This window comes from Blautia acetica (genome assembly GCF_038739805.1).
GTDB lineage: Bacteria > Bacillota > Clostridia > Lachnospirales > Lachnospiraceae > Blautia.
Window position 1 is genome coordinate 57,672 of record NZ_JBBEWO010000001.1, and the last position, 115,343, is coordinate 173,014.

General features: G+C 45.6%; 110 protein-coding genes, 3 tRNA genes, 1 riboswitch and 1 other annotated feature (2 of these 115 cut by a window edge). Of the genes, 90 read left to right on the forward strand and 23 right to left on the reverse strand.

Annotation, left to right across the window (positions count from 1 at the left end):
- The 5 genes from murD to ftsZ form a co-directional block, all read left to right on the forward strand.
- A protein-coding gene (gene murD / locus WBS51_RS00260; protein ID WP_173747503.1) for a UDP-N-acetylmuramoyl-L-alanine--D-glutamate ligase crosses the window boundary here: on the forward strand, window positions 1–47 show its final stretch. 1,312 nt of this gene lie to the left of the window's left edge; only the last 47 of its 1,359 coding nucleotides appear in the window; the start codon falls outside the window, past its left edge; the stop codon is at window positions 45–47.
- A gap of 129 nt (window positions 48–176) precedes the next feature.
- Complete coding sequence (locus WBS51_RS00265) at window positions 177–1,268, forward strand: FtsW/RodA/SpoVE family cell cycle protein (RefSeq protein ID WP_291681653.1); 1,092 nt, start codon at window positions 177–179, stop codon at window positions 1,266–1,268.
- Window positions 1,269–1,338: 70 nt separating this feature from the next.
- Window positions 1,339–2,592, forward strand: coding sequence for a UDP-N-acetylglucosamine 1-carboxyvinyltransferase (gene murA / locus WBS51_RS00270; RefSeq protein WP_308781703.1), 1,254 nt, complete (start codon window positions 1,339–1,341; stop codon window positions 2,590–2,592).
- 11 nt (window positions 2,593–2,603) lie between these two features.
- Window positions 2,604–3,575: a cell division protein FtsQ/DivIB gene (locus tag WBS51_RS00275; RefSeq protein WP_294459956.1), complete on the forward strand. Its 972-nt coding sequence runs from the start codon at window positions 2,604–2,606 to the stop codon at window positions 3,573–3,575.
- Between the two features lie 192 nt (window positions 3,576–3,767).
- The gene (ftsZ, locus tag WBS51_RS00280) at window positions 3,768–4,940 is read left to right on the forward strand and encodes a cell division protein FtsZ (RefSeq protein WP_291681744.1); all 1,173 of its coding nucleotides are present in this window, start codon (window positions 3,768–3,770) and stop codon (window positions 4,938–4,940) included.
- Between the two features lie 99 nt (window positions 4,941–5,039).
- Here the strand turns inward: ftsZ and WBS51_RS00285 are convergent, their stop codons facing one another.
- Entirely contained in the window at window positions 5,040–5,912 is an 873-nt protein-coding gene (locus tag WBS51_RS00285; RefSeq protein ID WP_294459960.1) for a shikimate dehydrogenase, read from the reverse strand.
- A gap of 460 nt (window positions 5,913–6,372) precedes the next feature.
- Between WBS51_RS00285 and WBS51_RS00290 the strand changes: the two genes are divergently transcribed.
- The 4 genes from WBS51_RS00290 to WBS51_RS00305 all read left to right on the forward strand — a co-directional run bounded on the left by WBS51_RS00290 (window position 6,373) and on the right by WBS51_RS00305 (window position 9,311).
- Entirely contained in the window at window positions 6,373–7,239 is an 867-nt protein-coding gene (locus WBS51_RS00290; RefSeq protein WP_226853425.1) for a sigma-E processing peptidase SpoIIGA, read from the forward strand.
- 14 nt (window positions 7,240–7,253) lie between these two features.
- On the forward strand, window positions 7,254–7,979 hold the full coding sequence (gene sigE, locus WBS51_RS00295; RefSeq protein ID WP_173747256.1) for an RNA polymerase sporulation sigma factor SigE: 726 nt from the start codon (window positions 7,254–7,256) through the stop codon (window positions 7,977–7,979).
- 143 nt (window positions 7,980–8,122) lie between these two features.
- Window positions 8,123–9,091 (forward strand): SPFH domain-containing protein, encoded by a 969-nt coding sequence (locus tag WBS51_RS00300; RefSeq protein ID WP_173747257.1) that lies wholly within the window; start codon window positions 8,123–8,125, stop codon window positions 9,089–9,091.
- 13 nt (window positions 9,092–9,104) lie between these two features.
- Window positions 9,105–9,311: a type II toxin-antitoxin system antitoxin gene (locus tag WBS51_RS00305; protein ID WP_226853427.1), complete on the forward strand. Its 207-nt coding sequence runs from the start codon at window positions 9,105–9,107 to the stop codon at window positions 9,309–9,311.
- An 89-nt stretch (window positions 9,312–9,400) separates the two neighbouring features.
- On the opposite strand, the gene WBS51_RS00310 is transcribed toward WBS51_RS00305, so the two are convergent.
- Window positions 9,401–10,159 (reverse strand): IclR family transcriptional regulator, encoded by a 759-nt coding sequence (locus tag WBS51_RS00310; protein WP_291681664.1) that lies wholly within the window; start codon window positions 10,157–10,159, stop codon window positions 9,401–9,403.
- Window positions 10,160–10,357: 198 nt separating this feature from the next.
- Between WBS51_RS00310 and WBS51_RS00315 the strand changes: the two genes are divergently transcribed.
- The 24 genes from WBS51_RS00315 (at window position 10,358) to yqeC (ending at window position 32,647) form a co-directional block, all read left to right on the forward strand.
- Window positions 10,358–10,999: a bifunctional 4-hydroxy-2-oxoglutarate aldolase/2-dehydro-3-deoxy-phosphogluconate aldolase gene (locus WBS51_RS00315; protein ID WP_173747259.1), complete on the forward strand. Its 642-nt coding sequence runs from the start codon at window positions 10,358–10,360 to the stop codon at window positions 10,997–10,999.
- Window positions 11,000–11,034: 35 nt separating this feature from the next.
- On the forward strand, window positions 11,035–12,060 hold the full coding sequence (locus WBS51_RS00320; RefSeq protein ID WP_173747260.1) for a sugar kinase: 1,026 nt from the start codon (window positions 11,035–11,037) through the stop codon (window positions 12,058–12,060).
- A gap of 149 nt (window positions 12,061–12,209) precedes the next feature.
- On the forward strand, window positions 12,210–13,232 hold the full coding sequence (locus WBS51_RS00325; protein WP_173747261.1) for a sugar kinase: 1,023 nt from the start codon (window positions 12,210–12,212) through the stop codon (window positions 13,230–13,232).
- A 74-nt stretch (window positions 13,233–13,306) separates the two neighbouring features.
- Window positions 13,307–13,561 carry a YlmC/YmxH family sporulation protein gene (locus tag WBS51_RS00330; protein WP_173747262.1) on the forward strand — a complete coding sequence of 85 codons (255 nt, stop codon included), beginning with the start codon at window positions 13,307–13,309 and terminating at the stop codon, window positions 13,559–13,561.
- A gap of 56 nt (window positions 13,562–13,617) precedes the next feature.
- On the forward strand, window positions 13,618–14,727 hold the full coding sequence (locus tag WBS51_RS00335; RefSeq protein WP_173747263.1) for a GntR family transcriptional regulator: 1,110 nt from the start codon (window positions 13,618–13,620) through the stop codon (window positions 14,725–14,727).
- Between the two features lies 1 nt (window position 14,728).
- Entirely contained in the window at window positions 14,729–15,418 is a 690-nt protein-coding gene (locus WBS51_RS00340) for an L-ribulose-5-phosphate 4-epimerase (protein ID WP_173747264.1), read from the forward strand.
- A 137-nt stretch (window positions 15,419–15,555) separates the two neighbouring features.
- Window positions 15,556–16,335 (forward strand): ZIP family metal transporter, encoded by a 780-nt coding sequence (locus WBS51_RS00345; RefSeq protein ID WP_173747265.1) that lies wholly within the window; start codon window positions 15,556–15,558, stop codon window positions 16,333–16,335.
- A 112-nt stretch (window positions 16,336–16,447) separates the two neighbouring features.
- Window positions 16,448–16,708 carry a metal-sensing transcriptional repressor gene (locus WBS51_RS00350; RefSeq protein WP_173747266.1) on the forward strand — a complete coding sequence of 87 codons (261 nt, stop codon included), beginning with the start codon at window positions 16,448–16,450 and terminating at the stop codon, window positions 16,706–16,708.
- A gap of 15 nt (window positions 16,709–16,723) precedes the next feature.
- Window positions 16,724–19,267 carry a heavy metal translocating P-type ATPase gene (locus WBS51_RS00355; protein ID WP_294459978.1) on the forward strand — a complete coding sequence of 848 codons (2,544 nt, stop codon included), beginning with the start codon at window positions 16,724–16,726 and terminating at the stop codon, window positions 19,265–19,267.
- 30 nt (window positions 19,268–19,297) lie between these two features.
- Window positions 19,298–19,831 (forward strand): 2-C-methyl-D-erythritol 2,4-cyclodiphosphate synthase, encoded by a 534-nt coding sequence (gene ispF, locus WBS51_RS00360; protein ID WP_294460065.1) that lies wholly within the window; start codon window positions 19,298–19,300, stop codon window positions 19,829–19,831.
- A gap of 6 nt (window positions 19,832–19,837) precedes the next feature.
- On the forward strand, window positions 19,838–21,394 hold the full coding sequence (locus WBS51_RS00365) for an ABC-F family ATP-binding cassette domain-containing protein (RefSeq protein WP_294459982.1): 1,557 nt from the start codon (window positions 19,838–19,840) through the stop codon (window positions 21,392–21,394).
- A 170-nt stretch (window positions 21,395–21,564) separates the two neighbouring features.
- On the forward strand, window positions 21,565–22,899 hold the full coding sequence (gdhA, locus tag WBS51_RS00370) for an NADP-specific glutamate dehydrogenase (protein ID WP_173747270.1): 1,335 nt from the start codon (window positions 21,565–21,567) through the stop codon (window positions 22,897–22,899).
- A 176-nt stretch (window positions 22,900–23,075) separates the two neighbouring features.
- Entirely contained in the window at window positions 23,076–24,092 is a 1,017-nt protein-coding gene (locus WBS51_RS00375; RefSeq protein ID WP_294459985.1) for a S66 family peptidase, read from the forward strand.
- Window positions 24,093–24,191: 99 nt separating this feature from the next.
- Window positions 24,192–24,438 (forward strand) — a binding site (T-box leader).
- 84 nt (window positions 24,439–24,522) lie between these two features.
- Entirely contained in the window at window positions 24,523–25,242 is a 720-nt protein-coding gene (gene epsC / locus WBS51_RS00380; protein WP_173747272.1) for a serine O-acetyltransferase EpsC, read from the forward strand.
- An 8-nt stretch (window positions 25,243–25,250) separates the two neighbouring features.
- Window positions 25,251–26,657 carry a cysteine--tRNA ligase gene (gene cysS, locus WBS51_RS00385; RefSeq protein ID WP_173747273.1) on the forward strand — a complete coding sequence of 469 codons (1,407 nt, stop codon included), beginning with the start codon at window positions 25,251–25,253 and terminating at the stop codon, window positions 26,655–26,657.
- The gene (locus WBS51_RS00390) at window positions 26,642–27,085 is read left to right on the forward strand and encodes a Mini-ribonuclease 3 (RefSeq protein ID WP_173747274.1); all 444 of its coding nucleotides are present in this window, start codon (window positions 26,642–26,644) and stop codon (window positions 27,083–27,085) included. Before cysS ends, WBS51_RS00390 begins: the two co-directional genes overlap by 16 nt.
- Window positions 27,075–27,824: a 23S rRNA (guanosine(2251)-2'-O)-methyltransferase RlmB gene (gene rlmB, locus WBS51_RS00395; protein WP_173747275.1), complete on the forward strand. Its 750-nt coding sequence runs from the start codon at window positions 27,075–27,077 to the stop codon at window positions 27,822–27,824. Before WBS51_RS00390 ends, rlmB begins: the two co-directional genes overlap by 11 nt.
- A gap of 24 nt (window positions 27,825–27,848) precedes the next feature.
- Window positions 27,849–28,442, forward strand: a complete 594-nt coding sequence (locus WBS51_RS00400; RefSeq protein ID WP_173747276.1) for a sigma-70 family RNA polymerase sigma factor — start codon at window positions 27,849–27,851, stop codon at window positions 28,440–28,442.
- Window positions 28,443–28,446: 4 nt separating this feature from the next.
- The gene (locus WBS51_RS00405; RefSeq protein WP_173747277.1) at window positions 28,447–29,391 is read left to right on the forward strand and encodes a D-2-hydroxyacid dehydrogenase; all 945 of its coding nucleotides are present in this window, start codon (window positions 28,447–28,449) and stop codon (window positions 29,389–29,391) included.
- An 80-nt stretch (window positions 29,392–29,471) separates the two neighbouring features.
- Window positions 29,472–29,544 (forward strand) — tRNA-Thr (locus WBS51_RS00410).
- A 67-nt stretch (window positions 29,545–29,611) separates the two neighbouring features.
- Entirely contained in the window at window positions 29,612–29,860 is a 249-nt protein-coding gene (locus WBS51_RS00415) for a DUF3343 domain-containing protein (protein ID WP_173747278.1), read from the forward strand.
- A 4-nt stretch (window positions 29,861–29,864) separates the two neighbouring features.
- Entirely contained in the window at window positions 29,865–30,485 is a 621-nt protein-coding gene (gene yedF, locus WBS51_RS00420; RefSeq protein ID WP_173747279.1) for a sulfurtransferase-like selenium metabolism protein YedF, read from the forward strand.
- A 13-nt stretch (window positions 30,486–30,498) separates the two neighbouring features.
- A complete protein-coding gene (gene yqeB / locus WBS51_RS00425) occupies window positions 30,499–31,335 on the forward strand; it encodes a selenium-dependent molybdenum cofactor biosynthesis protein YqeB (RefSeq protein WP_173747280.1) in 837 nt (278 codons plus the stop codon).
- Entirely contained in the window at window positions 31,322–32,647 is a 1,326-nt protein-coding gene (yqeC, locus tag WBS51_RS00430; protein ID WP_294460003.1) for a selenium cofactor biosynthesis protein YqeC, read from the forward strand. Before yqeB ends, yqeC begins: the two co-directional genes overlap by 14 nt.
- A gap of 62 nt (window positions 32,648–32,709) precedes the next feature.
- Here yqeC and WBS51_RS00435 read toward each other — a convergent pair whose 3' ends face one another.
- Complete coding sequence (locus tag WBS51_RS00435) at window positions 32,710–33,189, reverse strand: S-ribosylhomocysteine lyase (protein ID WP_294460005.1); 480 nt, start codon at window positions 33,187–33,189, stop codon at window positions 32,710–32,712.
- Between the two features lie 154 nt (window positions 33,190–33,343).
- Here WBS51_RS00435 and WBS51_RS00440 point away from each other — a divergent pair, with 154 nt between their 5' ends.
- From WBS51_RS00440 to WBS51_RS00470, 7 genes are all read left to right on the forward strand, one after another.
- On the forward strand, window positions 33,344–34,099 hold the full coding sequence (locus tag WBS51_RS00440) for a class I SAM-dependent methyltransferase (protein WP_291681700.1): 756 nt from the start codon (window positions 33,344–33,346) through the stop codon (window positions 34,097–34,099).
- Window positions 34,100–34,193: 94 nt separating this feature from the next.
- A complete protein-coding gene (gene trpS / locus WBS51_RS00445) occupies window positions 34,194–35,198 on the forward strand; it encodes a tryptophan--tRNA ligase (protein ID WP_173747284.1) in 1,005 nt (334 codons plus the stop codon).
- Between the two features lie 19 nt (window positions 35,199–35,217).
- The gene (locus tag WBS51_RS00450; protein ID WP_173747285.1) at window positions 35,218–35,712 is read left to right on the forward strand and encodes a heme-degrading domain-containing protein; all 495 of its coding nucleotides are present in this window, start codon (window positions 35,218–35,220) and stop codon (window positions 35,710–35,712) included.
- Between the two features lie 102 nt (window positions 35,713–35,814).
- Entirely contained in the window at window positions 35,815–36,291 is a 477-nt protein-coding gene (locus tag WBS51_RS00455) for a hypothetical protein (RefSeq protein ID WP_173747286.1), read from the forward strand.
- A 129-nt stretch (window positions 36,292–36,420) separates the two neighbouring features.
- Window positions 36,421–37,155 (forward strand): ABC transporter ATP-binding protein, encoded by a 735-nt coding sequence (locus tag WBS51_RS00460; RefSeq protein WP_173747511.1) that lies wholly within the window; start codon window positions 36,421–36,423, stop codon window positions 37,153–37,155.
- On the forward strand, window positions 37,130–38,761 hold the full coding sequence (locus WBS51_RS00465; RefSeq protein WP_294460008.1) for an efflux RND transporter periplasmic adaptor subunit: 1,632 nt from the start codon (window positions 37,130–37,132) through the stop codon (window positions 38,759–38,761). Before WBS51_RS00460 ends, WBS51_RS00465 begins: the two co-directional genes overlap by 26 nt.
- A gap of 17 nt (window positions 38,762–38,778) precedes the next feature.
- Complete coding sequence (locus WBS51_RS00470; RefSeq protein WP_173747288.1) at window positions 38,779–40,014, forward strand: ABC transporter permease; 1,236 nt, start codon at window positions 38,779–38,781, stop codon at window positions 40,012–40,014.
- Window positions 40,015–40,130: 116 nt separating this feature from the next.
- Here the strand turns inward: WBS51_RS00470 and WBS51_RS00475 are convergent, their stop codons facing one another.
- The 4 genes from WBS51_RS00475 to WBS51_RS00490 are packed head-to-tail and all read right to left on the reverse strand — an operon-like array spanning window position 40,131 to window position 44,787.
- Window positions 40,131–41,018 carry an RluA family pseudouridine synthase gene (locus WBS51_RS00475; RefSeq protein WP_173747289.1) on the reverse strand — a complete coding sequence of 296 codons (888 nt, stop codon included), beginning with the start codon at window positions 41,016–41,018 and terminating at the stop codon, window positions 40,131–40,133.
- A 19-nt stretch (window positions 41,019–41,037) separates the two neighbouring features.
- Window positions 41,038–42,906, reverse strand: coding sequence for an extracellular solute-binding protein (locus tag WBS51_RS00480; protein WP_294460010.1), 1,869 nt, complete (start codon window positions 42,904–42,906; stop codon window positions 41,038–41,040).
- Entirely contained in the window at window positions 42,906–43,721 is an 816-nt protein-coding gene (locus tag WBS51_RS00485) for an ABC transporter permease (RefSeq protein ID WP_291681708.1), read from the reverse strand. Before WBS51_RS00485 ends, WBS51_RS00480 begins: the two co-directional genes overlap by 1 nt.
- Window positions 43,714–44,787 (reverse strand): ABC transporter ATP-binding protein, encoded by a 1,074-nt coding sequence (locus WBS51_RS00490; protein WP_173747292.1) that lies wholly within the window; start codon window positions 44,785–44,787, stop codon window positions 43,714–43,716. The genes WBS51_RS00485 and WBS51_RS00490 overlap by 8 nt, the downstream gene beginning before the upstream one ends.
- Before the next feature lie 255 nt (window positions 44,788–45,042).
- Between WBS51_RS00490 and WBS51_RS00495 the strand changes: the two genes are divergently transcribed.
- The 4 genes from WBS51_RS00495 (at window position 45,043) to pyk (ending at window position 49,534) form a co-directional block, all read left to right on the forward strand.
- Window positions 45,043–46,098 (forward strand): lactonase family protein, encoded by a 1,056-nt coding sequence (locus WBS51_RS00495; protein WP_173747293.1) that lies wholly within the window; start codon window positions 45,043–45,045, stop codon window positions 46,096–46,098.
- A 161-nt stretch (window positions 46,099–46,259) separates the two neighbouring features.
- Window positions 46,260–47,201: a magnesium transporter CorA family protein gene (locus WBS51_RS00500; protein ID WP_173747294.1), complete on the forward strand. Its 942-nt coding sequence runs from the start codon at window positions 46,260–46,262 to the stop codon at window positions 47,199–47,201.
- Between the two features lie 25 nt (window positions 47,202–47,226).
- A complete protein-coding gene (locus tag WBS51_RS00505; protein ID WP_173747295.1) occupies window positions 47,227–48,078 on the forward strand; it encodes a hypothetical protein in 852 nt (283 codons plus the stop codon).
- Window positions 48,079–48,097: 19 nt separating this feature from the next.
- Window positions 48,098–49,534: a pyruvate kinase gene (gene pyk / locus WBS51_RS00510; protein WP_173747296.1), complete on the forward strand. Its 1,437-nt coding sequence runs from the start codon at window positions 48,098–48,100 to the stop codon at window positions 49,532–49,534.
- A 92-nt stretch (window positions 49,535–49,626) separates the two neighbouring features.
- Here pyk and WBS51_RS00515 read toward each other — a convergent pair whose 3' ends face one another.
- The 5 genes from WBS51_RS00515 to thiS are packed head-to-tail and all read right to left on the reverse strand — an operon-like array spanning window position 49,627 to window position 53,121.
- Window positions 49,627–50,226: a thiamine phosphate synthase gene (locus WBS51_RS00515; protein ID WP_294460016.1), complete on the reverse strand. Its 600-nt coding sequence runs from the start codon at window positions 50,224–50,226 to the stop codon at window positions 49,627–49,629.
- Window positions 50,219–51,472: a 2-iminoacetate synthase ThiH gene (gene thiH / locus WBS51_RS00520; protein WP_173747298.1), complete on the reverse strand. Its 1,254-nt coding sequence runs from the start codon at window positions 51,470–51,472 to the stop codon at window positions 50,219–50,221. The genes WBS51_RS00515 and thiH overlap by 8 nt, the downstream gene beginning before the upstream one ends.
- Before the next feature lie 12 nt (window positions 51,473–51,484).
- Window positions 51,485–52,255 carry a thiazole synthase gene (locus tag WBS51_RS00525; protein ID WP_173747299.1) on the reverse strand — a complete coding sequence of 257 codons (771 nt, stop codon included), beginning with the start codon at window positions 52,253–52,255 and terminating at the stop codon, window positions 51,485–51,487.
- A 36-nt stretch (window positions 52,256–52,291) separates the two neighbouring features.
- Window positions 52,292–52,927: a thiamine biosynthesis protein ThiF gene (thiF, locus tag WBS51_RS00530; protein WP_294460023.1), complete on the reverse strand. Its 636-nt coding sequence runs from the start codon at window positions 52,925–52,927 to the stop codon at window positions 52,292–52,294.
- Window positions 52,927–53,121, reverse strand: coding sequence for a sulfur carrier protein ThiS (gene thiS / locus WBS51_RS00535; RefSeq protein ID WP_173747301.1), 195 nt, complete (start codon window positions 53,119–53,121; stop codon window positions 52,927–52,929). Before thiS ends, thiF begins: the two co-directional genes overlap by 1 nt.
- A 110-nt stretch (window positions 53,122–53,231) precedes the next feature.
- A riboswitch (TPP riboswitch) is annotated at window positions 53,232–53,336 on the reverse strand.
- Window positions 53,337–53,525: 189 nt separating this feature from the next.
- On the opposite strand from thiS, the gene WBS51_RS00540 reads away from it, so the two are divergent.
- From WBS51_RS00540 to WBS51_RS00570, 7 genes are all read left to right on the forward strand, one after another.
- Window positions 53,526–54,803 (forward strand): diaminopimelate decarboxylase, encoded by a 1,278-nt coding sequence (locus WBS51_RS00540; protein WP_173747302.1) that lies wholly within the window; start codon window positions 53,526–53,528, stop codon window positions 54,801–54,803.
- Window positions 54,804–54,890: 87 nt separating this feature from the next.
- Window positions 54,891–54,973: transfer RNA gene (locus tag WBS51_RS00545), tRNA-Leu, on the forward strand.
- Window positions 54,974–55,276: 303 nt separating this feature from the next.
- Window positions 55,277–55,600, forward strand: a complete 324-nt coding sequence (locus WBS51_RS00550; RefSeq protein ID WP_173747303.1) for a DUF6110 family protein — start codon at window positions 55,277–55,279, stop codon at window positions 55,598–55,600.
- On the forward strand, window positions 55,591–57,678 hold the full coding sequence (locus tag WBS51_RS00555) for a heavy metal translocating P-type ATPase (protein ID WP_173747304.1): 2,088 nt from the start codon (window positions 55,591–55,593) through the stop codon (window positions 57,676–57,678). The genes WBS51_RS00550 and WBS51_RS00555 overlap by 10 nt, the downstream gene beginning before the upstream one ends.
- Window positions 57,679–57,799: 121 nt before the next feature.
- Window positions 57,800–58,657 carry a patatin-like phospholipase family protein gene (locus WBS51_RS00560; protein ID WP_173747305.1) on the forward strand — a complete coding sequence of 286 codons (858 nt, stop codon included), beginning with the start codon at window positions 57,800–57,802 and terminating at the stop codon, window positions 58,655–58,657.
- A gap of 22 nt (window positions 58,658–58,679) precedes the next feature.
- Window positions 58,680–60,224, forward strand: coding sequence for a Ppx/GppA phosphatase family protein (locus tag WBS51_RS00565; RefSeq protein WP_173747306.1), 1,545 nt, complete (start codon window positions 58,680–58,682; stop codon window positions 60,222–60,224).
- Window positions 60,225–60,238: 14 nt separating this feature from the next.
- The gene (locus WBS51_RS00570) at window positions 60,239–62,377 is read left to right on the forward strand and encodes an RNA degradosome polyphosphate kinase (protein ID WP_173747307.1); all 2,139 of its coding nucleotides are present in this window, start codon (window positions 60,239–60,241) and stop codon (window positions 62,375–62,377) included.
- Between the two features lie 84 nt (window positions 62,378–62,461).
- On the opposite strand, the gene WBS51_RS00575 is transcribed toward WBS51_RS00570, so the two are convergent.
- The gene (locus WBS51_RS00575) at window positions 62,462–63,298 is read right to left on the reverse strand and encodes a PHP domain-containing protein (protein ID WP_173747308.1); all 837 of its coding nucleotides are present in this window, start codon (window positions 63,296–63,298) and stop codon (window positions 62,462–62,464) included.
- 76 nt (window positions 63,299–63,374) lie between these two features.
- Window positions 63,375–63,446: transfer RNA gene (locus WBS51_RS00580), tRNA-Glu, on the reverse strand.
- Window positions 63,447–63,691: 245 nt separating this feature from the next.
- Here WBS51_RS00580 and WBS51_RS00585 point away from each other — a divergent pair.
- The 21 genes from WBS51_RS00585 (at window position 63,692) to fabV (ending at window position 85,805) form a co-directional block, all read left to right on the forward strand.
- Window positions 63,692–64,210: a phosphatase PAP2 family protein gene (locus WBS51_RS00585; RefSeq protein ID WP_173747309.1), complete on the forward strand. Its 519-nt coding sequence runs from the start codon at window positions 63,692–63,694 to the stop codon at window positions 64,208–64,210.
- 5 nt (window positions 64,211–64,215) lie between these two features.
- Window positions 64,216–66,138: a DNA gyrase/topoisomerase IV subunit B gene (locus WBS51_RS00590; RefSeq protein WP_173747310.1), complete on the forward strand. Its 1,923-nt coding sequence runs from the start codon at window positions 64,216–64,218 to the stop codon at window positions 66,136–66,138.
- 10 nt (window positions 66,139–66,148) lie between these two features.
- Complete coding sequence (locus WBS51_RS00595) at window positions 66,149–68,395, forward strand: DNA gyrase/topoisomerase IV subunit A (protein ID WP_173747311.1); 2,247 nt, start codon at window positions 66,149–66,151, stop codon at window positions 68,393–68,395.
- Between the two features lie 30 nt (window positions 68,396–68,425).
- Window positions 68,426–69,667: a transglutaminase domain-containing protein gene (locus WBS51_RS00600; protein ID WP_294460037.1), complete on the forward strand. Its 1,242-nt coding sequence runs from the start codon at window positions 68,426–68,428 to the stop codon at window positions 69,665–69,667.
- A 118-nt stretch (window positions 69,668–69,785) separates the two neighbouring features.
- Window positions 69,786–70,250, forward strand: a complete 465-nt coding sequence (locus tag WBS51_RS00605; RefSeq protein WP_173747312.1) for a ribosome maturation factor RimP — start codon at window positions 69,786–69,788, stop codon at window positions 70,248–70,250.
- A 39-nt stretch (window positions 70,251–70,289) separates the two neighbouring features.
- On the forward strand, window positions 70,290–71,477 hold the full coding sequence (nusA, locus tag WBS51_RS00610; RefSeq protein WP_173747313.1) for a transcription termination factor NusA: 1,188 nt from the start codon (window positions 70,290–70,292) through the stop codon (window positions 71,475–71,477).
- A 9-nt stretch (window positions 71,478–71,486) separates the two neighbouring features.
- On the forward strand, window positions 71,487–71,765 hold the full coding sequence (rnpM, locus tag WBS51_RS00615) for an RNase P modulator RnpM (protein ID WP_173747314.1): 279 nt from the start codon (window positions 71,487–71,489) through the stop codon (window positions 71,763–71,765).
- Window positions 71,752–72,066: a L7Ae/L30e/S12e/Gadd45 family ribosomal protein gene (locus WBS51_RS00620; RefSeq protein ID WP_173747315.1), complete on the forward strand. Its 315-nt coding sequence runs from the start codon at window positions 71,752–71,754 to the stop codon at window positions 72,064–72,066. The genes rnpM and WBS51_RS00620 overlap by 14 nt, the downstream gene beginning before the upstream one ends.
- A gap of 21 nt (window positions 72,067–72,087) precedes the next feature.
- Window positions 72,088–74,886, forward strand: coding sequence for a translation initiation factor IF-2 (gene infB, locus WBS51_RS00625; RefSeq protein WP_173747316.1), 2,799 nt, complete (start codon window positions 72,088–72,090; stop codon window positions 74,884–74,886).
- 51 nt (window positions 74,887–74,937) lie between these two features.
- Window positions 74,938–75,333 (forward strand): 30S ribosome-binding factor RbfA, encoded by a 396-nt coding sequence (rbfA, locus tag WBS51_RS00630; RefSeq protein ID WP_173747317.1) that lies wholly within the window; start codon window positions 74,938–74,940, stop codon window positions 75,331–75,333.
- A complete protein-coding gene (locus tag WBS51_RS00635; protein ID WP_294460049.1) occupies window positions 75,314–76,282 on the forward strand; it encodes a DHH family phosphoesterase in 969 nt (322 codons plus the stop codon). The genes rbfA and WBS51_RS00635 overlap by 20 nt, the downstream gene beginning before the upstream one ends.
- Window positions 76,279–77,202 carry a tRNA pseudouridine(55) synthase TruB gene (truB, locus tag WBS51_RS00640; RefSeq protein ID WP_173747319.1) on the forward strand — a complete coding sequence of 308 codons (924 nt, stop codon included), beginning with the start codon at window positions 76,279–76,281 and terminating at the stop codon, window positions 77,200–77,202. Before WBS51_RS00635 ends, truB begins: the two co-directional genes overlap by 4 nt.
- Before the next feature lie 10 nt (window positions 77,203–77,212).
- Complete coding sequence (locus WBS51_RS00645; RefSeq protein ID WP_173747320.1) at window positions 77,213–78,130, forward strand: bifunctional riboflavin kinase/FAD synthetase; 918 nt, start codon at window positions 77,213–77,215, stop codon at window positions 78,128–78,130.
- Between the two features lie 200 nt (window positions 78,131–78,330).
- Window positions 78,331–79,170 (forward strand): C40 family peptidase, encoded by an 840-nt coding sequence (locus WBS51_RS00650; protein WP_173747321.1) that lies wholly within the window; start codon window positions 78,331–78,333, stop codon window positions 79,168–79,170.
- A gap of 201 nt (window positions 79,171–79,371) precedes the next feature.
- Window positions 79,372–79,788, forward strand: coding sequence for a coiled-coil domain-containing protein (locus tag WBS51_RS00655; RefSeq protein WP_291681730.1), 417 nt, complete (start codon window positions 79,372–79,374; stop codon window positions 79,786–79,788).
- A 141-nt stretch (window positions 79,789–79,929) separates the two neighbouring features.
- Complete coding sequence (rpsO, locus tag WBS51_RS00660; RefSeq protein WP_111920841.1) at window positions 79,930–80,196, forward strand: 30S ribosomal protein S15; 267 nt, start codon at window positions 79,930–79,932, stop codon at window positions 80,194–80,196.
- A 179-nt stretch (window positions 80,197–80,375) separates the two neighbouring features.
- Window positions 80,376–82,469 carry a polyribonucleotide nucleotidyltransferase gene (locus tag WBS51_RS00665; protein WP_173747323.1) on the forward strand — a complete coding sequence of 698 codons (2,094 nt, stop codon included), beginning with the start codon at window positions 80,376–80,378 and terminating at the stop codon, window positions 82,467–82,469.
- A 114-nt stretch (window positions 82,470–82,583) separates the two neighbouring features.
- Window positions 82,584–83,447 carry a YARHG domain-containing protein gene (locus WBS51_RS00670; protein WP_291681731.1) on the forward strand — a complete coding sequence of 288 codons (864 nt, stop codon included), beginning with the start codon at window positions 82,584–82,586 and terminating at the stop codon, window positions 83,445–83,447.
- A gap of 6 nt (window positions 83,448–83,453) precedes the next feature.
- On the forward strand, window positions 83,454–83,942 hold the full coding sequence (nrdG, locus tag WBS51_RS00675) for an anaerobic ribonucleoside-triphosphate reductase activating protein (RefSeq protein ID WP_173747325.1): 489 nt from the start codon (window positions 83,454–83,456) through the stop codon (window positions 83,940–83,942).
- A 9-nt stretch (window positions 83,943–83,951) separates the two neighbouring features.
- Window positions 83,952–84,470, forward strand: a complete 519-nt coding sequence (locus tag WBS51_RS00680) for a dUTP diphosphatase (RefSeq protein WP_173747326.1) — start codon at window positions 83,952–83,954, stop codon at window positions 84,468–84,470.
- Window positions 84,471–84,605: 135 nt separating this feature from the next.
- Complete coding sequence (fabV, locus tag WBS51_RS00685) at window positions 84,606–85,805, forward strand: enoyl-ACP reductase FabV (protein WP_173747327.1); 1,200 nt, start codon at window positions 84,606–84,608, stop codon at window positions 85,803–85,805.
- A gap of 60 nt (window positions 85,806–85,865) precedes the next feature.
- On the opposite strand, the gene WBS51_RS00690 is transcribed toward fabV, so the two are convergent.
- Window positions 85,866–86,276 (reverse strand): DUF1292 domain-containing protein, encoded by a 411-nt coding sequence (locus WBS51_RS00690; protein WP_173747328.1) that lies wholly within the window; start codon window positions 86,274–86,276, stop codon window positions 85,866–85,868.
- A 139-nt stretch (window positions 86,277–86,415) separates the two neighbouring features.
- On the opposite strand from WBS51_RS00690, the gene WBS51_RS00695 reads away from it, so the two are divergent.
- From WBS51_RS00695 to WBS51_RS00715, 5 genes are all read left to right on the forward strand, one after another.
- Window positions 86,416–87,990, forward strand: a complete 1,575-nt coding sequence (locus WBS51_RS00695) for a ClC family H(+)/Cl(-) exchange transporter (protein ID WP_173747329.1) — start codon at window positions 86,416–86,418, stop codon at window positions 87,988–87,990.
- A gap of 22 nt (window positions 87,991–88,012) precedes the next feature.
- Complete coding sequence (locus tag WBS51_RS00700) at window positions 88,013–89,926, forward strand: glycogen operon protein GlgX (protein ID WP_180211070.1); 1,914 nt, start codon at window positions 88,013–88,015, stop codon at window positions 89,924–89,926.
- Entirely contained in the window at window positions 89,878–90,414 is a 537-nt protein-coding gene (locus tag WBS51_RS00705; protein ID WP_173747330.1) for a DUF5662 family protein, read from the forward strand. Before WBS51_RS00700 ends, WBS51_RS00705 begins: the two co-directional genes overlap by 49 nt.
- A gap of 6 nt (window positions 90,415–90,420) precedes the next feature.
- The gene (locus WBS51_RS00710; protein ID WP_173747331.1) at window positions 90,421–91,422 is read left to right on the forward strand and encodes an ABC-2 transporter permease; all 1,002 of its coding nucleotides are present in this window, start codon (window positions 90,421–90,423) and stop codon (window positions 91,420–91,422) included.
- Between the two features lie 162 nt (window positions 91,423–91,584).
- Window positions 91,585–92,541, forward strand: coding sequence for a beta-ketoacyl-ACP synthase III (locus WBS51_RS00715; protein ID WP_291681733.1), 957 nt, complete (start codon window positions 91,585–91,587; stop codon window positions 92,539–92,541).
- 68 nt (window positions 92,542–92,609) lie between these two features.
- Here the strand turns inward: WBS51_RS00715 and WBS51_RS00720 are convergent, their stop codons facing one another.
- Window positions 92,610–94,112 carry a tagaturonate reductase gene (locus tag WBS51_RS00720; protein WP_173747333.1) on the reverse strand — a complete coding sequence of 501 codons (1,503 nt, stop codon included), beginning with the start codon at window positions 94,110–94,112 and terminating at the stop codon, window positions 92,610–92,612.
- Between the two features lie 29 nt (window positions 94,113–94,141).
- The gene (locus WBS51_RS00725; protein ID WP_173747334.1) at window positions 94,142–95,623 is read right to left on the reverse strand and encodes a UxaA family hydrolase; all 1,482 of its coding nucleotides are present in this window, start codon (window positions 95,621–95,623) and stop codon (window positions 94,142–94,144) included.
- Window positions 95,624–95,884: 261 nt separating this feature from the next.
- Here WBS51_RS00725 and WBS51_RS00730 point away from each other — a divergent pair, with 261 nt between their 5' ends.
- From WBS51_RS00730 to uraA, 6 genes are all read left to right on the forward strand, one after another.
- Window positions 95,885–96,883: a LacI family DNA-binding transcriptional regulator gene (locus WBS51_RS00730; protein ID WP_173747335.1), complete on the forward strand. Its 999-nt coding sequence runs from the start codon at window positions 95,885–95,887 to the stop codon at window positions 96,881–96,883.
- A 30-nt stretch (window positions 96,884–96,913) separates the two neighbouring features.
- A complete protein-coding gene (locus WBS51_RS00735; RefSeq protein ID WP_173747336.1) occupies window positions 96,914–97,942 on the forward strand; it encodes a TRAP transporter substrate-binding protein in 1,029 nt (342 codons plus the stop codon).
- On the forward strand, window positions 97,942–98,445 hold the full coding sequence (locus WBS51_RS00740) for a TRAP transporter small permease (RefSeq protein ID WP_291681736.1): 504 nt from the start codon (window positions 97,942–97,944) through the stop codon (window positions 98,443–98,445). The genes WBS51_RS00735 and WBS51_RS00740 overlap by 1 nt, the downstream gene beginning before the upstream one ends.
- A gap of 16 nt (window positions 98,446–98,461) precedes the next feature.
- Window positions 98,462–99,769: a TRAP transporter large permease gene (locus tag WBS51_RS00745; protein WP_173747338.1), complete on the forward strand. Its 1,308-nt coding sequence runs from the start codon at window positions 98,462–98,464 to the stop codon at window positions 99,767–99,769.
- Window positions 99,770–99,795: 26 nt separating this feature from the next.
- On the forward strand, window positions 99,796–101,211 hold the full coding sequence (gene uxaC / locus WBS51_RS00750; protein ID WP_291681738.1) for a glucuronate isomerase: 1,416 nt from the start codon (window positions 99,796–99,798) through the stop codon (window positions 101,209–101,211).
- 130 nt (window positions 101,212–101,341) lie between these two features.
- Complete coding sequence (gene uraA, locus WBS51_RS00755) at window positions 101,342–102,604, forward strand: uracil permease (RefSeq protein ID WP_173747340.1); 1,263 nt, start codon at window positions 101,342–101,344, stop codon at window positions 102,602–102,604.
- A 73-nt stretch (window positions 102,605–102,677) separates the two neighbouring features.
- Here uraA and WBS51_RS00760 read toward each other — a convergent pair whose 3' ends face one another.
- The 4 genes from WBS51_RS00760 to WBS51_RS00775 form a co-directional block, all read right to left on the reverse strand.
- Window positions 102,678–103,808 (reverse strand): aldo/keto reductase, encoded by a 1,131-nt coding sequence (locus tag WBS51_RS00760; RefSeq protein WP_173747341.1) that lies wholly within the window; start codon window positions 103,806–103,808, stop codon window positions 102,678–102,680.
- A 157-nt stretch (window positions 103,809–103,965) separates the two neighbouring features.
- Window positions 103,966–104,607 (reverse strand): manganese catalase family protein, encoded by a 642-nt coding sequence (locus WBS51_RS00765; RefSeq protein WP_294459503.1) that lies wholly within the window; start codon window positions 104,605–104,607, stop codon window positions 103,966–103,968.
- Window positions 104,608–104,610: 3 nt separating this feature from the next.
- Window positions 104,611–104,883, reverse strand: coding sequence for a spore coat protein CotJB (locus tag WBS51_RS00770; RefSeq protein ID WP_173747343.1), 273 nt, complete (start codon window positions 104,881–104,883; stop codon window positions 104,611–104,613).
- A complete protein-coding gene (locus WBS51_RS00775) occupies window positions 104,880–105,161 on the reverse strand; it encodes a spore coat associated protein CotJA (protein ID WP_226853432.1) in 282 nt (93 codons plus the stop codon). The genes WBS51_RS00770 and WBS51_RS00775 overlap by 4 nt, the downstream gene beginning before the upstream one ends.
- A 190-nt stretch (window positions 105,162–105,351) precedes the next feature.
- On the opposite strand from WBS51_RS00775, the gene WBS51_RS00780 reads away from it, so the two are divergent.
- The 3 genes from WBS51_RS00780 (at window position 105,352) to feoB (ending at window position 109,931) form a co-directional block, all read left to right on the forward strand.
- On the forward strand, window positions 105,352–105,570 hold the full coding sequence (locus WBS51_RS00780) for a cation transporter (RefSeq protein WP_173747344.1): 219 nt from the start codon (window positions 105,352–105,354) through the stop codon (window positions 105,568–105,570).
- 123 nt (window positions 105,571–105,693) lie between these two features.
- Window positions 105,694–107,580, forward strand: coding sequence for a heavy metal translocating P-type ATPase (locus tag WBS51_RS00785; protein ID WP_291683359.1), 1,887 nt, complete (start codon window positions 105,694–105,696; stop codon window positions 107,578–107,580).
- A gap of 20 nt (window positions 107,581–107,600) precedes the next feature.
- The gene (gene feoB / locus WBS51_RS00790; protein WP_173747346.1) at window positions 107,601–109,931 is read left to right on the forward strand and encodes a ferrous iron transport protein B; all 2,331 of its coding nucleotides are present in this window, start codon (window positions 107,601–107,603) and stop codon (window positions 109,929–109,931) included.
- An 89-nt stretch (window positions 109,932–110,020) separates the two neighbouring features.
- Here the strand turns inward: feoB and WBS51_RS00795 are convergent, their stop codons facing one another.
- On the reverse strand, window positions 110,021–110,584 hold the full coding sequence (locus WBS51_RS00795; RefSeq protein WP_294459507.1) for a manganese efflux pump MntP: 564 nt from the start codon (window positions 110,582–110,584) through the stop codon (window positions 110,021–110,023).
- Window positions 110,585–110,940: 356 nt separating this feature from the next.
- Window positions 110,941–111,303: an ArsR/SmtB family transcription factor gene (locus WBS51_RS00800; RefSeq protein WP_173747348.1), complete on the reverse strand. Its 363-nt coding sequence runs from the start codon at window positions 111,301–111,303 to the stop codon at window positions 110,941–110,943.
- 131 nt (window positions 111,304–111,434) lie between these two features.
- Here WBS51_RS00800 and WBS51_RS00805 point away from each other — a divergent pair, with 131 nt between their 5' ends.
- From WBS51_RS00805 to fabD, 4 genes are all read left to right on the forward strand, one after another.
- A complete protein-coding gene (locus WBS51_RS00805) occupies window positions 111,435–113,255 on the forward strand; it encodes a glycerophosphodiester phosphodiesterase (RefSeq protein ID WP_294459508.1) in 1,821 nt (606 codons plus the stop codon).
- A 13-nt stretch (window positions 113,256–113,268) separates the two neighbouring features.
- Window positions 113,269–114,450, forward strand: a complete 1,182-nt coding sequence (locus WBS51_RS00810) for an FtsW/RodA/SpoVE family cell cycle protein (protein ID WP_173747350.1) — start codon at window positions 113,269–113,271, stop codon at window positions 114,448–114,450.
- 110 nt (window positions 114,451–114,560) lie between these two features.
- Window positions 114,561–114,794 carry an acyl carrier protein gene (acpP, locus tag WBS51_RS00815; protein ID WP_173747351.1) on the forward strand — a complete coding sequence of 78 codons (234 nt, stop codon included), beginning with the start codon at window positions 114,561–114,563 and terminating at the stop codon, window positions 114,792–114,794.
- 114 nt (window positions 114,795–114,908) lie between these two features.
- Window positions 114,909–115,343, forward strand: the beginning of a protein-coding gene (fabD, locus tag WBS51_RS00820) for an ACP S-malonyltransferase (protein WP_294459509.1). It continues 492 nt past the right edge of the window; the window shows 435 of its 927 coding nt (coding positions 1–435); it begins with the start codon at window positions 114,909–114,911; its stop codon lies off the right edge, out of view.

Genomic DNA, 115,343 nt, shown 5'->3' on the forward strand with positions numbered 1-115,343 from the left:
AGCAGCGGGGAGACAAGTTTAAGGAATATGTACGCAGCATGCTGTAAGAAAGAAGAGGGGACAGTCAAAAAGGGCTGTCCCCTTTGTCGTGGGGGAAACTTCTTTGGAATACGTCTATCTGTTTCCTGTATTTCATATATTGAAAAGAAGCACCGTCACGAAAGGAAGCATGAAAAGTGGAGAAAGAAAGAAAAAATGCGGGACACCAGGATACAGGGCTTTTGTTTCTGGTTCTGCTTCTTCTGATTTGCGGTCTGGTGTTTCTCTATAGTACCAGTGCGTATAACGGCAGAGTCAAATTTCATGATTCTGCCTATTATTTTAAGAAACAGTTATTTGCCACTTCCCTGGGGCTTATGGGAATGTATCTGGTTTCCTGTATGGATTATCACATCCTGGTGCGGTTTGCCCCCTTTTTTTATCTGGTATCGCTGGTTTTGTCCCTGGCTGTTCTCTTGTTCGGAGATGAATATAATGGCTCAAAACGGTGGCTTTCTATAGGTCCGCTGTCTTTTCAACCTTCCGAATTTGCCAAGGTGGCGGTCATACTGCTTCTGACCCATGTGATTATCCGCAGTGCGGAACAAAAGCAGGGAATTCTTCATATGGCAGGCACAATGATGCTTTTGCTGCCCATTGTGGGGCTTGTGGGAACGAACAATTTAAGTACTGCTATTATTATTCTGGGAATCGGAGTTATTTTAATTTTTGTATCCAATCCCCGCTACCTGCCTTTTCTTGGTATCGGAGCTGTGGGTGTGGTGTTTATCGGAATCTTTCTGGGCATGGCAAGCTACCGTCTGGAGCGGCTGGCTATCTGGCGGAATCCGGAGGCTTACGAAAAAGGATTTCAGACTATACAGGGGCTGTATGCCATAGGCAGCGGCGGGATTTTCGGCAGAGGGCTTGGCAGCAGTCTGCAAAAGCTGGGATTTGTGCCCGAGGCCCAGAATGATATGATTTTTTCCATTATCTGTGAGGAAACGGGGCTTGTAGGAGCCTGCCTCCTGATTCTGCTGTTTGGGCTGCTTATCTGGCGTCTCATGGTTATAGCCACCCATGCAAGAGATTTGAGCGGCGCTTTGATTGCAGCAGGGATTATGGGGCATATGGCCATCCAGGTGATTTTAAATATCGCAGTAGTGACCAATACCATTCCCAACACGGGAATTACGCTGCCCTTTGTCAGCTATGGAGGGACGTCTGTGCTGTTTCTTCTGGGGGAGATGGGGATTGCGCTGTCTGTGAGTCGATACGAAGAACCATGACTTTATGCACATTGTTCGTCAGGCCGCATAGAATACAGTATGAAAGTCTTTGAATCTGAATATAAGAGGAGTGTATGGCTTGGCTGGAATTAAAATTACAGGCGGAATTCCTTTAAGTGGTGAAGTGAAAATACAGGGTTCTAAAAACGCGGCACTGCCAATGATGGCTGCCGCTCTTTTAAATAAAGGAGTTACCGTGCTCCATGGCTGTCCGAAAATTGCAGATGTTTTTGTTATGGAAGAAATTTTAAAGAAACTGGGGGTAAAAGTCATCTGGGAGGGGCATACCCTTTTGCTGGATGCAGAACAGGTAACAGGATATGAGGTGGACCGGAAGCTGGGATGTCAGATGCGTTCCTCCATTGTCCTGCTGGGAAGTCTGCTGGGCCGGTGCGGCCAGGCCTGCGTGCCCTATCCCGGCGGCTGCGTCATTGGGAAAAGACCTGTGGATTTGCATTTGGCGGCTTTAGAGGCTATGGGGGCAGAATTTCAGGAAGGAGAAATGCTGTGCGCCAGAGCAGGGAAAAGGCAGGAAAGCAGATATCATTTTCCGAAAAGCAGTGTGGGGGCTGCGCAAAATGCCATTCTGGCCGCGGTATGCGCCCCGGGAATCACTTGGCTTTCCGGTTGTTCAAAAGAGCCGGAGGTCAGCTGGCTGTGCCGTTTTTTGAACCAGGCCGGGGCGAGGATAGAAGGTGTGGGAAGCCAGCAGCTTAAAATTACCGGGGTACGGAACCTTCATGATACGGAATTTCAGGTGCCTGCAGACCGGATAGCAGCAGGAACTTATGTGTGTGCCGCCGCCATTACCCGTGGAAACTGCATATTGGACCAGGCGCCGGTGGAGGAAATGGGGGCGCTTTTAGCTGCCTATGAGAAAATTGGTGGACAATATACCTGCAACAGTGGTAAACTGATTCTGTCAGGTCAGAAGGCGGATGGCTTTATCCCTTATCTGCAGACCGCCGTGTATCCGGGGTTTCCCACGGATTTGCAGTCTGTGTTTCTGGCAGTGCTTGCAGCCGCCAGAGGAGAAAGCTGTCTTGTGGAGACCGTGTTTGAAGACCGCTTTAAACCGGTGTACCAGCTGCAGAGAATGGGAGCAGATATTTCTGTATGCCAAAACTGCGCCCGGATTCGGGGAGGCGTTCTTCTGGGAAATAAGGTTTGGGCTGAGGAACTGCGGGGAGGCGCGGCGCTGGTGCTGGCGGGCTTGGCCGCCAGGGGAGAGACTTATGTGGAGAACCGCCATTACATTGAGCGGGGCTATGAAGATATCTGCAGAGATTTGGCGTTATTGGGAGCGCAGATTTTCAAAGACTAAAGGGGAAGTTTATGAGTAAAAGAAGCATACGCAGAATTGTGACAGAAATCATTGTCATAGGAATCCTGATTTTTCTGATTGTGTTTTGTGTGGGATTCCGCGTTACAAAAGTAGAAGTAAAGGGTAATCAGTTTTATTCGGATGAGGAAATCAAGAAGATGGTGCTGGATGTGCCGGCGGCCAAAAACACGCTGCTGGCAGAACGGTTTATCAACACAGAGGAAAAGACAAAAGAGGAGGCGCTCATTGAACGAATAACCATTAAGAGGAAGAAATGGAATACGCTGGTGCTGCAGGTCAGGGAAAAACAGATGATTGGCTATTTCAGTCTCAACGGTCAATGCCTGAATTTTGACCGCCAGGGCGTAATTCAGATTATTACAGAGGAACCCATTGAAAATGTACCTCTGATAGACGGGCTGAATGTAAAAGAGGCCAAGCAGGGGGAGAAGATAAAAGGAATCAACAAAAAGAGACTGAACACCATTTTAAGTGTAGGGAAAATGCTGGAAAAGACCGAGCAGAAGCCAGACCGTCTGGTGTTTAATGATCTGAAGCAGCTGGTACTGTATTACGGTTCTATTGAAGTCAATATGGGAACCGATGAAAATATGGATGAAAAGATGAACCGCCTGATTGGAATCCTTCCGCAGCTGGAAGGTATGGAAGGTGTCCTTCATCTGGAAAATGTAACAGAAGACACAGCCAGTGTTGTATTTGACAATGCAGCAGAAGAGAACAGCGAAACAGGACAGAGTGCAGAGGAGGAAAATACGGACACAAACACTTCCGAGGAGGAAGACGGTCAGGATATTTCCGATGCGGACAGCGGAGAGGGAACAGACAGCACAGACCAGGGGGAGGATTCCCAGAATTCTGACAGTCAGGACAAAGACACAGAAGACAAGGGCACTTCTTCAGAAGGTGATTCCGATACCGGAACGGATGTGGAATACAGCGACGGTTCTGATTCAGCAGGCTGACGAAAGTTTGATAAAAAAGGGGGATAATTCTAAAAAAGGTCTAAAAAATTTTTAAAAAGTGAATTTACCAGTTGATTAATTTAAAAAAAGCATTTATTATATATCTATATGTATATTATGAAAGAAAATGAATGTGATACACATTTCAAGCCATACAAGGGAGCTAAAGGAGGAAATACCGTGTTAGAAATTATGACAAACGAGGCTGAATCATCTGCAAAGATTATCGTTGTAGGTGTAGGTGGAGCTGGAAATAACGCAGTAAACAGAATGGTGGAAGAAGCCATCGGCGGAGTGGAATTTATTGGAGTCAATACAGATAAACAGGCGCTTACATTATGCAAAGCACCCACAGTGATTCAGATTGGTGAAAAGCTGACAAAAGGTCTGGGTGCAGGCGCAAAACCGGAAATCGGTGAAAAAGCTGCGGAAGAAAGCATCGAAGAAATCAGACAGGCCATCCAGGGAGCGGATATGGTGTTTGTTACCTGCGGTATGGGCGGCGGAACAGGAACCGGCGCTGCACCGGTAGTTGCCGGAGTGGCTAAGGAAATGGGAATTCTGACCGTTGGTGTTGTGACAAAACCTTTCCGTTTTGAAGCAAAAACCCGTATGAGCAATGCTCTTTCCGGAATTGAAAAATTAAAAGAAAATGTAGATACACTCATTATTATTCCAAACGATAAACTTTTGGAAATCGTTGACCGCCGTACTACCATGCCGGAAGCTCTGAAGAAAGCAGACGAAGTCCTGCAGCAGGCTGTACAGGGCATTACAGACCTGATTAACCTGCCTGCACTGATTAATCTGGACTTTGCAGACGTACAGACTGTTATGATTGACAAAGGTGTGGCTCATATTGGTATCGGTGAAGGCAAGGGCGATGACAAAGCCATGGAAGCTGTTCAGCAGGCGGTATCCAGTCCTCTTCTGGAGACAACCATCCAGGGCGCATCACACGTTATCATTAACGTATCCGGAGATATTTCTCTTATGGATGCCAACGATGCAGCAACTTATGTACAGGATTTGACAGGCGAAGATACCAACATTATTTTCGGTGCCCTGTACGATGATAAAGAAGCAGATTATGTAAGAATTACGGTTATTGCAACAGGCCTGGATGATGAGACAGCCAGAAAAGCAAGTGTGGAAAGAAATAAGAAAGCAGCGAAGACAACAACAGCAAGACCAGTAAGACAGCAGGCTGCACCGCAGCAGCAGGAGCCGGTACAGCAGCAGACAACAGGCTACCAGATGCCAACCTTCCAGCAGCCGACTTTCCAGCAGGCGCCAACTACTTTTACCAGCAGTGTGCCGAAAAAAGACATTCAGATTCCTGACTTTTTGAAAAACAGAAGATAAGAGAGAATAAAAGAAGACCGCAGATTTTTAGGAAAGATTCCTTGAAATCTGCGGTCTTTTGTGTTGTGGCAAATGATAAAAGGACAGATACAGGAGGGGTTAAAAATCGGTCTGCAGGTATTCCCTCACCTGCTTCATAGGCATTTCCTGTCCTGTCCAGATACGGAAAGCTTCGGCCCCCTGATACAGGAGCATACCGTATCCGTTAAAGGTTTTGCAGCCGGCCTTTTTTGCCAGGGATAACAGGCGGGTTTCCCAGGGATTGTAAATGATATCTGCTACGGACAGGGCGGCAGGAAAGGCAAAATCTTCAGGCAGAATACAGGTATCCGGGCGGGGAGCCATACCCACAGAAGTAGCGTTTACCAGAAGTGTGCTTTCCCGGACTGCATGTTCCAGTGTCTGCAAATCTCGGATATCGTGAATCTGGAACTTACAGCCTGTTTCCACAGAAAGGTTTTCTGCAAGGGCTTCCATTCTGGACAGGTGGGAGCTGGTGCTTCTGAGAAAAATATGCATGTGTGCCACGCCGTCCAGGGCCGCCTGGGCACAGATTGCCGTGGCAGCGCCTCCGGCTCCCAGAAGAGTCATGGTTTTCCCTTTCATCTCAAGACCCTGTTCTGCCACAGAGCGCATAAATCCAATGCCGTCTGTGTTGTGTCCGATAAGCCGCCCGTCTCTGTTTTCTACGGTGTTTACCGCCCCGATGAGCCGGGCTGCGCAGGACAGCTCATCCAGATGTTCCAGAACTTTATTTTTATCGGGCATGGTTAAGTTAAAACCTTTCACATTCAATGCGCGAAGCCCCTGTACGGCATCCTTTAATCCCTGCTCTTTCACGTCAAAGCACAGGTATACATAGTCCAGGCCAAGAGACTGAAAGCTGTAATTGTGCATAAGCGGGGAAATGCTGTGGGCAACCGGGCTGCCCAGAAGTCCGGTAAGTCCGGTTTCTCCGGTAATGTGTATCATAAGAATATTCCTCCTCCTGTATCTTCCATTGCTTTATGAAAAGTTTAAAGTGAAACTGCGTCGCTGTCAAGTGGAAAAGAGCAGGAAACAGTGTGGGCAATGTTGGAGACAATAAGCGACAATTTAGGAGAAATTCCGCTGCTGTTTACCTTCCCCATCCCAGGGGAGGGCGGCTGCCGGGAATTATGTAGGAAGATTATGTAAAGCTGGCTGTAATCCCTCAAAACAGAAAAGACGGTGGTAACCATGTCCATGGGAGAAGTGGGTATGACCAGTCACTTTCCGGGAAAAATTGACATAAAACAGGTAACATAAGGTAAAAAAAGCGGCATTGCACTGTCGAAAAGATTTTACAGCCAGGCAAGCCGTTTTGACAAAATCAGCACCCCCAAACCTCTATAATGGACAGTACTTATTCCAGATAAGTAGAAGAGTCCCTGCAGAGGCTAGGGGGTGTTTTGTGTACTGCGAATTTTACATAGATGTGTTTTTCGCGGTGAATCTGCTGATGGATTTCTGGGTGCTGTGTCTGACCAATGTGCTGCTAAAGGGCACTGCCAGCCCTTTGCGTGCTTTTTGGGGCGCTGTTTTTGGGGCACTTGGAATGTGCGGCTTTCTGGTATTCTCAAGAGAAATCCACACAGCAGGACTTGTGATTTTTTACAGTATCAGCGTATTGGTTATGGTGCGTACAGGCTGCGGTTTCAAAACCCTGAAGAAGCTGCTGGCCGCAAGTGCCGCTTTTTTTGGAGCCTCCTTTCTTCTGGGCGGAATCCTGCTGTTTGCAGAGCCTTTTTTGAAAGAGAAAGAACTTCCGTTTTTGTTTATCACAACTGCCGCTTACCTGATTTTATACACAGGCATAAGACTCTGTAAATACTTAAAAGGAAAAAGCAGTCTTTCGTGCGACGTGAAACTTGTGCTGAAAGACAGGGAAAGAAAAGTAAAAGGACTGTATGATACGGGAAACTGTCTGCTGGATACGCAGACAGGAAAACCAGTGTGCGTGATGGAATACAGCAGTTTTGAGGGACTGCTGGACAGAGAACAGAGAGAAGCACTGGAACACTTTTGTGCCATGAACCTGGAAGAAGGAAAAGAACAGATGGGCAAAGGGCTGGAAGAACTACAGCCCAGGTTTGTGCTTTATACCAGCGTGGGCTGCCAAAGAGGGCTGCTTCCTGTTGTGACGGCAGAAAGCATGACCGTATATACAGAGGACGGGGAAAAAGAGATAAGGGGAGCGCCCATAGGGCTTTCTCGGACGTCCCTGTCCTTAGACAGGCGTTTTCAAATGATTATAAATCCCGGTATTTTAAAGAGTTGAGAGGAGTATGAAAAATGGATGTTTGTGCAAAAAGAGGGTTTTCGTTTACTGGTTTTACCGGAATCTTACTGCCCAGGGGGAATGAGATTCACTATATTGGCGGTGCAGAAGTGCTTCCTGCTCCCTTGCCTGCAGAAGAGGAGGCCGTGCAGCTTGAAAAATTGCAAGGGGAGAAAAGCGAGGCTGCCAAAGCCTGTCTTATTGAACATAATTTAAGACTGGTGGTCTATATTGCCAAGAAATTTGACAACACCGGGGTGGGGGTAGAGGATTTGATTTCCATAGGTACCATTGGACTTATTAAAGCTATTAATACCTTTAATCCTGTGAAAAAAATCAAGCTGGCCACTTACGCTTCCCGGTGCATTGAGAACGAAATTCTCATGTACTTGCGGCGAAACAGCAAAACGAAGCTGGAAGTTTCCATTGATGAACCTTTAAATGTGGACTGGGACGGCAACGAACTGCTGCTGTCGGACATTTTGGGAACCGATGAGGATGTGATTTACCGGGATATTGAAAGCGAAGTGGAGAGGAAACTGCTGGGAAAAGCCATTGGAAAGCTGACGAAGCGAGAGCAGACCATTGTGCGGCTGCGCTTTGGCATTAATATGCCGGAGGGAAGAGAGAAGACCCAGAAAGAGGTAGCAGACCTGCTGGGTATCTCCCAGTCTTACATATCCAGACTGGAAAAGCGGATTATGAAAAGACTGAAAAAGGAAATTGTGCGGTACGAATAGAGAAGATAAAGGGAAAAGGCTGTTTCTGTGAGACGGCCTTTTTTTCGTGAAACGATATTGACAGAGAAAAAATTTGGTGATATATTGATGATATCAAAATGATATCAAATTAAATCGAGCTGACGAAGCGAGGAGGATGACCTATGAGTGAAGAAAACAAAGGGAAAAACGAGATTCAGAAAGAAAAGGTGTTGCAGGCGAAATCAGGTTTTGGTATGCTGATACTTGGATGCATACTGGCGGCAGCCGGAATAGGAGGGTTTGTCTGGGGAGCGCTGCTCTGTGACAGAAATGGGGCAGAGGTACTGGGAATTGCTGCTATAATAGCAGGAACTTTGGCATTTTTGGCAGGTATCCTAATCCTGTGCGGACTGAAGGTTATCAATCCCAAAGAGGCCCTGGTGCTGGCTTTGTTTGGTAATTATTACGGAACCTTGATGAAAGAGGGCTTTTTCTGGGTGAATCCTTTTGTTACAGCGATTAATCCCACGGTAAAGGCAGCAGCCAATGGCAAAAGCGTCAACCGTAAGGTATCATTAAAAACCATGACACTGAACAATGAAAAGCAGAAAGTAAATGATGAGACCGGAAATCCGGTGGAAATCGGGGCTGTGGCTATCTGGAAAGTGGTGAATCCCACAAAAGCAGTGATAAACGTAGAAAATTATAAAAGCTATCTTTCCATTCAGTGCGATTCCATCATCCGAAACACAGCCAGAAAATATCCATATGATGCCGCAGAGGGAAAGGATGAAAAATCTTTAAGAGGAAGCAGCCAGGAAATTGCGGATATCATGTGCAGAGAACTGCAGGAGAAAGTGGAAAATGCAGGCATTAAGATTCTGGAAGTCAGAATTACCCATTTGGCGTATGCGCCGGAGATTGCCTCTGCCATGCTCCAGAGACAGCAGGCGGCAGCCATTATTGACGCCCGTCAGAAGATTGTAGAAGGCGCTGTGGGAATGGTAGAAATGGCTTTGGAAAAATTAAGTGAAAATGAGATTGTAGAACTGGATGAGGAGAGAAAAGCGGCTATGGTCAGCAATTTGCTGGTGGTACTGTGCGGCAATAAAGATGCACAGCCCATTGTCAACAGCGGCAGTATCTATTAAAAAATAAAAGGCGGTGAGACACATTCTGGAAAACGAAAAGAAACCAAAGGGAAAAGAAAAAGCAAAGAAACAGGTACCTTTAAGACTGTCAGCGACCCTGTGGAATGAAATTGCCCAGTGGGCGGAGGACGATTTTCGTTCTATGAACGGCCAGATAGAATATCTGCTGACAGAATGTGTGAAATATAGAAAAAAACACCAGAGAAAAGAGGACGAATAAAAAAGAGCCATATGGGAAACGTATGCAGAGAAATCAGCAAGTGTTTTCCATATGGCTCTTTTTATGCACTGCGTACAGACGGCTGATCCTTAGCGCATGGCTGCAACAATTTCTTTTTTGATATGCAGCACAATCTGGGACAGTTCTTCAATACGCCGGTCAGACATTCGCGCCACCGGGGCGGAAATGGAAAAGGCATATTTGGGCCTTCCCTTAAAGTCAGGAATGCTGACTGCGATGCAGCGCACACCAAGTTCATTTTCTTCGTCATCTAAGGCATATCCTTTTTGCTGAACCTCTTTTATTTTCTCGAAAAATTGGGTATAATGAATCATAGTATGAGGTGTCAGTTTCTGGATTTGGCTGTTGTCCCAGATTTCTTTGATTTGGGTTTCCGGCATGTCCGCGGCCATGGCTTTTCCCACACCGGAACAGTAAAGGGGAATCCGGCTGCCCACCTTGGAAACCATGCGGATGGAATTCTGGTAGGATTCCTCTTTGTAAATATACACGGCATCCAGACCGTCCAGTTGTACGAAGTGAACCGTCTCTCCGGTTTCCTCAGACAGCTTCTTTAAGAAGGGGCGTACGGTCTCCAGAATGTCCATATGGCTCATCAGCTTGTTAGACAGAGTCAGAAGCTTAAAGGACAGGGCATATTTTCCGGTTTCTGCGTCTTGTTTTACATAGCCCATGTAAATCAGGGAACTGAGCAGACGGTGTACCGTGCTTTTATTTAACTCAAGATGGCGGCACAAATCTGCCAGAGCTGCAGGCCCGGTTTCAGCCAGGGTTTCCAGCACCAAAAACAGACGGTCAGCCACCTGAATAGGGTTTTTATTTTCCATGATAATTCTCCCGGTTTTCTATATTGACATTGACGCTATTGTAACACTTTCAAAAGATTGTGGCAACAGGAGATTTTTTTCGATTTTCTGCTTGACATTTTTTTACACCGTAGTATAATGCAAATTAAAGAAATACCACATGACGAAACGACATTTCACAATATGAAACACTGAGCAATTATGAAGGAGGAACAAGCAATGAGCACAGTTGCAGAAAAAATCGCAGAATTAGGTGTAGTACCGGTAGTTGTATTGGAAGATGCAAAAGATGCAGCACCTCTGGCAAAAGCATTAGTAGAGGGCGGACTTCCATGTGCTGAGGTTACATTCCGTACTGCAGCAGCAGAAGAATCCATTAAACTTATGACAGCAGAATACCCGGACATGTTTGTAGGAGCAGGTACAGTTCTGACTATTGACCAGGTAGACCGTGCAGTGGCAGCAGGCGCAAAATTTATTGTAAGCCCTGGATTTGACCCTGAAATCGTAGACTACTGTCTGGAGAAAGAAATTCCGGTATTCCCGGGCTGCATTACTCCATCCGAAGTAGCACAGGCGGTTAAGAGAGGCTTAAAAGTCGTAAAATTCTTCCCGGCAGAACAGTTCGGCGGCGTTGCTACCATCAAAGCGATGGCAGCTCCTTATGTAGGTCTGAAATTCATGCCTACAGGCGGTGTAAACGCAAAGAACCTGGAAAGCTACTTAGGCTGTGACAAAATCATTGCCTGCGGCGGAAGCTGGATGGTAAAAGGCGATTTAGTAAAAGCAGGAAAATTTGATGAAATCAAAGACCTGACAGCAGAAGCAGTAAAATTAGTTGCTGAAATCAGAAATAAATAAGAACAAGGGAAAAAGATTAAAGGAGATTAATACAAATGGCAAAGAAAGTAATTACTTTTGGTGAAATTATGTTGAGACTGGCTCCGGAAGGATACTACCGTTTCGTACAGGCAGAAAACTTCGGCGCAACATACGGCGGAGGAGAAGCAAACGTTGCTGTTTCTTTAGCAAACTACGGATTTGACGCAAAATTCGTTACAAAACTTCCAAAACACGAAATCGGACAGGCTGCTGTAAATTCTTTAAGAAAATACGGCGTTGACACAACAGATATCGTGCGCGGCGGCGACAGAGTAGGTATCTACTTCCTGGAAAAGGGCGCTTCCCAGAGACCTTCCAAAGTTATCTACGACAGAGCAGGTTCTTCTATTGCAACAGCTACAACAGCTGACTTTGACTGGAAGAAAATCTTCGATGGTGCTGACTGGTTCCACTTTACAGGAATTACACCGGCCTTAAATGACGAAGTAGCCAACATCTGTCTGGAAGCTTGTAAAGCTGCAAAAGAAGCAGGACTTACTATTTCCTGTGACTTAAACTACAGAAACAAACTGTGGTCCAAAGAAAAAGCAGGACAGGTTATGGGTGAAATCTGTAAATATGTAGACGTATGTATCGCAAACGAAGAAGACGCAGCTGACGTATTCGGTATCAAAGCAGCAAATACAGACGTTACAACAGGTACTGTAAACCACGAAGGTTACAAAGATGTTGCAAAACAGTTAGCAGACCGTTTCGGATTCCAGAAAGTGGCTATTACACTGCGCGAATCTTTATCTGCAAATGACAACAACTGGTCTGCAATGTTATATGATGGAAATGACTACTACTTCAGCAAAAAATACAAAATGCACATTGTTGACCGTGTAGGCGGCGGAGATTCTTTCGGCGGCGGACTTATCTGTGCATGCTTAAACGGATACGATGCACAGGCTACAATCGAATTTGCAGTAGCAGCATCTTGTCTGAAACATTCTATTGAAGGTGACTTCAACATGGTTTCCATGGACGAAGTTGCAAAACTGGCAGGCGGAGACGGTTCCGGACGTGTTCAGAGATAATTAACTGCATATTTAAAATGAAAAACCCTTATTGCCATTAGGGAACATATTTCATAGAAATGAGGGGCGCCGCATTAAGTTCATAAAATATCTGGCTTAAAGCGGCGCTCTTCGTCTGTAAAAAAGTTAGTTCAGGAGGTAAGCAGAACATGAAAAAGGATTTTGACTTGTTGTCACTGGGGGAAATTTTGCTGCGTCTTTCTCCGCCGAACAATGAGAGAATTGTAAGAGGAGAAACTTTTCAGAAACAGGTGGGAGGAGCGGAATTAAACGTGGTTTCCGGTGTCTCTCTTCTGGGACTGCGCACCGGCATTATTTCCAAGCTGCCGGACAATGCGTTGGGCACATATGCCAAAAACCGTGTGCGTTTCTGTGGTGTCAGTGATGATTATCTGGTTTATGACGAAGACCCAGACGCAAGACTTGGGATTTATTATTATGAAAATGGGGCGTATCCCAGAAAACCCAGTGTCGTATATGACAGGCGTCATGCTTCATTCTGCAAAATTACAGTGGAAGATTTGCCGGAGGATATGTTTGCTTCCACCCGCTGTTTCCACACCAGCGGCATTACGCTGGCTCTTTCCGAAAATACCAGGGAAAATGCAGTGGAGATGATTAAAAAGTTTAAAGAAAACGGCGCAATCATTTCTTTTGACGTCAACTTCAGAGGCAATCTATGGACAGGAGAAGAAGCCAAGGAGTGCATTGAGAAGATTCTGCCTTATGTGGATATTTTCTTCTGCTCAGAGGAGACAGCAAAACTGACCTTTTTAAAGGAAGGTGATTTGCATTCTGTTATGAAGAGTTTTACCCAGGAATACCCCATTTCCATTGTAGCTTCTACCCAGAGAGTGGTGCACAGCCCTAAGGTACATACCTTTGGCTCTGTGATTTATAATGCAAAAGAGGACAAGTTTTACGAAGAGGAACCGTACCACAACATTGAAGTGGTAGACCGTATCGGCAGCGGAGACGCTTATATTTCCGGCGCGCTGTACGGACTTCTGGCTCATGATTTTGACTGCCAGAGAGCGCTGGAATACGGAAATGCTACCAGTGCAGTGAAAAATACCATTCCGGGAGATTTGCCTTCCTGTGGATTAAATGAAATTGACCGTATTATTAAGAATCACAAAAATACAGGGATTCAGTCGGAAATGGACCGCTGATTTCTTTTTTGTGTGTTGGAAAGCCCTCTGTATTCATAGGATACATTAAGACCGTGAATACAGGGGGATTTTTTATGCGTGTCTGTGAATTAAAGCAAAAAGAAGTGATTAACATCTGTACCTGCAAGAGTCTGGGATGTCCGCTGGATGTGGAATTTGACTGCCGCACGGGACAGATACAAATGCTTATTGTGCCGGTGCAGGGGAAGATGTGCGGCCTCTTTGGCTCCGTCAGTGAATATGTGATTCCCTTTTCCTGTATCCGCCAGATAGGGGAGGACATTATTCTGGTGGAAATACAGGAGGAAAAGTTTTTGAGAAAAGAGTAAGAACAACTTGTGAATACGTGCGTACAAGTTGTACAATAGGAAAAAAGGAGGAAACTATGACACAGGAAAACGGCAAGACAAAATACTATGTCCTTATGGAAGAATTGAAGTCCTCCATTTTAAGCGGAAAGGTCAAAGCGGGAGAGAAGCTGCCTTCGGAAAATGAACTGTCCCAAAAGTATCATATCAGCAGACATACGGTGCGTAAGGCTTTGTCCATTCTCATACAGGAAGGGTATATTGTGGCGGAACACGGCAGAGGAACTTTTTGTTCGGAACGTATGTGTCATCTGCGGAAATCCGGCAATATTGCGGTGATTACCACCTATATTTCAGATTACATTTTTCCCAGACTGATTCAGGGTATGGATAAGGTCATGACGGAAAATGGGTACAGCATTATTCTGAAAAATACGGCCAACAGCAGGACAAGGGAAGCCAGAGTGCTGGAAGAAATTCTCTCTAAGGACATTGACGGACTGATTATTGAACCCAGCAAAAGCCAGATATTGTGCCGACATATGAATCTGTACGGGCTTTTGGAAGAGTATCATATTCCCTATGTGTTTATTCAGGGCGTATATCCCCAGATGCAGGAGAAGCCTCATATTCTCATGGATGACTGCCAGGGCGGATATCTGGTGACAAAATATCTGCTGGACATGGGGCATGAGAATCTGATAGGGATTTTTAAGGCCGATGATTTCCAGGGGAAAGAGCGGCACAAAGGGTATGTCAAAGCTTTGCAGGAAGCAGGATTTGTCTATGACCCGGACCGGGTGGTATGGTTTCACACGGAAGACCGGAAGAGCAAACCGGCTCTGATGGCCGGACAGCTTTTGGAACAGGGGATGTATATTGACGGAATTGTGTGCTACAATGACCAGATTGCCACAGATGTGATTGGCGGGCTGGAAGAAATGGGGAAAAAGGTGCCGGAGGATATTTCTGTCACGGGGTACGATAATTCCCTGATGTCAGCAGGCAGCCTTTGCCTTACCACCATTGCCCATCCACAGGAAAAGCTGGGAGAAATGGCGGCAGAGCTGCTTCTGGAGAAAATTCGGGAAGTGCCGGAGGAGAAAAGCCAGATTCCCAGGCTGATTCAGCCGGAACTGATACCGGGAAATTCCGTAAAAGACAGGAGAAAACAGGAGGAAAAATAAGATGTTAGAAGAATTGAAAAAAGCGGTTTACGAAGCCAATATGCTGTTGCCGAAATATGGTCTGGTAACGTTTACCTGGGGGAATGTCAGCCAGATTGACCGGGAGACAGGATACTTTGCTATTAAGCCAAGCGGTGTGGACTATGACAAGCTGACACCGGAGGATATGGTGATTATGGATTTGGAGGGAAATAAGATTGAAGGAAGATACAATCCTTCCTCAGATACGCCCACACACCTGGAACTTTACAAGGCCTTTCCAAAGATTGGCGGCATTGTACATACCCATTCTTCCTGGGCAACCAGCTGGGCTCAGGCCGGAAGAGGAATTCCCTGCTACGGAACTACCCATGCAGACTATATGTACGGAGAGATTCCCTGTGTGCGCTGCTTGACGAAGGAAGAAATCGAAGGGGCTTATGAGAAAAATACAGGACTGCTCATTGCAGAGTATTTTAAAAATAAGGATTATGAGGCAGTTCCGGCCGTATTGTGCAAAAACCACGGTCCCTTTACCTGGGGAAAAGACGGACACGAAGCCGTGCACAATGCAGTGGTACTGGAAGAGGTGGCGAAGATGGCTGCCAGATGTGAGCAGATAAACCCACGGGTGCAGCCAGCGCCCCAGGAATTACAGGATAAGCATTATTATAGGAAACATGGGGAAAATGCTTATTATGGGCAGAAATAAAAAAGGTATATCCATTTTTTGAAAGAAAGCACTTAAGGCGACTTGGGTGTTTTCTTTTTACATAAGAAGAAAATGGATAAAAACAGTGCAAATTCTAAAAAACTATGATAAGATAGAAACAATCAAAGGAGGTATCTATGGAACTTTTTGCAGGTATTATGATTCCTTTTGCAGGTACGGCTTTGGGAGCCGCCTGTGTGTTCTTTTTAAAGCATGAAATGAAACCTCTGGTGCAGAGAAGTCTTCTGGGCTTTGCGTCCGGGGTTATGGTGGCAGCGGCTGTGTGGTCCCTCTTGATTCCGGCTATGGATATGTCCGAAGCTATGGGGAAATTTGCCTTTATCCCCGGGGCTGTGGGATTTTTGCTGGGAATTTTGTTTCTCTTGGGGATGGACAAACTGATTCCTCACTTACACATAGGAGCCAGTCAGCCGGAGGGAAAGAAGAGCAGCCTGAAGAAAACCACCATGCTGGTATTGGCGGTGACTCTGCACAATATCCCCGAAGGGATGGCTGTAGGTGTGGTTTTTGCCGGTATGCTGGCAGAAAATACAGAAATTACCCTGGCGGGAGCCATGGCTCTGTCCGTGGGAATCGCTATCCAAAACTTTCCGGAGGGGGCCATTATATCCTTGCCGCTTCGGAGTGAAAAAGGTATGGGAAAGGGGAAAGCATTTCTCTACGGGGCGCTTTCCGGTGCGGTGGAGCCTTTAGGGGCTTTTCTCACCGTGCTTCTGTTTCGTTTTGTGCAGCCGGTGCTGCCGTATCTGCTGGCTTTTGCCGCAGGCGCCATGATTTATGTGGTGGTGGAAGAACTGATACCGGAAGCCAGCCAGGGCGAACACAGCAATATCGGAACCATTGGGTTTGCGGCAGGCTTTGTATTGATGATGATATTGGATGTGGCATTGGGATAAGATATTTTTGAGAATTCGGAAACGGGAGAAAAGGGGTTGCTTTTCTCCCGTTTTTATGCTACACTGTTTTCGTCAAGATTAATACCCCACGGGGGTGTAGGGAGGAAAAGAGATGCAGGCAGATAAAGCGAAGATAAACAGACTTTTAAAAACAGCCAGAGGACAAATAGACGGTATACTCAAGATGGTGGAGGAAGACCGTTACTGTATGGACATTTCACATCAGCTTATGGCTACAGAAGCCATTTTAAATAAGGCAAACAAGGAGATTCTCACAGCCCATTTAAAGAGCTGTGTTACCAATGCCAAGACAGACGAGGAGAGGGAGGAAAAGGTAGACGAACTGGTGACGATGCTGGGGAAAATCATGTAGAGAGGAAGTGTGAAGATGAAGGAAAAATTTGATGTGACAGGCATGACCTGTTCGGCCTGCTCTTCCAGGGTGGAAAAGTGCGTCCGCAAGCTGGAAGGGGTGAAAGAGGTCAGTGTCAATCTTCTGACTAACAGTATGCAGGTGGAATATGACGATGAAATTCTGAAGGAACAGGGAATTATAGAGGCAGTTGTACATGCCGGATACGGTGCGTCTCCGGCAGCAGGCTCGTCGGAAACAAGAGGAAAGGCACAAAACGCAGAAGTGAAAAGAGCCAATCCCGTCCAGGAACATTTGATGGAGATGAAGAAGAGAACAATCTGGTCATTTGTATTTCTGATTCCCCTGATGTATGTGTCTATGGGACATATGGCAGGTCTGCCTTTGCCAGTCGTTCTTTCGGGAACGGAAAATGCGGTAGCCTTTGCGTTTACGCAGTTTCTGCTGTGTCTGCCTGTATTGTACATGAACCGGGCCTATTTCAGCAAGGGCTTCAGTACACTGCTTCACGGTGCGCCCAACATGGATACTCTGATTGCAGTGGGCTCCGGTGCATCGCTGATTTATGGAATTTTTGCCATTTACCGCATGGGCTATGGATTGGGAGTACAGAATTTTGAACTGGTGAATCAATATCGTCATGATTTGTATTTTGAATCTTCGGTGATGATTCTGGCATTGATTAATATAGGGAAGTATCTGGAAGCACGTTCTAAGGGGAAGACGGGAGACGCCTTAAAAAAACTGCTGGATTTGGCACCAAAGACAGCGCTTGCAGAGCGCAACGGTGTGGTCACAGAGATTCCGGCACAGGAGATACTGCCGGGGGATATTCTGCATGTAAAACCGGGAAAAAGTGTGCCGGCGGATGGGGTGATTCTGGAAGGAAGCACCAGTGTAGACGAGGCCGCGATTACGGGAGAGAGCATTCCTGTATTTAAAGCAGCAGGCGACCGGGTCATTGCAGCTACCATGAATAAAACCGGATTTTTCAAAATGAAGGCAGACAAAACAGGGGACGATACGGTATTTTCCCGGATTATCCGGCTGGTGGAGGAGGCCAGCGCCAGCAAGGCTCCTATTGCCAGAATGGCAGATAAGATTGCAGGCATTTTTGTTCCGGTGGTTATGGGAATTGCACTGGTTACCGTTGCAGTGTGGCTGCTTCTTGGTGCAGGTTTTGAATTTGCGCTTTCCTGCGGCATTGCAGTGCTGGTGATTTCCTGCCCCTGCGCTTTGGGACTGGCTACACCGGTTGCCATTATGGTAGGCACCGGAAAGGGGGCAGAAAACGGCATATTGATTAAGTCCGGAGAAGCCCTGGAAGTGGCGCACAACATTCAGAGCGTGGTACTGGACAAGACGGGAACCATTACCCAGGGAAAACCTGTGGTTACGGATATCTATCCGGTGCATACAAGCCCGCAAAAGCTGTTGGAAATTGCGGGGGCTTTGGAAATGAAAAGCGAGCACCCTTTGGCAGAAGCCATTCTGGCAAAGGTAAAAGAAGAAAATACAGCTTTGCCGGAGACAGAAAATTTTCTGGCAGTAACGGGAAAAGGCGTGCAGGCCGTTATAGAAGGACAAACCTACTATGCAGGGAATAGCAAGCTGATGGAAGAGCATCATATAGACTGCAGGGAAATACAGCCGCTCATGGAAAAACTGGCAGAAGATGGCAAAACACCGCTGATTTTTGCTGATGAAAAGCAGGTGCTGGGCATTATCGGAGCCGCAGATGTGGTAAAACCAACCAGTGCACAGGCTGTAAAAGAGTTGAAAAAACTGGGGATTCGGGTTATTATGCTTACAGGGGATAATGCCAGAACGGCAAAGGCCATTCAGAAACAGCTGGAGATTGATAACGTTATTGCAGAGGTACTGCCCCAGGATAAAGAAAGAGAAGTGGCAAATATCCAGAAATCCGGACAGGTGGTGGCAATGGTAGGAGACGGCATCAACGATGCGCCTGCCCTTGCCAGAGCAGATGTGGGCATTGCCATTGGCGCAGGAACAGACGTAGCCATTGAGAGTGCAGATATTGTGCTGATGAAAAATGATTTGCTGGATGTGGTGACGGCCATCCGTCTGAGTAAGGCCGTTATCCGCAATATTAAGCAGAATCTGTTTTGGGCCTTTTTCTATAATACCTGCGGAATTCCCCTGGCGGCAGGTCTGCTCTATCCCATGTTTGGATTAAAATTAAGCCCCATGTTTGGAGCGGCAGCCATGAGTCTCAGCAGTCTGTTTGTTGTATCCAATGCCCTGAGGCTGCGGTATTTCCAGGCTTTGAAAGCGCCGCAGAGAATAGAAGAAAATGCCGCACAGGCGGTTGAAGATAAGGAGGAAAAAATGATGTATAAGATGAAAATTGAAGGAATGATGTGTCAGCACTGCCAGGCAGCAGTGACCAAGGCTTTAAATGCACTGGAAGGCGTAAAGGCAGAGGTGAATCTGGAGAAAAAAGAGGCTTATGTGGAAGCAGAAGCTCATGTAACAAAAGAAGAATTGACAAAAGCAGTGGAAGAGGCAGGTTACGAAGTAATTTCTGTGGAATAAGAGAAAGGATTTGGGAAAGGGAAAATTATGATTCGAGTAGGAATGGGATATGATGTTCATAAACTTACTGAGGGCAGAGACCTGATTCTGGGCGGAGTGAACATTCCATGGGAAAAGGGACTTCTGGGACACTCTGACGCAGATGTGGTGGTACATGCCATTATGGACGCCCTGTTGGGAGCTGCGGCCCTTCGTGATATCGGAAGGCATTTTCCGGATACAGACCCTCAGTATAAAGGGATTTCCAGCATCAAACTTTTACAGTATGTAGGCAAACTGCTGGAAGAAAATATGTATGTGATTAATAATATTGACGCCACCATTATAGCGCAGAAACCCAAGCTTCTGCCCTATATAGACACTATGATTGCCAATGTGGCTCAGGCGCTGCATATCAGCGAAAATCAGGTGAATATCAAAGCAACTACGGAGGAGGGGCTGGGCTTTACGGGAAGCCAGGAAGGGATATCCGCCCAGGCTGTCTGCGCTCTGACTCATGTGCAGGATTTGATGGGAGATGACAGAATACAAGGAGGCTGCGGCAGATGCTGCGGCAGGGAGTAAAAGAAAATGAGTATTTTAAACGTGCAGAATTTATCCCACGGCTTTGGTGACCGTGCTATTTTCCAGGATGTTTCTTTCCGCTTATTAAAAGGAGAGCACATTGGACTGGTAGGGGCCAATGGCGAGGGGAAATCTACCTTTATGAATATTATTACAGGAAAACTCATGCCTGATGAAGGCAAAATCCAGTGGGCGAAAAATGTGCGGGTGGGTTATCTGGACCAGCATACCGTACTGGAAAAAGGGATGACAATCCGCGACGTATTGAAATCCGCTTTTGCCTGGCTCTTTGAACTGGAAGAGCAGATGAATGGAATTTGCGATAAGATGGGAGAGGCTTCCGAAGAGGAACTGACGAAAATGATGGAAGAACTGGGAACCATACAGGACCTGCTCACCATGCATGATTTCTATATTATTGACAGTAAAGTGGAAGAAGTGGGACGGGCACTTGGTTTAACAGCCATTGGTCTGGATAAAGATGTGACGGATTTAAGCGGAGGTCAGAGAACAAAGATTCTTCTGGGAAAACTGCTTTTGGAAAAACCGGATATTCTGCTTTTGGACGAGCCCACCAACTATTTGGATGTAGAGCACATTGAATGGCTGAAACGCTATCTGCAGGAATATGAGAATGCGTTTGTTCTTATTTCTCATGATATTCCGTTTTTAAACAGTGTGGTAAACCTGATTTACCATATGGATAATCAGGAGTTAAACCGGTATGTGGGAGACTATGACCACTTCCAGGAGGTTTATGCAGTGAAAAAGGCACAGCTTGAAGCTGCCTACAACCGCCAGCAGCAGGAAATCAGTGAACTCAAGGACTTTGTGGCAAGAAATAAAGCCCGGGTGGCAACCAGGAATATGGCTATGTCCAGACAGAAAAAGCTGGATAAAATGGATGTTATTGAACTGGCAAAGGAAAAACCAAAGCCGGAATTTCATTTTAAGACAGCCAGAACACCCAGCCGTTTTGTGGTGGAAACAGAGGATTTGGTGATTGGATATGATGAGCCTCTTTCCCAACCTTTGAATCTACGGGTAGAAAGAGGGGATAAAATCGTACTTACCGGGTCCAATGGTATCGGAAAAACCACTCTTTTGAAAAGTATTCTGGGCTTGATTCCGGCGCTTTCCGGGAAGGTACAGTTGGGTGATTATCTGGAAATCGGATACTTCGAACAGGAAATGCCAAAAGGAAATAAAAACACCTGTATTCAGGAAATATGGGATGTGTTCCCTTCCTATACCCAGTACGAAGTGCGGGCGGCCCTGGCAAAATGCGGACTTACCACAAAGCACATCGAAAGCCTGGTGAGGGTGTTAAGCGGTGGAGAGCAGGCAAAGGTACGGCTTTGTAAAATTATGAACCGGGAGAGCAATGTGCTGATTTTGGACGAGCCCACGAATCATTTGGATGTGGAGGCCAAGGACGAATTAAAGAGGGCGTTGAAAGAGTACAAGGGGACCATTCTTATGGTGTGCCATGAACCGGAATTTTACGAAGGGCTTGCCACAGACGTGTGGGACTGTTCTTCCTGGACCACCAGGATACAGTAGTAAATGAAACACATATAGAGAAAAGTTTCAATTACATTTTATAAAATTGTGGAATATAAGATATAATTAAAAAATATGCAGGAAATGAAAAATAAACTTGCAAAATTAAGAATATGGATTTATAATACAAACCATAATAAATACAATATCTTTTAACAGGAGGAACGGTCATGTCATATGTAGACGAGGTTATTGAATTAGTAGTAAAGAAAAATCCAGGAGAACCGGAATTTCATCAGGCGGTGAAAGAGGTTCTGGATTCTTTAAGACCGGTTGTAGAAGCCAATGAAGAAAAATACCGTAAAGAGGCTCTTTTAGAGCGTCTGGTAGAACCGGAAAGAGTTATTATGTTCCGCGTTCCGTGGGTAGATGACAAGGGAAATGTACAGGTAAACAAAGGATACCGCGTACAGTTCAACAGCGCTATCGGACCTTACAAGGGCGGTTTGAGATTCCATCCGTCTGTATACCTTGGAATTATTAAATTCCTTGGCTTTGAACAAATTTTCAAAAACTCTTTGACAGGTCTTCCTATCGGCGGCGGCAAAGGCGGTTGTGATTTTGACCCGAAAGGCAAATCGGACAGAGAAGTGATGGCTTTCTGCCAGAGCTTTATGACAGAACTGTATCGTCACATTGGCGCTGACACAGACGTACCTGCAGGAGATATTGGTGTAGGAGGAAGAGAAATCGGCTATCTGTTTGGTCAGTACAAGAGAATCCGCGATTCCTATGAAGGCGTGCTGACAGGAAAAGGTCTGACTTACGGCGGTTCTTTAGTAAGAACACAGGCTACAGGCTACGGACTTCTGTATCTGACAGAGGAATTGTTAAAAATCAACGGAAAAGAACTGGCAGGAAAGACCGTTGTTGTCTCCGGTGCCGGAAACGTAGCTACTTATGCTATCGAAAAAGCATACCAGTTAGGTGCAAAGCCAGTAACCTGCTCTGATTCCACAGGCTGGGTATACGATCCGGACGGCATTGACGTGGCAGCATTAAAAGATATCAAAGAAGTGAAACGCGCACGTCTGACAGAATATACAAAATACAGACCGAATGCAGAATACCACGAAGGCAAAGGCGTATGGAGCGTAAAATGTGATGTGGCTCTTCCATGTGCAACACAGAATGAACTGGATTTGGAAGATGCGAAGACACTGGTAGCAAATGGCTGTTTCGCAGTTGCAGAAGGCGCTAATATGCCAACTACTCTGGAAGCGACAAAATATCTTCAGGAAAACGGCATTATCTTTGCACCAGGTAAGGCTGCAAACGCAGGCGGTGTGGCAACCTCCGCACTGGAAATGTCTCAGAACAGCGAGCGTTTGAGCTGGAGCTTTGAAGAAGTAGATGCCAAATTGCAGGGCATTATGGTAAATATCTGCCATAACATGGCAGACGCTGCCAAGAAATATGGTTTTGAAGGCAATTACGTAGTAGGCGCAAATGCAGCAGGCTTTGAAAAAGTTGCAGAAGCTATGATTGCACAGGGCGTTTGCTAATCCATAGATTGATAGAACATAACTCCGCATAGAAACACCCCGGTTGGGAGAAACACCTCCTGGCCGGGGTGTTTCGTTGTTTTTAGGAAGGGGTTGAAAAATAAAAACAGAAGATTCATAGAAATTTCATTTCCTGTATGTTAAAATGGGAAAAATGATTTACAAGGAGTGAGTATATGAAACCAACAGAAAACATGACTCCGCTTACCATAGGCGTATTCTCTTCCTCTTCTCCCATATCGGCTTCCACACCGGTTCGATACGAAAGAGGAAAGGCTTATTTACAAAAGAAAGGATTTCGGGTTTTAGACGGAAGTTTATACGGAAAAAGTGATTTCTACCGCTCCGGGACAATCCGGGAGAGGGCAGAGGAGTTTAATCAGCTTTTGTATCGGGAAGAAGTGGAGATAGTAATGGCGGCTATCGGAGGAAATAACACGAACTCCATTTTGCCTTATATAGATTATGCATACTTAAAGAAACACCCGAAGATTATCATCGGGTATTCAGATACAACAGCACTTCTTCTGGCTATTTATGAAAAGACAGGTCTGCCGGTATTCTATGGTCCCGCGTTGGCCTCTTCTTTCGGTGAATTTCCGCCCTTTGTGGACTGGACATATGAGCAATTTGAAACGATGCTCCAGGGATACGGAAATCTGCCGTATACCTTTCCTGTTCCCCAATACTGGACAGACGAATTTATAGACTGGAGCAGTCAGGACAGGGGAAAGGAACCGAGAAAAAACCAGTGGATTTGCGTGAGACCCGGCAGGGCAAAGGGCAGACTGATAGGTGGTAATCTGAATACCATGGAGGGCTTTTTCGGAACAGACTATATGCCGGAAATCCGAAAAGGGGATATTCTGTTTATGGAGGATTCCTTAAAAGATGCCTGCACCATAGAACGCTCGTTTTCCCTTTTAAAACTGGCAGGTGTATTTGACCGAGTCAGCGGCGTCATTTTGGGAAAACATGAAAAGTTTGATGATAACGGGACGGGCAGAAAACCTTATGAAATTCTGCTGGAAGTCATGGGAGAAAGTGAAATTCCTATACTGGCAGAGTTTGACTGCTGTCATACACATCCCATGCTTACCCTGCCTATTGGATGCGAGGTCTCCCTGGATGCAGAAGAAAAGACCGTGGTTCTTCTGGAAAATCCATTGGAGAAAATAGAGTGCAGCAGGTAAAAAGGATATTTGGAAAGACAAGAGGAAACAAAGAATGTTGAAAATCAGAAAAGAAACATTGACAAATCACTCATTTATGAATAAACTAAAGAAAGACAGAAAAAGGCTTGGAACGAAAAGAGTACGGAACTCTTCTTTTTCAGAGAGAGGCGGTCATCGGCTGTAAGCTGCCTTAAAAGAATTTTCGGAAAGTGCATTCGGGAGCTGATTCGGTGAATGTCTGCAGACTCTTCTAAAGGGGAGACAGGCACAGCCGGGTACGCAGGTCTGCGTTATGGACAAAGGAGTGGCAGACAGAAATTTTGTCTTCAAATAGAGTGGAACCGCGGAGTATTTCGCCTCTATACCGTAACAATACGGTATGGGGGCTTTTCTTTTTGGCAGCAGGAAGAAAACGGCTTTGCGGTGAATCATGGAAAGGAAGTGCAACATGGGATTTATTGGACGTATCAAGGAGGAATTTCAGGTAATTCAGGAAAGAGACCCTGCCATTAAGACGCCGCTGGAAGTTTTACTGTATCCCAGTTTTCGTGTTATGATACAATACAGAAAGGCACACAGACTGTATGAGAAGGGACATTATTTTCTGGCCAGATGGATTTCCCAGAGAGCGGCCAGAAAAACAGGTATTGAAATTCATCCGGGGGCTAAAATAGGAAAAGGACTGTTTATTGACCACGGTGCAGGGGTGATTATCGGCGAGACTACAGTAATTGGCGATAATGTGACCCTGTATCAGGGTGTGACCTTAGGAGGTACCGGGAAAGAAACCGGAAAACGTCATCCGACTCTGCGGGACAATGTAATGGTCAGCGCAGGCGCCAAGATTCTGGGTTCGTTTACCATTGGAGAAAACTCCAAAATAGGGGCAGGAAGTGTGGTACTGGAGGAAGTGCCTCCCAACTGCACGGTAGTAGGAGTGCCGGGACGCGTGGTGCGAAAAGAAAATCAGAAGGTGCCAAGAGTGGATATGGATCAGGTACATTTGCCTGACCCAACCCTGGAGGATATTCATTATCTCCAGCGTGAAAACGAACGCCTCCGTTCAGAACTTCAGAAAATGAGCTATGAGATGAAAGATATGCAGGAAAGAGAAGCAAAATGCCGCAGGGCAAGAGAACTGGCAGAGCAAAAAAGAGAAAAGGAGTAACAAAAATTATGAAGATTTACAACACACTGACAAAGAGAAAAGAAGAATTTGTTCCCTTACAGGAGGGAAAAGTAAGCATGTATGTCTGCGGACCTACGGTTTACAACTTTATCCACATTGGAAATGCAAGACCTATGATTGTATTTGACACGGTGCGCCGTTATATGGAATACAAGGGCTATGATGTGAACTACGTTTCCAATTTTACAGACGTGGATGATAAAATCATTGCAAAAGCTGTCGAAGAAGGCGTAAGTGCAGAGGAGATTTCCACCCGTTATATTAAAGAGTGCAAAAAAGATATGGCGGATATGAATGTCAAACCAGCCACGACACATCCCCTGGCTACCCAGGAAATCCAGGGTATGATTGAAATGATTCAGACACTCATAGACAAGGGCTTTGCCTATGAAGTCAACGGAACCGTTTATTTCCGGGTGAAAAACTTTGAGGAATACGGCAAGCTGTCTCACAAGAATCTGGAAGATTTGCAGTCCGGCTTCCGTTCTCTGCAGGTGTCCGGAGAAGACCAGAAGGAAGACCCGCTGGATTTCGTACTCTGGAAACCGAAAAAAGAGGGAGAACCTTTCTGGGTATCTCCATGGAGTGAGGGACGTCCGGGATGGCATATTGAGTGCTCCGTCATGTCCAAGAAATATCTGGGCGAGGAAATTGATATCCATGCAGGGGGAGAAGATTTGGTATTCCCTCACCACGAAAATGAAATTGCACAGTCCGAATGCTGCAATGGAAAACAGTTTGCAAGATACTGGATGCACAATGCATTCCTGAACATTGACAATAAGAAAATGTCCAAATCTCTGGGCAACTTCTTTACCGTAAGGGAAATCGGGGAAAAATATGATTTGCAGGTACTGCGTTTCTTCATGCTGAACGCGCATTACAGAAGCCCGCTGAATTTCAGTGCAGAGCTTATGGAATCCTCTAAAAATGCTCTGGACAGAATTATTACCTGTGTAGAGCAGCTGAAACATCTTCTGGAAACAGCGCCTCAGGGAGAAAAAACTGAGAAAGAAAAAGAACTGGAAGCAGAAATTCAGGGCTATGTGAAAAAATACGAAGAGTCCATGGAAGATGATTTCAATACGGCGGATGCCATTGCAGCCATCTTTGAATTGGTAAAATTTTCCAATACCCAGACAAGTGGGGAAAGCACCGGGGAATTTGTAAAGGAACTGTTGGATACTATCGTGCATTTAAGCGATGTGCTGGGGCTTCTGGTAAACAAAGAGGCGGAAGTATTAGACGAAGATATTGAGAGATTAATCGAAGAACGCCAGACAGCCAGAAAAGAGAAGAACTTCAAGCGTGCAGATGAAATCCGCGATCAGTTGGCAGATATGGGCATTATTTTAAAGGATACAAGAGAGGGCGTACAATGGAAGCGGGCTTAAGTTATATAAAGGAACTGTTTCAGCTGGAGGATACGGACATCCGGACGTATTCTCCCCTGACCCTGGCGTATATCGGAGACGCCATTTACGAACTGGTTATCCGCACCATTTTAGTGGAAAAAGGGAATACACAGGTGAACAAGCTGAATCAGCGAGCCAATCGCCTGGTGAAAGCTTCGGCCCAGTCAGAAATGATTGAAAAGCTGAAGCCACATCTTACAGAAGAGGAGATGGCAGTCTTTAAACGGGGACGCAATGCCAAATCCTATACCATGGCAAAGAATGCCACCATGTCGGATTATCGTCGTGCCACAGGATTTGAAGCCCTTATGGGATATCTGTATCTGACGGAACAGTGGGAGCGGATGTTGGAACTGATAAAGCTGGGAATGACAGAAGAAACAAAAGGAGAGACAGATGGAGAATAAATTCCAGGAAACTAAAATAGAGGGACGGAATGCAGTGCTGGAAGCTTTTCGTTCGGGAAAATCCGTGGACAAACTTTTTGTGCTGGAAAAATGTGAGGACGGTCCTGTCCGTACCATTTTAAGAGAAGCCAAAAAGCATGACACCATGGTGAAATTTGTGAAGAAGGAACGTCTGGAGCAGATGTCGGAAACCGGCATGCACCAGGGCGTGATTGCCATGACGGCTGCTTATAACTACGCGGAAGTGGAGGATATACTGGAAGTGGCAAGAGAAAAAGGAGAACCGCCTTTTTTGATTCTGCTGGATAATATCGAAGATCCCCACAATCTGGGCGCCATTATCCGTACCGCCAATCTGGCCGGGGCACATGGGGTGATTATCCCGAAAAACAGAGCGGTGGGACTGACTGCTACGGTAGCCAGAACCTCTGCAGGAGCGCTGAATTATACACCCGTGGCAAAGGTGACGAATATGGCAAGAACCATTGAACAGCTGAAAAAAGAAGGCATGTGGTTTGTATGCGCGGATATGGGCGGCACCACCATGTATGATCTGGATTTGAAAGGTCCTATGGGACTGGTTATCGGCAATGAGGGAGACGGAGTTTCCAAACTGGTAAGGGAAAAATGTGATTTTATTGCATCCATTCCCATGAAGGGAGATATTGATTCCCTGAATGCGTCTGTGGCAGCCGGAGTGCTGGCCTTTGAAATTGTGCGCCAGAGAATGGGGCGGTAAGGATAGAAGATACAGGTTCTGAACATGAAAAATTATGAAGCATTATCAGATGAACAGTTGATTGAGCTTTTGCGAAAAGGGGAAAGCGGACCGGAAGAGTATCTGGTGAAAAAATATAAAGGCATGGTGCTGAAAAAGGCCCATGCCATGTTCCTTATCGGCGGAGAGCAGGAGGATTTGATTCAGGAGGGCATGTTGGGGCTTTTTAAAGCGGTGCAGGGGTATCAGCCCGGAAAGAATGCGTCTTTCTCTACGTTTGCCAATCTGTGCGTGGAGCGTCAGATGGGCAAGGCCATTGAGATTTCCGGAAGACAGAAGCACAGGCCTTTAAATACCTATATTTCCTTGAGTCAGGAGGACGGACCTCTGATGAATACAGAGGATACCATACAGCTGAACCCGGAGGAGATTGTCATCGGCAGGGAAAATGCAGATAATCTGTCAAAGAGGATTCAGAAGGTATTAAGTCCTTTTGAAAACCAGGTGCTGGATTTGTATCTGCAGGGGATGGACTATCGGAAAATTGCAGAAAGAATAGGGAAACCGGCAAAATCTGTGGACAATGCCCTGCAGAGAATTCGCAGTAAAATCCATGGGATGAAAGAGCATCAGAGGTGAAAAAATGGAGAAAAAAAGAATCTTAACGGTGATTCCATTTACAGAGAATCAAAAGAAACGCCTGGAAGAGGCAGCAGCCGGGGCAGAACTTTGCTTTCGGGATTTGCAGTCCATAACTGCAGAAGAGGTAAAGAGAGCAGAAATTATACTGGGCAATGTGCCGGCAGAGATGGTAAAAGAGGCAGAGCGTCTGGAGTGGCTGCATTTGAATTCGGCAGGCTTTGACGATTATGTAAAAGAGGGGATATTAAGAGAGAAAACTCTTTTGACCAACAGCAGCGGTGCTTATGGAAAAGCGGTTTCTGAGCATATGTTTGCAATGCTTCTGGCTATGCAGAAAAAACTGCATTTATATCGTGACCTGCAAAGACAGCATATGTGGGGAGATGAGGGAGAAGTGACCTCCATTGCGGATTCTGTGATTCTGGTGTTGGAAACCGGAGATATTGGTCTGCATTTCGCAGAGCTTGCCCATGCCCTGGGGGCTTATGTGATAGGTGTGAAACGAACTTTGGCCCCCTGTCCGGATTGTATGGACGAACTGCATGTTATGAGCGAGCTGGACGAACTGCTGCAGAGGGCTGATTCGGTAGTTTCTTTCCTGCCCAGTACACAGGAGACAAGAGGCTTGTTTGGCAAAAAGCGGTTTGCGCTTATGAAAGAGGGAAGCTTTTTCTTAAACGGCGGAAGAGGAGATCTGATCTGTACAGAGGATTTGTGTGATGTACTGGAATCTGGTCACCTGGCGGGCGCAGCTCTTGATGTCACAAGTCCGGAGCCCCTTCCGAAAGAACACAGGATATGGGATATTCCAACTGCGTTTATAACACCTCATATTTCCGGCTCTTATCATTTGCCGGAAACCCTGAGAAATGTGGTATCTATTGCTGTAGAAAATGTAAGACGGTATATGGCAGGGGAAGAGTTGAAAAATTTAGTGAAAAAATAGAAGAAAAAGGTTGACAGGCGCATAACTTTTTGGTATAGTCTATAACTGTGGTAAGCACACAGCAGAAAAATAAAAGTTATGCTGCCTTGGCTCAGTCGGTAGAGCGTCGCCTTGGTAAGGCGGAGGTCGGCGGTTCAAGTCCGCTAGGCAGCTCTGAAAACTCTTGAGAAATCAAGAGTTTTTTTGTTATACTGATTGCAAGAGAAACAGGAGAACCTATATGAGAGAAAGAGTAAAGCGGCTGGTTCTGTCGTTTTCCACTACCACACAGGCCATGGCGGCAGAGCAATGGTTTCAGCGGAAAAACCTGCCGGGAAGGCTGATTCCCCTGCCGGGCAGTATTTCCGCAGAGTGCGGTCTGGCCTGGTGCACGGAGATAGAACAGAAAAGAACTGTAGAACAGGCGGCAAAAGAAGGCGCGATTCAGATACAGGGAATACATGAAGTTATGTTATATGAAAGGAAATAGAACTATGGAAACAAAAATTGACGCAAGGGGCATGGCCTGCCCGAAACCGGTCATCCTGACAAAAAAGGCTATGGATAACGGCAGAAAAGGAGAGGAAATCTGCGTGCTTGTGGATAATACCATTGCTGTGGAAAATCTTCGCAAGCTGGCAGCGTCCCAGAAAGCAGATTATAAATTCCGAAAAAAGGGAGAAAAGGAATATGAAGTTATCCTTACCGTACAGCAGGAAACGGATGAAGCCAAGGTACAGGAAACCGTGGAACTGGAAAACTGCAGTATAAAAACAGGAAAGAAAACCGTTGTGGTGCTGTCCTCTGACAAAATGGGAGAAGGAGAGGAAAAACTGGGGAAAATTCTTATCAAAGGTTTTGTTTATGCCCTGACCCAGTTGGAACAACTACCCTCGGCTGTACTGTTTTATAACAGCGGCGCCTTTTTATCATGTGAGGATTCTCCGGTTCTGGAGGACTTGAAGCTTTTGGAGGAAGAAGGCGTGGAAATCTGCACCTGCGGTACCTGTCTTGATTTCTATGGGCTGAAAGAAAAACTGGCAGTGGGAAATGTAGTCAATATGTATCAGATTGTGCAGACCCAGGTCCAGGCAGATTTGATTCTCAAACCATAAGAAAGGACAGAATATGAAACCTATTATTGTAAGAGGCGGCGGAGATTTGGCAACCGGAACCATACACCGTCTGTGCCAGAGCGGGTATCCGGTGATTATTTTAGAGGACACGAAGCCTTCCGCTATCCGGCAGAAGGTGTCTTTTTGTCAGGCTGTATATGAGGGAACCATGGAAGTGGAGGGCATTGTGTGCACAAAGGTGGACAGTTTTCAGGAAGCCATGGAAACAGTAAGGTGGAACCGTCCCATGCTGTTGACAGACCCCAGTGGGGAGTGCCTGAAACAGTATCACCCGGATATTTTAATAGACGGGATTCTGGCAAAGAAAAACCTGGGAACCAGAAGGGATATGGCGGACCTGACTATAGGACTTGGACCGGGCTTTACGGCAGGAGAAGATGTGGACTATGTGATTGAAACCAAGCGGGGACACTATCTGGGAAGAAAAATCGAAAAAGGCAGTGCCATACCAAATACCGGAGTGCCGGGCCTTATAGGCGGATATGGAAAGGAACGGGTGATGCATGCGCCCTGTGCGGGTGTTTTCCGAAGGGAGAAAGAAATCGGAGACTGGGTGGAAGCAGGACAGCGTATCGGATATATTCAGCGGGAAAAGGAAAATATTGGAGTGTACACACAGATTTCCGGCGTGGTACGGGGAATTTTACAGGATGGATTTGAGGTGACAGAACATTTTAAGCTGGCAGATGTAGACCCCAGGAAGGAATCCCAGGCGCACTGCGCCCTGATTTCGGACAAAGCCAGGTGTATTGCCGGAGGTGTGCTGGAACTGGTCTGTGCCTGGGAAAAAGGAATATTGGGAAAGAAGCAGCTTCATGAAACTTTGTGAAATGATAGAAGAAATGGGAGAAAGGTCTCATATGCGCGTGGCCTTTGTGGGCGCCGGGGGAAAAACCAGCTGCATGCTGGAGCTGGCACAACAGTGGAAGAAACAGGGAAAAAAAGTGCTGGTTACGACTTCTGCTCATATGGAGAATCCGAAAAATTTCCCGCTGAAAGACATAACAGAGGATGACGGAGAAGCAATTTGTGCGCTGCTGAAACGGGAAGGTGCAGCAGCGGCAGGTCTGCCGGTGAAAGAAGGAGGAAAAATTGGCCCGCTTTCCCGCACAGTCTATGAACAAACCGCAGCAGAGGCGGACTGTGTGCTTTTAGAGGCAGACGGCTCCAGAAGATTTCCCATGAAAGTGCCGGGAAAACAAGAACCGATCCTTTATGAGGATACAACGCATATTTTCATTCTAACAGGAGCTTCGGCGCTGGGAAAACCTTTGAAAGAAGTGTGCCATCGTATAGAAGAAGCAGAAAAAATTCTGGAAACAGAGGCGGGACAGGAAAGCGGAGAACGGATAGTGACAGAAGAGCTGCTGGGGATTCTGTTGGAACAGGGATATGTCCGCCGTCTGAAACGAGACTTTTCTCAGGGAAAGCTGGCAGTTATTCTGAATCAGGCAGATGTGCTGCAAAATTCCGAAGAAAGCAGAAAAAAACTACAGGAACAGCTTTCTGTGCCGGTATTTCTTCATGACTGGACGAAAGCTGTACACGGGATTGTTCTGGCCGCGGGATTTTCCAGGAGATTCGGAGAAAACAAGCTGCTGTATGAGATAGAGGGAAAGCCTATGTATCGGTTTTTGACGGAACGGCTGCTCCATTTGCAGAAAAAGAAGAAACTGCAGACGCTGATCGTTGTAACGCAGTATGAAGAAATTCGGCAGTATGCAGAAAAACAGGGCATGACAGCAGTGGAAAACCGGGACAGCAGCAGGGGCATTTCCTCCTCTTTGCAGCTGGGACTTGCAGCCGCTATGGAAAAGAGCCGGGAGGAAAAGGAGAATTATTATCTGTTTTTTGTGGCAGACCAGCCTTTTTTAACAGAAAGAACCGTAGAAGAATTTGTGTCCGCATTTTTAAAAACCGGGAAAGGCATTGGCTGTGTGTGTAAGGAGGGGATTGCCGGAAATCCGGTGATTTTTCATCAGAAATATGTGGAAGAACTGCTGGAACTCACAGGAGATATAGGGGGAAAGCGCGTGCTGAAACATCATTTGGAAGATGGGTTTTATTACGAGGTTTCCAATGAAGGGGAATTGAGAGATTTAGACAGAAAAGAAGCTGTAGAAACAGGGCTGCCGCTTTAAGCGCATATCGAGAAAATTCTGGATTGCTGCTTAAAGGCGGCAGCCTTGTTTTGTCAAGAGCATTACTGCGGATAAACCAGGCGCTCTTCGGTGATATTGGTTAAAACTTCCTCTAAGTATTTTTTCGCCAGCCAGTTGGCCATAGGCAGATTCATATCCAGGTAATTGCCGCAGTCCTTTGCAGAGGCCCCTGGTACTTCGCCGCGAAAATCACGGATAAAGGTGAACATCTCCGTAACCAGAGGAAGAATATCTCTGGAGGAGTCATCTCCGGCAAGAAGCAGGTAAAATCCGGTGCGGCAGCCCATTGGCCCAAAGTATACGGTTTTTGTGCCGAAATCCGGGTGATTGCGCAGGAAGGTGGCACCCAGATGTTCGATGGTGTGGACTTCTGCGGTGTTCATAACCGGTTCGTCGTTGGGAGAAGTCATGCGCAAATCAAAGGTGGTGATAACTTCCGCGCCTACATGGTCTTTCCGGGATACATAGACACCGGGTTTTAATTTTATATGGTCAATGGTAAAGCTTGCAATTTTTTCCATGCTGTGTCCTCTTTTCTTTTGGTATTGTAGCTTTATTATACTGGTTTTTCTCCAGGGACGCAAGGGAAATAACCGGAGGGCAGGGTTGTGAAACCGGGGGAAGACGTGGTATACTTTTTCAGGTAGAGAATTTTGCGGAAACGGAGAAATCAACATGGAATTATTAGATAAAATCGAAGAATACTGGACGGGAAGAGCAGAGGGCTATTCTCAGGTGAATCAGGGCGAGCTGGCTACAGAACAACGGGAAAAATGGAAGAAAAATCTGATGAGCCATCTGAAAGGGAAAAAACCGGAAGAGACAAAGGTACTGGATATTGGTACAGGTCCGGGATTTTTCGCGATTATTCTGGCAGAAGCGGGATATCAGGTGACAGCAGTGGATTATACAGAAGAAATGTTAAAAGAAGCGAAACAAAATGCAGGGAAACTTGCAGGAAAAATCCACTGGCAGCAAATGGATGCTCAAAATCTTACATTTGAATCAGAGACTTTTGATGTGGTGGTTTCCAGAAATCTGACCTGGAATCTGGAGAAGCCGGAAAAAGCCTATGGAGAGTGGATCAGAGTTCTGAAAAAAGGCGGCATCCTTTTAAATTATGACGCCAACTGGTACCATCATCTTTTCGACCAGGAGAAGCGCAGAGCCTATGAAGAAGACAGGGCCAGAGTGGAAGAACTGCAGCTGAGCGACCACTACACCTGTACGGATATTGACGCCATGGAGGAGATTGCAAGAGAGGTGCCGTTAAGCCGGATTGCAAGGCCCACATGGGATAAGCAGGTGCTTGGACAATTTTCTCCGAACCAGATGCTTGTGGAAGAGGAGGTCTGGAAGGAAGTCTGGAGTGAAGAAGAAAAAGCAAATTATCAGTCAACTCCGATGTTTCTGATAATTGTGGAAAAATAATAGAAAACAGAGACAGAACAAGGTTGCTGACAGAAAAGAAACGTGCTAAAATAGACAAATAAAGGGAAATTGTAGTAGTTGGAGGACAGAAGAGATGATCAATGATAAAAAAGTTTTATTCAGCGGTATGCAGGCCACCGGAAACCTGACACTGGGAAATTATCTGGGAGCGCTGAAAAACTGGGTGACTTTAAGCGATGAATATGAGTGCTTTTACAGTGTGGTGGATATGCATTCCATTACGGTGCGCCAGGACCCGGCAACCCTCAGAAAGAGAGCGAGAGCGCTGCTGACTTTATATCTTGCGGCAGGTCTGGACCCTAAGAAGAACTGTATTTATTACCAGTCTCATGTGTCAGGACATGCAGAGCTGGCATGGATTTTAAACTGCTTTACCTATATGGGGGAATTAAACCGCATGACCCAGTTTAAAGACAAATCTGCAAAGCATGCGGATAACATCAATGCGGGACTCTTTACGTATCCGGTGCTGATGGCAGCCGATATTCTTCTATATCAGGCAGATGTGGTGCCGGTAGGCATTGACCAGATGCAGCACCTGGAACTGACTCGTGATATTGCCATCCGCTTCAATAACATTTATGGTGATGTGTTTACCATTCCGGAAGCCTATATCGGCAAGGTAGGCGCTAAGATTATGAGTCTGCAGGACCCTGCGAAGAAAATGTCCAAATCTGACGAAAATCCAAACGGCAGTATCTATCTTATGGATGACCCGGATACTATTATGAGAAAGTGTAAACGGGCGGTGACAGATTCAGAAGCCTGCATTGCCTATAGAGACGAACAGCCGGGATTGAAAAACCTCATTGATATTTACTGTGCATGTCTGGGCAAAACTTCCGAGGAAGCAATCAGAGAATTTGAAGGAAAAGGCTATGGAGATTTGAAGATGGCTGTGGGAGAAGCGGTTGTCAGTGTGTTAAAGCCTTTGCAGGATGAAGTGGCAAGACTGGAAAAAGATAAGGGATATCTGGATTCCATTATTAAGGAAAATGCAGAAAAAGCCCAGTATTTTGCAAATAAAACGCTGAGAAAGGTACAGCGTAAGGTTGGTTTTCCGGACAGAATCCGGTAAGAGACAGGAGGTGTCTGTTATGACAGTTGAAGAAGTAATTACGGTTCTGGCTATGCAGGAGGAAATTTTGCAGTTCAATCATTTTACCAATGAGGATGCATGGGAACTTGGCAATCTGCTGGTTGCGGAGGCAAAGAAGCGGGAACTGGATACCACGGTGGAAATTCGTCTGAACAATGGATACACAGTGTTTAAGTACGCAGGCAACGGCACAACACCAAACAATGAAATCTGGGCGGACAAGATGTTTGCGTCGGTTTCCCGTATGGAAAAAAGCACCATGCTTCTGTACAGCGAACTGAAAAGGAGCGAAGAAACCATGGAAGACATCGGACTGGGAAAAGAAGAATATTCCTGCCTGGGCGGGGGATTTCCGGTGCGTGTGGAAGAAGTGGGCGTTATCGGAGCCATTATGGTGACCAACCAGAGCCATTTTGTCAATCATGACATTATTGTAAAGGCATTGAGCAGATACCTTCATATCGATGAAGTTCCCAGAATTCGGGCTTTATAGAAAAGATTTTAGAAAAAATTTAGAAAATATCCTAAAATGAAATTGACATTTTTAGGAAGGAATTATAAAATGATTACAAATTTACGGAGGAGGGCTTTGGTTATGGAAAAAAAGGCACCGGGAAAAGGTTTTTTAAAGGGTGTAGGGATTTTACTGATTATCGGTGGGGTGTTTGGATTTATCGGCGCAGCGTCTAATGCGTTTGTAGCAAGTGCATTATCAAGCGGCTCACTGGATTCTGCCACAACTGCCATTTATGAACAGGCGGGACTTACAGCAGAAACTTTTCAGGCAGGAATTATCACATCTGTCATTCAGGGCGTTATCTACCTGGTAGCAGGAATTTTAGGTGTGGCAAACTGCAACAAGATTGAAAAAGCAAATATCTGCTTTATCTGCGGAATTGTCTTGATTGCATTTGTGTTAGTCAATGCAGGAATTTCCGCTGCTACAACAGGATTTACTGCATTATCGATAGTTTCTATTCTGGCTTCTTTGATTCTTCCCTTGTTATACTTCTGGGGAGCATTAAAAAACCGTCAGGCTATGCAGGACGCGCAGAACGGAACAAGTTTATAAGGAAAAGATGTAGTGAGGGCAGGACAAAACGGGGAAATTTCCTGTTTTGCCCTGCTTTTGTATACAAAAACGCGATTGGAAACTGCTCTGCAGTTTTTGATTATATATTATGAGAGAAAGGAAGAACTTATGGAACATCTTATTAAAGTAACGGATTTGTGCAAGGTTTACAATCCGGGTGAGAATGAAGTAAGAGCATTAGACCATATTAATCTGGAGGTTGATACAGGCGAGTTTGTAGCCATTATCGGCCAGTCGGGTTCCGGAAAGTCTACATTCATGAATATGCTGGGCTGTCTGGATACGCCTACTTCGGGTACTTATTTTCTGAATGGTACAGATGTGTCCACCATGACGGACAATCAGCTTTCTGCAGTCAGAAATAAGGAAATCGGCTTCATTTTCCAGGGGTTTAATCTGATTTCAAATCTGACCGCAGAGGAAAATGTGGAACTGCCGCTGATTTACAGGGGAATTGATAAGAAGACCAGAAGGCAGCTTTCCAGGGAGGCTCTGGAAATGGTAGGACTTGCCCATCGTATGAACCACAAGCCGTCAGAGATGTCAGGCGGACAGCAGCAGCGTGTGGCTATTGCCAGAGCCATTGCGGCCAAGCCTCCGGTGATTCTGGCCGATGAGCCTACCGGAAATCTGGATTCGGCTTCCAGCAAGGAAATTCTGGGAATTTTAAAAGACTTGCACAAAGGGGGAAGAACGGTGATTCTCATTACCCATGATGATGGCATTGCCGCCAGGGCAAAGCGTGTGGTGCGTATTATGGATGGGAAGATAGAATCCGATATTATAAACCCTGCATTTGACAGTATGGAGGAAGAACATGAAAAAGGGAATAACGAAGAGTAAAAACATGATTATGCTGATTACCATAGGGGTAATTGTACTGGCTATCGGCTTGATTGCACTTGTCGGCAGTATGAACAGTAAAGGGAAGGATGCCGCACCGTCTGTAGAGGTCGTATCCGTGGGGACGGGAAACGTCACACAGGAAGTGGATGCTACAGGAAATGTGGAAAGCGAACAGAAGAAAACTTTCTACTCTCCGGTCAACGGAACCATTCAGACCATGACCGCAGAAGCAGGAGACAGTGTAGACGCTGGAAAAAGCATCATTGGTTTTAATCTGGAAGACCTGGAAGCAGAAAACCAGGAGGCACAGCTGACAGCAAAATCCGGCGAACTGGATATAAAGGATGCGCAGGAACAGGCAAGCACTGCTGCAAATAAAGTGGCAGAAGCCCAGGCGGCCATTCCGGGACTGGAAAGCCAGATTGAAGAGAAGCAAAATCAAATCAACAGCCTGCGCCAGCAGATTGCAGACGCACAGACCAACGCACAGAATGATGCCCAGGCACAGATAGAACAGGCTCAGGCAGAGGCCAAAGCAGAGGCCGACGCAGCTTATGATGCAGCGGTTGCAGCAGCAGACCAGGAATATCAGAAAGCTTTGGATGAGTACAACAACGTTACAAAAAAAGATTATGACCAGAAGCTCAGCGATTTGAAAACAAAAATTGACTCTGGTACAGCAGCAGAATCCGAACTGGAAGATTACAGATACCTTCTGAATAATCCTCCGGCAGAACCGGTGAAAAAAGAGGTAAATCAGGCAGATTACAGCGTTTCCACGGATGGACTTTCCGGCACAGTTACAGCGGATACCTCTGATTTGCAGGCACAGATGGAAACAGCTTCCTCTGATTTAGCACAGCTTCAGTCTGATTTGGCTTCTAAAAAAGCCATTGCAGAAAATGACACAGCAGGTCTGACAGATGCAGCAAGAGAAAAAATGGCTATTACCAGCAACCTGTCAGAATTGAAATCAAAGAATCTTCAGGAACTCTTAGAAGAAGGCAGAAAAGGTATTCAGGCAGAGTTTAAAGGGGTTATTTCTGACGCAAAAGTAACACAGGGCGCAACCGTTACCCAGGGAATGGAACTTTTCACCCTGCAGAGCACACAGGATGTATGCGTGGAAGCCAACGTATCCAAATACGATTTTGACAAGGTAAAAGAAGGTCAGAAGGCAGAAATCACTCTTGGTGATAAAAAGTATAAAGGTACAGTAGACAAAGTCAGCAAGATTGCCATTCCAAATGAAAAGGGAACACCTCTGATTGGGGTCAGTGTACATATTGACAATCCGGACGATGATATTTTTATTGGTGTGGAAGCCAAGGTTACCATTCAGGCATCCGAGGCTAAAAATGTGCCGGTACTTCCTGTAGAGGTGGTAAACATCGGAAAAGAAGGCTCTTTCTGCTATGTAGTGAACAAGGGAAAAATTGAGAAAAAAGACATCGAGACAGGGGTAACTTCAGACTCCATGGTAGAAGTAAAAAGCGGACTGAAAAAAGGAGACCAGGTTATTAAGGATATGGGCAATTACAGCGAAGGCGACAGTGTGACCGCAAAGGAAGCCAAGACAGAGGACAGCAAAGCCTCTAAGTAGCAGGAAAGGAAGAGAATATGGGAAATATAGTAGAATATGTCAAAATGGCGATTCAGAATATTCTTGCCAATAAGGGACGTTCCTTTCTTACCATGCTTGGTATTATTATCGGAATTGCGTCGGTCATCGCTATCGTATCCATCGGTGAGGGTACCAAGAATCAGATGAACAGTGAGATTAACGATGCGGGCGGCGGTCAGATTGCCATTAACTGCAGTACCGATGCCATGAATCAGGATGTTTATATGACACCGGAGGACTTGGATGCTATCCGGGAAATCAAAGGTGTGGAAGGTGTTACAGGAACCGACAGTGTTACCGGAGATACAGTAACCGGGAAAGGGGAATTTCAGATAAACCTTTCTATGGAGACACAGGATGGACAGCTTTTGAATAACTATTCCATGAAGAGAGGTTCCTACTTCACGGAGGCAGATGTGACAGAGGGCAGAAATGTATGTGTCATTTCCGACAGCGATGCCAAAAGACTCTTTGGTTCGGATGATGTAGTGGGCATGGATATTGATGTACAGTGTCTGAATCTGACAAAATCCTTCCGGATTGTGGGCGTTACCACCCACAAAGAAAATGGAACCTTTGTCAGCTATACTTATGAAGGCATGCCGGTTTCCATCTCCATTCCGTATACAGCAGCCAGAGATTTTCTGGGAGATTCCACGGATGATTTTTATTACATTATGGTACAGGCCGATAAAAAAATGGACTCAAAAGTCATTTCCGATAAAATCATCAAGGTTCTGGAACAGAAACACCAGTCTGCAGGGGAGGATTACTTCCAGGTACAGAGTTTCCAGGATGTGATGAAGGTCATGAACCAGATGTTGGGCATGGTAACGGCATTTATTTCCTTTGTGGCAGGAATTTCTCTGCTGGTAGGCGGTATTGGTGTTATGAACATTATGTTGGTATCTGTAACAGAGCGAACCAGAGAAATCGGTATCCGAAAATCTCTGGGGGCGAAGACCTCTTCCATTATGATGCAGTTTCTGGCAGAATCCGCAATTCTGACTGTTATTGGAGGAATTATTGGTATTATTCTGGGAATTGCAGGAGGATTTGGAATCTGTTCGGTTATCAGTTCCAGCCAGGGAATGACTTTGACGCCGGGAATCAGTGTCAGCACAATTTTGATTGCAACGGCCTTTTCCTGTGCAGTGGGAATTTTCTTCGGAATTTATCCGGCAAAGAAAGCAGCTTCTTTAAGTCCTATTGAGGCACTTAGAAGAAATTAAAAGAAAACAGAAAATTGAGAAACAAAAAAAGCCCGGTTCAGGACAGACCGCTGCATTTGGCAGCTGAAGTTCTGACCGGGCTTTTCAAATGTAAATTCCGGTGTCTTTTGCATACATCAGGCAAACAAATCAGCCATATCTTCCGGCAGAGGAGCCCGAAAGGTGAGGGGACTGCCAGTCATGGGATGTGTGAAAGAAAGCGCATAAGAATGGAGGGAGACCCGTTTTATCCGTGAAAAATCAGGATAATAGAGGTAATCGCCTAACAGGGGATGTCCCAGATAGCCCATATGCACCCGTATCTGGTGTGTTCTGCCGGTTTCCAGGGAAAGCTGCACAAGAGAATAGTCGTTTCGGGAATCCAGGACACGGTAATGGGTGACAGCCCGTTCGCCTTTTTCAAAATCCACGCACCGCTCTATGGCAGAGCCTTCTTTTCTGGCAATAGGGGCGTCTATAGTACCGCTTTCGGGAATGGGGACTCCTTTTACAATGGCTTGATAGGTTCTGTGAATCTCTCTTTTTTTCATTTGAGCAGAGAGAATAGAAGCGCTGAGGGCGTTTTTTGCCAGAATCAGCAGTCCCGTGGTATCCCGGTCCAGGCGGTTGATGCAGCGGAAGACAAAAGGTTTTCCCTGCTGTGCGTAATACCAGGCCGCGCCGTTTGCCAGGGTGTTGTCATAGTTATTGACAGAAGGGTGTACCGGCATGTCTGCGGGCTTGTTCAGAAGCAGAATATCTTCATCCTCATAAACAATAGACAGAGGCATGGCAACCGGAACAATGTTCTGAGAAGGGGTGTCTTCCGTTAAGGTGATTTTCAGAAGGTCTCCCGCCTGTAAGGGGGTTCGCACATAAGCCCATTCATTGTTTACCAGAATCCCCTTTTCTGTTTTTTTCAAGTGTACCAGAATCTGGTGAGAGCAGCCTTTTCTTTTTAAATACTCCCCTGCGGTGCAGGGGAGGTCAGAATCAGCCACACAATATTCAAAAATACGGTTCATAAAAATTTCCTTTTGTAGCTTAGTTTGATTTTACTTTATTCCAGAGTTCGTTGTAATAGCTGTCCACATCATCTCCCAGGAATTGGAAGGTTTCACAGTTTGTCAAATCTTCCGCGTTGGGAAAGAGAATTTTGCTGTTTCGCGTTTCCTCATCTTTAATCAGCGATCTGGCGGCTTTGTTGGGTGTTGCGTAGGTCAGATATTCAAAGTTCATCAGGGCAATGTCCGGACGGCACATAAAGTTGATGAATTTTTCTGCGTTTTCCTTGTTTTTGGCATTTTTTGGAATGACCCAGGAGTCAATCCAGACATTAGAGCCTTCCTTTGGGATGACATATTCCAGATTGGGATTTTCCCTTTTGGTGTATCCGGCTTCTCCAGAATAGATAACGCCTAAAGCAGCCTCGTTTCCAATCATTTTATCGCGTACCTGGTCTACAACATAGGCCTGTACCAGGGGTTTCTGGGCAATCAGGTCATCCTTAGCCTGTATCAGCTGGTCTACCTTACTGGAATTTAAGGAATACCCACGGCGTTTTAAAGCTACAGCAAAGGCATCCCGGACAGAATCCTGCATGAGAATACTGTCCGCATATTTAGAATCCCAGAGAATATCCCAACTGTCCACAGGTTCGTGCACCATGGTTTTGTTGTACAGGATTCCCACCGTACCCACACAGTAGGGAACCGAGTAAGCATTGTCCGGGTCGAAACTTCTGGACTGTTCCATGTAGATAGAATCCATATTTTTTATATTGGGAATGTTGTCCAGGTTCAGTTTGGCCAGCAAATCGTTTTCTATCATACGCTGAATCATATAATCGGAAGGGCATACCACATCATAGGCAATAGCCCCGGAAAGAATTTTCGGATACATGATTTCATTGGTTTCGTATTCCTCGTAAGTGACGGAAATGCCAGTTTCCTCCTCGAACAGTTCAATGGTTTTGGGGTCGACATAATCCCCCCAGTTGTACACAATCAGCTTTTCGCTGCCGGCATCTTTGGCGCCTGCGAAGTAATAAAAGGCGCCGCCGCTTGCCAGCACAGCCACAAGCAGCAGGGGAATCGCCAGACGCAGTCCGCGCTGCAGGGACTTTCTTTTGGAAACCGTTTTTCTGTCTTTTGGTTCTTTCGGACTTGTATTGACCAGTATCATCAGCACCAGTACACTGACAAAAAGCAGTGTGGACAAGGCATACATTTCCGGACGGATTCCCTTTCGTACTTCTGCGTAAATTTTGGTGGAGAGGGTGTCCACACCGGGGCCTTTGGTAAAGTGGGTGATAATGAAATCATCCAGAGACATGGTGAAGGCCATTAAAAATCCGGAGACAATACCGGGCAGAATATCGGGAAACACCACCTTAAAGAAGGCGGATACCGGACCTGCACCTAAATCCTGGGCTGCCTCATAAGTACTTTTGCTGGTCTGTTTCAATTTTGGCATGACACTGAGAATCACATAAGGAATGCAAAAAGTAATGTGGGCCAGCAAAATAGTGGAAAATCCCAGGGTGACTCTGAAGGCAATAAACAGAAGCATCAGGGAAATTCCGGTTACGATTTCTGAGTTCAGAATGGGAATGTTGGTAATTCCCATCATGATGGTTTTGCTTCTGCCCTTCATGGCATTGATACCGATGGAGGCTGCCGTACCTACAACCGTGGCAAGAACAGCAGAGAGCAGGGCAATGATTAACGTATTGTAAAGGGCTGTCATAATGGCTTTATCCTGAAAAAGAGAAGCGTACCACTTTAAGGTAAAACCGCCCCATTTTGCCCTGGATTTTGAAGCGTTAAAAGACAGGACAATGAGGGTGACAATGGGGGCGTACATGAGAAAAAGAATCAGCCCAAGATATATATTTCGTACTGTTTTTTTCATCAGAACATACCTCCTTCCCCGTTTTTATCGTATTTTCCGGTGAGAAGCATACTGATGAAAATAAATACCATCAGTACTAGCGAAAGTCCGCTTCCCACGTTCCAGTTGCTTCCCTGCTGAAACTGGCGGTCAATGACATTTCCGATGAGGAGAATTTTGCTTCCGCCTAAGAGGTCAGAGATAACAAAGGTCGTCAGAGACGGTACAAAAACCATGGTAATGCCGCTGATAATACCCGGCATGCTTAAAGGAAAAATGATTTTCCGAAAGGTATAGGCCGCAGTGGCGCCCAAATCTCTGGCTGCAAAAATAACGTCTTTGTCTATCTTGGAAAGCACGTTATAGAGGGGCAGTACCATAAAGGGCAGGAAGTTGTAGACCATGCCCAGTACAATAGCCCCTGGTGTGTTAATCAGCTGCTGGGAAGGAAGATGAAAAAAGCCCAGCACCTGGTTGATAACGCCGTTTTTTTCCAAAAGAGTCTGCCATGCAAGAGTCCGCAGAAGAAAATTCATCCACATAGGAAGAATAAAAAGCAGCACAATAAAGCCTGTCCGGTTGACTTTCATATTCGACAGCATCATAGCCAGCGGATATGCCAGAATCAGACAGATAAGGGTGCTGATAAGGGACAGCAAAAGAGAAAGGCAGAGTGCTTTGAAATTCTCCACAGTGCCGATAGCCAGCACATTTTCAAAGGTAAAATGCCCTTCGCTGTTGGTGAAGCCATAGTAAAAAATCATGGCAAGAGGAATCAGGATAAAGGCCACGGACCAGATCAGATACGGGCCGGAAAGCAGTTTTCGTTTATTCATTGATTCCAATAGCCTCCTCATCTTCGGATTCAGGCTTGTGCATAATCTGTATGTCAAAAGGATTCACATGAATGCCTACTTGCTGCCCTACAGGGAACATATCCGTGCTGTGCACCAGCCATTCAAAACCGTTTGCCTGTACTTCCATTTCGTAGTGGACGCCTTTGAAAATCAGGTGGGACACAACCCCCTGGATTGTGCCTTCTTCCGGAGCCAGCAAGTCCACATCCTCCGGGCGGATAACCACGTCTACTGGTTTGTTCTTACCGAATCCCACGTCCACACAGGGGAATTTGGCACCCAGAATTTCCACCAGTTTATCTTCCAGCATCATACCGGGAAGGATATTGCTTTCGCCGATAAAGTCTGCCACAAAGGCGTTCTGAGGTTCGTTATAGATGTCCTCCGGGCTTCCCATCTGCTGTATATATCCCTGGTTCATAACCACAATGGTATCTGACATGGTAAGGGCTTCCTCCTGGTCGTGAGTGACATAGATAAAGGTAATGCCCAGTTCGTTTTTCAGACGGATAAGTTCATACTGCATGTCCTGGCGCAGTTTTAAGTCCAAAGCGCCTAAAGGTTCGTCCAGAAGAAGCAGCCGAGGTTCGTTTACAATGGCTCTGGCAATGGCCACACGCTGCTGCTGTCCGCCGCTTAAAGAATCCGGGAGCCGGTTTTCATAGCCGTCCAGATTGACCAGCTTTAAAGCATATTTTACCTTGTCATGAATATAGGCTTTGCTTTTTCCTGAAATTTTCAGACCGAAAGCAATATTTTCTTCAATGCTCATATGAGAGAAAAGCGCGTATTTCTGAAATACGGTGTTCAGATTCCGCTTGTTGGGCGGAAGATTTGTAATATCCTTTCCATCAAAAATGACTTTCCCGCTGTCAGGGGACTCAAATCCGCCCAGAATACGGAGCGTTGTAGTTTTTCCGCAGCCGCTGGGGCCAAGAAGGGTGAGAAATTCATTTTCCCGTATAGAAAGATTCAGTTCGTCCAGGATTACCTGGTCTCCAAAGCTTTTGGAGATGTCAATTAAATTTACTAAAGTATGGTTCATCCCAGTTCTCCTTTGTAGATATTCTTTATCCATTATACTAAAGGAAAAAATCATGTCAATATTAGAATGACCCAATCCCTGTAAAATACAGATGAAATAGAAATGAATTGCAGGAAAAGCCATCAATATGCATTGTATTAGAAAAAACTTTGTGGTAGAATGTCCGTAGTGTATTGTACACTGGCGGTCTTTTTGTGCAAAGACCGCGAATTTGTCGTGTGGTGAAACAATAGAAAACAGGAGGATATTGCATAAATGAAGGAAAAATATGTAGCCTATGTGGGAACCTATACCCACGGAAGCAGTATCGGAATCCATTTGTATGATGTCAATGTGGAAGAGGGAACTCTTTGCGAGAGAAAAGTGATTCCCGTCAACAATTCTTCCCATCTGGCAAAGTCTCTTAACGGAAAGTATCTGTACTCCATTGCAGATGAAGGCGTGGCGGTTTTTGCCATTGAACCGGACGGAGACCTTACCTTTATTAATAAAGTAGATATTGACGGTATGAGAGGCTGTCATCTGTCCACGGATGAAGAAGGCAAGTACCTTTTTGTGGCCGGTTACCATGACGGAAAAGTGACTGTAGTGCATACGCACAGAGACGGACGTCTGGGCAGTGTGCTGGACGGTGTGTTTCACAAAGGTCTGGGCAGCGTGGGAGAGAGAAATTTCCGTCCCCATGTAAGCTGTGTGCGCCCGACACCGGATAATAAATATCTCTGTGCAGTGGACAACGGCATTGATCAGATGAAAATTTACAGAGTCAACAGACGTACCGGTCGTTTAGAGCTGGTGGACATTTTAAGATGCCAGAGAGAATCCGGTCCTAAGCTGATTAAGTTCAGCCCGGATGGAAGATTTGCTTATCTGAACTATGAATTGAACAATACCATTCAGGTATACCGCTACGATGGAAGCGGCAAAAATCCTGTCTTTGAACTGCTGCAGACGGAGAGCACTCTGGCTTCCCACGATGATGAAGCCCATGACGCTACTTCCGGTATGTGTCTGTCCGCAGACGGAAAATATATTTTCTGTTCCAATGCGGGAGAGGATACCGTGGCTATGTTTAAGAGAGAGGAAGAAACCGGTCTTCTGGAAAAGCAGTGTATTCTGCCAATCAGCGGCAATTATCCGAAGGATTTGGATGTGTTCCCGGATGGAAAACATCTGGCAGTGGTAAACCATGAATCCAATTCCATTACAACCTTTGCCATTGATTATGAAAAGAAACTGCTGATTATGAAAGGGAAACCTATGAAGGTGGAAACCCCTAACAGCATTATCTTTTCCAAGTGCGAAGCATAAGAACGGGGAAATTGAGTATTTTTTGAAAAAAGGAAGTGCAAAATTATGGAAAGCGGGCCTTGTCCTGGGAGAAAGAAAAATGAAAAAATAAAAAAAGAGAAATCCTGCTGACAGGCGCCGTCCCGGCTTCCTGCCAGTGCAGGAGGGTGAAGGGAGAAACCATGATTAGAATATTCAAAACAGTGGATGGAAAAATTCATCAGATGGACGAAGCCAGCGAAGGCTGCTGGCTTGCGCTGACGGATCCCACGGCAACGGAAATTTTCGAGGTTGCCAAAAGGTATCACATTGAGGTGGATGATTTGAGAGCACCTCTGGATGAAGAGGAACGTTCCCGTATCGAGGTGGAAGACGAGTACACCCTGATTATTGTGGACACTCCGATTCTGGAGGAAAGGGGAGAAAAGGACTGGTATGGAACCATTCCCCTGTCTATTATTGTGACAGATGAGATTATCATTACCGTCTGCCTGGAAGATACTTCGGTGCTGGGCCGGTTTATGGACGGTCGTGTGCGGAACTTCTATACTTATATGAAGACTCGCTTTATTCTTCAGATTCTGTACAAAAATGCCAGTATGTTTCTGCATTACCTGCGTATCATAGACAAAAAGAGTGAGGAAGTAGAGGAAAAGCTGCAGGAGTCTACCAAGAACAAAGAGCTGATAGAACTTCTGGAACTGGAAAAATCCCTGGTATACTTTACCACGTCTCTTCGTTCCAATGAAATGGTATTGGAAAAGCTTTTAAAAGTAGAGCGTATCAAGCAGTATCCCGATGATACGGATTTGCTGGAAGATGTCATTATCGAGAACAAACAGGCCATCGAGATGGCAAACGTGTACAGTGGAATTTTGAGCGGTATGACCGAGGCTTTTGCTTCTATTGTATCAAACAATCTGAATATTGTTATGAAATTTCTGGCAACTGTGACCATTGTCATGTCCATTCCTACCATGATATTCAGTGCTTACGGTATGAATGTAAATCTGAAGGGAATGCCTTTTGCCTCCCACCCGGAGGGCTTTGCCATTGTCATTGTCCTTTCTCTTCTTTTGAGTCTGGTAGTGGCGTTTATCTTCTCCAAGAAGAACTTATTTTAAGTCATGAAAGAATTGAGGAAATCGTATGAATTTTTTGAACAAAATGGAGCGTAAATTTGGACGCTATGCCATTCACAATCTGACGAAATATATGATAGGCTGTTATGCCATTGGATATATTTTGCTGTATGCGGGAAACCTTTTTGGGTTTTCCATTACCGGATATCTGACTTTAAGCCCTTATCATATCCTGCACGGGCAGATATGGAGAATTGTATCCTGGCTGTTGATTCCGCCCCCAACCAGCAACCTTGTTTTTGTGCTGATTATGCTGCTGTTTTATTATTCTCTGGGGGAAACGCTGGAGAGAACATGGGGCGCTTTCCGCTACAATGTTTATATTCTGGGCGGTGTGCTCTTTACGGTTATCGGTGCGTTTCTGCTGTATTTTATGATGGGAGCAAATCCGTTTTTGTCTATGGCGTACAGTATGGCGTTTTCCACGTATTACATCAACTTGTCCATTTTCCTGGCTTTTGCGGCCAATTACCCGGACATGCAGGTACTGTTTATGATGATTATTCCCATGAAGATGAAATGGCTGGCTGTGCTGGATATTGCGTATCTGCTGTATGATATGGTAAAAGGCGGCTGGGGAATCCGGACGGTAATTCTTGCATCCCTTTTGAATTTTATTATTTATTTTCTGTCAACCAGAAATTATCAGAGGATTTCACCAAAAGAAATCCACAGAAAACAACAGTTTCAAAGAGCTGTTCATCCGAAAATGGCGCCGGGTGTGACAAAACACAAATGTGCAGTCTGCGGAAGAACAGAAAAGGACGGAGACGATTTGGAATTTCGTTTCTGTTCCAAATGCAACGGCAACTATGAGTATTGTCAGGACCACCTGTTTACTCACAAACATATACAATAATCAGGAGGAAAATAATTATATGCGTAAAACCAAAATCGTCTGTACTATGGGACCGAACACAGATATTGAGAGCAACATGAGAGCTTTAGTAGCCAATGGAATGGATGTGGCTCGTTTTAATTTTTCACACGGAGATTATGAAGAACAGAAAAGCCGTATGAATCTGCTGAAAAAGGTGAGAGAAGAGCTGGAGAAGCCAGTGGCTATCCTTCTGGATACCAAAGGCCCGGAAATCCGTACAGGCGTACTGGAAGGCGGAAAGAAAGTGACACTGAAAGAAAATGAGGAGTTTGTTCTTTACACAGAGGAAATGACCGGGAATGAAAAGGGCTGCTTTATTACTTACGCAGGTCTGGCTGAGGATGTAGTGCCAGGCAACAGAATTCTTATTGATGATGGTCTGATTGAACTGGAAGTAAAAGAAGTGGCAGAGGGACGCATTGTCTGCCGCGTGGTAAACGGCGGTGAACTGGGCGAGAAAAAGGGCGTGAATGTGCCCAATGTCAACGTAAAGCTTCCGGCTATTACAGAAAAAGACAAAGCAGACATTCTTTTCGGTATTGAACAGGGGATTGATTTTATTGCAGCGTCCTTTATTCGAAATGCAGAGGGTGTGCTGGAAATTCGTAAGATTCTGGAAGAAAACAACGCAGAAGACATTGCGATTATTGCAAAAATTGAAAATGCGGAAGGTCTGGAAAACCTGGATGCCATCATTGAAGTGTCTGACGGAATTATGGTAGCCCGCGGTGACTTGGGCGTGGAGATTCCGGCACAGGAGGTTCCTCATATTCAGAAAATGATTATTCGTAAATGTAATGCGAATTATATTCCGGTTATTACAGCCACACAGATGTTGGATTCCATGATTCGCAATCCGCGTCCAACCAGAGCAGAGGTAACAGACGTGGCTAATGCCATCTATGACGGAACAGATGCTATTATGCTTTCCGGTGAGACAGCAGCGGGAAAATATCCGGTGGAAGCGCTGAAGATGATGAACGAAATCGCAGAGAACACAGAAAATTATGTGAAGTACGAAAAATATATTAAGCACAGAACAATGTACCAGAAAACAAAGGTTTCCTGTGCTATTGGTATTGCGTCCGTACGTACTGCCAGAAACATTGAGGCAGACTGCATTGTGACCCCAACCATGTCCGGAAAAACTGCCCGCATGGTTTCCAGCTTCCGTCCTACTATGCCGATTTATGCCATTACTCCAAATGAGAGAGTAGAGCGTAAAATGCGTCTGTACTGGGGCGTAAGACCGCTGAAAGGCTACAGAAGAGATACAACGGAAAATATTATTATCAATGCCATGGAAACATTGAAAGAGAACAAACTGGTGGCAAAAGGCCAGCTTGTGGTAGTTACAGCCGGAGACCCGGCGACCAACAGCAGCAAGGCAGAATCCAATGTAACCAATATGCTGCATGTAATGGAAGTAAAATAATGTTGTAAAAGAAAAATTTAAAATGCCCGAATGGCCTGAGAGGACAGGCTGTTCGGGCATTTTTTGCAGATATTTGCTATAGTCGTAGCCGTTCACTTAGGGGAATCCAGTTTTGCCAGATAACTGTCCGGTTCAGCGCAGGTCATGGCGCTGCTCATAATGCAAACCCCTTTAGCCCCGGTTTTCATCACTTCTTTTTTGTTTTCGGGAGTGATACCTCCAAGGGCATAGACGGGAATGGACACACTTTTGCAGACTTCTTCCAGAAAAGCAACTCCTCTTCCGGGAAGTCCCTTTTTGCATTCAGTGGCAAAAATATGTCCTGCAGTAATATAGGTACATCCCAGACGTTCTGCTAACAGAGCGTCCGTTACAGAATGGCAGGAGGCTCCCAGAATTGAAAAGGCTTTCCGCTCTTTTTCTGTCATCTGTTTTAGAAGGGACAGAGGAAGGTGCAGGGATTTTGCTTTCAAAGAAAGGGCCGCGTCTGTAAAGGTATGTAAAATACAGGAAGTGTCATAAGCAGCACAGATATCTATTGCCTGCCGGGCAAGAATTTCATACTGTGACTTTGATAAATCTTTTTCCCGAAGGATAATGCCCTGGGGTTTGGCCTTTGCCAGTTTTTTTATGCGGGAAAGAAAGTCTTCCCCACATAGCTTCCGGTTGGTGATACATAAAATATCAGACATAGAGGTAATCGTTTAAGACAGGCTGGAGACCTTCAGCCGCAATGTCTGCATAAACCCGGTCCAGACTGCGGCCATCGTTGATTTCAAACTGTTCGTCTCCCTGTTCCCCGTCCGTTTCCTTTCCGCTGTATTTACTTTCGTGGTCGCCGATTCCTGTAGAAACCCCTGCGGATACCTTGGTTGCTGCGATTTTTACAATGCCGTCCCGAAACTGGGCACTTTCTCTGGAAGATACTGTAATGCCCACAAAAGGAAGAAAAATCCGGTAAGCACAGAGAATCTGGCAAAGCTGGGTTTCATGCACGTCCAGAGGGTTGATTTTGTCGTTGTTGATAATGGGCCGCAGTCTGGGGCAGGAGAGGGACATTTCCGCATGGGGATATTTCCGCTGCAGATAGTAAACGTGCAGGGCGCTGGCCAGGGCGTCTTTCCGAAAGTCAGAAAGTCCTAAAAGTGCGGAAAAAGCAACGCCCCGCATACCACCTTTTAAGGCCCGTTCCTGTGCATCGAAGCGGTAAGGCCACACGCGTTTATGCCCCATGAGATGCAGGGTTTCGTATTTGTCGCTGTCATAGGTTTCCTGGAACACTGTGACATAGTCCGCGCCGCATTGGTGAAGATAGCGGTATTCGTCGGTGTTTACCGGATAAATTTCCAGCCCAACCATGCGGAAATACTTTCGCGCCAGTTTACAGGCTTCCCCGATATAAGAAATATCGCTTTTGGAGCGGCTTTCACCTGTGAGAATGAGGATTTCCTCCATGCCGCTGTCTGCGATGATTTTCATTTCTTTTTCAATCTGCTCCATAGTCAGCTTCATGCGGTGGATATGGTTATAGCAGTTAAAACCACAGTATACGCAGTAATTCTCGCAGTAATTGGCAATGTAAAGAGGGGTAAACAGATACACGGTATTGCCGAAATGGCGGCTGGTTTCCTGTCTCGCTCTCTGGGCCATTTCTTCCAGGAAAGGCTCGGCGGCGGGAGAGAGCAGAGCCTTGAAATCTTCCAGGGAACAGACCGGATGGGACAGGGCTGCCCGGACATCCTTGGCTGTGTAGTGGGTGTAATCATAGGAAGCCACCTGGCTCATGACTTTTTCGCATACATCAGACTGGATTTGCTCCATGCCGGGGAGATATTCCATGTGGCTTTTCCGAAAAGAAGGGTCTGTTTCCAGACGGTGTTTCTTTGCCAGCGCCTGTTCAGAGAGATACTGAGAGTCCACTAAAAATTCGTTTTCCATGACTGCCGCCTCCTAATCGTGAAGAAAACCGGTGAGCGGGTCAGATGCAGAAGCGCCTCTTGTAAGAACTCTGCCAAGTCCTGAAAGGTAGGCTTTTCGTCCGGCTTCAATGGCCTGGCGGAAAGCAGAAGCCATGAGAGGAAGGTCTCCGGCTGTGGCGAGAGCCGTGTTTGCCATAATGGCGGCAGCGCCCATTTCCATGGCTTCACAGGCCTGGGAAGGCCGTCCGATACCGGCGTCTACGATGACAGGCAAATCTATTTCCTGAATGAGAATTTCGATAAAATCCCTGGTGGCCAGTCCTTTGTTGGAACCAATGGGAGAAGCCAGAGGCATAATGGAGACAGCGCCGGCATTAGCCAGGTCCCTGGCGGTATTCAAGTCCGGGTACATGTAAGGCATGACAAGAAAGCCTTCTTTTGCCAGAATTTCCGTGGCTTTTATGGTTTCCTGGTTATCCGGCAGCAGATATTTGGAATCCCGCATAATTTCGATTTTTACAAAGTCTCCGCAGCCCAGTTCTCTTGCCAGACGGGCAATGCGCACTGCTTCTTCGGCATTTCTGGCGCCGCTGGTATTGGGAAGCAGGGTAACGTTTTCAGGAATATAATCCAGAATGTTTTCTTCTTCTTTGGTATTGGCCCGGCGGACAGCCAGAGTGATCAGTTCTGCACCCGCATCCTTTACGGCTGCTTCAATGAGCTTGAGGGAGTATTTCCCGGAGCCGAGAATAAAACGGGAATGAAATTCGCGTCCTCCGAGGATAAGCGTATCGTTGTTCATAAATGTACCTTCTTTCTGTATGTTTGGTGTTGTACCTTAGGGTTCGGTCTGTTCTGCCAGAATCCGCAGTACCATGTGCGCCTCATGGGCGGCGCAGCACATGACCCGGGAGGAGACAAGCCCCAGCCCGCTGCCTGTGTCGCTGCTTTCGTCTCCGCAGAGATAGAAACGGGAAGTAATCCGGCGGGTCCGGACGGAGTTGGCGCTGGAAATTCCGGCCATTCCGGAAGCTGCCACCAGAAATTTTTCCGGCATGGTTTCCAGTACGCGGTTGACCAGCATGGCCTTATTTTCCGCCCGGTCAAAGGCTTCACAGATTATCTGGGCGTTTTGCAGCAATTGTGGGGTATTTTCTTCGGTCATGGTCTCTGTATGCAGTTCTAAAGAAAGATAAGGCACAATTTCCCGGAGATTTTCCGCAAGGGCTTCTGTTTTGTACATGCCTATCTGATGGGCCTTGTACTGCTGGCGGTGGAGATTGGTGATATCCACCCGGTCAAAATCGATGAGAATCAGTCTGCCGATTCCGGCTCTTGCAAGACAGAGGGAAATGTTAGAGCCCAGTCCCCCCAGTCCGCATACGGCCACAGAAGCAGAAGCAAATTTTTGCTGCAAGGTTTGGCCGTGGCGTTCTTCCAGGGCCTTTATCCATTCTTCTTTTGTGGGTATCATCAGCCGCCTCCTACAAAGCTGACAATTTCCAGCACATCGCCGTCTGTCAGCGTGATTTCATTGTATTTTGCTTTGGGAACAATGTGGCCATTGCGTTCCACTGCAATGCGCAGGGGATTGTAATTGGACATTTCCAGATATTCGGACAGCGTTTTGCCGTCCATAGGCAGGGAAGTTCCGTTGATTATTACCATTTTTCACCTCCATCTGGGAGCCTGGCTTGTGGAGAATTGTATATCCGTTTTTAGGAAAACAAAAAGCGGAAAGCTACCAAGTTCGGTAACTTCCCGCTGCATATTTTCACATATGTGGTTCTCAGGCGTCCCTACGTTGGCATTATCCAAATCAGGTTATCGGTCGAAGGTCATACCTTCCTCTCAGCCTGTCATACAAGCTCCCGTCTGTTTTTATTTCGTTCATTATACAACAGGACTGGTAAAATTGCAAAGGTTTTCTGTGGATTTTTGACTGGAATACGTCAATACGTTAAAAAATAAAAAAAGACAGGGGAATGACTTGAAAAGCAAGACACATTTTCGTATAATGAGGTTCGTCAGATAAAAACAGAAAAGCAGAAATCCATTAAGGGAGAATATATATGGAAAAAAAGACATTTGTGACAAAGGAAAAGCTGGAAGAAATTGTAAAGGAATACCCGACCCCTTTTCATTTATATGATGAAAGAGGTATCCGGGAAAATGCGCAGGCCATGAAGGAGGCTTTTGCATGGAACAAAGGGTTTAAAGAATATTTTGCGGTAAAGGCAACACCAAATCCCTTCCTGATTGAGATTTTAAGAGAGTACGGCTTTGGCTGTGACTGTTCTTCTTATACAGAGCTGATGCTCTCCAAAGCCATGGGTTGTGTGGGAGAGGACATTATGTTTTCCTCTAATGACACTCCGGCGGAGGAATTTCAGTATGCCAACGAACTGGGCGCTACCATTAATTTAGATGACATTACCCACATTGCGTACCTGGAAGAAGCCATTGGTACACTGCCGAAGCGTATGAGCTGCCGCTATAATCCGGGCGGAGTTTTTGAGGTTTGCAACGGAATCATGGACAATCCGGGAGAGGCCAAGTACGGCATGACGGAAGCGCAGATTTTTGAGGCTTTCCGGATTCTGAAAAGCAAGGGAGTGGAAGAATTTGGTATTCATGCTTTCCTGGCCAGCAACACAGTGACAAATGAATACTATCCGATGTTGGCAAAGCGCCTCTTTGAACTGGCGGTGCGTCTGGAAAAAGAAACCGGGGCAAAGATCTGCTTCATTAATCTGTCCGGCGGTGTGGGCATTCCCTACAGACCGGAAGAAACACCTAACGATATCCGTGTGATTGGAGAAGGGGTGCGCAGAGTTTATGAAGAAGTGCTCACTCCGGCAGGCATGGGAGATGTGGCTATCTACACCGAGCTGGGGCGCTTTATGATGGGGCCTTACGGCTGTCTGGTGACAAAGGCCATTCACGAGAAACATACCCACAAGGAGTATATTGGAGTGGACGCCTGTGCGGTAAACCTTATGCGCCCGGCTATGTATGGGGCTTATCACCATATTACCGTTATGGGGAAAGAGCATGAGCCGTGTAATTACAAATACGATGTGACAGGTTCCCTGTGTGAAAACAATGATAAGTTTGCAGTGGACAGAATGCTTCCGAAAATTGACAAAGGAGATTTGCTGGTGATTCACGACACTGGTGCCCACGGCTTTGCCATGGGATATAATTACAATGGAAAGCTGAAATCTGCGGAAATTCTGCTGAAAACGGACGGAAGCACCCAGTTAATCCGCAGGGCAGAGACACCGAAGGATTATTTTGCAACCTTTGACTGCTTTGATTTTTATAAGAAGCTGGACTGCAATCAGTAGAATTGGATTAAATGAATTTAAAATTCAAAAAAATGCTTGCAATTTGGAAAGAGTTATGCTAAGATATCTATTGTTCCGTTAGGAAATGCCGGCGTGTCGGAATGGCAGACGAGGCAGACTCAAAATCTGTTGTGGGCAACCACGTATGGGTTCAAGTCCCATTGCCGGCAGTTTTATGAATGAAGGAAAATAGAAAGAGGCTGAAATCCGCTAAAATCAAGGGGTTCAGTCTCTTTCTGTTTTCTGCTATTTTTTCTGACAGATATTGACAAAAAAAACAGTGGGTGGTAGTATTTTGAAATCAAAGGTTGGCTTATGCAACTATCAAAGACCCTTGATTAGAAAATATGTAAAATGGAAAAGGAGTGGAAAAAATGAAGAAGCACAGGTTTTGGGCATGGGCGATGCTTTTCTGCCTTGGAATGACATTTTACACAGGTTACAAGCACAAATAAATACAGGAGGATTTGAAGATGATAAGTACAGAATTAATGAAGAAAGCGGCACTTTTTGCAGGCGGAGTTTTATTTGGAACAGCAGGAGTTAAGATTCTGGGAAGTAAGGACGCGAAAAAAGCTTATGTGCAGGCTACTGCAGCCGTATTAAGAGCAAAAGACTGTGTTATGGATGCGGTGACAACGGTACAGGAAAACGCAGAAGATGTTCTGGCGGAAGCAAATGAAATCAATGCACAGCGCTATGCAGAAGAAGCATGCGCCCAGGAAGACGGTGCGGAAGAAGCTGAAGAAGTAAAAGAAGAGGCTGAAAAAGAACAGGAAGATGCCAAATGCGAATAAAGATTCAGCATGAAATCAGAGGTCGTATTCGTTTTGCCACGCCGAAGAAGAGTCTGACCGTGGAAGAAGCGGATATGCTGCAGTACTATTTGGGCACACTTGAAAATGTGGTTTCTGCAAAGGTGTATGAAAGAACCGGCCATGCAGTGGTTTGCTACAGCGGCAGCAGGAAGGAAGTTATCAAAGGTCTGACAGCGTTTTCTTTTGAGAACCGGGAGCTTCAGGAACTGGTTCCGGAGAACACGGGACGGGAATTGATGAATGTTTATAAGGAAAAGCTTATTGCAAAGCTTGCCGTGCACTATCTCTGCAAGCTGTTTCTTCCGGCACCGCTGGCTGCTGCAAAGGCAGCGGTGCAGTCTCTGCATTTTATGAAAGAAGGCCTTCAATGTCTGAAACGGAGAAAGCTGGAAGTGCCGGTACTGGATGCCGCAGCCATCGGAGTTTCTCTGCTCAGAGGAGATATCAGTACAGCAGGTTCTGTTATGCTGCTTTTGAGTGTAGGAGAAATTCTGGAAGAGTGGACGCATAAAAAATCTGTGGCAGACCTTGCCAGAAGTATGTCTCTGCAGGTTGAAAAAGTATGGGTAAAACAGGGAGAGGCAGAAATCCTTATGGACGCAGGTGAGGTAAAAGAGCATGACGTTATCTGTGTGCATATGGGGAATATGATTCCGCTGGACGGAATTGTAGTAGGCGGAGAGGCTATGGTGAATCAGGCGTCCCTTACAGGAGAAGGTATTCCAGTGAAAAAGGAAGAAGGCGCTTATGTTTATGCCGGAACCGCAGTGGAAGAAGGTGAACTGCTGATTCAGGTGAAAGCGTCTGCCGGCAGTACCCGGTATGAAAAGATTGTTTCCATGATTGAAGAATCAGAAAAACTGAAATCTTCCTTGGAGGGAAAAGCAGCTCATGTGGCAGACAGACTGGTGCCGCTGAGTTTTCTGGGAACGATGGCAACTTATGCCCTTACCCGGAATGTAACCAAGGCTCTGTCTATTCTGATGGTGGATTTTTCCTGTGCATTAAAGCTCTCTATGCCTATTGCAGTTCTGTCTGCCATGAGAGAATGTCAGGATTACCAGATTACTGTGAAGGGAGGAAAATTCCTGGAGGCGGTAGCGGAAGCGGAAACAGTAGTTTTCGATAAAACAGGAACTTTTACCAAGGCAGAACCTACGGTTGCAGAGGTGATTCCTTTCGGAGGAAGAAGCCGGGATGAAATGCTTCGTCTGGCAGCCTGCCTGGAAGAACATTTCCCTCATTCCATTGCCAATGCAGTAGTAGCTCAGGCCCAGAAGGAGGGCCTTGCTCATGAAGAAATGCACACAAAGGTGGACTATGTAGTGGCCCACGGCATTTCCTCGAAGGTGAACGAGCAGCAGGTTTTAATCGGAAGCCATCATTTTATCTTTGAAGATGAAAAATGCAGAATCCCCGAAGGGGAAGAGGAAAATTTCCGGAACCTTCCTATAGGATATTCTCTTTTGTATCTGGCAATTTCCGGTGAACTGGCGGCAGTGCTGTGCATTGAAGATCCGTTAAGGGAAGAGGCCAGAGAGATTGTAGCAGCTTTAAAGGAAACGGGAATCCGAAAAGTCGTAATGATGACCGGAGACAGCGCGGGCACGGCTGCGGCCATTGCCAAAAAGACAGGTGTGGATGCCTTCTATGCAGAGGTTCTGCCGGAAGATAAGGCTTCTTTTGTAGAGCAGGAAAAAGCAGAGGGACGCAAGGTGATTATGGTAGGAGACGGTATCAACGATTCTCCGGCCCTGTCGGCAGCCAACGCAGGGATTGCCGTCAGCGGAGGCGCACAGCTTGCCAGAGAAATTGCAGATATTACAATTTCAGGAGAAGATTTGTACCAGCTGGTAACGCTGAAAAGAATCAGCAACGGTCTGATGAAACGGATTCATAGAAATTACCGTTTTGTTATCGGATTTAATATGGGGCTGATTGCCCTGGGACTTGGCGGAGTTCTTGCACCAGGGACTTCTGCGCTTTTGCACAATCTTTCTACCTTGGGGATTTCTCTGGAAAGTATGACAAATACGTTAGATAAGAAAAGAGAATAGTTTTTATAGACAAAGCGGCGCCAGATATGAGGTCTGGTGTCGTTTTGTTAAATTTATTTAACTTTTGTAATGCCCGGATTCGTGATAAAATAGAAATATGTGAACAGAAAGAAGGGAAAATATGACAGCAAAGTGTAAGGTTGGACTGGTTTTAGAAGGCGGCGGTATGCGAGGCGCATTTACAGCTGGAGTTTTGGATTATTTTCTGGATAAAAACCTGTCTTTTCATACTTGTATCGGGGTGTCTGCAGGAGCCTGCCACGCCTGCAGCTTCCTGTCAAAGCAGAGGCGGCGGGGATTTGAAACCAATACGGATTATTTGGAGGATGAGACTTACTGCAGTTTCAAAAATCTTATGAAAACAGGAGATTTGTTTGGTGTGGATATGTGTTACCGGAAAATTCCGGAAGAATTGAATCCCTATGATTATCAGGCATTTTCCGAAAATCCTACAGAATTTTACGTCGTAGTAACCAACTGCAAAACAGGAGAAGCAGAGTATAAGAAAATTACGGATATGCACAGAGGAATTCATTATGTGCGGGCTTCCAGCTCCCTGCCCCTGCTTTCACGGACGGTCTGGATTAAAAATACGCCGTATCTGGACGGGGGAATTGCAGATTCTATTCCTGTAAAACAATCAGAGAAGCTGGGAAACCATAAGCAGGTAGTGGTGCTGACCCGACAGAGAGGATACCGTAAAGAACCCAATAAAGCCATGCCCGCAGCCTATCTGCGGTATCAAAGAGAGTTTCCCAAGCTGGTGGCGCGTATGAAAAACAGGCATCTGGACTACAATGCAGCCCTTGATTATCTGTATGAGGAAGAAAAGAAGGGAAATGTTTTCCTTATTTGTCCGGAAAAACCTGTGGAAATCGGCAGAATTGAAAAAAATCGGGAAAAATTGGAGCGTCTGTACGAAGAAGGCTACATTGCAGCAGAAAAAATGGGCAGCGCATTGCTTGACTTTATGAAATAACGGCAGAGGAAAGGAGAAATTTATGGGAGTGACAACATTTGCAGCAATAGATGTAGGTTCCTACAATGTCTGTATGGATATTTACGAAATATCCCCAAGAAACGGAATACGGTGTATTAATGAAGTGAGAAGCCGCCTGGAAATCGGCCGGGAAACTTATGGGGAAGGAAAAATCACCTTTGCAACAGCGAAAGAACTGTGCCGCATTCTGAAAGATTTTACAGAAATTATGAAGGAATATCAGGCAGAGGCGTACCGGGCCTGTGCTACCAGCACGCTCCAGGAAGCGAAAAATGTCTGGATTGTGATGGAGCAGGTATATCAGAAAACGGGTATACGGGTGGAAATACTCAGTAATTCAGAGCAGCGCTTTTACGGCTACAAGTCTGTGGCAGCCAAAGAGGCGTCTTTTGCGAAGATGATTCAGAAAGGAACCGCTGTCATGGAAGTGGGCGGAGGAAATGTACAGATTTCTCTTTTTGACAAAGATATGCTGGTCACCACCCAGAATTTTAAGATGGGAAGTTTAAGAATTAAAGAACTTTTGCTGCCGTTGGAAAAAGAAGCTGCTCATTATGAACGTTTGGTGGAAGAACTGGTACATAACCAGATTCTGGGGTTTAAAAAACTGCATTTAAAGGACCGCAGGGCAGACCATATTATTCTTATGGGCAATACGTTTATGGAACGTCTTTTTGAAAGAAAGACCACCATGACAGAAAGCAGAACCATCAGTTATGAAACTTTTATGGAGGAATATGCATGGGTTATGGCACATTCCGCAGAAGAGGTTTCCGTGAAGCTGGGGGTTTCTCTGGAATATGCAGAGATTATGGTGCCGGCCATGATTATTTACCGCGTATTTATCGAAGAACTGGGTGGACAGACCATGTGGCTGCCGGGAACACATTTGAATGACGGTGTGGCTTATGATTACGCAGAGCGGCATAAGCTGATTAAGAGTAAGCACAATTTTGAAAATGATATTCTGGTGTCTGCCAAAAACATTGCGAAGCGGTATATGAGCGGAAAGAACCACACGCAGGCGGTAGCCAAGAATGCCCTGGCGATTTTCGACAGTATGAAAAAAGTGCACGGTATGGGAGCCAGAGAGCGGCTTTTGCTGCAGATAGCCATTTTACTTCATGACTGCGGCAATTATATCAGTCTGAGCAATGCGTCGGAATGTGCCTATGAAATCATCATGTCCACGGAAATTATCGGATTGTCCCACAGGGAACGGGAAATGATTGCCAATGTGGTGAAATTTATTAAAAAGCCGTTTCAGTATTATGGAAGCGCAGATTCTAAGTCGGAAATTGACCGGAGGAGCTATATGACAGCCGCAAAACTGACCGCGATTATCCGGGTGGCTAATGTGCTGGACAGAAGTCACAGGCAGAAAATTGAGGAAATTAAGGCAGCGGTAAAAGACCAGGAGCTGCTGCTTACGGTGACGGCCAGAGAAGATCTTGCTCTGGAGAAAGGGCTTTTGCCGGAACAGGCGGACTTTTTTGAAGAGATTTTCAGTATCCGTCCTGTGCTGAAAGTCAGAAAACGGAAATAAGGAGGAGTAAGAGTATGGATTTTAAGGCATATACAAAACCGGAATATTACCGCAACAGAGAACTGAGTTGGCTGGGCTTTAATGAGAGAGTACTTTCAGAAGCAAGAGATAAGAGCCTGCCTTTATTTGAGCGCCTGAAATTTTTGAGCATTACAGCTTCTAATCTGGATGAATTTTTTATGATTCGCGTGGCTTCCTTAAAAGACATGGTTCATGCAAAATATACAAAGCCGGATATTGCAGGGCTGTCTCCAAAGGAGCAGTTGGCAGAGCTGGCGCCTGTGCTTCGGGAGTTTATCCAAATGCAGTACAGCACCTACAACCGCTCTCTGTTGCCGGGACTGAAAAAAGCAGGGCTTGTAGTGGTGGAAAAACACGAAAGTTTAAATAAAGAGCAGAAGGAATTTGTGGATAGATATTTTGACGAAACCATTTATCCGGTGCTTACGCCTATGGCTATGGACAGCGCCAGACCCTTCCCTCTTATCCGCAATAAAACCTTAAATATCGGCGCTTTGATTGCAAAGAAAAATAAAAAGAACAAAGAAGAGTTGGAATTTGCCACGGTGCAGGTTCCCTCTGTGCTGCCGAGAATTGTGGAAATTCCCTGTGAGAAAGAAGGAAAAAAAGCGGTGGTCCTTCTGGAGGAGGTCATTGAGAGGAACATCGGCAAGTTGTTTTTAAGCAATCAGGTGGTATGTGCCTGCCCGTACCGGATTATCCGGAATGCAGATTTGACCATAGATGAAGATGAGGCGGCAGACCTTTTGAATGAAATTCAGAAACAGCTGAAAAAGAGACAGTGGGGCGAGGTTATCCGTCTTGATGTCAATGAAAAAATGGATGCCCGTCTGCTCAACATCCTGAAAACGGAATTTAAGATGAAAGAGGAAGATGTATTTGCAGTCAATGGGCCTCTGGATTTGACTTTTCTTATGAAAATGTATGGTCTGGAGGGGTTTGAGGATTTGAAAATCACCCAGCATGTACCGGCTCCGGTTCCTCAGATGATGACAGAGGAGGATATTTTTACGCAGATAAGGAGACAGGATATTCTTTTGCATCATCCGTTTATGACCTTTGCCCCTGTAGTGGATTTTGTGCGTCAGGCTTCTAAAGACCCTCAGGTGCTTGCCATTAAGCAGACGCTGTATCGTGTCAGCGGCAATTCACCGATTATTGCAGCCCTGGCCCAGGCGGCGGAAAACGGCAAACAGGTGACTGTATTGGTAGAATTAAAAGCCCGGTTTGATGAGGAAAACAACATTGTGTGGGCAAAGAAACTGGAAAAGGCGGGATGCCATGTTATCTATGGGCTTCTGGGGTTGAAAACCCACAGTAAAATTACCCTGGTGGTGCGAAAGGAAGAAGAGGGAATCCGCAGATACGTTCATCTGGGTACGGGAAATTACAACGATTCCACGGCAAAGCTGTATACAGACTGCGGTCTTCTTACCTGCTCAGAAAAAATCGGTGAAGACGCTACGGCTGTCTTTAATATGCTTTCCGGTTATTCAGAGCCGAAAAGCTGGAATAAACTGGTAGTAGCACCTATCTGGATGCGGGACCGTTTCCTGCATCTCATTGAGATGGAACAAAAAGAAGCGCTGAAAGGACGGGAAGCCAGGATTGTGGCTAAGATGAATTCTCTTTGCGACAGAGATATTATTGCAGCTCTGTATGCTGCCAGCGCGGCAGGTGTGAAGATTGACTTGATTGTCCGTGGAATCTGCTGTTTGAAGACCGGAATTCCGGGTATCAGTGAAAACATTACTGTGCGCTCCATTGTGGGAAATTATCTGGAGCACAGCCGGATTTTCTATTTCTGCAGTGGAGGCAAGGAACAAATTTTTATGGGAAGTGCGGACTGGATGCCAAGAAATCTGGATAAGAGAGTGGAAATTGTGTTCCCGGTGGAAGATAAGGATATTAAAGAAGAGGTTAAGCACATCCTCCATATGCAGCTGACGGATAACGTAAAGGCTCATGTACTGCAGCCGGACGGAAGTTATGAAAAGATTGACAAAAGAGGAAAACAACTGGTGAATTCTCAGGAATATTTCTGCCAGGAGGCGGACGAGAGGGCCAGAATTCCGAGGCAGGCAGGAGATGAGCGGGTATTTATACCGGCAGAGGCTCCGGAAGAGGAGTAAGAGAAAAGGTATGGGCATGAAAACTTTCTGGAGTTTTTTCATGCCCATACCTTTTGGTGAAAATCAGGAAGAACGTTTTGGTCTTTAAGAACGCAGTTCCTCCAGTACAGAGTAGGGGATTTGCAGATTTCCCTGTCCGCAGCCCAGGTCAATGTGAGGTTTGTTGGCACCGTGAAAATCACTGCCCCCGGAACATTTGAGTCCATAGCGTTTGGCAAGTTTTGTCATACGTATCTGGTCAGCGGGGGTGTAGGTGGAATATACGGTTTCCATGCCGTCCAGTCCTGCTTTTTTCAGTATGTCCAGAAAGCTTTCCAGACGTTCTTTGGAAAGGCGGCACAAAAGCGGATGGGCGAAAATAGCTTTTCCTCCGCCCTGGTGAATCAGTTCAATGGCCTGAGCGGGAGTGACTTTCTCTCTGGGAACGTAGCATCTGGCATGGTCGCCCAGATAACGGTCAAAGGCTTCTTTTATGGAGCCCACATAGTGATGTTCCAGCAGAAATCTGGCAAAATGGGCTCTTGTCCAGACGCTGTCCGGAAAACTTTTTTCCATTTCCTTTCGGGTAATGTCTATGTTTTCTTTTTGCAGAAGGGCCAGGACTTTGTCGTTTCGCAGTTCTCTGGAAGCTTTGAATTCCCGGAGGGTTTTCTGGAACGCCTCCTTGCTCCAGTCAATGTCCAGTCCTACAATGTGTACGTCCCGGTTTTGCCAGGTGGTAGACAGTTCAATGCCCGGCACTACTTCAAGTCCGGTGTTTTGGGCTGCCTTTTGTGCTGCCGAAATACCGTCTGTGGTGTCGTGGTCCGTAAGCGCAAAAGCTGACAGTCCTTTTTGCAGAGCATAAGAAACCAGTTCTTCGGGGGTAAAGGTGCCGTCAGAAATTGTGGAATGTACATGCAAATCAACGAATTTTTCCATAAGAACCTCCTGTGTACCGGGAATATTTTTGATAATAACAAAAATGGGAAATACTCAGCTGAGTATTTCCCAAAAGCAGTTCGTACGGGAATCGAACCCGTGTTTCCGCCGTGAGAGGGCGGCGTCTTAACCGCTTGACCAACGAACCGTACTTGCACATAATACAGGATAATAAGAAGAATGTCAAGGGGTTTTTTGAAAAAAATAGAAAAATGTAAAAATGAGTAAAAAAGCATCTTGACAGACAGAACAAATGTTCGCTATAATGAGAGAACAAAGAAAAAAGATTTGAAAATATGGGTGAAATGAGATATGATACAGAAGTCTTTACAGATATTTACAGATTTCAGGCAGGGGTTTTTTGTCTGAAAATCAAGGAAAGGTGACAACAATATGGAATGGGAGTTTGCGATTCTGGATATGCTGCAAGAGATGCATCATCCGGTACTTACGAAAATTATGGCATTTGTTACCATGCTGGGAGAGGCAGGATGGTTCTGGATATTGCTGGGGGTGATACTGCTGTGCACCAAAAGATTCCGCAAGTGCGGGGTGGCGGTTCTTCTGGCCCTGGTGCTGGATTTTCTTCTGGCAAATGTAATTTTAAAACCACTGGTGGCCCGTCCCCGTCCCTGCTGGATAAATGATACAGTAGAACTTCTGGTGCGGGTTCCGAAGGATTATTCCTTCCCCTCCGGACATACCATGGCTTCTTTTGCGGCGGCAGGGGCTTTGCTTCTCACAGAGAAAAAATTGGGAATTTGTAGTCTGGTACTGGCTTTCCTTATGGGAATTTCCAGATTGTATTTTTACGTACATTTTCCCACAGATGTTTTGGCCGGTATGGTACTTGGCCTGCTCTGCGGATTTGCAGGGGTATTTTTGATGAAAAAGCTGATGAAGAAAGGTTAATGAAAATGGCAAAAAAGAATACTTATGATGCCAGCAGTATTACGGTGCTGGAAGGACTGGAAGCAGTGCGGAAGCGTCCGGGAATGTATATCGGAAGCGTTTCCCGCAAAGGTCTGAATCATTTGATTTATGAAATTGTAGATAATGCAGTGGACGAACACCTGGCAGGTTTTTGTAAGAATATCCGGGTGACTTTGGAGGCAGACGGCTCTGCTACCGTAGAGGATGACGGAAGGGGAATTCCCGTGGGGATGCACGAAAAGGGAATGTCTGCGGAGCGTCTGGTTTTCACTACCCTGCATGCAGGAGGAAAGTTCGATGATTCTGTATACAAGACAAGCGGCGGACTGCATGGTGTGGGTTCGTCTGTTGTCAATGCCCTGTCTGCTTATCTGGATATTAAAATCAGTACAGGAGGGTATGTGCACCACGACCACTATGAGAGAGGTGTGCCTACCATAGAGCTGGAGGACGGGCTGCTTCCTAAGCTGGGGCGGACAAAAGCCACAGGAACTCTGGTGAATTTTCTGCCGGACGCAGAGATTTTTGAGAAAACCAGATTTTCTTCTACGGAAGTGAAAAGCAGGTTACATGAGACCGCATATTTGAATCCGGAGCTGACAATTGTATTTGAGGATAAAAGGGCAGAAAATCCGGAAAGGATTGTGTATCATGAGCCGGACGGCATTGTAGGCTTTATCAAAGATATGAATAAGAAGAGCGAAGTGGTGCACGAACCTGTTTATTTTAAAGGGGAATGTGACGGAATCACCGTGGAAGCGGCTTTTCAGTATGTCAACGAGTTTCGGGAAAATGTCCTGGGATTTTGCAATAATATTTATAACTCAGAGGGCGGCACGCATCTGACCGGATTTAAGACTACGTTTACTTCTGTGATGAACACATATGCCAGAGAACTGGGGATTTTGAAGGAAAAGGATGCCAATTTTACCGGGGCAGATGTGCGAAACGGGATGACAGCTGTGGTTTCTATTAAACATCCGGCGCCTCGTTTTGAAGGACAGACCAAGACAAAGCTGGACAACCAGGATGCATCTAAGGCTGCGGGCAAGGTAACGGGGGAAGAGATTGTCCTGTATTTTGACCGGAATCTGGATGTGCTGAAAAGCGTGCTGGCCTGTGCGGAAAAATCTGCAAAAATCAGAAAAACAGAAGAAAAAGCAAAGACGAATCTTCTGACAAAGCAGAAATATTCCTTTGATTCCAATGGAAAACTGTCTAACTGTGAAAAGAGAGACCCTTCGCTTTGCGAAATCTTTATTGTGGAGGGAGATTCTGCTGGGGGCAGCGCTAAGACGGCAAGAGACAGAAGCTTTCAGGCGATTCTGCCTATCAGGGGAAAGATTTTGAATGTAGAAAAGGCAACTATTGATAAAGTGCTTGCCAACGCGGAAATTAAGACTATGATAAATGCCTTTGGCTGCGGTTTTTCGGAAGGATACGGAAATGATTTCGATATTACGAAGCTGCGTTACAATAAGATTATTATTATGGCCGATGCCGATGTGGACGGAGCCCATATTTCCACCTTGCTGCTTACGCTGTTTTACCGCTTTATGCCGGAACTAATTTACGAGGGACATGTATATATTGCTATGCCGCCTCTGTATAAAGCCATGCCGTCTAAGGGAAAAGAAGAATACCTCTATGACGACAAAGCGCTGGAACATTACAGAAAGAGGCATAAAGGGCCGTTTACTCTCCAGAGATACAAAGGTCTGGGAGAAATGGACGCCCAGCAGCTCTGGGAAACTACGTTAAACCCGGAGACCCGTATGCTGCGTCTGGTGGAAATCGAAGACGCGAGAATGGCCTCTGAGGTGACGGAAGTGCTGATGGGAACCGAAGTGCCTCCCAGAAAGGCGTTTATTTATGAACATGCCCGTGACGCGGAATTAGATATATAGGAGAAGCAGTATGGCTGAAAATCAGGATAATATTATCAGAACCGAGTATTCGGAAATCATGCAGAAGTCGTATATTGACTATGCTATGAGTGTTATCATCGCCCGTGCCCTGCCGGATGTACGGGACGGGTTAAAACCGGTACAGAGAAGGACTCTGTACGATATGTATGAACTGGGAATCCGTTATGACAGGCCTTACCGGAAGTGTGCCCGTATTGTAGGAGACACTATGGGTAAATATCACCCCCATGGGGACAGTTCTATTTATGAAGCCCTGGTGGTTATGGCTCAGGATTTTAAAAAAGGACAGCCTCTGGTGGATGGACATGGAAATTTTGGGTCTATTGAAGGGGATGGTGCGGCGGCCATGCGATATACGGAAGCAAGGCTGCAGAAAATTACCCAGGAAGTCTATCTGGGGGATTTGGATAAAAATGTAGTAGATTTTGTGTCTAACTTTGACGAGACAGAGAAAGAGCCGGAGGTACTTCCGGTGCGTGTGCCAAACCTTCTGGTAAACGGTGCGGACGGCATTGCGGTAGGTATGGCAACCAGTATTCCGCCTCACAATCTGGGAGAGGTACTGGACGGCGTTATTGCCTATATGAAGAACAATGAGATTACGACCCGGGAACTGATGAATTATGTAAAGGGACCGGATTTTCCCACCGGCGGCATTGTGGTCAATAAGGATGAATTGCTTTCTATTTATGAGAGCGGAACCGGAAAGATAAAAGTCAGAGGAAAGGTGGAAATCGAAAAGGGAAAGAATGGGAAAAACCTGTTGGTGATTACGGAAATTCCCTATCCTATGATAGGCGCCAACATTGGTAAATTTTTAAATGATGTGGCAGCGCTCAGTGAGACAAAGAAGACCACGGATATTGCCGATATTTCCAATCAGTCCTCCAAAGAGGGAATCCGTATTGTGCTGGAATTGAAAAAGGGCGCGGATATTGAAAATCTCACCAATATGCTTTATAAAAAGACCAGGCTGGAAGATACCTTTGGGGTAAATATGCTGGCCGTGGCGCAGGGAAGACCGGAAACACTGGGATTAAAGCAGATTATTGAGCATCATGTGGATTTCCAGTTTGAGGTGACGACCAGAAAATATAACAATCTTCTGAAAAAAGAAAGGGAAAACCAGGAGATTCAGGAAGGACTCATACAGGCCTGCGATGTCATTGATTTGATTATTGAAATTTTAAGAGGCAGCAAGAGCAGAGAGCAGGTAAAAAACTGCCTTATCAGCGGCATTACGGAAGGTATTCGCTTTAAGACAAAGACCAGTGAGCGCCAGGCGAAAAAACTGCGCTTTACGGAACGCCAGGCAGGGGCGATTCTGGATATGCGCCTTTATAAACTCATTGGACTGGAAATGGAGACTCTGGTGGCAGAACATGCAGAAACCCTGAAAAAAATTGCCCGGTACGAAGATATTTTAAACCACTATGATTCCATGGCAGAAGTGATTATAAAAGAACTGCAGCAGATAAAAAAGGAATACGGCAGGCCCAGAAGAACATCTGTGGAAAATGCAGCAGAAGCTGTTTATGAAGAGAAGAAAATCGAAGAGATGGAAGTTGTGTTCCTTATGGACCGTTTTGGTTATGTGCGTACTATGGACAAGGGGATTTATGAGCGCAATAAGGAAACAGCAGACAGTGAGCATAAATATGTATTTTCCTGTATGAATACAGACAAGATTTGTCTCTTTACGGACTCCGGGCGTATGCATTTGGTAAAGGTGCTGGATTTGCCCTATGGAAAGCTGCGGGATAAGGGGACTCCGGTAGATAATGTGAGCAATTATGACAGCAGTACGGAGCAGATTGTATTTGTAGGAGCCCAGTCAGCGCTAAAAGAGGCAAAGATTTGTTTTATGACAGCGCAGGGGATGATAAAACTGGTAGACGGAACTGAGTTTGATGTAACCAAGAGAACCATTGCCGCTACGAAGCTGGGGGAAGGGGATAAAGTAATTCTGGTGCAGAATGCCGGACCTATGGAGTATGTGGTACTGCAGACAAAGAATGGATATTTCCTGAAATTTTTAAAAGAGGAAATTCCGGAGAAAAAGAGAAATGCTCTGGGGGTCAGAGCCATCCGTATGGATGAGAAAGATGAAGTGGAACATGCCTATATGCTGGAAAGCAGAACAGACTATGAGGTTGTGTACAAAGAAAAAACCATGGTACTGAACAAATTGAAGCTGGCAAAAAGAGACACAAAGGGAACCAAGGTGCGTGTCTGATTCTGCATCCGGGAAAAGAAGAGGTGCGATTTGAAAAGAAAAGGGAACAGATGGGGAATACTGTTTGCGGCGGTTCTGCTGGCACAAAGCATGGCAGGCTGCAGTGCCGGAGCGTGGAAGGAAGCTTTTTCAAAGGAAAAGGAAACAGAGATTACCATAGGACAGCTTTTGAATGAAGACCTTCCGGAAAAGGAACTGGAGGAGTCCCAGACTGCCTTATACTATGGATATCAGTCGCTGCTGGAGGAAGAGCAGAAGATTTACCGTCAGTTTATCAAAGGGCTGGAGGAATTTCAGGAGGAAATTTCCCTGTCGCCGGTTTCTGAGGAACGGCTGTCTGTGATTGTTAATATGGCGATGATTGACCACCCGGAATATTTCTGGACAGACGGAGCTTTTCAGTACTGGGAAGAAGAATGGAGCGACGGTTCTTCCGCGGGCATGAAAATTGTGCCCACTTATCTGGTAAGTAAAAAAGAAGCCCAGGATTTGAAGCGGCAGATAGAGGAAAAGGCGGAAGAATGGCTGGAAACCATTCCCCGGGAAACAGATACTTACGGGAAAATCAAGGCGGTCTATGAGCTTTTGATTCGAAATGTCAGTTATGATGAAAACAGTCCGGACAATCAGAATATCCGCAGTGTGTTTCTGGGCGGAAAAACAGTCTGTATGGGTTATTCCAAAGCGACGCAGTATCTCCTGAATAAAATGGGCATTTTCTGCACGCTGGTTGTGGGAGAGATAGCCGATGAAGAAAATTCCAGTCATGCATGGAATCTGGTGAAAATAGGAGAAAAGTATTACTATGTGGATACGACCTGGGGAAATCCTAACTATGAGGATGAAAGCCAGGCAGAAGTGGAGATTTATTACAGCTATCTGTGCTGCACAGGGGAATTTCTGGGAGAAACTCATATTCCTAACGATGATATTCCGCTTCCTGTATGCGAGGATGACAGCTATAATTATTACAAAAATGCGGGCTGCTGGTATGACAGCTATGATTACAACCAGATTTATAATGTCCTGTTAAGGGATATGAATGCAGGAGCCCGGAAGACGGAGCTGTATTTCGGCAGTCAGGAAGCCTATGACCAGGCAGCGGAAGCTCTGGTAAATGGAAGTCTGGTTCAGGATGCGGCACAGAATGCCTCTGTACTCCGGCCGGGAGAGGGAATTTCCTGGGACATCTATTCCGGGGGCTCGGACAGGCTGTTGGTACTGGTCTGGAGTATGCCTGCCAAAAAAGAACTTGCAAGTTCCGGTAAATAGTGTTATCCTATTAGAGAACTAGATAATAACGATAGCATAAGAGTGGGCCAAAGGGTCCACTCTTATCATTTGTGCAAAGGATGTAAGTGTGAATGACAAGCCGAAGGAAGGTGAAAACGTGAGTAAGAAAGAAATATATGAACAGAAAGCAGAAGCGCTCATTGAGCCCATTGTGGCTGCTCATGGTTTTGAACTGGTAGACGTGGAATATGTAAAGGAAGGCAGCAGCTTTTATCTGCGGGCATACATTGATAAACCCCAGGGAATTACAGTGGAAGACTGTGAGGTGGTCAGCCGGGCCTTTTCCGAGAAACTGGATGAAGAAGACTTTATTGAGGATACTTATATTATGGAAGTCAGTTCTCCGGGGCTTGGAAGACCTTTGAAAAAAGAGAAGGATTACAAACGAAGCATGGGAAAGGAACTGGAAATCAGAACCTACCGCGCAGTGAACAGGGAAAAGGAATTTTATGGAATCTTGACGGCATATGATGAAAACAGTGTAACCATTGATTGTGAGGGAGAAGAAAAAACCTTCCAGAAATCAGACATTGCACTGATACGTCTTGCTTTTGATTTTTAAAACCATAGAACCATAGAGAGTTTAGGAGGAAATAAAAAAATGAACACAGAGTTATTAGAAGCGCTGAATATTCTGGAAAAAGAAAAATCCATCAGCAAAGACACATTATTGGAGGCGATTGAGCAGTCTTTGCTTCAGGCGTGCAAAAATCATTTTGGAAAGGCAGACAACATCAAGGTCAATATTAACCATGAGACCTGTGATTTCAGTGTGTTTGCTGAAAAAACCGTAGTAGAAGAAGTTATGGACCCTGTGACAGAAATCAGTCTGGCAGATGCAAAGATGATGAATTCCCAGTATGCTCTGGGAGATGTGGTGAATGTGGAAGTAAAATCAAAGGAATTCGGACGTATTGCCACACAGAATGCCAAGAACGTGATTCTGCAGAAAATCCGCGAAGAAGAAAGAAAAGTAATCTTTAACCAGTATTACGGAAAAGAACGTGATATTGTCACTGGTATTGTACAGAGAAGCATGGGAAGAAACTACAGCATTAATCTTGGCAAGGCCGATGCGGTTCTGACAGAAAACGAGCAGGTGAAGACAGAAGTATTCCAGCCTACAGAGAGAATCAAACTGTATATTCTGGAAGTCAAGGACACACCAAAGGGACCGAAGATTCTGGTTTCCAGAACCCATCCGGAACTGGTAAAACGTCTCTTTGAAGCAGAGGTTACGGAAGTGAAGGACGGAACGGTTGAAATTAAGAGCATTGCCAGAGAAGCCGGTTCCCGTACCAAAATCGCCGTATGGAGCAATGACCCGGATGTAGACCCGGTTGGTGCATGCGTTGGTATGAACGGCGCCAGAGTCAATTCTATTGTAGAGGAATTAAGAGGCGAAAAAATTGATATTATCAACTGGAGTGACAACCCCGCTCTGTTGATTGAAAATGCGTTGAGCCCGGCAAAGGTTATCTCTGTTATGGCAGACCCGGAAGAGAAAACAGCTATGGTTATCGTACCGGATTTTCAGCTATCCCTGGCTATTGGCAAAGAAGGACAGAATGCCAGACTGGCAGCCAGACTGACAGGCTTCAAGATTGATATTAAGAGTGAAACACAGGCCAGAGAAGCCGGCGACTTCCAGTATTACGAAAACGGGGAAGAATCTCAGGAGTATGCAGAGGAAGAACCGGCACAGAATTATACAGAAGAGGACTATGCAGAGGAGTCAGAGGACGCTGCAGAAGCATACGCAGATCTGGAAGAAGAAATGGAAGAGTAAGGTGGCGCTATGAGTACAGTACGGAAAATTCCTATGCGCAAATGCGTGGGCTGTGGGGAAATGAAGAGTAAAAAAGAAATGCTCCGTGTTTTAAAGACAACGGAGGATGAAATTATTCTGGACGCTACAGGACGTAAAAACGGAAGAGGAGCGTATTTGTGTTTTGACAAAGGATGTCTGGAGAAAGCCATAAAAAATAAAGGGCTGGAGCGGTCTTTAAAAACAGCCATACCAAAAGAAGTGTATGAAAGCCTGACAAAGGAGTTTGAAAAGCTTGAACAGTTATAGAGAGCTGTCCCTTCTGGGACTTGCGGCAAAGGCCGGAAAGATTGTCAGCGGAGAGTTTGCCACAGAAAATGCAGTAAAGTCAGGAAAGGCTTTTCTGGTGCTTGTGGCAGAGGACGCATCGGACAACACAAGAAAAAAATTCAAAGATATGTGTACGTATTACGAAGTACCTTTTTATAGGATTGGAACAAAGGAGGAGTTGGGAAGCGCCATAGGAAAAGAATATCGGGCGTCATTAGCGCTGACAGATGAAAATTTTGCTGTGGCAATGGTGAAAAAGCTGGAAAAAACAGGACATTAACACGTAGAAGGAGGGCAATATATGTCAAGGGTTTACGAACTCGCAAAAGAGTTAAACAAAAGCAATAAGGAGATTTTAGATTTTCTGAAATCCAAAAATATAGAGTTAAAAAGCCATATGAGCAATGTGGATGAATCACAGGCCGATATGGTAAGAGCAAATTACAGAAAGGGAAATGTCTCTTCTGCAGGTGGAAATGCTGCTAAGCAGGAAGACGGTGAAAAACCAAAGAAAAAAATCATTCAGGTGTTCCGCCCTCAGAATGCCAGTCATATGCCAGAGCACAGACAGAAACCCCAGCGTCAGGCAAATGACAGTCAGGAACAGAAAAACAATGAAAAACGTCAGAATAACCGGCAGGGAGAAAACAGAGGTACACAGGAATCCATGAGACAGGAGAACAGAAACAACCGTCCAAATAATAATCGCTATAATAATAACAACGGAAACGGAGAAGGCCGTCCGAATAATAACCGTTATAACAGCAATAATAATGGAGAGAATCGTTCCAACAACCGGAATAACGGGGATAACCGCTCCAACAACCGCTACAATGGAAACAACAACGGAGAACGTTCCAACAACCGTTACAATGGAAATAACAATGGAGAGCGTTCTAATGGCCGCTATAACGGAAACAACAACGGAGAGCGTTCCAATGGCCGTTATAACGGAAATAACAACGGAGAGCGCTCCAATGGCCGCTATAACGGAAACAACAACGGAGAACGTTCCAATGGCCGTTATAACGGAAACAACAATGGAGAGCGTTCCAATGGCCGTTTTGGCGGAAATAACAATGGAGAGCGTTCCAACAATCGTTTCGGAGGAAGAAACGAAGGCAGAAGAGAGCAGGGCAGCAAGTTTGATGCACCGAAGCTGGAGTTTGTAGAAAAAGACAGCCGCAAGGCCAACAGAGAAAATAAGAAAAAAGACAATAAGAGGGATGATTACCAGAATCAGAGCAAGCGCCCGAATCAGGGAGGCCGCCGTCAGACCCAGAGAATTCCAAAGGCTATGCAGCTGCAGAAACCGGTAACCCATCCGAAGGAAGAAAAGAGAGAGGAAGTAAAGGAAATCACACTTCCAGAAAAAATGACCATTCGTGAACTGGCTGAAAAGATGAAAATGCAGCCGTCTGTCATTGTGAAAAAACTGTTCCTGGAAGGCGTTATGGTTACCGTAAACCATGAAATCGACTTTGAAAAAGCACAGGAAATTGCACTGGATTATGACATTATTGCAGAGCAGGAAGAAAAGGTGGACGTTATCGAAGAACTTCTGAAAGAAGACGAAGAAGACGAAAGCACACTGGTTTCCAGACCGCCTGTTGTCTGTGTTATGGGTCACGTTGACCACGGGAAAACTTCTCTTCTTGACTGTATCCGAAAGACACATGTGACAGACCGGGAAGCCGGAGGTATTACCCAGCACATTGGCGCGTACATGGTAAATGTAGATGGGCAGAAGATTACCTTCCTGGATACACCGGGACATGAGGCGTTTACAGCGATGCGTATGCGCGGCGCCAATGCCACAGACATTGCCATTTTAGTAGTTGCTGCAGACGACGGTGTTATGCCGCAGACGGTAGAAGCTATCAACCATGCAAAAGCAGCAGGAGTAGAAATCATTGTTGCCATCAACAAGATTGATAAACCAAGCGCAAATATTGAAAGAGTAAAACAGGAATTATCCGAATACGAACTGATTCCGGAGGATTGGGGCGGAAGCACCATTTTTGCACCGGTATCCGCACACACAGGAGAAGGCATTGACAATCTTCTGGAAATGATTCTTCTGACTGCAGAGGTTGGGGAATTAAAGGCAAATCCAAACAGAAGAGCCAGAGGTCTGGTTATTGAAGCAGAGCTGGATAAAGGAAAAGGCCCTGTGGCAACCATTCTGGTACAGAAAGGTACCCTTCGTGTGGGAGACTTTATTGCAGCAGGCGCAAGTTCAGGTAAAGTCCGTGCCATGATTGACGATAAGGGAAGAAAGGTAAAAGAAGCAGGTCCTTCCACTCCAGTGGAAATTCTGGGACTCAGCGATGTGCCAAATGCAGGAGAAATCCTGGTGGTGACAGAAAACGACAAGGAAGCCAAAAACTTTGCGGCAACCTTTGTTTCTGAAAATAAAAACCGTCTGCTGGAAGAAACCAAGGCAAAAATGTCTCTGGACGATCTGTTCAGCCAGATTCAGGCAGGTAATTTAAAAGAACTGCCGATTATTGTAAAAGCAGACGTACAGGGTTCTGTAGAAGCCGTAAAACAGAGTCTGGTAAAACTTTCCAACGAAGAGGTTGTGGTAAAAGTTATCCACGGCGGTGTTGGTTCCATTACCGAATCCGACGTAACCCTGGCCAGCGCATCCAATGCCATTATCATTGGTTTTAACGTGCGTCCGGACGCTACGGCCAAATCTGTGGCAGAGCAGGAAGGTGTGGATTTGCGTCTGTACCGCGTTATCTACCAGGCTATTGAGGATGTAGAGGCAGCTATGAAGGGTATGTTAGACCCTGTATTTGAAGAAAAAGTCATCGGACACGCAGAAGTGCGTCAGATATTCAAGGCTTCCGGTGTGGGCAACATCGCAGGTTCTTATGTGCTGGACGGTATTTTCCAGAGAAACTGCAAGGTTCGTATCACCAGAGAGGGCGAGCAGATTTTTGAAGGTGCGCTGGCGTCTCTGAAGCGTTTTAAAGATGATGTGAAGGAAGTCAAAGCAGGCTATGAATGTGGTCTGGTATTTGAAGATTTCAACGATATTAAAGAAGAAGACAAAGTAGAAGCATATATTATGGTGGAAGTTCCGAGATAGGCTGCCAGACAGCAAAGGGCTGGAAACTTTCGCCGGAACAGGAAGTAGAATATGAGAAAAAACAGTATTAAAAATACCCGGGTAAATGCAGAAGTACAGCATGAGCTGGCGAATTTAATCCGGGAAGGAATCAAAGACCCGCGCATCCACCCCATGACCTCTGTGACAGCGGTAGAGGTGGCGCCGGATTTAAAAACCTGCAGAGCCTATATCAGTGTTCTGGGAGACGGAGAAGCGAAGAAAAATACCATTGCAGGCTTAAAGAGCGCAGAAGGTTATATCCGCAGACAGCTTGCAAAACGTATTAATCTTAGAAATACTCCGGAAATCCGTTTTATTCTGGACGAATCCATTGAATATGGAGTTACCATGTCGAAACTCATTGATGAGGTGACCGGACATGCGGGTGAACAGGAGGTTTTGGAAGATGGAGAAGATAACCAGTGAATTAACGGGAATCCGCACAGCAGCCATTGCCGGACATGTACGTCCGGATGGTGACTGCGTGGGGGCCTGCATGGGATTGTATTTATATCTGAAAGAGAATTACCCGGAAATCGAAACCGATATTTATCTGGAGTCCCCAAAGGAAAGTCTGCTGTTTCTGCAGGGAACAGAGGAGATCAAGACTGCTTATACAGAAGAAAAAATCTATGATGTGTTTTTCGTGCTGGATACCAGTGTGAAAAATCGTATGGGCGTGGCTCTGGAGGCATTTGAGGCATCCAAAAAAACCATTTGCATTGACCATCATATCAGTAATAAAGGGTTTGCAGAAATCAATGTGATTCAGCCGGAGGCCAGTTCTGCTTCTGAGGTTTTGTATACACTTCTGGAAAAGGAAAAAGTGACAAAGCCAGTGGCAGAAGCCCTGTATACAGGCATTGCCAATGACACAGGGGTTTTTCAGTATTCCTGTACTTCGCCTCAAACGATGCGGATTGCCGCGGAATTAATGGAAAAGGGAATTGATTTTTCTAAAATCGTAGATAAATCTTTTTATGAAAAAACTTATATACAGAATCAGATTCTGGGAAGATGCCTGATGGAAAGCCTTCTGGTTTTAGATGGACAGTGTATCATTGGCGTTGTTCGCAGAAAGGATATGGATTTTTATCATGTAGAGCCAAAGGATCTGGACGGCATTGTACAGCAGCTTCGTGTAACCGCAGGTGTTGAAGTGGCCGTGTTCCTGTATGAACAGAAGGTACAGGAATTTAAAGTCAGCCTTCGTTCAAACGGAAAGGTGGACGTCAATGAAGTGGCTTCTTATTTTGGCGGAGGCGGTCATGTTATGGCAGCAGGCTGTACGCTTCAGGGGTCTGCTTATGATGTTATCAATAATCTGCTGCGCTGCATAGAAAAGCGGCTGCCGGAAAGATGTGAGAGCAAATGATAAACGGAATTATCAACGTGTATAAGGAAAAGGGATATACTTCCCATGATGTGGTTGCCAGACTTCGTGGAATTCTGCACCAGAAAAAAATCGGACATACAGGAACACTGGACCCAGACGCAGAGGGAGTGCTTCCCGTTTGTCTGGGAAAAGGAACTAAGCTGTGCGGGCTGCTGACGGATAAGCGTAAAACATATGAAGCGGTTCTGCATTTGGGTCTGGATACCGATACACAGGATATTTCGGGCGTTGTAAAGCGGGAGTGCGAGGTGCGTGTTTCGCAGGAGGAAGTACGGGCTTGCATGGAAAGCTTTGTGGGAGAACAGATGCAGATTCCTCCCATGTATTCCGCGCTGAAGGTCAAGGGAAAGAAGCTGTATGAACTGGCAAGAGAAGGCATTGAAGTGGAACGGCAGCCACGACCCGTCACTTTTTATGAAATTCGTATTCTGTCTATGGAACTGCCTTTTGTCCGATTCTCTGTTACCTGCTCCAAAGGAACTTACATACGGACATTATGTCATGATATAGGGGAAAAACTGGGCTGCATGGGCTGTATGGAAAGTCTGCTGCGTACCAGAGTAGACCGGTTTGACATTCAGGACAGTCTGAAACTGTCTGCGATTGAAGAAAAAAAAATCCAGGGAAAGCTGGAGGAAGCAATTGTTTCAGTGGAAGAAATGTTTGCAGACTATCCTGCTTTTTATGCGGCAGAAACTTTTACAAAAATGCTGAAAAACGGCAATGCCATTCCGGCAGAAAAGCCGGAACATACAGGCAGGGTGCGTATGTATACAGAAACAGGAATCTTTGTGGGACTTTATGAGTGGCAGGAAGTAAAAGGACAGTATAAGCCGGTGACGATTTTTTCTTCCCCTGAAGACTTTCATTCTGCCGGGGCTTTACAGAAAACGACGTGAAGGAGCAGTTATGATTTATACAACAGAAATTCCTCATTTGGAACAGGGAGTACGAAGCGCCGTGACGCTGGGAAAATTTGATGGACTGCACAGAGGGCACCAGAAGCTGATTCACTGCATTAGTGAAAAACGCAGAGAAGACTGCCGGGCTGTGGTCTTTACTTTTGATGTTTCTCCCCGCTCTTATATATTGAAAGTTCCTCCTAAATTTCTGCTTACCTATGAAGAGAGGCGGGAGCTTGCCGAAGAAAGAGGGGTAGATATTCTGGCGGAGTGTCCCTTCACAGAGGAACTGATGCACATGGAGCCGGAACAGTTTGTAAAAGAATATCTGGTAGAGCGGCTGCATGCAGAATATCTGGCTGTAGGTCCGGATTTTCGTTTTGGACACAAGCGGGAGGGAAATCCTCAAATGCTGCAGAAGCTTGGAAAAGAGTACGGATTTACTGTGGAAATTGTGGAAAAGGAAAAAGATGGTTCCAGAGATATCAGCAGTACGTATATCCGGGAAGAACTGGAAAAGGGAAATATGGAAAAAGTCAATGGGCTTTTGGGATATACCTATTTTACCAGAGGCGAGATTGTCCATGGAAGACAGCTTGGAAGAACTATCGGTGTTCCTACCGCCAATCTGATTCCGCCGGAAATCAAGAAGCTTCCACCCAATGGGGTCTATATTACCAAATCTCTGATAAACGGGAAAATTTATGAGGGTATCACCAACGTAGGGTATAAACCTACGGTGCGGGAAAATTTCCTGGGAGTGGAAACCTATCTTTTCTGCTGCAATGAAAATTTGTACGGGCAGGAAGCGGAAGTTCGCTTTTATCAGTATCTGCGCCCGGAAAAGAAATTTGATTCTCTGGAAGATTTGAAAAAGCAGCTCAACCAGGATGTAGAAACAGGTCGAGCGTTTTTTCAAAAATGATATGGACAAGTATGGAAATTTCGCTTATGATAGAAGAAGGATTTTTAAGAAATTTTTTACATAACAGTCCTAAACGAGTGCAGAATGTAGTACAGAGTACAAACCAAAATCATAAAAAGCGTATAATATACAAAAGATAAGCCTGAGGAACGCAAACCTTGGGCTTTTTTCATTTCATAAAAATAAAAAAGGAGTATGTTATGCGGAAAAAGGAAAATAGGGAAAGTATTCAAAAAGGGAAAGACGGTAAAGAAAGCAGAAAAACATATAAAAAAAGTATGCTGGCAGCAGGTTTCCTGGCTGTAGGAATGTTTATGGGAAGTACAGAGGTTTTGGCAATGCCCCAGGAGGGAGAAGAACGGGTGGCATATGCAAAGGTCAATACCTGTCTGAATATCCGTACCGGAGCGGGAACAGAGTATGGAGTGTCTGCACAGCTTCCCAAGGAAGGTTGCTGCAAGGTACTGGAAGATGCGGGAGATTGGTGCCGTATTATATCAGACGGAATTGAAGGATATGTGTTTAAAGACTATCTGATTACGGGAGTTACACAGAAAGAATATCTGGCGCTGACTCAGAAGAAGGAGCCTGTGTATGCATATAGGATTTCACGTCAAGCTACAGACGGTCAGCAGGCAGAGGCTCAGGCAGCAAAAACTTCCGCAGAAATCAGCGGAAAAGGTGAAATGGTTGCTGCATATGCCCTGCAGTTTGTGGGAAATCCCTATGTATGGGGAGGGACAAGTCTTACAAACGGAGCGGACTGTTCCGGGTTTGTCCAGAGCGTATATCAGAATTTTGGGGTTTCTCTTCCCCGAGTGGCGGCGGATCAGGCGCAGGCAGGGACAAAGATTGCGGTAGAGGAGGCCCAGCCGGGAGATTTGATTTTTTATGCAGATGGAGGCAGTATTTATCATGTGGTTTTGTACATTGGAAACGGCCAGGTGGTGCATGCCAGCAGCGCGGCTACGGGAATTAAGGTGTCAAATGTATATTGGGAAAATGCGGTATGGGCGGTAAGGGTACTTTCCGGTTCCTGAAAAAGCAGAAGGAAATATAAAAATGAGTTTGTGCAATATCACTTTTTGCAAACGTAAAATACAGATATATTTTTTGTCGAATTGTGAATGCTTGCGGATGGATTTTTTCAGAACTCCATGGTAGTATGATATACAGAAATATTTTACAAAAGAGAAATCCTTGCATAGGACGACAAGAAAAAATACAAGGAGGCTCTTATTATGACAGATAGTCAGAAATTGGATTTGCTCTTAGAGCAGATGAGTGAATTCAGAAAAGAACTGGGGGGACTGAGGGAAGACGTCAGCGAATTGAAGACAGATGTGGCACAGCTTAAAACAGACGTGGCGCAGTTGAAGGAGGATGTCAGCGAATTGAAAGAGAGGGTATCCTCTCTGGAAGGCAGAATGAGCGTCGTAGAAGCAACTTTGAAGGAAACGAGAGTAGAACTGGAAAATTTTACGAACAGAGCCATTTCCATTCTGGCAGAAAATCACCTGTCTTTAATGGAAAAACTGAATCATTCTATAAAAGCGGCAGATACGAACAGCGTTTACGAAGTAAAGGTGGAATATCTTACCGAGAGGGTGAATAAACTGGAACGGGCTTTTGTGCAGGCCGGCTATAAGATTGCATAGAAAAAGCGAAAGTTTTGTCTTTACATTCCTCTGGGTATATGCTATACTCAAAACGTTGAAGACAGCCGTGGTTCAGAAGCAGGAATCTCCAACCGCTCCTTAATCACAGGCGATAAATGAAAAATATGGAGGACAACAAACATGATTTCTAAAGAAAAGAAACAGGCTATTATGGCAGAATACGCAAGAACACCAGGCGATACAGGTTCACCGGAAGTACAGGTAGCTGTACTGACAGCAAGAATTCAGGAACTTACAGAGCACCTGAAAGTGAACCATAAAGACCATCATTCCAGAAGAGGTCTTCTGAAAATGGTAGGTCAGAGACGTGGATTACTTGCATATCTGAAGAAAACTGATATTGAAAGATACCGTGCTTTAATCGAGCGTTTGGGTCTTAGAAAATAATCAGAACCAGAAGACGGGGCGGGAGGATTCCCGCCCTGTTTTTACCGTAAGAAGCGAAATGAAACAGCACAAGAAATTTTGATGCCGAGACCACTGAAAAGTGCATTTACAGACCGGGAAATGTGTTTTTTAGTTGTTTCGGACAGAAATTGCTGTGAGAAATGAAAAGGAGAAAAAATATGTATAAGAGTTTTTCAATGGAACTGGCAGGAAGAACCCTGACCGTAGACATCGGACGTGTTGCAAAACAGGCCAATGGCGCAGCATTTATGCGTTATGGGGATACCACGGTATTATCTACTGCAACCGCGTCTGACAAACCAAGAGAAGGAATTGACTTCTTCCCATTAAGTGTAGAGTATGAAGAAAAAATGTACGCGGTAGGCAAAATTCCGGGAGGATTTAACAAAAGAGAGGGAAAAGCAAGTGAACATGCGATTCTGACTTCCCGTGTTATTGACCGTCCTATGCGTCCTCTGTTTCCAAAGGATTACAGAAATGACGTAACCTTAAATAACATGGTTATGGCTGTGGACACAGAATGCAATCCGGAAGTCGTAGCTATGCTGGGGTCTTCTATTGCGACCTGTATTTCGGACATTCCTTTTGACGGACCATGTGCGGCTACACAGATGGGTATGGTAAACGGGGAACTGGTGGTAAATCCGTCTCTGGCTCAGAAAGAAATCTCTGATTTACAGCTTACGGTTGCGTCTACCAGAGAAAAAGTTATCATGATAGAAGCCGGTGCAAATGAAATTCCGGAAGCAAAAATGATTGAGGCAATTTTCAAAGCCCACGAAGTAAATCAGGAAATCATTGCATTTATTGATAAAATTGTTGCAGAATGCGGAAAAGAAAAACACACTTATGAAAGCTGTGCAGTTCCGGAAGAACTGTTTGCAGCTATAAAAGAGATTGTAACTCCGGAAGAAATGGAAAAAGCAGTCTTTACAGATGAAAAGCAGGTGAGAGAAGAAAACATCCGCGCGATTACAGAAAAACTGGAAGAGGCTTTTGCAGACAACGAAGAATGGCTGGCTGTACTGAGCGAAGCTGTTTACCAGTACCAGAAGAAAACCGTCCGCAAAATGATTTTAAAAGACCACAAACGTCCGGATGGAAGAGCTATTACACAGATTCGTCCTTTGGCAGCAGAAGTGGATTTGATTCCGAGAGTACATGGCTCCGCGATGTTTACCAGAGGCCAGACTCAGATTTGTACCGTTACCACGCTGGCTCCATTGTCAGAAGCACAGAGACTGGATGGCTTAGATGAATTTGAAGTAAGCAAACGCTATATGCACCACTATAATTTCCCGTCCTACTCTGTAGGTGAGACAAAGCCGTCCAGAGGACCGGGACGCCGTGAAATCGGACACGGAGCTTTGGCAGAAAGAGCATTGGTGCCGGTGATTCCAAGCGTAGAAGAATTCCCGTATGCAATCCGTACAGTATCTGAAACTTTTGAATCCAACGGTTCTACTTCTCAGGCAAGTATCTGTGCATCTACCATGTCCTTAATGGCAGCAGGTGTGCCGATTAAGAAACCGGTGGCAGGTATTTCCTGTGGTCTGGTAACAGGGGAAACCGATGACGACTATCTGGTACTGACAGATATTCAGGGACTGGAAGACTTTTTCGGAGATATGGACTTTAAGGTAGCCGGTACGCATGACGGTATCACAGCCATTCAGATGGATATTAAGATTCATGGTCTGACAAGGCAGATTATTGAAGAAGCCATTGCCAGAACAAAAGAGGCCAGAGAATACATTCTGACAGAAGTTATGGAAAAATGTATTGCAGAGCCGAGAAACGCCGTAAGCAAATATGCACCTAAGATTGTGCAGATTCAGATTGACCCGGAAAAAATCGGTGATGTGGTAGGTCAGAGAGGCAAGACTATCAATGCGATTATCGACGAGACAGGTGTGAAAATTGACATTGATGACAGCGGTGCAGTATCTGTATGTGGTACGGACCAGGCTATGATGGATAAAGCTGTAAAATATATCCAGACCATTACCACAGATTTTGAAGAAGGTCAGATTTTCACAGGAAAGGTTATCAGCATTAAAGAATTCGGTGCGTTCCTGGAATTTGCACCAGGCAAAGAGGGTATGGTTCACATTTCCAAAATTGCAAAAGAAAGAATCAACAAGGTAGAAGATGTGCTTTCTCTGGGTGATGTTGTGAAAGTAGTATGCCTTGGAAAAGATAAAATGGGACGTATCAGCTTCAGCATGAAAGATGTTCCGGAAGAGGCATAAAAACTGTGAAAACAGGTGGATACAGAAATGAACAGAAGGGGCGGCACGAAGAGAGTGCGCCCCTTTTTGGACTTCACGGGAAGTATTGCGGCATTCTGTATGGGAGGTGAAAATATGGGCAGAAAACGAATGGGGATTTTTATGCTGCTTCTGTTATTGGGAGCGTCAGGCTGCGGCCAGAAGGAAGAGGCACATCTTTCGGAAGCGGAAGAAGAGAAAACGGCTCAGGAACATCCGGCGGGATGGAAAAAACGTATTGACAGAGAGGGGACAGAAAGCGGAGTAAAAGCAGAGGATAAAGGGGTTTATCTGTGCAAAGACTCTGATAAACAAATGTTAGAAGACACAGAACTCACCTCTCCTTCTGTCTATAGGAAGGACTTCCTGGAGGACAAGGTAGACGGATATAATCCCAACTGGTATAATCTTGCTGTCAATGAAATATATGCCCGCCATGGATATGCTTTTCAGACGGAAAGTATCCGACAGTATTTTGAAGCGCAGCCCTGGTACGAGGCGAGCACAGAGCCGGAGGATTTTCAGGAAAGTAATCTCAATGACTTTGAGAAGGAAAATATACAAAAGCTTTTAAAAGGGAAAGAAACGCACAAAAGAGATGAGATTTCAGCGGAAGGGAATACTTATACGATTACCAGTAACACAACCTACGAGCCTGTTTTCCGAGATTATACTTTTACTTTCCAGGTGCCCCAGGAATGGCTGGCAGAGGGATACAGCATTACAGCCTGTGATACTTCCAGTGATTCCACTTATTGGGTGATTGCAAAGGATTGGAAAAAAGAAGCTGCAATCCTTAACATCATACCCATGGAGCATTTCGAGGGGAATCTTTCGGGACAGGAAATTCTGTGGAAAGACCATGTCTGCATGCTATCTGTAGATGCAGATAGTGCAGATGAGAAATTGACAGCCGGGATTGAGAAAATAAAAGAAACCATCAACAGAGTACAGAGGTGAAGATTCATGCGTTATCACAATATTACAAAAGATGATATGTTAAACGGGGACGGCCTTCGGGTGGTACTGTGGGTGGCAGGCTGCGACCACGGCTGTAAAGGCTGCCAGAACCCGGTGACCTGGGATCCCAACGGCGGCCTGGTTTTTGATGAGGCTGCAAAGCAGGAAATTTTTGAGCAAATGGAGAAGAGCTACATTGCGGGGATTACTTTTTCCGGCGGAGACCCTCTGCATTGGAGAAATGTGGAAGAAGTTACGGCTTTTGCAAAGGAATTGAAAGAAAAATATCCCCAAAAGACCATATGGCTGTATACCGGATTTTTGTGGGAAGAAATACAGGATTTAGAAGTTCTGAACAATCTGGATGTTTTGGTAGACGGAGAGTTTATTGAGGCTCAGAAAGATATTTCCCTGAAATGGAAGGGCAGTGCAAATCAGAGAGTGATTGATGTGCCCCGGACCTTAGAGGCGGGTAAGATTGTATTGCATGCATAGGAGGACAACATGAAGAGAATTGCAAAATTTCATAAAGTAAGCGAAAAACAGTTTGCAGAAGGATGGAGAGATTCTTTTGGCGCGGCGAGCGAAGAAGAGATTCAGAAGATTTATGAGAACATCCGGCTGCCCAAAAGAGCTACAGCGGGAAGCGCTGGCTATGACTTTTTCAGTCCCCTGGACTTTGAACTGAAGCCAGGAGAAACTATAAAAATTCCTACTGGAATCCGGGCTGAAATGGAGTGCGGCTGGGTGCTGAAGATTTATCCCAGAAGCGGTCTGGGCTTTAAGTACCGCCTGCAGTTAAACAACACTGTGGGAATTATTGACAGCGATTATTTCTATTCGGATAATGAAGGCCATATTTTTATTAAAATTACCAATGATTCCAATGAAGAAAAAACGGTGCAGGTAGCGGCAGGAACGGGATTTGCACAGGGGATTTTTCTGGAGTACGGCATTACGGAGGACGATGACACAGAAGCAGTGCGAAACGGCGGCTTTGGCAGCACTACAGGGAAACACTGAGAACGCAGAGATAATATGCAGGAGAGGAAAACTCTTGCATATTATTTTTTTTTGTGCTAAAATATTTTGAAATACAAAATAATTGAAAATCATAGCAGTTTTAAAGAAACAATACGCTGCTTGCAGGAGGATAAGATGAAGGTTGAACCGAAAATTCGAGAATTTATCTGTACCACAGCTCACCCAGAGGGCTGCAGGGAGTATGTGAGAAGACAGATTGCTTATGTAAGAAGCCAGGAAAGAAAGAAAGGCAGAAAACAGGAGCCAAAAAAGGTGCTGGTAATAGGCGCTTCCACAGGATACGGTCTGGCCAGCCGGATTACAGCCGGGTTTGGCTGTGGGGCGGCAACCATAGGTATTATGTTTGAAAAGCCGTCAAACGGCAAAAGAACAGCTACACCGGGCTGGTACAATACGGCTGCTTATGAAGAGGAAGCGCAAAAAGCGGGACTTTATGCGAAATCCATTAATGGCGATGCTTTTTCAAAAGCTGTAAAGGAGGAGACGATTGCCCTGATTAAAAGAGACTGGGGAAAAGCAGATATGGTGATTTACAGTCTGGCGGCGCCCAGAAGAACCGATACACAGGGGAAGACTTGGGTATCGGCTCTAAAGACAACAGGGAAGCCTTTTACAGAAAAAAGTATGGATTTGCGGAATCATACCATTGTCACAAAAACGGTAGAACCTGCTGCAGAGGAAGAAGTGGAAGGCACGAAAAAGGTTATGGGGGGAGAGGACTGGCTGGATTGGATAAAGGCTTTAAAAGTAGCAGATGTATTGGAAGACAATGCCCTGACTGTAGCTTATTCCTACATTGGACCAAGGCTCACATATCCCATTTATTATGACGGAACCATTGGACAGGCCAAGCGTCATCTGGAAAAAACGGCCCGTGTGATTCGGGAGGAATTTCCGGACGTAAGGGCGCTTATTTCCGTAAACAAAGCCTTGGTGACTCAGGCAAGCGCAGCGATTCCCATTGTACCGCTGTATTTTGCTGTTCTTTATGGTGTGATGAAGGAAGCACATACCCATGAGGGATGTATCGAACAGATGGTGAGGCTGTTTAGGGAAAAGTTACTGGAGGAAAATCCGCCCACAGATGAGGCGGGCAGAATTCGTATGGATGACTGGGAACTGGAAGAACATATCCAGAGCCGGGTGTGGGAAATATGGGAACAGGTTACCACGGAAAATGTAGAAAACCTTGCCGATATTCAAGGATACTGGGAGGATTTTTATCATATGTTTGGGTTTGGATTTGAGAATGTGGACTATGAAAAAGATGTGGAAATCGAGATTGGCATTCCCAGCATAAATTTTGCTGAATAAAGAGAGAAGAGGCTGTCAATATGCACGAAGTGCGACAGCCTCGGTTTTGTATGAAAAAGATTATTCTTCTGTTTCTGCGGCCAACTCTTCTTCACTTTTCAGGTTTGCAATGAAGTCATGGAAGGCTTCTGCTGCAGCCATATATTCATCTTCTCTTTCAATATTGCTTACAACAGGAGTATTGCCTTCTTCTGCATAACGGAAGAGGTAAGTTTCTCCGTCTGTATTTTTGCCGTCTTTGTTCAGAGGAACAAGGGCAATGTATTCGCCAAAGCCTTCTACCGGAAAGGTTGTCAGCACGGCACATTCCAGGACAGAATCGTCATCCAGGGTCAGTTTGATAGTAGGATTCGGAACCTTCGGAATGCTGCCCTGGCTGCTGCCGCCTGCGCTGGAGCAGTTGGCGGTACAGGATGCACAGTCGCTGGGATTGCAGGAATCCAGATTGGTTGTATAAGTTTCTTCGCTCATAATTAGCCTCCTCGTATGTGATATCTGCTCATATTTTAACAGATGGACCGAGGGAATGCAACCACAGAAAGGATTTGCAATTTTGCCATAGGACAAGTATAATGAAAATGTCTATGTTAAGAAAAGAGGGGAAAGAACGTTGAAAAAAGGTACATCACATCTGCTGAAACGGGCGGAACATTTTAAAACTATTCTCACGGCAGAAGGATTTCTGGTGGGTATCGTTGCCGGACTGGTTGTGCTTTTGTACCGGGTGCTTCTGGAGTACGCGGGCAGGGGAATGAATCTTGTTCTGGAATATGCCCGGAAATATCCCGCTCTTTTAGGAGGCTGGTTTCTGGCACTGTTTGTTCTGGCCTGTATTGTAGGCAAACTGGTGAAGTTTGAACCCATGATTTCCGGCAGCGGTATTCCTCAGGTAGAGGGAGAAATGATGGGAAAACTGGACCAGGTATGGTGGAAGGTACTTCCGGCCAAGTTTCTGGGCGGTTTTCTGTCCCTGTTTTCCGGTCTTTCTCTGGGAAGAGAAGGTCCGTCTATTCAGATTGGAGCCATGGCGGGAAAGGCAGTTTCCAAAGCGTTAAAAAGAGAAAAGACGGAGGAGCGGTACCTGCTGACCTGCGGCGCCAGCGCCGGACTTGCGGCAGCCTTTCACGCTCCGCTTGCAGGGGTTCTGTTTTCTCTGGAAGAAATACATAAAAATTTTTCTGTATCTGTACTGGTATCTGTTATGACAGCTTCCATTACTGCAGACTACATATCCGGCGAATTTCTGGGATTTACTTCTGTGTTTCAGTTTGATATCGGACAGGAAGTGGCACCCCGGTATTACTGGCATATTGTGATTCTGGGAGTCTTGCTGGGCGTTATGGGGGCTTTTTATAATAAGATGACCATATGGGTGCAGGGGCTGTATTTTAAGGCAAAAGGGCTGAATGAAACCACAAGACTTCTGATTCCTTTTTTGCTGGCAGGCGTTCTGGGGCTTTTGCTGCCGGAGGTATTGGGCAGCGGTCATGGACTTATTGATATGGCGGCACGGGGGAATATGGTATTGCAATCCCTTGCAGTGCTGTTTGCAGTAAAATTTTTGTTTTCCCTTATCTGCTTTGGTTCCGGGGCGCCGGGCGGTATTTTCTTTCCGCTTCTGGTACTGGGGGCTTTGCTCGGAGGCATGTACAGCACCTTTGCCGTGAAATATATGGGACTGGAGGCTTCTTATATCAGCAATTTTGTGCTTTTGGCTATGGCCGGGTATTTTACAGCCATTGTAAGAGCGCCGATTACAGGAATTATCCTGATTTTTGAGATGACGGGGCAGGTTAGCCAAATGTTATCCATGTCACTGGTATCTATTGTAGCTTATCTGGTAGCTTCCGGACTGAAATCGGAACCTATTTACGAAAGCCTTCTGGATTCTCTTTTAAGAAGAAGAGGCCAGCAGGTGCCGGAAAAGACAGGAGGCAAAATTCTCCAGGAATTTATTATCTGCCATGGAAGTCCGCTGCATAAGCAGCAGATACAGCAGATTAACTGGGCGGGCGACTGCCTGCTTGTGGCCGTAAAGCGAAACGGTACAGAATTGATTCCCAAAGGAAAAACCATGCTGCAGGCCGGCGATGTTTTGGTGACGTTGACAGATGAAGCCCATGCAGCGCCAGTTTATGATTATATGAAAAAAATGTGTGCAGAAAAGGAATCTTTGCATTCATGAGGCAGAGAAATGAGGTGACGGCATGAACAGCAAAAGGATAGAGACAGAAGAAAAAATACAGGCAGTACCGGGAATCCCATGCCGCCCGGGTATAGAAAGAAAAGGGAGAACTTACGTATTTACGGCAGAGGTATTCCCGGAAAGCAAGGCAGAACTGTTGCTGTATGAGCGAAAAGACGGAGAAAAAATCCTTACTGTATTTCCTTTTCCGGAGGAAAGCAGACAGGGTAATCTGCTTTCACTTCAAGTTACAGGACTGACGGGCACAGAAGTCTGGTATAATTTCCGTATAGACGGAGTTGTGCGGCAAGACCCTTACGCACAGAGCCTCTGTCATATGCCGGACTTTGGAAAAGCGGGAGAAGAAGAACCTTGCTGCAGATATAAAGAAGATAAATTTGTATGGACAGACAGGGAATTTCGGCCAAAAACTCTGTCAGATACTATTTTATATAAGGTACAGGTGCGCAGTTTTACCATGCACAGAAGTTCCAAAGTGAAGAAAAAAGGCACATTCGCAGGTCTGGAGGAAAAGATTCCCTATCTGCAGGAACTGGGAGTTACCAGTGTGCTTTTAATGCCTGCTTATGAGTATCGGGAGCGTATGGGATTACAGACCAGAAGCAAAAAATATTCCTGCGCGCCGAAGCAGGAGAAGGAGGATGTCTGGCGGGTAAACTGTTGGGGCTATACGGGGGAGGCCTGTTACTTTGCTCCAAAGGCGGCATTTTCCGCCACGGCCAGCCCGGTGAAAGAATTTAAACATCTGGTAAATGCCCTTCACAGCGCCAATCTGGAATGCCTCATGGAATTTTATTTTGAAAAGGAGACAGCGCCCTCCACGATACTGGATATTCTGCGCTACTGGAAAACCGAGTACCATGTGGATGGATTTCACCTTATGGGAGAAGACATTCCCCAGGCCTTGTTTATGAAAGACGCGCTTCTGGCGGGAAGCAAACTGTTTTTTCACGATGTGGATGGAGAGACCATTCTGAACCGGGAAAAGCCTTTTTATAAAGGGGCGGCAGAATACAATGAAGGATTTCTCTACTGTATGCGCCGTCTTCTGAAGGGAGAAGAGGGCATGATGGAGGAGTTCATGTTCCGCAGCAAAAGAAATCCCCTTTGCAGCGGCGTCATTAATTATGTGGCAGACCAGGACGGGTTCACCATGATGGATATGGTATCTTATGAGGAGCGGCACAATGAGGCAAACAAAGAAAACAATCAGGACGGTATCGAATACAACTGTACCTGGAACTGCGGAGCGGAAGGCCCTACCAGGAAACAAAGTATTCGGAAGCTGCGGCTGCAGCAGCTGAAAAATGCCTTTGCACTTCTTTTGTCTGCCCAGGGGACGCCGCTGATTTATCAGGGAGATGAATGGGGCAATACCCAGAAGGGAAACAACAATGTCTGGTGTCAGGACAATGAATTGGGCTGGATAGACTGGAGCGGCATACAGCGCAGCGAGCCGATTTTTACCTTTGTGAAGAAAGCCATTGCCATTAGGAAAGAAAACAGCGTTTTTCATATGGACGAAGAGCCAAGAGGTATAGATTACCAGGCGCTTGGGTATCCTGATATTTCTTATCACGGCAATCAGGCCTGGTATGTTCCTAAGGAAAAAAGCCTTCGCTGTCTGGGTGTGATGTACTGCGGAGATTACTGCGGGCAGGAACGGGAGTTTTTGTTTTTGGCGGTAAATTTCCACTGGGTGGCTCATGAAATTGCACTTCCGGGCATACCGGGAGAAATTATCTGGAACATGGTTATGCGGACAGACCAGGAAGAGAACGGAGGGGTCCATAAAGCAGAGGATAAGACCCTGCTGGTTCCTCCCAGGACAATTATGATTTTAAAAGGAAAGCAGGACGAAAAGACATGCGGAGCTGGGAACATTTTAAGACGATTACAAGGCACAAGCTTTTAGTGATGAAATATTGCTTTAAAATAGGACTTTACAAACAGGGGCTTCTTCACGATTTGTCCAAGTATTCCTGGACAGAGTTTTCCGTGGGTTGTAAATATTATCAGGGTAATCGGAGTCCCAACAATGCAGAGCGGGAAGCAACCGGGCTCTCCACCTCCTGGATACACCATTATGGGAGGAACAAGCATCATTTTGAACACTGGGTAGATTATGGTATTGACTGCAATACCGTTATCCGGGGCGTGCCCATGCCGCGGAAATACATTGCAGAAATGGTTATGGACCGCATTAGCGCCTCCCGGAATTATCATCCGGATACGTATACAGACGAGGCGCCTTTGCAGTATTTTCTGGCCAGCAAGGAAAAACTGTGGTTTGTCCATGAGGACACCAACCGGGATTTGGAACAGCTGCTTCGCATGCTGGCGGAAAAAGGCGAAAAGGAAACACTGAAATATATTAAGCATGTATATCTGAAAGGAATGTAAGGATTTATGAATATACAGATATCACAGGTACTGGAACGTATGAAGGAGTATTGGGATACAATTCCACAGCAGTATATGGTGGTGATTTATCTTGCGGGGGCAGTTTTTGCACTTTTGAACTGTTTCATGGGCTATCGGCTTCGCAAAGTCTGGGGCTGTATCCTGGGAATTCTGGCAGGAGCCGGAGGCGGCGGAGCTGCAGGATACTATTTCCTGCAGGACAAAGTGATGGCTCTGGTCTGCGGTGCGGCAGGAGCTTTGATTTTTGGGCTTCTGGCCTGGCTGCTTTATAAGTTCGGCGTTTTTTTCATGTGTACCGGGCTGGTTTACGCTCTGATACTCACCTTCTTTGAGGATGCATCTCTGACCCAGCATATCATTGCACTGGTGGCAGGCGTTTTTGCAGGAACGCTGGCTCTGGGATATGAAAAGCAGATGGTTATCGGAATTACGGCAGTCTGCGGCGGTATTGGAGGGATTCATCTGCTCTTTGCCATGATGGCAAAAAATACAGGCGGGGAGTTGGTGCTGGGCATCATACTGGCTGTTATCGGAGCTGCAGTACAGGCAGCGCCGCTGATGAAAGGAGAGGACTGGGAAGCAAAAGTATTTCACCTTCCTTCCGGCAGCAGGAAGAAGAGAGGCGGACTTCCCACAGGAAGGAAGAAGAAAGTTGTAAAGAAAACGAAAGTAGTTCAGAAAGGTTCCGCAAAGAAAACGGCAAAGGACAAGGCGCTTGAAAAACGGAGAAGTATTTTTACGGATGATGATTATGATGACGGAGATTATGACAGCGATTATCAGCCGCCGGAAGAAGAAGCTACAGACAGAGGTGACAGGGAAGACCTTGACAGAACTCAGGAGTACCAGGTGGGACAGCGGCAGTACGAGCCAAGGGAAAAGCAGCAGATACCTTATATGGGAAGCGGAATCGGTATTGATTTGGATGATTTGAACCGGGAGTTATCTCAGGAAATTAAAAAGATATACAAGGACGACAGCCAGTGAGGGGGTCGTCCTTTTTTTAACATTTTTCAGAGAAGATAAGAGAGGAACGTAAGAAGGGGAAAAGAATTGACAAAAGACAGAAAGAAAGGTATACTGAATACAATAGTTTGAAATACAAAATATTTGAAATAGAAATAAAATAACAGAAAGAAAGGAAAAAACATGGCAGAACAGAGAACAGGAAGAATTACAGGAACAGGAAGCTGTGTTCCGGATTTATGTATCACAAATGAAAGGCTTTCGGAACTGGTGGATACCAGCGATGCATGGATTTACAGCCGTACCGGGATACACAGGCGCAGGATTGCAGTAGATGAAACCGTAGCAGATTTGGCGGCAGAAGCAGCCCAAAAAGCCATGGAAAATGCGAAAATTTTGCCGGAGGAGATTGACCTTCTGCTGGTAGCTACCTGCTCTGGAGAAATGCTCTTTCCGGGAACTGCGTGTCAGGTGCAGGCACGTATCGGAGCTGTCCGTGCGGCAGCCTTTGATATGAATGCGGCATGCTCAGGGTTTCTCTTTGCCCTGGGCACAGCCTGGGCCTATTTAAAAAGCGGGCTTTATGAAAAGATTCTTGTGATTGGGGCAGAGAAGCTGTCCAGGCTGCTGGACTGGGAGGACCGCAGCACCTGTGTGCTCTTTGGAGATGGGGCAGGGGCTGTAGTGTTGGAAGCAGACGGGAAAGGTATTGTGGGAATGGTACAGCATGCAGACGGCAGCAGAGGACAAGTGCTGACCTGCCCGGAAGGCCATAAAGCAGCTGAGAACAGCAGCAGTCTGGAAATGGAAGGGCAGGAGGTCTTTAAATTTGCCGTGAAAAAGGTGCCCCAGTGTATCGAAGAAGTATTGGCACAGAACGGCACGGCAAAAGAAGACATCCGGTATTATATTCTCCATCAGGCGAACAGCCGGATTCTTTCTGGTGCGGCAAAGCGGCTGCAGGAGCCGGAGGAAAAGTTTCCCATGAACATGGAGGAGTATGGAAATACCTCTGCGGCCAGTATTCCTCTTTTGCTGGATGAACTGAACCGGGAGGGAAAACTGCAGAGAGGGGATAAGCTGGTGCTTTCCGGATTTGGAGCAGGGCTTACCTGGGGAGCCCTGTTACTGGAGTGGTAATAGTAAAAGGCCGCTGCACAAAACCGGATGGATTTCGTGCGGCAGCCTTTTTGCAGCTTGCATATGGTTTAGTTCAGGCAGTTTTTCATTTCTTCGTATGTTCCGTGTGCTTCAATGTTTTCTACAATGGCAGCAACTTCTGCTTCAAATCCCGGGATTTCGGTTAAATCCTTGCCCCAGAATTCTGTGTTGGTGCAGACTGCATGTACCAGGTCTTTTGCGCTGTCTTCTTTGTGTGCGTAGTAGAATTCCAGTACGGCCCGGTCATCGGAAATCGTGTAAGTATCCCCGTTTGGACGCTTTGCTACAAGTCCTGCGTCGGTCAGTTCGGTTCCGCGGTAGAAGGAGATGTAGAATGCAAAGGAAGCTGTAATGCATTTCGGCAGCTTGTTAAATTTGCTTACATAACCTTCTAAGGACGGCATAACGCGGGCTCTCCACTTGGAAGTAGAGTTCAGGGAAATGGACATCAGCGCGTGGTCAATGAACGGGTTTTTGAAACGCTCTGTGACAGCAGCAGCGAAGTCCTTGCAGTCTTCCTCAGAAAGAGACAGGGTTGGAATGATTTCATCGTAAATGGTCTTGTTCATGAAGTTTAAGATTGTTTCATCATGCATACAGTCTCTTACAATATCCTGTCCTGCCAGGTAAGCGCCTAAAACCATGGAAGTGTGAGCGCCGTTTAAGATACGGACTTTTCTCTGTTTGTATGGTTTGTGGTCGTCTGTAATCAGTACAGGAAGTCCTGCTTCGGCAAATGGAAGTTCTTTTTTCAGAGATTCCGGCCCTTCGATAACCCAGAAGCCGAAAACCTCTCCGGTGTCGATGATGTTGTCTTCGTAGCCGTTTGCTTCGTTGATGGCAGCAGCTTCATTTCTTGGGAATCCGGTTACAATACGGTCTACTAAAGTAGAGCAGAAGATGTTTTCGGTTTTAATCCAGCGAATGAAATCTTCGCCCAGGTTCCACTGCTGTGCATAGGTGAGCACACATTTTTCCAGCTCTTTTCCGTTGTTGTCAATGAGTTCGCAGGCCAGAATCACAAAGCCTTTTCCGGCTTCTTTTCCGAATTTTTCAAATCTGTGGTATAAGAACTGAGTCAGCTTTGCAGGATAGCTGGCCGGCGGTGTGTCTGTAAACTGGCAGGAGGGGTCATAGGAAATACCTGCTTCTGTGGTGTTGCAGGTGATGTAGCGCAGTTCCGGATTTTCTGCACAGGCCATAACTGCTTCGTAGTCACTGTAAACATTTAAGCAGCGGCTGACACAGGAAATGACGCGCTTGTCATTTACTTTCTGTCCGTTTTCAAAACCTCTTAAATACAAGGTATACAGACCTTCCTGTTCATTGATGACATCAGCCAGGTTAAAACCGCCATGGTTGGCGATTGGCTGTACCAGAACGACCTTGCTGTTAAAACCTGCTTTTTCGTTCATCATGTCAATAAAGTAGTCCACAAAAGCACGAAGAAAGTTGCCTTCTCCGAACTGCAGTACCCGTTCCGGTGCGTCTTTTAACAGGTATCCGTTGTAACCCTGTTCTTCCAGTGTCTGATAGTTTAATTTTTTCATGGTGTTTTCCTCCTGAATTAAAATTTTTATTAAAGAGTGACTCCCTGCTTAAAAATAGCCATATCGTGGAAGCCTGCTTTTTCTGATTTTACTTCTTCTCCGGAAGCAACGGCTGTGACATAATCGAAAAGCTGATTGCTCAGTTCGGCCAGAGAAGTTCCTTCTACCATGGTGCCGCAGTTGAAATCAATCCAGTTATTTTTATGACCGTAGAGGTTGGAATTGCTGGAGATTTTTACAGTAGGTACCGGAGATGCAAAAGGGGTTCCCCTTCCTGTGGTAAAGAGGACAATGTGTGCGCCGGAAGCAGCCAGTGCGGTAGAAGCTACCAAATCATTGCCCGGTGCGCTTAACAGGTTCAAGCCTTTTTCTTTTACCGGCTCCCCGTAGGAAAGGACGCCTCTTACAGGGGCAGAGCCGGATTTCTGGGTACAGCCCATGGACTTGTCCTCTAAAGTAGAGATACCGCCCTTTTTATTCCCCGGAGAGGGATTTTCGTAAATGGTCTGCTTGTGGCTGGTGAAATAGTTCTTAAAGTCATTAATCAGATGTACGGTTTTGTCAAAGAGTTCTTCGTTTTCACAGCGGTTCATGAGAAGCGTTTCTGCGCCGAACATTTCCGGAACCTCTGTGAGAATGGTGGTGCCTCCTTTGGATATCAGCAAGTCGGAGAAAGCGCCCACGACCGGGTTGGCCGTGATACCGGACAGTCCGTCTGAGCCGCCGCACTTCATGCCGATAATCAGTTCGCTGCAGCTAATAGGTTCTCTTTGCGCCTTTCCTGCGTAGGCAGCCAGTTCCTCCATCAACTTTAAGGCTTCGGCGATTTCGTCTTCACATTCCTGAGCCACCAGAAATTTTACCCGGTTTTCATCGTAAGGACCGATGAATTTTTTCAGTTCATCAATGTTGCTGTTTTCACAGCCAAGTCCCAGCACCAGCACACCGCCTGCATTGGGGTGGTTGATAAGGTCTGCCAGAATCTGGCGGGTGTTGTCCTGGTCATCCCCCATCTGGGAACAGCCGTAAGGATGAGGGAAGGCAGCAATGGCCTCAATGCTTCCCTGCACAAGGCTCTGGGCTTTTCTTTCAATGGCAGTAGCCACATTGTTGACACAGCCTACAGTAGGGATAATCCAGAGTTCGTTGCGTACGCCTGCCTTGCCGTCTGCACGGCGGTATCCCTGGAAGAACCGTTCTTCGGTAGGAGTAAGGACTGCGTCCTGTTTCTCATATTTATAAGTAAGCAAATCTCCCAGTCCCGTCTTCATATTGTGCACATGAATCCAGGAGCCGGCTTTTACCGCCTCTTTGGTAATCCCAATAGGATAGCCGTATTTGATAACCGGCTGATTTTCAGACAAATCTTCCAGAGCAAATTTGTGTCCCTGAGGAATATCCTCTGTGAGAATCAGTGTCTGATTTTCAATAGTAACTTCTGTTCCTGCCGCTAACGGACAAAGGGCAACTGCAACCTTGTCGGCAGGATGAATTTTGATATATTTCTGCATTTATATTCCTCCTAAAAATATACAAAGCCAGAAATGTAAGGGCTTACATTTAATGTACTGCCGAATCTCGAAAACGTCAATATGAATCTTATAAAAAAACAAAAAATATTAAAATTGCATAAAAAAACGCGTGTAAAATTGTAAAAAATTACAATGATAAAGGTTTTGCATTTTCTATAAAGGTTCGGTATAATAAAAAACAAGATGTAAGGGCTTACATCAAAATCCCGCAAAAAGCGGGAAAAAGAAAGTAGGAATTGTATGAACATCTATGATATTGCCAGGCTTGCAGATGTTTCTATCGCAACGGTTTCCAGGGTCGTCAATGACAGCCCAAAAGTCAGCGAAAAAACAAAGCAGAAAGTGCGGGCAGTCATGGAGGAACAGAATTACACACCTAATGTATTTGCCCGGGGACTTGGACTGAATTCCATGAAAACAGTGGGCATTGTCTGCCCCGATGTGTCAGATGCCTATATGGCAGAAGCGGTGGCTTACTTGGAGAAAAGCTTCCGAAACTATGGGTATGACTGTATTCTTTATTGCAGCGGTTATGAATATGAAAGCAAAGTAAAGTCTGTGCAGATGATACTCCGGAAAAAAATTGACGCGCTGGTACTGGTGGGCTCCCACTATGCAGGAGACGGAGGCGAAGAAGACATACGTTATTTAAGCGAAGCTGCAGAGAAAGCTCCGGTTTTTTTAATTAATGGGTATATCCGCTGCCCGGGTGTGTACTGTGTACTGTCTGAAAATTATCAGATTATGTATGACACTGTCTGCGCACTGACAGAGGCGGGCAGACAGCGGATATTGTTTCTCTATGATTCCCATTCTTACAGTGCTACACAGAAACTTTCAGGATATGAAGACGCACTGAGGGACAATGGTCTTCCCGTTGTGGAGGAACTGAAAATTTTTACGGAAAATAAAATAGCCACGGTCAGGGAAAACTTATTATCAAAAGAGGGACTTTCTTTTGATGCAGTGGTAGCTACGGATGACGGGCTTGCGGTGGGTGCATTGAAATATGCAAACAAAAAGCAGCTTCGGGTGCCGGAAGATGTGAATATCGTTGGGTTCAACAATTCAGAACTTGCCGTGTGCTGCGAGCCGGAATTGACTTCTGTAGACAGCCGCAGCGATGCGCTGTGCAAAACAGCCGCAGATTCGCTCATGCAGCTTCTGGAAGGCAAATCCATACGGCATAAGCGTTCTATCAGATGTCATCTGATAAAACGGGGAACAACAAATTTCTAAAACAGAAACAAAAGGAAGGGACAAGGAAGAATGAAAGGTTTAAAAAGAATTTTAGCAGCAGCTCTTTGTGTTACCGTAATTGCGGGCATGTCCGGCTGTGCTTCTTCCGTGACAGGAGGAAAGAGAATTATCCGTATTTCTCATGCACAGTCTGAAACCCACCCGGAACATCTGGGTCTTTTGAAATTTAAAGAGTATGTAGAAGAAAATCTGGGTGATAAGTATGAAGTACAGATTTTCCCAAATGAACTTCTGGGTTCTGCGCAGAAAGCCATTGAACTGACACAGACAGGCGCCATTGACTTCGTAGTGGCAGGTACTGCAAACCTGGAAACCTTTGCAGATGTATATGAGGTTTTCAGTATGCCATATCTGTTTACTTCAGAGGATGCCTATCATGAAGTTATGAATGATACAGATTATATGAACCAGGTGTATGCTTCTACAGACGAAGCCGGATTCCGCGTACTGACCTGGTACAATGCAGGAACCCGTAACTTCTATGCAACAAAGCCAATCCATACACCGGATGACCTGAAAGGCCTGAAAATCCGTGTACAGCAGTCACCAGCCAGTGTAAATATGGCCAAAGCCTTTGGTGCTGCCGCTTCTCCAATGAGTTTTGGTGAAGTTTATACAGCCATTCAGCAGGGTGTTATTGACGGCGCGGAGAACAACGAACTGGCTCTGACTAACAACAAACACGGAGAAGTTGCCAAATACTTCTCTTACAATAAGCATCAGATGGTGCCGGATATGTTAATCGGAAACCTGAAATTCTTAAACAGCTTAAGCGACGAAGAAAGAGAAGTTTTTGAGGAAGCTGCCAGACTGTCTACAGAAGTAGAACTGGAGGAATGGGATGTACAGGTAGAAGAGGCAAAGAAAATTGCCCAGGACGACATGGGTGTGGAATTTATTGATGTGGACATTCAGCAGTTTAAAGACAAAGTAGCCGGTGTGCAGGACGAGATGCTTAAGGAAAATCCGGACATTCAGGATTTGTATGACCGCATTCAGGAAATCAACGCGAAATACACAGATAAGGAGGCAGAGTAATGAACGTATTGCATAAAATCCGTAAAGGAATCGACCTGGTATTAAGCTGGGTCTGTGCAGCTCTGTTTGCACTGATGGTAATTGTGGGAACGTATCAGATTGTAGTTCGCTATTTTTTCAATAGCCCAAGTACTGTGTCAGAGGAACTTCTGACTTACAGCTTTACCTGGATGGCGCTTCTGGCTTCCGCTTACGTATTCGGGAAAAGAGACCATATGCGTATGGGATTTATTGCAGACAAATTAACAGGAACACCGAGAAAAGTGCTGGAAATCATAATTGAGATTCTGGTTATGTTTTTGGCAGGCAGTGTTATGGTGTACGGCGGCTGGAATATTATGGGGCTGACCATGACACAGGTGACTGCTTCTTTAGGGGTTCCTATGGGTGTTATCTATACGGTCGTTCCTCTTTCCGGTATTCTGATTGTCATCTACTCTATACTGAATATTGTAGATTTGGCTGCAGGATATGAAAGAGAACAGAGAGAAGTAAAGGAATAAGAGGGAGGAGAAGTATATGAATACAGCAATTATTTCAGGTCTGATTATTTTGGTCTTGCTGGTTATCATGCTGGTTGCCGGTGTGCCCATCGCCGTTGCGTTGGGAATTTCTTCCGTGTGTGCAATTCTTCCGGTTATGGATACCAGTGTTGCAGTTTTAACAGGAGCCCAGAGAATTTTTTCCGGTATCTCCGTATTCAGTCTGCTGGCCATTCCGTTTTTTATTCTGGCCGGAAACATCATGAACAAGGGCGGTATTGCAGTCCGTCTGATTAATCTTGCAAAACTGGTGACAGGACGTACACCAGGTGCTCTGGCACAGACAAACGTTCTGGCTAACATGTTGTTCGGTGCGATTTCCGGTTCCGGTACAGCGGCTGCTTCTGCTATGGGTTCTATTATCGGACCGATTGAAAAAGATGAGGGGTATGACCCGAACTTTTCCGCAGCAGCCAACATTGCAACAGCGCCTACAGGACTTCTGATTCCTCCAAGTAACGTTATGATTACCTTTTCTTTGGTGAGTGGAGGAACTTCGGTGGCAGCCCTTTTCATGGCAGGCTATATTCCCGGTATTCTTTGGGGTCTGGCTTGTATGATTGTTATTTATTTTATTGCCAAGAAGAGAAATTACAGAAGCAAACAGAAGTTTACATTTAAAGAAGCCATGAACATTATTTTTCAGGCACTTCCATGTTTGCTGTTGATTATTATTGTAATCGGTGGTATTATTGCTGGTGTATTTACAGCGACAGAAGGTTCTGTGGTTGCGGTTGTATACAGCTTATTGTTATCCTTGTTTGGATACAAATCCATTAAATTAAAAGATATTCCGGCTCTGTTAAAAGACAGTGCGGAGATGACAGGTATCATTATTTTCCTGATTGGTGTGTCCAGCATTATGTCCTGGGTTATGGCCTTTACCAATATCCCGACTCTGGTTTCCAACGGACTTTTAGCTATCAGTGACAGCAAGATTGTGATTCTTCTGATGATTAATATTATCCTGCTGATTGTAGGTACTTTTATGGATATGACACCGGCGTGTCTGATTTTCACACCGATTTTCCTTCCGGTTTGTACCGCACTGGGCATGAATACCATTCACTTTGGTATTATGCTGATTTTCAACCTGTGTATCGGAACCATTACACCTCCGGTTGGAACAACTTTGTTTGTAGGTGTAAAGGTAGGTAACGTTAAGATTGAAACCGTATTCAAACAGCTTCTGGTATACTTTGCCGCAATCTTTGTGGTACTGATGCTGGTAACTTATATCCCTCAGCTGAGTCTGTGGCTGCCTGGCCTTATGGGATATGTCTAAAATAAATTTATAAGGAGGCTGTTCATATGAAAGCATTTATGGACAAAGATTTTTTACTCAGTACAGAGACAGCACAGGAATTGTATCATAATTTCGCAGCGCAGGTTCCTGTACTGGACTATCACTGCCATATCAATCCTCAGGAAATCGCTGAGGACAGAAAGTTTGAGAACATTACACAGGTATGGCTTGGAGGCGACCATTACAAATGGCGTCAGATGCGTTCCAATGGTGTGGACGAATACTATATCACCGGAGACGCACCGGACAGAGAAAAATTTCAGAAATGGGCGGAAACTTTGGAAAAAGCTATCGGAAATCCGCTGTTTCACTGGAGTCACCTGGAACTGCAGAGATACTTTGGCTACACCGGTGTATTAAACGGAGAAACCGCAGAAGAAGTGTGGAACCTGTGCAATGCCAAATTGCAGGACGATTCCATGAGTGTAAGAAACCTGATTAAACAGTCAAATGTAACATTGCTTTGCACTACAGATGACCCCATTGATGATTTGAAATGGCACAAGGTTATCAAAGAAGATGAAACTTTTGATGTACAGGTGCTGCCTGCATGGAGACCGGACAAGGCTACCAATGTGGAAAAACCGGATTTCGTAGAATACCTTGGCAAACTGTCCCAGGTTTCCGGTGTGGAAATCAAAACGTTTGCAGACTTAAAAGAAGCCATTGCAAAGAGAATGGAATACTTTGACAGCATGGGCTGTTCTATTTCTGACCATGGTCTGGACTATGTCATGTATGCACCGGCCAGTGACGAAGAAGTAGAAAGAATTTTTGCAGACCGTCTGGCAGGAAAAGAAATCACAAAAGAAGATGCAGCAAAATACAAAACTGCATTTATGCTGTTCCTGGCAGGAAAATATGAAGAAATGAACTGGGTAATGCAGTTACACTATGGCTGTAAGAGAGATAACAACAAAGCTATGTACGCAAAACTCGGCCCGGATACGGGATTCGACTGTATCAGCAACTTTGCACCGGGCGAACAGCTTGCAGACTTCTTAAACGCAGTCAATGAAGCAAAAAACCTGCCAAAAACGATTTTATACAGCTTAAATCCGGGAGATGACGAATTAATCGGAACGATTCTGGGCTGCTTCCAGAACAGCGATGCTATCGGAAAAATTCAGCAGGGTTCTGCATGGTGGTTCAACGACAACAAAACAGGTATGATGAAGCAGATGACTTCTTTAGCAAATCTGGGTCTTCTGGGCAACTTCATCGGTATGCTGACTGATTCCAGAAGTTTCCTGTCTTATCCAAGACATGAGTACTTCAGAAGAATTATGTGCGAGCTTATCGGCGGCTGGGTAGAAAACGGAGAATATCCAAAGGATATGAAGAATCTGGAGAAAATTGTCAAAGGAATTTCCTATAATAATGCAGTGCGTTACTTCGGATTTGATTTGGAAACAAAATAAAAGACCTCAAAAGGGAAACTGTTTTGCGGCAGTTTCCCTTTTTTGTCGAAAGGGAAAGCATTTTTTTCTGGTATTTTGGAACAATGTATGCTAATATAAGACGAATATTAAAAAGTAAGGGAGAAAAACTGTGGAAAATCGTAAAATTATCCAAGTGGAAGAGAAAGTACCGCCAAAACTTTTGATTCCATTGAGTATTCAGCATATGTTTGCCATGTTTGGTGCGTCTGTGCTGGTTCCGTTTATTTTTGGCATTAATCCAGCCATTGTATTGTTTATGAATGGTGTGGGAACTCTGCTTTTCATTTTGATTACAAAAGGAAAAGCACCGGCCTACCTGGGCTCCAGCTTTGCTTTTATCGCTCCGGCCAGCATTGTTATCAGCAAGTTTGGTTACGAATATGCCCTGGGCGGTTTCGTGGCTGTGGGATTCTGCGGCTGTATCCTGGCACTGGTTATTTACAAATTCGGTTCGGACTGGATTGATGTGGTATTGCCTCCTGCGGCTATGGGGCCGGTGGTTGCCCTGATTGGTCTGGAGTTGTCCTCTACGGCAGCCAGCAATGCAGGGATGTTGGACGAGAAACTGAAAAGCGGCAATGTCATTGTCTTTCTGGTAACGCTGGGTGTAGCCGTGTTTGGCTCTGTGGTATTTCGGAAATTCCTTTCTGTTATTCCTATCCTCATTGCTATTATTGCTGGTTATGTTGCAGCCATTGCCTGCGGTATCGTAGACTTTACTGCAGTGTCAGAGGCTTCTCTTTTTGCATTGCCGAATTTCAGCACACCGAAGTTTGACATGCAGGCCATTGTCATTATCCTTCCGGTGATTCTGGTTGTAACTTCCGAGCATATCGGACACCAGATTGTAACAGGAAAAATCGTGGGAAGAGATTTGCTGAAAAATCCAGGTCTGCACCGCTCGCTGTTTGCAGATAACTTTTCTACCATGATATCCGGTTTTATCGGCTCTGTGCCCACAACCACCTATGGGGAGAATATCGGTGTTATGGCCATGACCCGTGTGTACAGCGTGTATGTTATCGGCGGAGCAGCCGTGCTTTCCATTATCTGCTCCTTTATCGGAAAGCTGACAGCGCTCATCAATACCATTCCGGGTCCGGTTATCGGAGGAATTTCCTTCCTTCTGTATGGTATGATTGGTACTTCCGGTATTCGTATTCTGGTAGACGGAAGAGTGGATTACGGCCGTTCCAGAAACCTGGCGCTTACCTCTGTAATTTTTGTCACAGGACTTTCCGGAATTACGGTGAGCATCGGAGAAATCGAATTAAGAGGCATGGTACTGGCCTGTATCGTGGGTATGGCACTGAGCCTTATCTTCTATGTACTGGATAAGCTGAAGCTGACCAATGACAGGGAAGAAGCATAAAGGTTTACTATTTATATGGAAGAAACAGAAAAGACACTTCGCGATGAGGTGTCTTTTTTCTGTGATTTTTTTGCTATTTGTCTAATTCACCCAGTTCCTTTGCTGCTGTTTCCAGATTCTCGCGAATGGAGAGAGCCTGAGGACAGACCGTTTCGCATTTGCCGCATTTTTTACACTGGTCGGCTCTTGCGGATTCTTTCATGTCTGTAAAATAAGCATGCTTTGTTTTGGCATCGTTTCCGTACATGGACCATTCGTTCCAGATACGGAAGTTCCCCGGGATATCTACGCCAAAGGGGCAGGGCATGCAGTAGGCACAGCCGGTACAGCCGTTTTTCGTTCTCTGGCGGATGGCAGCTGCCACATCAGCAACCACTTCTTTTTCCTGAAGAGAGAGAGGTGTAAAGTCTGTAAAGGTGTCCAGATTGTCTTTTACCTGCTCCATGGTGGACATACCGCTCAAAACAACCTTTACGTTTGGTTTGCTGGCCACCCAGCGAAGAGCCCAGGATGCAAGGCTGCAAAGAGGATCAAAGTCTGTAAACCGGACAGAAATTTCCTGTGGAAGAGAAGCTAAAGCGCCGCCTTTTACCGGTTCCATAATGACCAGAGGAATTCCCAGCTCTTCTGTCAGTTCATAGCCCCGGTCACCAGCCTGGATTTCTGTGTCAATGTAATTGTACTGAATCTGACAGAAATCCCAGTCTCTGTAGGTGAGAATCTTTTTAAAGGTATCAAAATCGTCATGGAAGGAGAAACCAAGAAAGCGGATTTTCCCCTGCTGTTTCATGTCCTCCAGAAATGGAATCACACCTAAATCCAGCACCTGCTGCCATTTTTCCTTGTCCAGACAGTGAATCAGATAAAAATCCACATAGTCGGTCTGGAGACGTTCTAATTGTTTGTAAAAAATTTTTTTCACGTCTTCCGATGTTTTTATATCCCACATGGGAAGTTTGGTAGCCAGATAAAAGGATTCCCTGGGGTATTTTTTCAAGGTACGTCCCAGAAAGGGTTCGCTTTCCCCGTTGTGATAGGGGTAGGCTGTGTCTATGTAGTTCACTCCGGCTTTTATAGCGGTGTCCAGAAGTTTTTGGGCTTCTTTTTCGTTAATGGTGCCATCTGTATTCTGGGGAAAGCGCATACAGCCAAATCCCAGAAGAGAGGGAGAGACTCCCAGTTTTTCAAATTTGCGATATTCCATATGTTACCTCCTCATGTGTTGTAGGTTATCGTTCTCTTTATTTTATCATTGTATGAGAAAAAAGGACAGATAGAAAAGAAAAATTGTACAGGAAAAAATAAGAAACAGGCAGATATAGGAAAAGGATATACCCGCCTGTTTTTGAAATATTTTTTAATTATTTGCTGCAGTTACAGGTATTGTCTTTGCAGGATGCCTTACAGGGCATATCAAACGCCGGATTAAAGGCATAGAAGTTGTTGGAATCCAGGTCTTCCTGAACGCTTCTTAAAACTTCACCGAAACGCTGAAAATGAACGATTTCTCTGGCGCGGAGGAATTTGATGGGGGCAATGACATCAGGGTCATCAATCAGGCGCAGAATGTTGTCGTAAGTGGTTCGAGCCTTTTGTTCTGCTGCCATATCCTCAAATAAATCCGTGATAGGGTCGCCCTTGGACTGAAATTCACAGGCGTTGAAAGGAATTCCCCCTGCCGCCTGTGGCCAGATACCTACTGTATGGTCCACATAATAGGGGGCAAAACCGGATTTTTCAATTTCTTCCATAGAGAGGTTGCGGGTAAGCTGGTGAACAATGGTGGCTACCATTTCCAAATGCCCCAATTCTTCGGTTCCGATATCCGTCAATGTTCCCATAGCTATCCGGTTGGTCATGGCGAATCGCTGGGACAGATATCGCATGGAGGCGCCCATTTCTCCGTCAGGGCCGCCATATTGGCTGATAATCACCTGCGCTGCTCTGGCATCAGGTTTTTTGATATTGATAGGAAACTGCAGTCGTTTTTCATAATTCCACATCTTTTAACACACTCCTTCCCAAGGCCAGGGCTGCATGACCCAATCCCAGCACTGTCTGCAGTTTTCGCTGTCGCTGTCCAGTGTGAGAGGACCGAAGCGGGCTGCATATTCTTTCAGAAGCTCTTTCCGGAGCGCTGTATTTTCACAAAAATAAGCCATAGCATCGTCGTCGTCCGGGTGGGTATCCAGATAAAGAGTCATGTCGTTCACTGCGAAACTGACCTGGTTAATCATAGAGAAAAGTTCCGCCTGAGAACAGGAACGGGGATTTTTCATCGTCTGACACCTCGCTTTCCGCAAAATGGTTTGCAAAGTTCCGGAAAAATAGTACCCATGGGAAATGCTTTGCATAAATCAAAAACAGTAGAGAACTGCTGGCAGGGAACATAGGCCATAGTAAGAGGCAAATGGTCCGCATGTGTGTAAATTCCTGTATTGTCTACCCGGTCTGAGCAGCCGCAGCCTGAAGAAACCGGAGCGCTTTTCCGGACAGCCTCACGGGGCATAACCCGGCAGGAACGGCAGGCATTATAATGCATTCGATAATTATCCATGATTCAAACCTTTCTGTCTATGTTTTCACAGAACAAAGAGAGAGTTCTGTTACATTCTTATTTTATGGCAATCTGGTAAAAAAGTGAGAAAAAGTATTGACTTTTTGGATAACATCCATTATAGTACAAATATAGATTAAACAAATGTTTAATTGTTAAAGAAATATTGAATGAGAAAGGAGTACTTATCATGAAAAAAACTTATAAAATCGAAGTAGACTGCGCAAACTGTGCAAATCTGATGGAGGAAGCTGCAAAGAAAACAGCCGGTGTTGCAAATGCAACGGTAAACTTCATGGCACTGAAAATGATTGTGGAGTTTGAAGAAGGCCAGGAACCGAAAAAGGTTATGAAAGAAGTTTTAAAGGCATGTAGAAAAGTAGAGCCTGACTGTGAAATTGAGTTTTAAACAAAGATGATAAGGGTGTGGGGATGCTGCGGTAAGTGCATCCCCTTCAAAATTTAAAAAAGATAAGAAATTCCTATACAAAAAAAGTAGATATGGGATATAATAAAGCGAAAGGAGAAAATTATGAGTAAAAAGCAGAAAAAAATGCTGATACGAATTGTGATTACGGCTGTGATGGTTCTTATTCTGCAGTTTATATCTGTGTCGGGTCTGCTGCAGCTGGCTTTGTATCTGGCTGCTTACCTGATAATCGGATATGATATTTTAAGAAAAGCGGGGAAGGGAATTTTAAACCGCCGGGTATTTGATGAGAACTTTCTTATGGCCATTGCCACAGTAGGAGCTTTTGCTCTGGCAATTTATTCCGGAAGCGGAGATTATAACGAAGCCATTGCGGTTATGCTGTTTTACCAGATTGGTGAATTGTTCCAGAGTTATGCAGTAGGCAAAAGCCGGAGAAATATCAGTGCACTTATGGATATCCGGCCGGATTATGCCAACATAGAGCGGGACGGGAAATTGGAAAAAACAGACCCGGACGAGGTGGCTGTAGACAGTATTATTGTGGTGCAGCCGGGAGAAAAAGTACCTCTGGACGGCATTGTTTTAGAGGGAACTTCCAGCTTAAATACCAGCGCTCTGACGGGAGAAAGTCTTCCAAGGGATGTAAAAGCGGGCGACGAGATTATCAGCGGCTGCATTAATATGACGGGCGTGCTGCGAATCAGAACCACAAAGGAATTTGAGGAATCTACAGTTTCTAAAATTCTGGAACTGGTGGAAAACTCCAGTTCACGGAAATCCAAATCCGAGAACTTTATTACCAAATTTGCCAGAGTTTATACGCCGGCTGTCTGCTATGGAGCCCTGGCTCTTGCCGTGCTTCCGCCGCTGATTCAGCTGCTGTTTCTGGGGCAGGAGGCTGCTTGGAGCATGTGGATTTACCGTGCGCTGACTTTCCTGGTTATCAGCTGTCCCTGTGCACTGGTTATCAGTATTCCGCTCAGTTTTTTTGCCGGTATCGGCGGAGCCAGTAAAGCGGGTGTACTGATTAAAGGTTCGAATTACATGGAAACACTGTCTCAGGCGAAATATGTGGTTTTTGATAAAACAGGAACTCTGACCCAGGGAGTCTTTGAGGTCACGGGAATTCATCACAATAAGATGGAAGAGGCCAAGCTTTTAGAATATGCCGCTTTGGCAGAATGTGCGTCTTCTCATCCTATCAGTAAGAGTCTTCAGAAGGCTTATGGAAAAGAAATTGACAGAAGCCGGGTAGAGGACATTCAGGAAATCAGCGGAGAAGGAATCCTGGCAAAAGTAGACAAAAGAGAAGTGGCAGCCGGAAACAGTAAGTTAATGAAACGTCTGGGAATTGCATATCGTGACTGTCACAAAGTGGGAACCATTATTCATATGGCTGTGGACGGGGCTTATGCGGGACACATTGTAATTTCCGATGTTATAAAGCCAAATGCGGAAAAAGCAGTCAAAAGGCTGAAAAAATCAGGCGTGGAAAAAACCGTTATGCTCACCGGAGATGCGAAAGCAGTAGCCGAACAGGTTGCGGAAACACTTGGGATTGATGAAGTTTACAGCGAACTTCTGCCTGCAGGAAAAGTGGAAAAGGTAGAAGAACTGTTGGCGAAGAAAGGGACAAAAGCGAAGCTGGCCTTTGTGGGAGATGGTATCAATGACGCTCCGGTGCTGACACGGGCAGATATCGGAATTGCCATGGGCGCCATGGGCTCTGATGCAGCCATTGAAGCTGCAGACGTGGTATTGATGGATGATGACCCGATGAAGATTTCAAAGGCCATCCGGATTTCCAGAAAATGTCTGGGTATTGTATACCAGAATATTGTGTTTGCCCTGGTGATTAAATTTGCCTGTCTGGGACTGGGGGCCCTGGGAATTGCCAATATGTGGTTTGCCATATTTGCTGACGTAGGCGTTATGGTGATTGCGGTACTGAATGCCATCCGGGCTCTGCGCGTGCAGAATCTTTAGTACAAAAGAGGGAGATTGAAATGAAACTAAGTGAATTACAAATCGGAAGTACGGCCACCATACTTGCCGTAGGAGGAACCGGGGCTTTGCGCCAGCACTTCCTCGATATGGGGCTGATACAGGGAACCGAGGTCACGGTTGTAAAGTATGCGCCTATGGGAGACCCCATAGAACTGCGCATACACGGCTACGAACTGACCATACGTCTGGAAGATGCCGGGAATATTGAGATTAGCAAAGCTCATGAGCCCAAAGCGGCAACGGTGAAAAAGCCGGGACCGGAAAAACATCATCCCGGATACGGAGAAGGGGGAAAATATCACGACAGAAAGCAGGAAAATCCTTTGCCGGAGAGTGAAACCCTGACCTTTGCCCTGGTGGGAAACCAGAACTGCGGAAAAACTACGCTGTTTAATCAGTTGACTGGTGCCAAGCAGCATGTGGGAAATTTTCCGGGTGTGACTGTGGACCGCAAGGACGGCATTATCCGGGGGCATGCCAACACACTGATTACGGATTTGCCGGGAATTTATTCCATGTCACCTTACAGCAGTGAGGAAATAGTTACCCGTGAATTTGTTATCGGAGAAAAGCCAAAAGGCATTATCAATATTGTGGATGCTACCAATATTGAGCGAAATCTCTATCTGACCATGCAGCTTTTGGAATTGGGATTTCCCATGGTTGTGGCATTGAATATGATGGATGAGCTGAGAGAAAACGGCGGTTCTGTCATGGTGAACGAAATGGAGGCAGCCCTTGGCGTGCCGGTGATTCCCATTTCTGCGGCAAAGGGAGAAGGCATTGAAGAATTAATCCGCCATGCCATTCATGTGGCGAAATACCAGGAAAAGCCTTTGAAGATGGATTTTTGCAGCAAAGAAGAAGGGATTCACCGGGGAATTCATGCCGTCATGCACCTGATTGAGGACCATGCCGGACAGGCAGGTATTCCCGTCCGGTTTGCGGCCAGTAAGGTAATGGAGGGAGACGGTAAGCTGTTGGAACAGCTGCATCTTACCGAGCAGGAGAAAAATCTTCTGGAAGATATTGCCAGACAGACGGAAGTAGAAACAGGTATGGATCGCGCGGCTGCTGTGGCGCAAATGCGGTTTAGCTACATTGAGGATGTGTGCAGCGGAACCATCATCAAGCCCAAGGAAAGCAAGGAGCGTATCCGAAGCCGGAAAATGGACCATTTCCTCACCGGAAAATATACAGGAATCCCTGCTTTTATTGGCATTATGGGAATTGTGTTCTGGCTTACTTTTAATGTCATTGGTGCATTTTTGCAGGGCCTTTTGGAAAATGGAATCACAGCCCTGACTGAGCTGGCGGATAAGGCTATGACAGCAGCTCATGTGAACAGTGTGATACATTCCCTTATAATTGACGGTATTTTCAACGGTGTGGGCAGTGTGCTCAGCTTCCTGCCTATTATTGTGACCTTGTTTTTCTTTCTGTCTATTCTGGAGGACAGCGGTTATATGGCAAGGGTGGCCTTTATTATGGATAAACTGCTGCGTAAGCTGGGGCTTTCCGGCAGAAGTATTGTTCCCATGCTCATTGGATTCGGATGTACTGTACCGGGCGTTATGGCCAGCCGGACTCTTCCTTCCGAGAGGGACAGAAAGATGACCATTTTGCTGACACCGTTTATGAGTTGTACGGCAAAACTTCCCATTTATGCTTTTTTCACGGCTGCCTTCTTTCCAAAGTATGAAGCGCTGGTTATGATTTGCCTGTATGTGTTTGGGATTGTTATGGGAATTGTCATGGCGCTGGTATTCAAGAAAACAGCATTTAAGGGAGAAGCTGTGCCCTTTGTTATGGAGCTTCCCAATTACCGTATGCCGGGAGCGAAAAATGTGGGACATCTTCTGTGGGATAAGGCCAAGGATTTCCTGCAGAGGGCCTTTACCGTTATTTTTGTCGCTACCATTGTCATTTGGTTTTTGCAGAATTTCGATACCGGACTGAATATGGTATCAGATTCTCAGGACAGTATTCTGGCACTGGCAGCCGGCTGGCTGGCGCCTTTGTTTGCACCGGTGGGATTTGGAGACTGGAGAGTTGTGACTGCCTTAATTTCCGGTTTCCTGGCAAAAGAAAGCGTGGTTTCCTCGCTTACTGTATTGTTCGGAAGTACCGCCGTTTTACAGAGCAGCCTGAGCATTGCCGGAGCGGCAGCCCTTCTGGTGTTCTGCCTGTTGTACACTCCCTGCGTAGCAGCCATTGCTTCGGTGAAACGCGAGCTGGGCGGCAAATGGGCAACAGCCATGGTACTGGGCCAGTGTGTGATTGCCTGGATAGCAGCCTTTGTGATTTACCAAATTGCGCTGTTGTTTTAGGGATTTTTAGAAAAAGATACTTACATAGAGAAGTGAATACAGGAGAAGCTGCCGCGTGCAAGAACTGCTATGCGACAGCTTCTTCGCTTTTATCCGAACAAATGCTCAATCAGAATTTTAAGACCAATGAGAATCAGAATGATACCTCCGGCAATTTCAGCGTATTTTCCTAATTTTCCGCCTATCCGGTTCCCCAGAAATACAGCAGCGAAGCTGATGACAAAGGTAGTGGCGGCAATAAGACAGACGGCAGGCAGAATGCTTACCTGCAGGAAGGCAAAGCTGATACCTACAGCCAGGGCGTCAATGCTGGTAGCAATGGCAAGGAGCAGCACCTCTTTTCCGGAAATGCTGTCCACGCAGGCTTCGCATTCGGCCCCGGCTTCTTTGGATTCCCGAATCATGTTAAGACCGATAAATCCCAGTAAAAAAAAGGCAATCCAGTGATCCACAGAGGTAATCAGGGCCTCAAAATGGGTGCCCACCCACCAGCCCAATAAGGGCATAAGTCCCTGAAAGAGACCGAAAGCCAGAGCCAGTAAAAAGGCATATTTTTTTACGTTTTTTTTCAGGGAGATTCCCTTGGCAAAGGAGACGGCACAGGCATCCATGGCAAGTCCCACTCCTACAAAAAATACGGCTGTTAAACTCATAATGGTTCCTCCTTTTTTCATTTCAGGTATATGGATAAGGCAGTGCGCCTGCTTCGGGCAAATAAAAAGAGACTTGTCCACACAAAATCTGCGTGGATAAGTCTCGTTATTACCCATAATTGAAAATATGAGATGTATTTCCAACTATCTGCATATAAAAGACCGGGAATAAATCCTCTGGTTTTATATACAGACCGACAAAACACAGCCAGTAAATTTTGCCGGTTACACTGCACCAGATGAAAGGTTCATCAATATGTTGATACAGTGACTTCTGACGAAGCTAACTACTCCCTTATACAACTTTAGTATCATAACGGATAAAAACATAATTGTCAATAGAAACAGCAGGAAGTTTATAATTGTATGCAGGAAATCTCCATCATTTCTTCAATCATTTTATGAAGGGTTTGTGCCTTTCTGGAAAGACTGGCGCGATAGTAAGTTTCCTTGCCGTCTCTTCGGGATTCAATCAGTCCGCTGCTGCGCAGAAGGCGAAGGTGATGAGCTACAGCAGGACTGCTCATTTCCATCATGGCAGAAATATTAATTACACATTCTTCACAATGACATAAAATCCAAAAAATGCGGATACGCGTAGGATCGCTTAACTGTTTGAAAATGGAAGATACAAGTTCAAAATTTTCTGTGGCAGGCATGTGATTTAAAAGCTGCTCTTTTGACTGTCCATGCTGATGTGGTAGTGTCGTGTGTTCCATAGTAAAATCCTCCTTACATTCTGTTATATAGTGTAACATAGATTTCCCGTTTGGAAAACACCCTTGCATAAAGCAGCCTGTTTTTGTTAAAATAAAATCAGGCAATACAAAAAGGTGATGATTTGATATTTATGAAACGCATTTTAAAGAAGACATGGGCAGTACTCAGATATAATTTAGGAAGTCTGCTTTTATTTGAAACCGGGTACAGAATTGCTTCTTTTTTTCTGGTTATGCAGCTGACCCACAGAGCAGTGAATTTTTCTTTGAAAAAACAGGAATTCAGTTATCTGACGGCGGAAAATTTTGTGCGTTTTCTCTCTTCTCCGCTGTCGATTCTGCTTTTGCTGTTTTTACTGCTGCTTATTCTTCTGCTTTTTCTGATTGAAGTTTCCAGTCTGTTGTCCGGTTTCCTCTGTTCTTATCAGAAGCAGAAAATTTATGCCAGTGATATGCTGCTTTTAGGCATTAAGAGAACTTTTGCTTTTTTGAGACACAGCCGGATATCCTGGATTTTTGGGGCGGCTCTTAGCGCACCGTTTTTCACTGCTTATTTTGTGGCCAGAGAAATTTCTTATATTCGGGTGCTGGAATTTACGGCCATTCAGATTTACAAGGCGGTAAAGCCTTCGTTTCTCCTGTATCTGGCTGTGGGCATTTTGCTTTTGATTTCTTTTCTCTGTGTTTTCACTCTGCCCTATGCCGTTCTGGAAAAGGAAAAGAACAGGCGGGCCATGCAAAGAGGCCTGGAACTGCTGCAAAAACAGTGGAAAAAGACACTGTCCGGCTTTCTTGTACTCCATGTGCTGATGGCAGTCTTTATTGCGGCAGTCTATCTTGCCGCTATGGCGGTTATGACAGTCTGGGTGTTTCTCCGCGTGACCGGAGGAGAGAAGGTGACCCGGGTACTGATTTACAGCGGAGACGTGAATATGGCGCTGGGGGTCTTTGCAGGGGCTGTGCAGCTTACCGTAAGCCTGGCTTTTGTGTATGTGCTTTACGCCAGGTTTCATGTGCAGTCTAAAGAAGAAGTGGCGCTTTACCGGCTGATGGAGCACTATGCCTGGTTTTCCAAAGTGGGAAGGAGAAAGGCGGCGGCCATACTGACCGCAGTATTTGTACTGTGTGAGGGAGGATATCTGGGACTCTTGGCAGCGGGGCATGATGTTTCTCTGGATACGCTCACTGCGGATATGGGGATTACGGCTCACAGAGGCGGGGCCAGAATGGCCCCGGAAAATACCATAAGCGCCCTGGCTTATGCCATAGATGCAGGCGCAGACTGGGCGGAAATTGATGTGCAGGAGACAAAAGACGGAAAGCTGATACTCCTGCATGACGATTCCCTGAAACGGACGGCAGGGGTCAATAAAAAGGTCTGGGAGATGACACTGGCCCAGATCGAAAAGCTGGACGCAGGCTCCAGTTTTCACCAGAAATTCCGGGGAGAAAAAATCCCGACTCTGGAGGAGGTCTTAAAATTTTGCAAAGGAAGACTGGACTTAAATATAGAGATTAAGTATAATGGTAAAAACAGAGGAATTGTTCATAAGGTTGTCCGCGCAATTCGGGAAAATGGTTTTGAGGATTATTGTGTGGTGACTTCTATGAATTATGGATTCCTGGAGCAGATAAAGGAGACGGCTCCGGAAATCCGTACGGGATACATTATGACAATGACATACGGCAGCACAGCCAACATTACGGCCGCTGATTTTTTCAGCGTGAAGCACACTTATGTGACAGAGTCGTTTGTAAAAGAAGCTCATGGAATGGGGAAAGAGATTCATGCGTGGACAGTGAATTACAGGGGAGATGTCCGGCGCATGATAGATATGGGAGTGGACAATATCATTACAGACGACCCGGTTATGGTGCGGAAGGTGCAGGGCCGGGAAAGCGGCAGTCAGACCGGGTACCGGGAACTGCTGGGCTATGCCCTTGGAATTTAGCGGGAGGAAGTAAATGCCAAAAAAAGAAAAAAAGGGGAAAGTGTTCAAGGCAGAGTATTATGATTTCAATCTGGTGGCAGTCGTTATTCTGCTGATTTGCTTTGGACTGGTTATGCTTTATAGTACCAGCGCTTATACGGCGTTGGTGAAAGATAATAATGACATGGCGTATTTTGCCAAGCAGGCTATTATCAGTGCCTGCAGTATCGTAGGCGCGCTGGCAGTCTCAAAGCTGGATTACCATTTGCTGTACTATGTCAGCGGAATGATTTACTGGGTTTCTATGGGACTGATGGCTTTGGTAAAATTCAGCCCTATGGGAGTCGAGGTAAACGGCGCCAAAAGATGGCTGAATTTCGGTATCGATGCGCTGCAGTTTCAGCCTGCAGAGGTGGCAAAGATTGCGGCCATTACGTTTATTCCCTGTCTGATTATGAAGATGGGAAAAGAGGTGGCTACAAGAAAAGGCTTCTGGAAGCTCATGGCTTACGGAGGCGGCCTGGCGGCGGCAGCGTTGATTTTTACCGATAACCTGAGTACCGCCATCATCATCGGCGCTATTACCGGATTTATGATTTTCATTGCCCACCCCAATCAGAAAATGTTTCTGCGTATCATTCTGGTTCTGGCAGTGCTGCTGCTAGTGGGAAGAATTGTTCTGCAGATGACACTGGGAGATATGCAGCTGGATATGACCAATGTGGACAGCTTCCGTCTGAAGCGTGTGCTGGTATGGCTGAATCCGGAGCAGTATTCTTCTGCCGGAGGTTATCAGATTATGCAGGCCTTGTATGCCATTGGAAGCGGGGGCTTTTTTGGCAAGGGACTGGGGAACAGTGTACAGAAGCTGGGGCCTGTACCAGAGGCGCAGAATGATATGATTTTCTCCATCGTGTGCGAGGAACTGGGTGTATTCGGCGGTCTGGTTATTATTGTGCTGTTTGGCTATCTGTTGTACCGCCTGTTCTTTATTGCCCAGAATGCCAGGGATTTTTACGGTTCTTTGATGGTCAGCGGAATTATGGTGCACATTGCTTTGCAGGTTATTTTAAATATCTGCGTTGTGTTAAACTGGATACCCACCACCGGAATCACCCTTCCTTTTGTCAGTTACGGCGGTACGTCCATTGTGTTTTTGATGGCAGAGATGGGCATTGCCCTCAGCGTTTCCAGACAGATTTATTTTGGAAAATAAAAGGGTTGACAAACAGGGGCAAAGAGGATATACTTTGAACATCAAAATAATAAAGCAAACAATTCCATGGCAATGGAAAAAAATAAGTAATTTAAAGGAGACAGAAAACGATGTTAGAAAAAATGAGAGAAATTATTGCAGAACAGTTAAATTGTGATGGAGACAGCATTACCCCGGAAACTTCCTTTAAAGAAGATTTGGGAGCAGATTCTCTGGATTTATTTGAACTGGTTATGGCGCTGGAAGATGAATATTCCATTGAAATTCCTTCTGAGGAGCTGCAGGAACTGACTACCGTAGGTTCTGTAATCGAATATCTGAAAACAAAAGGTGTAGAAGAATAAAAAAAGAGGCTGCTGCATGAAGTGCAGAAGAAAATCCGGCACTTCATGGAACAGCCCATATTTTTAGGTTAATATTTTGAATAACAAAATATTTTATATACAAAGGAGTGTGCAATGGGAAAGACAGCGTTTCTATTTCCGGGACAAGGCGCCCAGTATGTAGGCATGGGCAGAGATTTTTATGAAAATATGGCGGTGTGCAGACAGGTGATGGACCTGGCCGGACAAATGGCAGGACTGGATGTGAAGAAAATCTGCTTTGAAGAAAAGGAGAAAATTCATATTACCGAATACACCCAGATTGCTATGGTGGCCGTAGAGGCAGCCATTTTGAAAGCTTTGGAAGAAGAGGGGATATTTCCGGAGGCAGCCGGAGGATTGAGCCTGGGAGAATATGGAGCTGTGCTTGCAGCCGGGGTGATGTCTCTGGAGGATGTTTTTTCTCTGGTGCGCAAGCGGGGCATTTATATGCAGGAAGCCGTTCCTTTTGGCGGGGCTATGGCAGCGGTGCTGGGACTTTCCGGGAAGCAGGTGGAAGACATCTGTGAG

Excerpts from the sequence above, each read along its gene's own strand:
- WBS51_RS00275 (WP_294459956.1), top strand. The coding sequence starts at position 2,604 with ATGAGTAAAAGAAGCATACGCAGAATTGTGACAGAAATCATTGTCATA.
- ftsZ (WP_291681744.1), top strand. The coding sequence starts at position 3,768 with ATGACAAACGAGGCTGAATCATCTGCAAAGATTATCGTTGTAGGTGTA.
- WBS51_RS00285 (WP_294459960.1), bottom strand. The coding sequence starts at position 5,912 with ATGATACACATTACCGGAGAAACCGGACTTACCGGACTTCTGGGCAGC.
- sigE (WP_173747256.1), top strand. The coding sequence starts at position 7,254 with ATGGATGTTTGTGCAAAAAGAGGGTTTTCGTTTACTGGTTTTACCGGA.
- WBS51_RS00300 (WP_173747257.1), top strand. The coding sequence starts at position 8,123 with ATGAGTGAAGAAAACAAAGGGAAAAACGAGATTCAGAAAGAAAAGGTG.
- WBS51_RS00310 (WP_291681664.1), bottom strand. The coding sequence starts at position 10,159 with ATGGAAAATAAAAACCCTATTCAGGTGGCTGACCGTCTGTTTTTGGTG.
- WBS51_RS00315 (WP_173747259.1), top strand. The coding sequence starts at position 10,358 with ATGAGCACAGTTGCAGAAAAAATCGCAGAATTAGGTGTAGTACCGGTA.
- WBS51_RS00320 (WP_173747260.1), top strand. The coding sequence starts at position 11,035 with ATGGCAAAGAAAGTAATTACTTTTGGTGAAATTATGTTGAGACTGGCT.
- WBS51_RS00325 (WP_173747261.1), top strand. The coding sequence starts at position 12,210 with ATGAAAAAGGATTTTGACTTGTTGTCACTGGGGGAAATTTTGCTGCGT.
- WBS51_RS00330 (WP_173747262.1), top strand. The coding sequence starts at position 13,307 with ATGCGTGTCTGTGAATTAAAGCAAAAAGAAGTGATTAACATCTGTACC.
- WBS51_RS00335 (WP_173747263.1), top strand. The coding sequence starts at position 13,618 with ATGACACAGGAAAACGGCAAGACAAAATACTATGTCCTTATGGAAGAA.
- WBS51_RS00340 (WP_173747264.1), top strand. The coding sequence starts at position 14,729 with ATGTTAGAAGAATTGAAAAAAGCGGTTTACGAAGCCAATATGCTGTTG.
- WBS51_RS00345 (WP_173747265.1), top strand. The coding sequence starts at position 15,556 with ATGGAACTTTTTGCAGGTATTATGATTCCTTTTGCAGGTACGGCTTTG.
- WBS51_RS00350 (WP_173747266.1), top strand. The coding sequence starts at position 16,448 with ATGCAGGCAGATAAAGCGAAGATAAACAGACTTTTAAAAACAGCCAGA.
- WBS51_RS00355 (WP_294459978.1), top strand. The coding sequence starts at position 16,724 with ATGAAGGAAAAATTTGATGTGACAGGCATGACCTGTTCGGCCTGCTCT.
- WBS51_RS00365 (WP_294459982.1), top strand. The coding sequence starts at position 19,838 with ATGAGTATTTTAAACGTGCAGAATTTATCCCACGGCTTTGGTGACCGT.
- gdhA (WP_173747270.1), top strand. The coding sequence starts at position 21,565 with ATGTCATATGTAGACGAGGTTATTGAATTAGTAGTAAAGAAAAATCCA.
- WBS51_RS00375 (WP_294459985.1), top strand. The coding sequence starts at position 23,076 with ATGAAACCAACAGAAAACATGACTCCGCTTACCATAGGCGTATTCTCT.
- epsC (WP_173747272.1), top strand. The coding sequence starts at position 24,523 with ATGGGATTTATTGGACGTATCAAGGAGGAATTTCAGGTAATTCAGGAA.
- cysS (WP_173747273.1), top strand. The coding sequence starts at position 25,251 with ATGAAGATTTACAACACACTGACAAAGAGAAAAGAAGAATTTGTTCCC.
- WBS51_RS00390 (WP_173747274.1), top strand. The coding sequence starts at position 26,642 with ATGGAAGCGGGCTTAAGTTATATAAAGGAACTGTTTCAGCTGGAGGAT.
- rlmB (WP_173747275.1), top strand. The coding sequence starts at position 27,075 with ATGGAGAATAAATTCCAGGAAACTAAAATAGAGGGACGGAATGCAGTG.
- WBS51_RS00400 (WP_173747276.1), top strand. The coding sequence starts at position 27,849 with ATGAAAAATTATGAAGCATTATCAGATGAACAGTTGATTGAGCTTTTG.
- WBS51_RS00405 (WP_173747277.1), top strand. The coding sequence starts at position 28,447 with ATGGAGAAAAAAAGAATCTTAACGGTGATTCCATTTACAGAGAATCAA.
- WBS51_RS00415 (WP_173747278.1), top strand. The coding sequence starts at position 29,612 with ATGAGAGAAAGAGTAAAGCGGCTGGTTCTGTCGTTTTCCACTACCACA.
- yedF (WP_173747279.1), top strand. The coding sequence starts at position 29,865 with ATGGAAACAAAAATTGACGCAAGGGGCATGGCCTGCCCGAAACCGGTC.
- yqeB (WP_173747280.1), top strand. The coding sequence starts at position 30,499 with ATGAAACCTATTATTGTAAGAGGCGGCGGAGATTTGGCAACCGGAACC.
- yqeC (WP_294460003.1), top strand. The coding sequence starts at position 31,322 with ATGAAACTTTGTGAAATGATAGAAGAAATGGGAGAAAGGTCTCATATG.
- WBS51_RS00435 (WP_294460005.1), bottom strand. The coding sequence starts at position 33,189 with ATGGAAAAAATTGCAAGCTTTACCATTGACCATATAAAATTAAAACCC.
- WBS51_RS00440 (WP_291681700.1), top strand. The coding sequence starts at position 33,344 with ATGGAATTATTAGATAAAATCGAAGAATACTGGACGGGAAGAGCAGAG.
- trpS (WP_173747284.1), top strand. The coding sequence starts at position 34,194 with ATGATCAATGATAAAAAAGTTTTATTCAGCGGTATGCAGGCCACCGGA.
- WBS51_RS00450 (WP_173747285.1), top strand. The coding sequence starts at position 35,218 with ATGACAGTTGAAGAAGTAATTACGGTTCTGGCTATGCAGGAGGAAATT.
- WBS51_RS00455 (WP_173747286.1), top strand. The coding sequence starts at position 35,815 with ATGGAAAAAAAGGCACCGGGAAAAGGTTTTTTAAAGGGTGTAGGGATT.
- WBS51_RS00460 (WP_173747511.1), top strand. The coding sequence starts at position 36,421 with ATGGAACATCTTATTAAAGTAACGGATTTGTGCAAGGTTTACAATCCG.
- WBS51_RS00465 (WP_294460008.1), top strand. The coding sequence starts at position 37,130 with ATGAAAAAGGGAATAACGAAGAGTAAAAACATGATTATGCTGATTACC.
- WBS51_RS00470 (WP_173747288.1), top strand. The coding sequence starts at position 38,779 with ATGGGAAATATAGTAGAATATGTCAAAATGGCGATTCAGAATATTCTT.
- WBS51_RS00475 (WP_173747289.1), bottom strand. The coding sequence starts at position 41,018 with ATGAACCGTATTTTTGAATATTGTGTGGCTGATTCTGACCTCCCCTGC.
- WBS51_RS00480 (WP_294460010.1), bottom strand. The coding sequence starts at position 42,906 with ATGAAAAAAACAGTACGAAATATATATCTTGGGCTGATTCTTTTTCTC.
- WBS51_RS00485 (WP_291681708.1), bottom strand. The coding sequence starts at position 43,721 with ATGAATAAACGAAAACTGCTTTCCGGCCCGTATCTGATCTGGTCCGTG.
- WBS51_RS00490 (WP_173747292.1), bottom strand. The coding sequence starts at position 44,787 with ATGAACCATACTTTAGTAAATTTAATTGACATCTCCAAAAGCTTTGGA.
- WBS51_RS00495 (WP_173747293.1), top strand. The coding sequence starts at position 45,043 with ATGAAGGAAAAATATGTAGCCTATGTGGGAACCTATACCCACGGAAGC.
- WBS51_RS00500 (WP_173747294.1), top strand. The coding sequence starts at position 46,260 with ATGATTAGAATATTCAAAACAGTGGATGGAAAAATTCATCAGATGGAC.
- WBS51_RS00505 (WP_173747295.1), top strand. The coding sequence starts at position 47,227 with ATGAATTTTTTGAACAAAATGGAGCGTAAATTTGGACGCTATGCCATT.
- pyk (WP_173747296.1), top strand. The coding sequence starts at position 48,098 with ATGCGTAAAACCAAAATCGTCTGTACTATGGGACCGAACACAGATATT.
- WBS51_RS00515 (WP_294460016.1), bottom strand. The coding sequence starts at position 50,226 with ATGTCTGATATTTTATGTATCACCAACCGGAAGCTATGTGGGGAAGAC.
- thiH (WP_173747298.1), bottom strand. The coding sequence starts at position 51,472 with ATGGAAAACGAATTTTTAGTGGACTCTCAGTATCTCTCTGAACAGGCG.
- WBS51_RS00525 (WP_173747299.1), bottom strand. The coding sequence starts at position 52,255 with ATGAACAACGATACGCTTATCCTCGGAGGACGCGAATTTCATTCCCGT.
- thiF (WP_294460023.1), bottom strand. The coding sequence starts at position 52,927 with ATGATACCCACAAAAGAAGAATGGATAAAGGCCCTGGAAGAACGCCAC.
- thiS (WP_173747301.1), bottom strand. The coding sequence starts at position 53,121 with ATGGTAATAATCAACGGAACTTCCCTGCCTATGGACGGCAAAACGCTG.
- WBS51_RS00540 (WP_173747302.1), top strand. The coding sequence starts at position 53,526 with ATGGAAAAAAAGACATTTGTGACAAAGGAAAAGCTGGAAGAAATTGTA.
- WBS51_RS00550 (WP_173747303.1), top strand. The coding sequence starts at position 55,277 with ATGATAAGTACAGAATTAATGAAGAAAGCGGCACTTTTTGCAGGCGGA.
- WBS51_RS00555 (WP_173747304.1), top strand. The coding sequence starts at position 55,591 with ATGCGAATAAAGATTCAGCATGAAATCAGAGGTCGTATTCGTTTTGCC.
- WBS51_RS00560 (WP_173747305.1), top strand. The coding sequence starts at position 57,800 with ATGACAGCAAAGTGTAAGGTTGGACTGGTTTTAGAAGGCGGCGGTATG.
- WBS51_RS00565 (WP_173747306.1), top strand. The coding sequence starts at position 58,680 with ATGGGAGTGACAACATTTGCAGCAATAGATGTAGGTTCCTACAATGTC.
- WBS51_RS00570 (WP_173747307.1), top strand. The coding sequence starts at position 60,239 with ATGGATTTTAAGGCATATACAAAACCGGAATATTACCGCAACAGAGAA.
- WBS51_RS00575 (WP_173747308.1), bottom strand. The coding sequence starts at position 63,298 with ATGGAAAAATTCGTTGATTTGCATGTACATTCCACAATTTCTGACGGC.
- WBS51_RS00585 (WP_173747309.1), top strand. The coding sequence starts at position 63,692 with ATGGAATGGGAGTTTGCGATTCTGGATATGCTGCAAGAGATGCATCAT.
- WBS51_RS00590 (WP_173747310.1), top strand. The coding sequence starts at position 64,216 with ATGGCAAAAAAGAATACTTATGATGCCAGCAGTATTACGGTGCTGGAA.
- WBS51_RS00595 (WP_173747311.1), top strand. The coding sequence starts at position 66,149 with ATGGCTGAAAATCAGGATAATATTATCAGAACCGAGTATTCGGAAATC.
- nusA (WP_173747313.1), top strand. The coding sequence starts at position 70,290 with ATGAACACAGAGTTATTAGAAGCGCTGAATATTCTGGAAAAAGAAAAA.
- rnpM (WP_173747314.1), top strand. The coding sequence starts at position 71,487 with ATGAGTACAGTACGGAAAATTCCTATGCGCAAATGCGTGGGCTGTGGG.
- infB (WP_173747316.1), top strand. The coding sequence starts at position 72,088 with ATGTCAAGGGTTTACGAACTCGCAAAAGAGTTAAACAAAAGCAATAAG.
- rbfA (WP_173747317.1), top strand. The coding sequence starts at position 74,938 with ATGAGAAAAAACAGTATTAAAAATACCCGGGTAAATGCAGAAGTACAG.
- WBS51_RS00635 (WP_294460049.1), top strand. The coding sequence starts at position 75,314 with ATGGAGAAGATAACCAGTGAATTAACGGGAATCCGCACAGCAGCCATT.
- truB (WP_173747319.1), top strand. The coding sequence starts at position 76,279 with ATGATAAACGGAATTATCAACGTGTATAAGGAAAAGGGATATACTTCC.
- WBS51_RS00645 (WP_173747320.1), top strand. The coding sequence starts at position 77,213 with ATGATTTATACAACAGAAATTCCTCATTTGGAACAGGGAGTACGAAGC.
- WBS51_RS00650 (WP_173747321.1), top strand. The coding sequence starts at position 78,331 with ATGCGGAAAAAGGAAAATAGGGAAAGTATTCAAAAAGGGAAAGACGGT.
- WBS51_RS00655 (WP_291681730.1), top strand. The coding sequence starts at position 79,372 with ATGACAGATAGTCAGAAATTGGATTTGCTCTTAGAGCAGATGAGTGAA.
- rpsO (WP_111920841.1), top strand. The coding sequence starts at position 79,930 with ATGATTTCTAAAGAAAAGAAACAGGCTATTATGGCAGAATACGCAAGA.
- WBS51_RS00665 (WP_173747323.1), top strand. The coding sequence starts at position 80,376 with ATGTATAAGAGTTTTTCAATGGAACTGGCAGGAAGAACCCTGACCGTA.
- WBS51_RS00670 (WP_291681731.1), top strand. The coding sequence starts at position 82,584 with ATGGGCAGAAAACGAATGGGGATTTTTATGCTGCTTCTGTTATTGGGA.
- nrdG (WP_173747325.1), top strand. The coding sequence starts at position 83,454 with ATGCGTTATCACAATATTACAAAAGATGATATGTTAAACGGGGACGGC.
- WBS51_RS00680 (WP_173747326.1), top strand. The coding sequence starts at position 83,952 with ATGAAGAGAATTGCAAAATTTCATAAAGTAAGCGAAAAACAGTTTGCA.
- fabV (WP_173747327.1), top strand. The coding sequence starts at position 84,606 with ATGAAGGTTGAACCGAAAATTCGAGAATTTATCTGTACCACAGCTCAC.
- WBS51_RS00690 (WP_173747328.1), bottom strand. The coding sequence starts at position 86,276 with ATGAGCGAAGAAACTTATACAACCAATCTGGATTCCTGCAATCCCAGC.
- WBS51_RS00700 (WP_180211070.1), top strand. The coding sequence starts at position 88,013 with ATGAACAGCAAAAGGATAGAGACAGAAGAAAAAATACAGGCAGTACCG.
- WBS51_RS00705 (WP_173747330.1), top strand. The coding sequence starts at position 89,878 with ATGCGGAGCTGGGAACATTTTAAGACGATTACAAGGCACAAGCTTTTA.
- WBS51_RS00710 (WP_173747331.1), top strand. The coding sequence starts at position 90,421 with ATGAATATACAGATATCACAGGTACTGGAACGTATGAAGGAGTATTGG.
- WBS51_RS00715 (WP_291681733.1), top strand. The coding sequence starts at position 91,585 with ATGGCAGAACAGAGAACAGGAAGAATTACAGGAACAGGAAGCTGTGTT.
- WBS51_RS00720 (WP_173747333.1), bottom strand. The coding sequence starts at position 94,112 with ATGAAAAAATTAAACTATCAGACACTGGAAGAACAGGGTTACAACGGA.
- WBS51_RS00725 (WP_173747334.1), bottom strand. The coding sequence starts at position 95,623 with ATGCAGAAATATATCAAAATTCATCCTGCCGACAAGGTTGCAGTTGCC.
- WBS51_RS00730 (WP_173747335.1), top strand. The coding sequence starts at position 95,885 with ATGAACATCTATGATATTGCCAGGCTTGCAGATGTTTCTATCGCAACG.
- WBS51_RS00735 (WP_173747336.1), top strand. The coding sequence starts at position 96,914 with ATGAAAGGTTTAAAAAGAATTTTAGCAGCAGCTCTTTGTGTTACCGTA.
- WBS51_RS00740 (WP_291681736.1), top strand. The coding sequence starts at position 97,942 with ATGAACGTATTGCATAAAATCCGTAAAGGAATCGACCTGGTATTAAGC.
- WBS51_RS00745 (WP_173747338.1), top strand. The coding sequence starts at position 98,462 with ATGAATACAGCAATTATTTCAGGTCTGATTATTTTGGTCTTGCTGGTT.
- uxaC (WP_291681738.1), top strand. The coding sequence starts at position 99,796 with ATGAAAGCATTTATGGACAAAGATTTTTTACTCAGTACAGAGACAGCA.
- WBS51_RS00760 (WP_173747341.1), bottom strand. The coding sequence starts at position 103,808 with ATGGAATATCGCAAATTTGAAAAACTGGGAGTCTCTCCCTCTCTTCTG.
- WBS51_RS00765 (WP_294459503.1), bottom strand. The coding sequence starts at position 104,607 with ATGTGGAATTATGAAAAACGACTGCAGTTTCCTATCAATATCAAAAAA.
- WBS51_RS00770 (WP_173747343.1), bottom strand. The coding sequence starts at position 104,883 with ATGAAAAATCCCCGTTCCTGTTCTCAGGCGGAACTTTTCTCTATGATT.
- WBS51_RS00775 (WP_226853432.1), bottom strand. The coding sequence starts at position 105,161 with ATGGATAATTATCGAATGCATTATAATGCCTGCCGTTCCTGCCGGGTT.
- WBS51_RS00780 (WP_173747344.1), top strand. The coding sequence starts at position 105,352 with ATGAAAAAAACTTATAAAATCGAAGTAGACTGCGCAAACTGTGCAAAT.
- WBS51_RS00785 (WP_291683359.1), top strand. The coding sequence starts at position 105,694 with ATGAGTAAAAAGCAGAAAAAAATGCTGATACGAATTGTGATTACGGCT.
- feoB (WP_173747346.1), top strand. The coding sequence starts at position 107,601 with ATGAAACTAAGTGAATTACAAATCGGAAGTACGGCCACCATACTTGCC.
- WBS51_RS00795 (WP_294459507.1), bottom strand. The coding sequence starts at position 110,584 with ATGAGTTTAACAGCCGTATTTTTTGTAGGAGTGGGACTTGCCATGGAT.
- WBS51_RS00800 (WP_173747348.1), bottom strand. The coding sequence starts at position 111,303 with ATGGAACACACGACACTACCACATCAGCATGGACAGTCAAAAGAGCAG.
- WBS51_RS00805 (WP_294459508.1), top strand. The coding sequence starts at position 111,435 with ATGAAACGCATTTTAAAGAAGACATGGGCAGTACTCAGATATAATTTA.
- WBS51_RS00810 (WP_173747350.1), top strand. The coding sequence starts at position 113,269 with ATGCCAAAAAAAGAAAAAAAGGGGAAAGTGTTCAAGGCAGAGTATTAT.
- acpP (WP_173747351.1), top strand. The coding sequence starts at position 114,561 with ATGTTAGAAAAAATGAGAGAAATTATTGCAGAACAGTTAAATTGTGAT.